The organism is Streptosporangium sp. NPDC000509 (genome assembly GCF_042898365.1).
GTDB lineage: Bacteria > Actinomycetota > Actinomycetes > Streptosporangiales > Streptosporangiaceae > Streptosporangium.
The window spans coordinates 1-113,692 of record NZ_JBIAYX010000023.1 but is presented as its reverse complement, the minus strand read 5'-3'; the positions used below and the strand labels follow the sequence as shown (position 1 = coordinate 113,692).

The following is a 113,692-nucleotide window of genomic DNA, read 5'->3' as shown; positions in this document are numbered from 1 at the left end:
AGTCTCTCGATCGACCTCGCGAGGCGACTCCCCTCCATGTACGCCTCACCACTGTTCGATCAAGCCTACTGGATCCACCGATCTTGATCCGAATAGTACCCAGTCAATTACGTTTGGCAATGCCACCGGAATCTGACAGCTGCTTACTCTGACTTGTCAGTCAAAACGATCCGGCCGAATCACCCCCCGTCGCCGTCCGTTCCCTCCACATCCCTCGGCATGTCCCCGGACAGGGCATCGGGCCCGTCCTCCCGCACGCCTCCGGGCATGTTCCTCGGCTTCTCCGCACGGAAGACGACGACCAGCCGGAACGTGCCGTCGACGACCTCGGCCGTCAGCCGCCCGCCGACGGCACGCAGCCGCTCCGTGAGGTCCCCCAGCCCGGAACCGTCGCGGACGTCGGGAAGCGTCCCCGGCGGCACCCCGTCGTTGGTCACGCACAGCCGCGTCCCGGCCTCGTCCACAGCCATCTCGACCACGCAGTGCCGCGCCCTGCTGTGCCGCAGCACGTTCGTGGCCGCCTCCCGCAAAACGACCGCGAGCACCGCGTCCAGATTCCCCGAGGCCACGTCCTCGGGGATCCTCACCTCGACGTCGATTCCCGCGGCGGCGAGCGTGGAGACCAACAGGTCCGACTCCGCGCTGAACGACATGTGCCGGTATCCACCGGCCACCGCCCGGACATCCGCGACCGCCCGCCGCGCGATCTCCAGCACCTCCGCCACCTCGCACTTCGCCCGCTCCGCCGACCCCGGCAGCAGCCGGTACGCCAGCTCGCTCTTGGCGATCATCACCGAGAGGTCGTTACCCAGCAGGTCGTGCAGATCCCGCGCCACCCGCAGCCGCTCCTGGGTCACCGCCATCCACGCCAGTTCCCTTCGCGCCCGGTCCACCTGCGCCACCAGGTCCGACAGCGAGCCGATGCCGAAGACCACCAGGCCGGTCAGCAGCGTGGAGATCACCAGGTACGCGGTCCACTCCACCGTGTCGCCCTGCGGCACGGACAGCAGCAGCACGCCGGCGCCGATCGCCGCGTACAGCACCCACCGCCAGAAGCTCGCCACCATCAGCAGCACCGCCCCCGCGAGGAAGCCGCCCATCGAACCCCACGGCGCGCCGATCCACAGCAGAGGCAGGAGCGTGGCGACGGTCTGCACCACCAGGGTCGCCCTCCTGAGCCACGCCGGCCACGAACGCGGCTCCCCCAGGGAGTCGACGATCTGCACGCCGACCAGCACGGCGACACAGGCGGTGAATCCCGCCAGTTCGAGCGGGCTCGTCGGCCGCGCCAGCACGTTGACCACGATGAGCAGGCCGTACCCCGACAGCACCAGCACGGCGATGAAGCGGGCCACCCGCAGATGCCACGCCCGCGCCGGGCCCCTGCCCGGTGGCCCGTCATCCCGCGCGTCCGGTCGCGCGGACTCGCCCTGCGGCGTGCCGGACATCCCCGGCGCCTGGGAAACCGCGGCCCTCGCGGTGACCGGCGCCACGGGGGCCTCCGCGGTCAGCCGGAACCACTCGTCGTCGACCGTGACCGACAGTCGTCCGCCCGCCGCCTCCAGCCGGCCCTTGAGATTCCCCAGCCCCGTACCGGCCTCGAACGAACGTGCCCTCGGCTCCGTACCGGCCTCGAACGAACGCGCCCCCAGCTCCGGCTCGACCCCGTCGTTGCAGACCCGAAGCCGCGCCCGGCCCTTCTCCACAGACGCCTCGATCTCACAGTGCTGCGCCTTGCTGTGCCGCAGCACGTTGGTGACCGCCTCCCGCAGCACGATCGCCAGCACCGTGTCCAGCGCCTCCGGCAGGCCCTCCTGTGAAACGTTCACCCGGGCCCGCATCTCGGCGACCGAAAGCATCGCCTTCGCCGACTCCGCCTCCGCCGTCAGCGACATGGGCAGATACCCGCCCGCGACCACCCGTACCTCCGCCAGCGCGCGGCGGGCGACCACCAGGACGTCGCGGAGTTCGCTGCGCGCCCGCTCGGCCGCCCCCGGCAGCAGCCGGTAGGCCAGTTCGCTCTTCAGCGTCATCGCCGAGACGTTGTAGCCCAGCAGGTCGTGCAGATCCCGCGCCACCCGCAGCCGTTCCCGCGCCACCGCCATCCGCGCGAACTCCCCCTGCGCCGCGTGGACCGCCCGCACCAGGGACGCCAGCGAGCTGACCCCGTACACCATCAGCCCGGTGAGCAGGGTGAAGTACACGCTGTAGACGACGTCCACCACCATCAGGTGCTGTTCCCTGAGCGCGAGCAGCACGCCGACACCGGCCGCGACGGCGAAGAAGAGTCCCCAGCGCCACGGCCCCACCACCACCAGCAGCATGGACCCGGCGAGAAATCCCGCGATGGATCCCGCCTGCGGGCCGACCCATGTGAAAGGCAGGAAAGTAACAATGGCCTGTACCGAAAGTGTGAGAACACGGAGCGGTACGGGCCAGCTCAGAGCCTCCTGTGTCGAATGTGAAAGTTGCAGGAAAAGCGCGGCCAGCAGACAGCCGGCGAAGCCCGACAGTTCGGTGCTCGGCAGGCCACTTCCCCATACGAACATCAGCGCGTTGAACACGTAGCCGTACAGAACGGCGACGATGATCGCGCGGGCCACCCTGGGAGCGGCGAGTCCGCCCTCCCTGTGCCGCGTTCTCCGGGTTCTCCGAGATGAACCGGGCAGCGACCTGGCGAGTCCGCGCCAACCTTGGGGGGAGTCGGCGTCAACCGTCATCGATCGTCTCCTTCGAAGCCCGACCGGTTTCCCGTCCACGTCATCCCGAGACCCTGAAGCAATCTATATCAGCTAAATAAGCTTAGATAGACCTATTTGCGTAGCTCTGGGTGAATCGACAGGGACTAGCAGCGGAAAACCATGCGTTGTCGCCGTACCGCATGATTCAAGCACGTCCGGCGAGAGGGCAGTGCTCACCGGACTCTCGCCGTGCGTGCCCTCATCTCCTCCGCGAAACGACGGGAAAGGCGAACTACCGAATTACGAGAGTGCCGCCCTCGCCTGAACAACCCATTCGGCGTCATTCGCCGCGTATCGCCCGGAAAGCCGGCTCGGCTCGGGAACGAGACGGTGGCCGACGACGAACCCGCCGACACTCGACTCGACGCGCCAGTCGAGGCCGAAGACGCGTCCCGTCACCTCGATGTCGCCGCTGTCCAGCCTGCACGCCGCCAGTCCCATCGCCGTGCAGACCAGGGAGAGCGTCTGCGTCAGCGCCCCGACGTTCTTGAGGACCAGCGAGTAACTCAGCCCGTTGTACTTCCTCGACAGCCTGCGGAACCGCGCGGTGATGGTGATCAGTACGGGCGGCGTCGCGTCCAGGTTCGCCGCCACCTTGCCCGTCTCCAGCAACTCGTCCACGTCCGCCGGGTCGAACCCGATCGGCTCCAGCCGGTGCCGCAGCGGATCGTAGTGGTAGATGCCCCGGGGCACGTCGGCACACCTGTCCACCGTGGCGTAGAGCTCGAGCTCATAAGAGCTCCCGCTGCTCGGGTAGGGGCGATCGCTCGTCGCGGTCGTCGAGGACTCGTCGGGCGAGCCGACCAGCGAGCGGACCCGGGCCGTCCTGTACAGCAACTCCCCCAGCTCGCCGGCCGTCAGCTGCCGCTCACCGTAGTGCCGGGTGTGCCTGCTCGCCTCGACGACCGCGGTGAGCGGCGGATCCGCCGCGAGCAGCTCACCCCACTTCGGCCGGGGCAGCGCGACGGGAGCCGGCTCCGCACCGACGGGAACCTCCGGAGGTCCCGGCTTCACGACGGGCTCGACGCTCCACTGATCCCCCATCGGGTACGTCGCCCCAAAGTCGTGATCGTGCCTGCCGAGGGTGGAACGGGTGTGGAACATGAGATCGACGGGAGTCCAGGCGACGAGGGCGGGGTCGACGTCCTCCTCGAACACCATCGGCTGGAAGGGATCCTCCTCCACGGCCTGCACCACCATCCCCGCCGCCATCAGGTAGGCGACCACGGGCCAGGACTCCGGCCCGATCGCCGAGGGGGCGACCGGGCGGATCAGCGACCCGACACCGGCCATCGCGTCGGGCCGGTGCAGGATGACGCGGTGCAGCGAGAGCGGCGACTCGACGTGGTAGTTGTTGCCGTCGGTTCTGATCAGCGCGAACCTCGACAGGCGGATCGGGTGGAGCAGGGGGACCGCCGGCAGCCGGAACCGCGCCCGCTGGGTGAGCGGGATCACCGACAGCGTCGGCTGCTCGGGATCGAAGCCGAAGGAGCGCACCACCATGTGCTGGAGACCGTCGAGGATCGCCTCCAGCTCCCGCCGTTCGTCCTCCTCGCGGATGACGTTGTCGAGCAGGATGGGCCCCAGGCTCATCCGGCGCATCGCCTCCAGCACGGCGGGTCCGGGGGACGGCAGGATCACGTCCTCCCAGCGGCTGTGCACCACCACGCTTCCGCTGTGCGGCTCCGGTTCGATGTAGACGTCCTCCCGGAACGACCACTGGGGAAATATCTGGAGCGAACCGGCATCATTGCCTTGGCCGCCGACCATCCTGTTGACTCCTGATCCGTGTTGGGACGGGAAAATGGCTACATGAACAGGGGAATCGGGTTGAGATCCTCGTACGCCGTCGCCCTGTCAAGACGTCCGAGCCGGACGGGGACGTCGTACAAACGCCCGGGGCCGAACCTCGCCCAGAAATGCCGCAGACCGGGGACGACCACCTTGACGACCGGCATCCCGATGTCGGGACGCGTCTGGTCGAGGACGAGAACCTCCAGGCCCGCCCGCCCGGCCAGTGTGACGATGTGCTCGACGTCCTCCCGCAGGTCATCTCGGGGAATGTAGGCGTAATCACTCAGCGCCCGCGGCCCCCGATCCCCGCCCGGACGCAGATAGGGCTGGTTCTCCGTCGTCGCCCTGAGCCACCAGTCCTGGATGTGATGATCTGTCTCACCGTATCCCGTCCCGTCGGCGCGTGCCCCGGCGACGGCAGGAAGCAGTTGCCCGAGTTCGGTCAGCGCGCGCCGCGCGGCGATCCGAGGGTCGAAGTGGGCACCGAACCCGAGCATGATGTCCTCGGCCGGCTTGTCGACGCGCCGCGAGATCGCCGCCATCACGGGGATGCCCAGATCCGAGGTGACGTCGAGGACCCAGAACTCCCTGCCGATGCCCTCGTAGCGCGAGCGCAGGTCGGCGATCCACGGGTCACCGAACGAGTCGAGGTCCACGGCGGGCTGACGCGTGCGGTTGTACCACCAGATGGCCACCGCGTCGCGCTCGACCAGTTCGAGGAACCCCTGGACGATCGCGTCCTCGACGCTGGAACCCGCGGCGTTCCCGTTGGAGGTCGCGCGCAGCGAAGGGTGACCGCCCCTGGTGAAGTAGAGCAGGTCGGTGGGGAGCAGGCGCTGCCGCTTCTCGGTGAGCGACCACACCGGGGTCCAGTCGACGACCTCCTCGTCGTCGAACGGCTCGGGGATGTGCTGGAAAGCCGAACTCCCGGCGTTCCAGCGGTGCCGGTCCTCGAACTGGCGCCGGTGGAAGTGCTGGCACTCGTCGGGGCGCACGGCCCGCTCACCCAGGCCGCGGAGGCTGCCGCGCACCGTCGGCTCGTCCCCGTGCCGCGATCCGCAGTGTCTCTCCACCGCCTCGCAGAGCGCGCCCACCCTCGCCTCGAGGTCGGTGCTCCCCTTGCCCCCGCTCTGCCGGCGCAGGCCGGCCCTCATCGCGGAGAGACTGTCGTCGGTGAGGGCGAGGTTCGGCCCGGAAAGGTAGCAGTGCAGGAAGGAGGGGCTGCGCGGGTCGCGCTGGATCACATCCGTGATCCCGGTGAGAGGGTCGGCCAGATGGCGGTAGCGTTCCCAGACCAGTTCGGTCTCCAGCGCGCGATGCCCGTTGCCGCCCACCGCCGCCTTACTCCTGGACGCGACGGCGACGGGCCTGCCGACGCGTTCCGCGACCAGCCCGGGGTCTCCGCAGGAAGAGCACTGCGGGCGCCTCTCCACGGGGTGCCGCACCCCCTGCAGTGAGAAGGTGTCCAGCGTCCACACGGTGTCCTGGTGCTCGTCGCGCGATCCGGCCAGCCACTTGACCGCCTCCAGCGCCGCGAACCGTGCCCCGAGGGCGCGGGTGAGGGGCAGCGACGCCTCGGGCGGGCTGACGGCACCCGTCTCCGGCGTGCTCCGCAGCCGTGTCTCCCCGCGCCGGTGCGCACGCAACCGCGTGGTCAGGCAGGACAGGCAGGGCCCCTCCCGCGGGCGGAAGATCGGGCCGATCCACAGGTCGGCGCCGACCGGCTTGACGAGCAGCCAGGGCCGCCCGTCCGCCAGTCTCCGTTCGTTGAACCGTTCGAGCTCAGGGTCGAGATAGTCGTCGCAGAGCACGAGGAACAGGGTCGCGGACCCGTCACCGTCCTCCTCGACGGTGACGTCCATCGACCGCAGCGCCTCGGCCGTGGGTCTGGTGTCGACTCCCCCCAGGGAGACGAGGTGGGCGGACGACTCCGCCAGCCCCGACGCGGCCCGGTCCGCGTCCAGCCGCCCGAGGTCCCAGTACGCCTCGGCGGCGGCGTCGGCCCTCGGGGAGGGCTCCGGGCGGCGAGGCCCGACGAGGTTCGCCTCCGCCAGCCGGCCGAGGAGCCGGCCGAGCTGCGCGGCCGGGATCCCGGGCGCCACCCGCCTGCGCACCTCGGCCAGGCTGTGATTACCGTCCAGTAGCGGCGCGAGCGCCTGAATCTGCTCACCGGACAGGGCGACCGTCCCCCGTGCCGAGGTGAGATAGACCGCCTCCCCCGGAACCGTCACCGCCCGCAGGTGGCGCTTGAATCCGATCAGCGGTGAGTTCGCCCCGTTCTCAGTGAAGTGGTTCATCCGCAGTAGGTCCAAGCGGCAACGACGGGAGCGGGGTGGTCGAGGTCCTCGATGACGAGGTCTTCCAGGAGCGCGCGCTCCACGATCCCCGTACGCGGCTCGGCCGTCTCCTCGCCGCCGAGGAGGACGCCGAGCCCCGCGAACGCGGTGCCTCCGAGGTCACCGGCGTGCCCGCCGGCGTTCTCGGACTCGGTCCAGGTCCTCATGAGGAACTCGGTGAAGGTCAGGTCCTGCTCGTTCACCCGGTCGGCCAGGGAAGCGTTCATGGTCGCCATCGCGGTCTCCTCGATCTGCGTGAGCTCGAATAAGGGAATTGTGCGCTCGACCTGGTGAGGGGAACAGTTTTCACGTCACCAAACGAACGTGAAAGTCTCACATCGCACTCGTGGCGCCGTGTGTAGGACTTCCCGCTCCCGCCGGTCTACGCTGACCGCATCCGGGCCAGGAGACTGGAGGAGATCATGGAGCAGAAGCAAATCCGCCGGCCGCAGAAAAAGCTCATCCGGGTCCCCCGGCAGAAAAAGAAGCGCGCGGCCGACTCTCGCCACACCATCGACACCCGCACTCCCAGCGGGGTCTACCTGCCCTACTAGGGCACGGCCGCGAATATCCGGAAAACGAGCGACCTCTTGCCTCAAGAGCCATGCCAACTAAATGGCTTGACACTTTCCTACTAGGTTAGCTTAAGAGGAAAAATGTACCACGACCTGCAAATAAATCGACTGAGAGCGCTGGTCACCGTAGTCGATGTCGGCGGTTTCCGAAGGGCCGCCGAGGCCCTGCACATAACGCAGCCCGCCATCAGCCAGCAAATTCGCCAGCTCAGCGGCCTCATCAAGGGCCCCATATTCACCTCGACCGGCAGGAAACTGATGCTCAGCCCGCAGGGCGAGGAGCTCCTCGGCTACGCCCGCCGTCTCGTCGCGCTCAACGACGAGGCGGTGGGCCGTTTCATCCCCCCGCCGGGAAACCAGCGGCTGTCCATCGGGATCGTCAACCAGCTCGCGGAGGCGCTTCCCGAGATCCTGCGGCTGCTCACCAAGGGCATGCCGCACACCCAGGTCAGCGTCCAGACGGGATTGAGCGAATCCCTGGAGAGCCGGGTGAGCACCGGCCAGCTGGATCTCGCGCTGCTCCTGCAGACGAGACCGCACCGGAGCGGCGCCACCAGCCAGGAGCTCGGCCACATGCGAATGGACTGGTTCGGGCGCCCGGCCCACGGTGAGGGCGCCGCGCTCCCGCTCACGCTCTTCACCGAGCCGTGCACGCTGCGCGGCCGCATCGTGGACGCGCTCGAGGAGTCGGCCGTCCCGTGGCGTGTCGGCTACGAGGGCGCCGAACTCGTCGGACTGCGCGCGGCCGCCAAGGCCGGCCTGGGCGTGGCATGCCTCGTCGCCAACGGCGACGAGCTCTGGGGCCTGCCCAAGGCGGCCAGGCTCACCCTTCCCTCCCCGCCCGGCCCCCTGCCGGTGACCATGGCCCTGTCCGCCGGCGCCGCGTCCTCGGGGTACGTCCCGATCGCCCGCAAGGCATTCCAGCAGTCACTGCGCGACTACCCCTTCGCCGGCTGAGGCGACCCAACCCCTGCCCCCGGTCGACCGAATCGGCCGACCTTGACCCAGTCGACCGAACCGGCCGTTCCCGCCCCTGGCCGACCGACCGGCCGGCCCCGTCCCCGAAGGTTCCCACCGGGTGACTCATCCTGAAGATGCCGGATGAATCACCCCGATGGCGCCGGGTGGCCTCACCCCGGCGGCGTCTCCTCGTCTCCTCCACCCGGGGTGAGGACCTCCACACTCAGGAAGCCTCGATGATCCCCGCCGCGCGGGTGGTCCCGTCCGCCGGATCGATCAGCAGGCAGGAGCCCGTCGTACGGGAGTGCGCGTAGGGATCGACCGCGAGGGGCTCGGTGGTGCGCAGCACGACACTCGCGATCTCGTTCACGGCGAGGCTGTCCGCGCCCGGGGCGCAGGTGAGCTCCCCGAGCGCGGCGGAGGGCACGATGTCCTCGACGACCGCCTGGACCGTCCTGGTGGTGTGCTTGACCAGCACCCGTTCCCCGACGCGCAGGGCGCGCTCGTGCAGGTGACAGGTGGTCACCCGAAGCTCCCAGGTGAGGGCGGGCGCCGCGTCCTCCGGCACGATGAGGGAACCCCTTGAGACGTCGATGTCGTCACGCAGGCGCACGGCGACCGACTGCGGCGCCCACGCCGTGTCGACCGGATCGCCGAGCACGTCGATCGCCTCCACCGTGGACGTCTGCCCGCCGGGGAGCACCGTGACCCGCTCGCCGACCCGCAGGACGCCGTTGGAGATCTGGCCGGCGTAGGCACGGCGGCCGTTCGCCCGGATCACGTACTGGACGGGAAGCCGGGCGGGCGTCCCCGAGGGGTCGGTGCCCACCCGCACGGTCTCCAGGAGCTCCATGATCGTGGGCCCGGTGTGCCAGTCCATGTTCGGCGAGGGGGTGACGATGTTGTCGCCGGTGAGCGCGGAGATCGGGATCGCGGTCACCTCGCCGATCCCGAGGCCGGAGGCGTACCGGGTGAACTCCTCGGCGATCGCCGCGAACACCTCCTCGTCCCAGCCGACGAGATCCATCTTGTTCACGGCCAGCACGACGTGGGGCACCCGCAGGAGCCCGGCGACGGCGGCGTGCCGCCTGGTCTGCGAGGCGACGCCGTTGCGGGCGTCGACGACGATGAGCACCAGCTCCGCGGTCGAGGCGCCGGTGACCATGTTGCGGGTGTACTGCACGTGTCCCGGCGTGTCGGCGAGGATGAAGCGCCTGCGCGCGGTGGCGAAGTAGCGGTACGCGACGTCGATGGTGATCCCCTGCTCACGCTCGGCGCGCAGGCCGTCCGTGAGCAGGGCGAGGTCGGCGGTCTCCCGCCCCTGCTTGCGCGAGGCGCTCTCCACCGCCTCCAGCTGGTCGGCGAGGATCGACTTGGAGTCGTACAGCAGCCGGCCCACGAGGGTGGACTTCCCGTCGTCCACGGATCCGGCGGTGGCGAAGCGAAGCAGTGTGGTGGTCATCAGAAGTACCCCTCCCGTTTGCGGTCCTCCATGGCGGCCTCGCTCAGCTTGTCGTCGGCGCGGGTGGCCCCTCGCTCGGTCAGCCGTGAGGAGCGGATCTCCTCGATGACCTCCTCCAGGGTGGCGGCGCCGGAGTCGACGGCGCCCGTGCACGACATGTCGCCGACCGTGCGGTACCGCACGAGACGCCGCTCCAGGCGTTCGTCCCTCCTCGGGCCGCCCCACGCGCCGGGGGCGAGCCACATGCCCCGGCGTGAGAAGACCTCACGCTCGTGCGCGAAGTAGATCGGCGGCAGCTCGATGCCCTCGGAGAGGATGTACTGCCACACGTCCAGCTCGGTCCAGTTCGACAGCGGGAAGACGCGGACGTGCTCGCCGGGCGAGTGGCGGCCGTTGTAGAGGTTCCACAGCTCGGGCCGCTGCCGTCGCGGGTCCCAGCCGCCGAAGTCGTCGCGCAGCGAGAACACCCGCTCCTTGGCGCGGGCCTTCTCCTCGTCCCGCCGCCCGCCGCCGAAGACCGCGTCGAAGCGGTTCTTCTCGATGGCTTCGAGCAGCGGCACCGTCTGCAGCGGGTTGCGTGAGCCGTCGGGCCGTTCGGCCAGCTCACCCCGGTCGATGTAGTCCTGGACCGAGGCGACCTTCAGCCGCAGCCCGTACTCGGCGACGACGCGGTCCCGGTAGGCGATGACCTCGGGAAAGTTGTGGCCGGTGTCGACGTGCAGCAGCGGGAACGGCACCGGCGCGGGGGCGAACGCCTTGCGCGCCAGGTGGAGCATGACGATGGAGTCCTTGCCCCCGGAGAAGAGGATGACCGGCCGGTCGAACTCCCCGGCCGTCTCCCTGAAGATGTGGGCGGCCTCCGACTCCAGCGCGGCCAGGTGGGACAGCTGGTAGGTGTGGTCGACGGTCTCGTCGACGGCGATCGTTGTCATCGTGATGTCCTCTCTCCTGCGGCGGCCGCGACGGTCACGAGGGCGGCGGCTTCGACGTCCTCGAAGGTGCCGGTTCCGTTCGCGGTCTCGGCGGCTTCGACGGGCCGGGCGCCGTTGACGCCCGCAGCGTTTCCCGGGCTTCCCGGGCTTCCGGGGCTTCCCACGGTTCCGGTGTCCGCGGTTCCTTCGGCGGCGGACGGCGTGGCCCGCGGGCGGCCCTCCGCCACCCAGTTCGCGACCGCCCTGGCCAGCACGGTCCTGGAGCGCCGGAACTCCTCGGCGTCGAGGTGCTCGTCCGGTGTGTGGTCGAGCGCGGCGTCCCCCGCGCCGTAGGCGACCATGGGCACTCCCCGCCAGGTGGTGGCGAGGGTGTTCATGTCACTGCTCCCCTTCTTCGCGAGGAACCTCGGGGCCACGCCCTCCTCCCTGAAGGCGCGCGAGAACGCCTTCACGAGCGGGCTGGTACGGGAGGTGATCACTCCGGGTGTGGCGCGGAGCACCTGCACGGCGACCGGCCCCGCGACCCGGTGGACGAGGTCGACGAGGTGTTCCAGGTCCAGGGTCGGCGGGACCCGCACGTCGATGACGGCCTCGCCCACCTGGACGTCCCCGCCGTTCCTGGCGTGGATGCCGAGCACGGCCACCAGCGCCTGCGGGTCGGCCGCGCCGATCTCGTCGCGGAGCCGGCTCAGCACGTCCACCAGCCGGTCGGCGGCGGTGGTGACCCCCTGCCCCGCGGTGTGCCCGACGCTGTGGCCGACCCGCAGCCGCACCTTGCACAGGCCGTAGTAGCCGATGGTGAGGGCCTTCTCGCCGCTGGGCTCGCCCACGATCACCGCGTCCGCCGGGTAGTGGTCCCTGGCGTGGAAGGCCCCCGCCGAGGTGACCTCCTCCTCGACCGCGCCGATGACGCGCACCTGCGCCCAGCTCGGCACGTCCATCTCCACCAGGGTCTCCAGGTAGGCGACGAGGCTCGCCTTGGCGTCGACGCAGCCCCTGCCGCTGATCGTGAGCCCGTCCCAGCGCACCGGCCACCGGTGCGGCACGGTGTCGAGGTGTCCGAGCATGAGCAGCCGCCGGTCGCCCGAGCCGCGGGTGGCCACGAGGTTGCCGGCCGCGTCGATCTCCGCGTGGACGCCGCGCTCGGCGCACCACTCCACCAGGTATTCGGCGAGCTCCCGCTCGTCGGCCGACACCGAGGAGATCTCCACGGTTCGCGACAGGAGCGACAGGTCGGGTGCGGGTGGCCGGACGCGCCAGAAGCGCGTCCCCGACGCGGGGGACAGGGTGTGCGGCCCGGTTATCGCGACGTCGGCGCTCCCGTCGAGGGCGATCTCCGCCGCGCGTACCTTCTGCCGCATCCTGCCGCGCGCGAACCGTTCCCCCTCGCCGCGTACCACGTCGACGAGGCGACTCGCCCGGTCCTCGGGATCGCCGAGCAGGCCGGGTGTGCCGGTGACGAGGCGCAGGTGGTCGGCGTCGAGGGCGTTGGCCAGCTCGGCGGCGAGGACGTCGGCGTCGACGTTGAGCGCGGAACCGCCCGCGCCGTCGGCGACGGGCGGCGAGAGGCACACCACGTCGAACGCGTCGAGCAGCGCCTGGACCCGGTCCGCGGCCACGTCGGTCACGGTGCCCGCCCGGTGGTCGCGGACCACCGTCGTCCTGCCGTCCACCACGGCCCGCAGCGGCCGGTTGGCCAGGGCGCTCACCAGTGCCCCGTCCCGCGCGACCGAGGTGAAGACGGTGAGTCCGCGCGCGGTGAGCGCGTCGCGCACGCGCGGCAGCGTCACCCGCTCGTACGCGTCCACGATGTGCGGCATCTCCTCGGGAGGGCAGTAGCGCACCGCGCTGTCGCCTCGCAGGCTCAGCGTCCTGACGGGACGGCCGATGTCGGCGTAGTGCCGCGCGATGCCGGCCGCGCCGCCCGCGACGAGGAGCACGCGGGCGCCACGGCGGCGCAGCAGGGCCACCTCGTCGAAGAGCGCGTCGTGGCCGAGACTCGCGCTCCCTATCTTGACTACGTAGAGTGCCGCCTTGCGCGTGCTGGCGACGTGTCCGAGTACGGACATCTTTCGCTCCTCCTCAGCTTTCCGGCCCTTCAGCCGATGTCTTCGACCGGTGCTTCCGTCCGATGCCTTCGGCCGACTCTTCGGTCGGCGCCTCCGGCCGACGTCTTCCGTCGACGTGTCCTGTCGGCGTCTTCCATCGGCGTGTCCTGTCGGCGTGCTCCGTCGGCGTGCTCCGTCGGCGTGCTCCGTCGGCGTGCTCCGTCGGCGTCTTCCGTCGACGTGTTCCGTCGGCGTTCGGCCGGCGCCTTCAGCCGATGCCGCGGGTGTTGCCTCCGTCGGCCACGAAAACCGTGCCCGTGACGTACGAGGCCTGGTCGCTGGCGAGCATGGCGGCCAGCGCGCCGAAATCCGCCACGTTCCCGATCCTGCCGAGGGGGATCCGCTCGGCGACGCGGGCGATCTCCGTCTCCACGTCCGCGCCGAACTGCTCGTCGAGGATGGGGGTGCGGTGGAAACCCGGGGCGAGGATGTTGACCGTGACCCCGTTCGCGCCGAGCGCGTGCACCAGGCCCTTCATGTAGCCGAGCAGGCCCAGCCGGGCCACCGACGACAACCCGCTCTCGGGGTGGGGCTGGCGCACGGACTCGGAGGCGATCATCAGCATGCGCCCCCAGCCGCCCTCCTTGACGAAGGGCAGCGCCGCGAGGGTGATGCTCACGTGCGGCAGGAGGTTCCCGTCGATCGCCGCGCGGTAGTCGGCGACCTGGAAGCTGTCGACGGGTCCGAACGGGACCCCGCCGGTATTGGTCACCACGACGTCGAGGCCGCCGAACGTGTCCGCGGTCCGCCGCACCCATTCGGCGGCGGCCCGCTCGTCGCACAGGTCCACCGGGGTGCTGAGCACCTCGCCCGTTCCCATCGCGTTGACCTCGACGTGGGCGAGGGCGAGCCTCGCGGGGTCACGACCGCAGATCGAGACGTTCGCTCCCTCCGCCGCGAGGGCCTTGGCGACGGCCAGCCCGAGCCCGCTGCTCGAAGCCGCCACCAGTGCCACGCGCCCTTTAAGCCGAAGGTCCATGAAATGGCTCCCTAATTCTCGTGCCTACCTGGTCGGCAGGATCGGGTACCCGTAGCGGGTGAGCAGCGGCAAGGCGGGCGCGGTCGCGGCGGCGATCTCCCGCGCGGACAGCCTGGTGCGCCAGCGCTCGTCGGAACGGATCACCGTGTCGCCCTTGGACAGCCGGTCGGGGTTGCCGGTCACCGTGTGGTTCTCCCCGAGCGAGACCAGGCCGGTCTCGTCGACCGGCGGCTCTCCCGCCAGTCCGGCGAAGCGCATGACCCGCGCCAGGACCTCTCGCGGCCGGGCGCAGAGGTCCTCGTGCACGACCCTCAGGTAGCGGTCGGGGGCGGCCGCTCCGACGAGTTCGGAGGCGGTGTTGAACGCGCTCCAGTACCCGCTGCTGCGGGCGGGGCTCATCGGGTCGATGTAGTCCTTGGCGTTCTTGTAGGAGAAGGCCGTCGCGCGGGGGTCTCGCACCATGTGCAGCACCCGGACGTCCAGGTCCGCGCGTCCCAGCAGCGCGGCGGCCTCGGCGGGATACTTCGAGCCGTCCACGATCAGGCGCTCGCCGCCTCGCTCCGCCAGCGTCCGGTAGATGGAGGCGGTGCGTCCAAGCGCCTCCTCGACCCCGGGCGCCGTCCTCGCCTTCCCCCTCGCCTCGGCGAGGCGGTCGCGGGTGTGGCGGGTACGCAGCAGGGAGCGCTGCAGGATCGTCATCCGGCGCGCGGCGCCGATCCCCGCCACATCGCCGTCCCCGAGGACCGGGGACCAGACGTCGCACGCGGTGAGGTCCCTGCCGCAGCCGCAGGTGGAGTTCGTCCCGGCGTTCAGCACGCCGTTCTGCCACAGGTAGTGCAGCTCGCCGGCGTGCAGGACGCCGGGAAGCTCGCCGAGGACGTTGCCGAGCAGGGTGCTGCCGCTGCGCATCCACCCGGTGATGTACAGGATCCGCGGGTCACCCACGGCGACCACCCCACGAGAGCGTGATCAGGTGCTGCGGCAGGTGCACGGCGAGGCCGACGCGGCTGCTCGCCTCGACGAGGTCGGCGCCGTCGCTCCCGGCGCCGCGTCGCAGCGTGATGGAGGAGACGCCCGGCAGCAACAGGGTGAACGCGGCGCGGAAGTCTCCCATGAGCAGGGTGTCCTTCGGGATCATGCGTGTCCTCGACACGGTGATCCCGGCGACGGCGAGGCGGGCGAGCATGCCCGTCCGCACCATCTCCCAGTAGACGGCGGGGTGGGCGACGATGCCGTCGCACGAGCCGCCGGTCTCCTCCACCTCGGCGGCGGTCTGGGTGACCGCCTCCTCAAGGGCGAGGTCGGTCTCGCGGTGGCGGGTGTCCGGCAGCCGGAGCAGCCCGGTGATCGCGCCGTCGCCGGTGCCGTGCAGCAGCGCCTCGTTCTCCGCCACCGACAGCCGGACGAGCACGCGGTAGTCGACGTACGGGGCGAGCAGGGCCGGCTTGTCGAGGATTCCCTCGGGGAGCGGAACGGAGACGGTGAGGTCGGTGAGCCGCGCCTCCTCCAGCCTCGGCGCGAAGGCCGCCTCGGGGGTGGCGGCGTAGGAGACGCCCGACTCGCTCACCGCTCCCCGAGGGGGCTCGTAGACGTAGGGCGCCGGGTCGCCGGCCACGGGCGCGGTCTTCAGCAGGTGGCGTACCGGATAGCGGGGACGGGAGGCGAAGAGCGGGAACGACGCGGGCAGGTGCGTGCCGAAGGACACCACCAGGTCCTCGCGCTCGTCGGTGTCGGCACGGTCGCGGGCCACGCCCACGGCCGCCGCGAACTCCTCGCCGGGGGTGCGCGCCACGGTTCCGAGGTCGAATTCAAGATCGGATGGAGCCGGGTGGGCACCGTTGCCGTTGACGGCAGGACTCTCTGCGATTCCTCGCATTACCCCTCCTTCTGGAGCTGTTCCGGAGACGCCCTGCGTCGGTGCTCCGGACGTTCGCCTGGTGTGCCGGCGATGAGGAAAAAGCCGGAAATAATCATCACTAGCGAGCTTAATCATCCGACATGGACATTTTCGGCCCCTAGCCAAGAAGCGATGCTTATGAGGTAATAGCCCGATAGTTATGAGATCGCCCTATAAGCGAGCACATTCATTCCGAGCAAAAGCGCTTATTAGATGTTTTATGCGGAATCGGGTTACGGTTTATGCGAGAAATAACTCACATCAACCGACAGGGATGAGCCCATGCAGAAAGTTCTGAACGGTCCGGAGTGCCCCGAGTGCTCGGCCGAGGTGCCGATCGACGGGGACGCCCGGGTGAGCGAGATCGTCGAGTGCCTGGACTGCCGGAGCGAGCTGGAGATCGCCTCCGTCCAGCCGCCGACGCTCATGCTCGCACCGGACGTCGAAGAAGACTGGGGCGAGTGACACAGGGAGCTGTGCCGTGGATTCCGTAGCACCCCACCTCGCCGTCCTCGCCTCGCGAGTGCGGTTCGAGGAGAAGAACATCATGGCCGCGCTCGAACGGCGCGGCGCCAGGTTCGAACATCTGGATCCCAGGTCGCTGTTCGTCGCGAACGGCTCCCCCTGGAGCGGACCGAACCTCGTCCTCAACCGCGAGGTCGGGCACTTCCGCGCCCTGTACGCGGCGAGTGCCCTGGAGTCGGCGGGGGTGACGGTGCTCAACAGCGCCGCCGCCACGCATCTCAGCGGCGACAAGTGGCACACGTCGGCGGCCCTGCTGAAAAGCGGGCTGCCGACGCCCAGGACCGCGCTGGCGATGACGTCGGAGGCGGCGCTGGAGGCCCTGGACACGATCGGCTACCCGGCCGTGATCAAGCCACTCGTCGGCTCCTGGGGCCGGCTGGTGACCAGGGTCACCGACCGCGCCGTGGCGACGGCCGTGCTCGAACACGTCGCCGCACTGCCCTCGCCGCAGTCGCACGTGATCTACCTGCAGGAACAGGTGCCCAAGGCCGACCGCGACATCCGCGTCCTCGTCGTGGGCGGCGAGGCGCTCGGCGCGACCTACCGCAAGGGAGAGGAGTGGCGTACCAACGTGGCGAGGGGCGCGGTGAGCGAGTACTGCCCGCTCGGCCCCGACCACGTCAAGCTCGCGGTCGCCGCCGCGGAGGCGGTCGGCGCCGACATCGCGGGCGTCGACCTCATCGAGGACATGGACGGGCACCTCACCGTGCTCGAAGTCAACGACCGGGTGGAGTTCCGGGGCTTCCAGCAGGCCCACGGCTCCAGGGTCGACGTGGCGGACGCCATCGCGGCCCATCTCATCGCGAGGGGGGAGACATGACACGCGTCGCGGTCGTCGGGGCCGCCGGCTACATCGGCGGCGAGCTCCTGCGCATCCTGACCACCCATCCGAAGGTCGAGCTGGCCGCCGCCACCTCGCGGCGCCTGCAAGGCCGCCAGATCGACGGCGTCCACCCGAACCTGAGGGGAAGGACCCGGCTCACCTTCTGCCCCGAGGACCGGCTCGACCACTACGACGTGCTGTTCCTCGCCACCCCGCATCGAGAGACGATGCGCCGGATGCCGGAGTTCCTCGACATGGCCGACACGGTCATCGACCTGTCCGGCGACTTCCGGCTGAGGTCCACCGACACCTACGAGAGCTACTACGGGCTCCCGCACGAGGCCGTCGACCTGCTCGGCACCTTCGTGCCCGGCATACCGGAGTTCCACCGGGACCGCCTGCGGACGGCCGACCGGATCAGCGTGCCCGGCTGCATGGCGAACGCCGGGATCCTCGCGCTCACCCCGCTGGCCGAGGCCGGGCTGATCAGGGACGAGATAACGGTCGACGCCAGGACCGGTTCCAGCGGTGCCGGAGCGACCGCGGGCTCGGAGAACCTGCACGCCGAACGCAGTGGCGCGCTCAGGGTCTTCGCCCCGACGCGACACCGGCACGAGGCGGAGATCTCCCAGGCGACCGGGCTCCCGGTCCGGATGACCGCGACCGGAGTGGAGGCCGTACGAGGAGTGCAGCTCGTCTGCAGGGCACGCCTCGCCGACGGCGTCACCGAGCGCGACATCCGCTCCGCCTACCGGGGACGCTACGGCGACGAGCCGTTCGTCCGGGTGGTCGCCCAGCGGCGCGGCCTGCACCGGTTCCCCGACGCGAAGATCCTGTCCGGTTCCAACTTCTGCGACGTCGGCTTCGCCCTGGACCCGGGGGCGTCCGACGTGACGGTGATCGCGGCCCTGGACAACCTGGTCAAGGGCGGTTCCGGGAACGCGGTGCAGTGCATGAACATCCGGCTCGGCCTGCCCGAGCCCCTCGGGCTCGACTTCACCGGCCTGCATCCGAACTGACCGAGGCGAAAGGAGTAGACATGAGCGGCATCTCCACCCTGCCGGGTGCGATCCGAGCCGGGCAGAAGGCCGATCCGGCCGCGATGACCGGCCGGATCAGGGAACACATCGTGAACATGTGCGCGAGTCCCGAGGGCGGGCACCTGGGGGGTTCCATGTCCCTCGTCGAGGTCCTCGCCACCCTGTACTTCCGGATCATGCGAATCGACCCTCGGAATCCGGGCTCGCCCGACCGCGACATGCTGCTGCTGAGCAAGGGGCACGCGGGCATCGCCCTGTACGCGACCCTCTGCGAGGCCGGCTTCTTCCCCTCAGAGCGGCTCACCGACTACGCGCGGCCGGGCAGCGCCTTCATGGCCCACCCCCACGCCGAGGTCCCCGGCGTGGAGATGCCGTCCGGCTCCCTCGGTCACGGCCTCGCGCTGGGGGTCGGGGTGGCGCTCGCGGCCAGGCTCGACGGCTCCGACCGCCGGTGCTTCGTGGTCATGGGCGACGGCGAGCTCCAGGAGGGCTCGGTCTGGGAGGCGGCGAGTGTGGCCGCGAGCCACGGGCTGGAGAACCTCACCGCCGTGGTCGACCGCAACCGCCTCCAGATCACCGGCGCGACGGATTTCGTCAACAACCTGGAACCCCTCGCCGACCGGTGGCGGGCCTTCGGCTGGCACGTCAGAGAGGCGGACGGCCACGACGTCGCCGCGCTGACCGAGGCGCTCACCGCGCCGCCCGAGCCGGGACGTCCCACCCTGATCATCGCCCACACCGTCAAAGGCAAGGGCCTGCCCTTCATCGAGGGCCAGGCACGCAGCCACTACGCCAAGCTGGGCGACCGCCAGCACCGCCGCGCGCTCTCCGCCCTGCGTGCCACCCCGGAAGGAGAACGGCGATGACCGCCACCACCCTCAAGACGCGCTCGTCCCGCGAGGTCTACCGCGACGTGCTCGTGGAACTCATGCCGGACGACGAGCGGCTGGTCTGCCTGGACAGCGACACCGGCCTGTTCGGCGGGGTCGACTTCGGCGAGGCGGCCGACAGGTACCTCAACCTGGGCATCGCCGAGCACACCCTCATGGGCGCCGCCGCCGGGCTCGCCAAGGAGGGGCGGGTGCCCGTCGTGAACACGATGGCGGCGTTCGCCTCCACCCGGGCGCTGGAGGCCGTCAAGGTCGACATCGCGCTCAACAACCTGCCCGTCCGCATCGCCGCGACCCACTCCGGAGTGTCGGGCGGCCATCTCGGCCCCACCCACCACTCGCTGGAGGACCTGGCCGTGATGCGGAACCTGCCGAACATGACCGTCGTCGTCCCCGCGGACGAGGCCACCACGGACGAGCTGTTCCGCCAGGCCCTCGCCCTGCCGGGTCCCGTCTACTTCCGGCTGGGCCGCAACGCCACCCCCGACCTCCCGGAAGGGCCGCCCGTGCGAATCGGGCAGGCCCAGATCCTGCGGGAGGGCGGCGACGTCACGCTCGCCGCCTGCGGCCCGTACCCGGTGCTCGCCGCCCTCGACGCCGCGGACCTGCTGGAGCGGGACGGCATCGCGGCGTCGGTGATCCACGTACACACGGTCAAGCCGCTGGACACGGCGACGCTCGCCGCCGCGGCGAGCACGACCGGCGTCGTGGTCACGGTCGAGGAGCACTGGCGCGCCGGCGGCTTCGGCGCCGCCGTCGCCGAGAACCTCTCGGAGATCCTGCCGGTCAGGGTGTGCCGGGTGGCGATGCCCGACGCGTTCGTCCCGGTCGCCGGGAGCCAGAAGTACCTCCTGGAGCGGGGCGGCATCACGCCCCAGGCCGTGGCCGCGCGGGCCAGGACCGCCCTGGGCAGAACGAGGAGGAGCCGATGAAGGAGGACTTCCGGCGCTCGGGCCAGTGGCGCGACGAGACCGTCCTCGACGACCTCCGGCGTTCCGTCGCGAACCACCCGGACAAGCCGGCGCTGGTCTGCTACCGGGACGGCGCCGCGGAGACGGTGACCTACGCCGAGCTCGCCCGGCGCGTCGACCGTCTCGCGGCGAGCCTGGTGCGGCTGGGCGTGGGACGCGGTGACGTGGTGACCCTGCAGCTGCCCAACTCCTGGCAGCTCGTCGCGTCGATCCTCGCGTGCGCGCGGATCGGCGCCGTGGCGGGCCCGGTCGTCCCCATCATGCGCAGGCGCGAGGTCGAGTTCATGACCCGGCTCACCGAGAGCCCGGTCTACATCGCGGCGACGGAGTTCCGCGGCTTCTCGTACGCGGACATGAGCGCCGAGGTCGCCCGTGCCGTCCCGAGCCTGCGCCACCGGGTGCTGCTCGGCGGCGGTGCCGGCAGCGGCAGCGGCGAGGGCGACGGCGGTAGGGGTGGGGCGCTGGACTTCGACCGCGACCTCCTCGGCCCCGAGCCCACCGCCGAGGAGGTCGAGGCCCTCGACGCCCTCGAAGCCGGCCCGGACGACCCCGCCCAGGTCGTGTTCACCTCGGGCACGACCGGTGAGCCGAAAGGCGTCGTGCACAGCCACAACACCCTGTACTCGATGAACAGGGCACAGGCCGACGTGCTTCACCTCACCGGCGACGAGGTGACGGCGATGGGGTCCCCCACGACCCACCAGGCCGGTTACACCTGGAACTTCCTCATGCCGCTCATCCTCGGCGCGACGGCCGTGCAGGTGGACGCGTGGGACCCGGCCGTGATGCTGCGGATCCTGGAGGAGCGGAGGGTCACGTTCTTCATGGGCGCGCCCACGTTCCTCTCCGACCTCATCGAGGCGCAGCGCACCGGTCCGAGGGACCTGTCGGCGCTGCTCACGTTCGCCACCGGCAGCGCGCCGATCGCGCCGCTCCTCGTGGAGGACGCGCGGGAGGTCCTCGGCTGCCGGGTGTACGCCCTGTGGGGCATGAGCGAGAACGGCTGCGTGACGATCACCCGTCCCGAGGACCCGCCGATGCGCGCGGCCGAGAGCGACGGCACCCCCGTACCGGGGATGGAGGTCCGGATCGTCGGCCGAGGGGGCGAGCCGGTGGCCGCGGGACAGCCCGGCCTGCTCCAGGTCCGCGGTGCCGCCCAGTGCCTCGGCTACTTCCGCCGCCCCGAGGTGTACGCCGAGTCGCTCACCGAGGACGGCTGGTTCGACACCGGGGACCTGGCCCGCGAGGACGGCTACGGAGGCATCCGGATCACCGGCCGGGTCAAGGACGTCATCATGCGCGGCGCGGAGAACATCCCCGTCGTGGAGGTGGAGGCGGCCCTGCTGCGGCACCCCTCCGTCAAGGACGTCGCGGTCGTCGGCTACCCGGACCGGCGGCTGGGCGAGCGCGCCTGCGCGATCCTCGTCACGGCGGACTCCTCGGCGGCCTCCCCGCTCACCCTCGACGACATGCGCGGCCACCTCTCCGGCCTCGGCATGGCCAAGCAGTACTGGCCCGAGCGGCTGGAGATCGTGCCGTCGCTGCCGAGAACCCCCTCCGGGAAGATCCAGAAATTCGCCTTGCGCGACCGGCTCCGGGCTTAGGACACCACATGGACTTCGAATTCACCAGTGATCAGCAGGCGCTCGCCAAGCGGGTGCGGGAGTTCGCGGCCGACAGGATCGCCCCGTACCGCCGGGAGAGCGACGTGCGGCGCGAATACCGTCCGGGGCTCCTCGCCGAGTTGGGCGAGGAGGGTCTGTTCGCGCTCCGGATGCCCGAGGAGTACGGAGGGCTCGGGCTCGACGCGACGAGCGCGGGCATCGCCCTTGAGGAGCTGGCGGCGGCGGACCTGTCCGTCTGCTATCCCGTGCTCAACGCCGCCCTCATCGGCGGTGTCCTCGCGGCGAACTGCGCTCCGGAGCAGCTGGCGGGCTGGCTGCCGCCGATCTCCCGCGGTGAGTCGATCGTCGCGCTCTGCCTCACCGAGCCCGGCCACGGCACCGACGCCGCGGGCATCGAGATGCGCGCCGAGCCCGACGGCGACGGATGGGTGCTGAACGGCGAGAAGACCTCCATCATGATCGCCGCCTACGCCACGCACGGCCTCGTCTTCGCGCGTACGGGGGAGGCCGGAGCGCACGGCATCACCGCCTTCTACATCCGGCTCGACCAGGCGGGGGTGAGCCGCGAGACCCTCCCCGACCTCGGCTGCCGGTCCGGCGGGCGCGGCAGGTTCGTCTTCGACGGCGTCCGCGTCGGCCCCGAGGACGTGGTCGGGCAGCCGGGACTCGGCTTCGCGGCGGTCATGCGCGGGTTCGGCGTCTCGCGGGCGTACATCTCGCTGATGGCGCTCGGGGTCGCCAAGGCCGCGCTCGACGAGGCCATCGCCCACGCGGGCGCCAGGGAGGCGTTCGGCCGGCCCATCGGCACCTTCCAGGCGGTCGCCTTCCCCCTGGTCGAGCACGCGACCATGCTGCACGCGGCGCGGCTGGTGTCCTTCGAGGCGCTGTGGCGCGCCGACAACGGCATGGACCCGCGGATCCCCTCCAACATGGCCAAGTGGTGGGCGCCGAAGGCGGCGATGGAGGCCGTCCACCAGTCCCTGCTGACCATGGGCCACCTCGGCTGGGCCGAGGACGGGCCGATCGCGCAGCGGCTCAGGGACGTCATCGGGCTCCAGCTCGCGGACGGCACCGCGGCGGCCACCAAGCTCGTCGTCGCGAGGAAGCTCCTCGGCCGGGAGAACGCGCCGTGACTCCCGGACGACACGACCGGTGGGGGCGGTCCGACCGCCCCCACCGGCATGATCGCGGGCGTCGCGGCGGGCCGGTGTCGTCCCACGGCTTCCGAGACGTGTTCCCGCTCCCGGCCCACGCCCGAGGTGACGCCGCCTGACTCGGACATGCCTGACCTGCGCGCGAGGTGACGCCGTCTGACCCGGATGTGTCCCCCTGCCCTCGTGCGAAGCGACGCCGTCGGAGTCGGACGTGAGGTGACATCGGCGGACTCGGACATGCCTGATCTGCACGCGAGGTGATGCCGCCCGACCTGGGCGTATCGCCGTTCCCGGCCCACGTGCGAGGTGACGCGCCGGACGTACCCGGCAGGAGACCACTTGGTCCGCGCGGCTCAGCCGCTCTCGCTGTGGACCCGCTTCGTCTCGCGGTAGGTGCGCATCTTGGACCGCGTCCCGCACACCGCCATCGAGCACCAGCGGCTGCCCTTGTTTCGCGACCGGTCGTAGAAGATCCACTCGCATCGGTGCTCGCCGCACGCCTTGAGACGCTGCCAGGAGCCGTCGGCGACGGCGCCGGCGACGGCCGCGAGCACCCTGGCCAGGGCTCCGCGCACATCGGTGAGCGCGGGCCGCAGGCCGAGCTCCCCCGTCTCCCCTTCGAACCCCACGACGAGCGGGCAGTCACGCGCGATGTGCTCGATCGTGCGGCGGGCCTGGAGGTCGGGGGGGCCGCCGTTGTTCTCCCGCAGGAGCGCGCGCAACGCCTCCCGCAGGGTCACGGCGTCGCGGCGGTCGAGCTCGCCCGGCTCCACCCTCGGGTCACCGAGGCCGTTGCGCTCCAGCCAGATGGTGAGACCCTCCACGGTGGCCAGATAGTCAGGCCCGAACTCCACGTTCACGCTGTTGACGAACGCCTGCACCAGTGCGAGCGGGCCCGGTGCCACGGCCCTGTCTCCCGGTTGTCGCTTCATCCTGACAATTTTACTATTGAACTACCTTTGCCGGTAGTGCGCTACCGATGATTTAACGGCGATCCAGCAGGACTCACGACGCAGGATCCCTTCCTTTCCTCAACATGCGACGTTCGCATCCCGAAAAGGAGCTCTTATCACACCCCCGTTGCCCTACTCCTGTTACCGCCTTAGCGTAATTGCTGGTAACCGAGAAACGGCCAACCGCGAGTTCCGGAGCGCGAAGGGAAACGACGTGACGACCGAGGTCCACCCCGCCCGCATCGGCGGCAGGGAGATCACCGGCGACACGCGTCCCCCTGGAACGTCCCGAGGCCTCGGCACGGAAAGGACTCTCAGCGATGCGGTTCGATGACATCTGGATCTCCGGCACGGGCGGCACGCTCGGCGACCGGGTGCCCATAACCCGGGCCGTCGAGGACGGTTCGTACTCGGCCGAGGTCGCCGAGAGCACCGGAATGATCTCCGTCGCCCAGTCCTCGCAGGCTCCCCCCGAGATGGCCGTGACCGCCGGCAGGCAGGCGCTCAAGGAGGCCGCCGCCCACGGGACGGAGATCGGCCCCGACACCCTCTACCTGCACAGCCACAGCCACTTCCAGGGCATCGACATGTGGCCCGCGGCCTGCTGGATCGGCGGGGAGCTGCTGGGCACCCGGATGGCCGGGATGCCGATGACCGTCTCCGCGGCGTCGAACGGCTCCCTCGCCTGCCTGGAGATCGCGGCGAGCATGCTGGCGGGACGCCCCGAACTCCCCTCCGCCCTCATCACGGTCGCGGACCGCTTCGCCCCTCCCACCGACCGCTGGTACCTCTCCCCCGGCATGGTCTTCGGTGACGGCGCCGCCTCGGCGGTGGTCACCCGGGGCCGTGGCCGACTGAGGCTGCTGTCCTGCGCCTCGCAGACCGACACCGCCCTCGAAGGACTCTCGCGCGGCGACGAGCCGTTCCGTACGGCTCCCGAACCGCACCCCGACATGAGGCGCAGGACCCGGGAGTTCCTGACGCGCGGCGAGCTGTCGCTGCGCGACGTCCGCGCGAGGTCGGCGGCCGGGACCGCCGGCGTCGTCTCCACGGCACTGGCCGACGCCGGCCTGTCCATGGACGAGATCGACTGGCTCGTCACACCGTTCGTCGGGCGGACCCTGTTCAGGGAGAGCTTCGTACGACCCCTGAAGAGCATTCCCGGCAACACCCTGGCCGAACTCGGGCTCACGATCGGGCACCTCGGTCCCGCCGACCAGCTCTACGGCCTGCACCACCTGTTGAACGAGGACCTGCTGGAGCCGGGAGCACGGGTGCTCCTCATCGGCACCGGAATGGGATTCACCTTCTCCGCGGCGGTTCTCGCGGCGGACAACGCCTGACCACTCCACCGGAAGGAACCCCGCAATGACCATCACCCACACCCCCGACGTGCTGCCCTCCCTCATCGACTCCCTCGACTCCCGCGTCACCCCGGTCGACCGGCTTTTCTCGCCCGCGGCGCTGCGGGAGGAGATCCCGGTCTCGTCCACCGCCAGGGAGACCGTCCTCGGCGGCCGGTACGGGGTCACCCAGGTGCTGAACGGCGAGGACGACCGGCTCGTCGTGGTCGCCGGCCCGTGCTCCATCCACGACCCCTGCGCCGCCCTGACCTACGCCGAGCGGCTCTCCGAGCTCGCGCGGCAGGTGTCCGGCTCGCTCGTGGTCGTCATGCGGGTCTACATGGAGAAACCGCGGACCCGCCTCGGCTGGAAGGGCCTCATCAGCGACCCCCACCTCGACGGTTCGCACGACCTCAACAGCGGACTGCGCCTGGCGCGAGGGCTGATGCTGGACATCCTGGAGACCGGCCTGCCGATCGGCTGCGAGTTCCTCGACCCGCTCACCCCCCGCTACTTCGCCGACGCCGTGTCCTGGGGCTCGATCGGTGCCCGCACCGTCCAGAGCCAGGTGCACCGGCAGCTCACCAGCGGGCTCAGCATGCCCGTCGGCATCAAGAACGCGACGAGCGGCCACGTGGAGGACGCGGTCGACGCCATCGTCGCCGCCTCGAAGGGACACGTGTTCCCGGGCATCGACGACGACGGCGTCGTCTCGATCGTCTCCACCAGCGGGAACCCCGACTGCCACGTCGTCCTGCGCGGCGGCAGCACGGCCCCCAACTACAGCCCCTCCGACGTGGCCGGCGCCCTCGCACTGCTGAAGAAGGCGGGCCTGCCCCAGCGCCTCTTCATCGACGCCAGCCACGGCAACAGCGGCAAGGACCACGAGCGGCAGCCCCTCGTCGCCGCGGACATCGCGCACCGTATCGCCGGCGGGGAGACCGGCATCGCCGGGATCATGCTGGAGAGCTTCCTCGCCGCGGGCCGGCAGGACCTGATCCTGGGCCGGACGGACAGCCTCGCGTACGGGCAGAGCGTGACCGACGCCTGCGTGGACTGGGACCAGACCACCCGCATGATCCACGGACTCGCCGAGGCCGTCGAGGCCGGGCGTGCCCTGCGGCGGACCGGTGCCGAGGGCATCTCCTCACAGGTCGAGCTCGCCCTCCCCTCCCCGCTGCCGGCTCTCGCCTGAGACCTCCGACCCGCTATTTCGAGAGGAACGATTCTCATGGAAACGACCAACTCGTCGCTTCCCCTAGCCCGTCCCGCCGGTGACGGCCCGCCCGGAGTTCCGCACCGGCACTCCATCCCGGTCCCGGAGAAGGCCCTGCCGCACCGGGAGACGTTCGCGGTCGCGGCCCTGGCGGGCCTGCTCCACCGCTACACCGCCGAGACCGACCTGCTGATCGGGCGGGCGGGGCGGGGTCCCGCCGAGACCGTCCGGGTGCGGGTGTCCGGCGACACGACCGCCGCGGAGCTGCTGGCCGCGATCGCGGCCGGCACCGCGGAGCCCGCCACCGGCGAGCCCTGCCACGCCGTCGTCTCCACCGGCGACGCCCTCGCGAACGGCGCCCCCGCGGGTGACGTCTCCGCGAACGGCCTCTCCGCCGGTGCCGTCTCCGCGAACGGCGCCTCCACCGGTGGTGCCGTCTCCGCGAACGGTGAGCAGCCGGGGCCGCGCGCCGCGCTGACCGTGTTCACCCGGGACGCCGACGCCCTCGACCTCGTGATGTCGCGGGCGGAGTTCGACGCGGACGCCGCCGCCCAGTACGCGCTGCACCTGGGACGGGTCCTCGACGCCATCGCCGCCGACCCGGCCGTCACGCTGCGGGACATCCCCCTGCTCACCGAGGAGGAGTCCCGGCGCATCCTCGTCGACTGGAACCAGACCGACGAGCCCGTACCCGCCCTCTTCTTCCACGAGGTCGTCGCGGACATCGCACGCCGGACGCCCGACACGGTCGCGGTGGCCTGGCCCGGTGGCCGGCTCACCTTCCGCGAGCTCGACGACCAGGCCAACCAGCTCGCCCACCGGCTCGCCGCACAGGGGGTCCGCCCCCGCGACCGGGTCGGGGTCTGCTTCCCACGCGGCGCCGAGAGCCTGATCGCGCAGCTCGCCTGCTTCAAGACGGCGGCTGCGGCGATCCTGCTGGACCCCGAGTTCCCCGACGACCGCGTCCGCTTCATGATCGAGGACGCCTCGGCCGTGGTGGTGCTCACCATGAGGGCCCACGAGTTCAAGGTGTCGGGGATCTGCCCGGTGCTCTCGCTCGACGGCACCGACTGGCGCGACGAGCCCACCACCCCCGTCAGCGAGCCGGTGAAGGCATCAGACCTCATCCACATCTGCTACACCTCCGGCTCCACGGGCGTGCCCAAGGCCGTGATGGTGCCGCACGGCGCGGCCCGCAACCTCATCTACAGCATGCGTGTCATCTGCGGTATCACCGAGGAGTCCCGAGGGACGTGGCTGGCGGCGCCCGGCTACGGCATGGTGGAGGTCGAGTGCTTCTCGGTCCTGGCCGCGGGCGCCACGGTCCACATCCCCGAGCCGTCGGTCGTGACCTCGCCCGAGTGGCTGCGCGACTGGCTCGTCTCCGAGCGGATCACCCACACCCTGCTCATGAAGGCGATGGCCGAACGGCTGTGGACGCTTCACTGGCCCGCCGAGACCGAGCTGGTCAACATCAGGATCTGCGGCGAGCGCGTGCAGTCGTGGCCCTCCGCCGACCTTCCCTTCCACGTGTTCAACCTGTACGGCTCCGCGGAGGCGACGGTGGTGGCCACGTGCGACATCACCCAGCTCGGCGTGGACCTCGGTGAGGAGGGACGCGCCCACCGCCTGCCCCCGATCGGGCGGCCGACGCCCAACGTCAAGGCGTACGTGCTCGGCGAGAACCTCGAGGTCCTCCCGCCGGGAGTCGTCGGTGAGATCTTCGTGGCCGGCGAGAGCCTGTCGGAGGGGTACCTGGGCCGGCCGGAGGCCACCGCGGAGAAGTGGCTCGCCAACCCGATGGACCCGGTCCGCCACCCGGTGCTGTACCGGACGGGCGACGTGGCGCGCTACTGGACCGACGGAAGCATCGAGATCGTCGGCCGTACCGACAACCAGATCAAGGTCCGCGGCAACCGGGTGCACCTCGGCGAGATCGAGGCCGTCCTGGCCGCACAGCCGGGTGTCGGCCAGGCGGCGGTGCTGGCCAGGAAGGACGGTCAGGGAGACGTCCAGCTGGTCGCCTACATCGAGCCGCGCCCCGGGCCCGTCCCCGAGGTGCGGGACCTTCGAGCGGCGCTGCGCCAGACGCTTCCCTCGTTCATGGTGCCGGCGGCGTACGTGGTCGGCGGCCTCCCGACGACGACGAACGGCAAGATCGACCGGACCGCGCTCCCCGAGCCGCCCCGGTCCCGCCCGGACGTCGGCAGCCCCTACCAGGAGCCGCGCAACGACATCGAGCGGACCCTGCAGCAGATCTGGGCGAAGACGCTGGAGCTCGAAGGCATCGGCATCCTCGACAACTTCTTCGAGCTGGGCGGTGACTCCCTGCGCGCGGCCCGCCTGACCGACCGGATCCGCGAGGCCTTCGACGTTGACGCCGACATCGACGACCTGTTCGACGAGGCGAGCATCGAGCGGATGGCCTGCACCATCGCGGCGGCGCAGAAGGGCTGACCCCCGATTTTCATGGAACGGCGCCGACGAAGCCGCCGACCCCCATGGAACAGCACCACAGAAACCCACCCCCCACGGAACGGCGCCAACGAAGCCGCCGACCCCCGTGAAACAGCACCACAGAAACCCACCCCCCACGGAACGGCGCCAACGAAGCCGCCGACCCCCGTGGAACGGACCCGCTGAAGAGGAACCGGCTCCGGCGAAACGCCGGGGCCGGTTCCTCGTGTCGCGGTCACCCTCTTCACAGCGCACTCTTCACACGGGGAGCCCCGATATCGCGCTCCCTCACCCCGCGCGCCTTCCCGCCATGTTTCTTCGCGGCCTTTCGCATCGCGACCCCGGCTCCGCCCTTTTCGCTCTCTCCCCATCCGCACCGGAGCCCGAACATTCGTTCCGCCAACATTTTTCCGCACCCCCCGCTTATCGTTCACATCCTGAGAAGAATGCCTTATCGCAGGGCCGTTGTCCCGCCCTTAACGGCGACCTACCGTAATAGACAACAGTCACAAGAATGGCCGTAAAACCGGAGTCGAAACCCGTTTCCTATGCGGGAAAAACGTCGTCGGCGACAACGGCATAAAGGCATTCGATTCCGGAGGTGTCAAGCGCATGCAGGCCGTCGTCGTCTGGTGGGACCTACGGGAGTCGGACCAGACCGTCGATTCGCTCCGCGCGTTCCTGCGCGACGAGGCGGTGGACCGCTTCGCCGGGATTCCCGGGCTGCGCCTGAAGTTCTGGATCTCCGACCGGAGCAGCGACCGCTGGGGCGCCGTGCTGCTCTGGGAGTCGGCGGAGGCCGCGGCGGTCCCGCTGCCGGCCAGGGCCGCCGAACTGATCGGATTCCCGCCCGTCCAGCGCTCCGTCTTCGATGTGGAGGCCACCACCGAGGGCATCTTCGACGTCGCCGAACTGGCGGGCCGTGGCCTGGCCCTGGAGGGATGACGAGGACATGGCGAGGATTCTCATTGCCGGTGGTGGCATCGGCGGTCTCGCGGCGGCGTTGAGCGTCGCCGATCGGGGACACCGGGTGATCGTGCTGGAACGCCAGCCCACGTTCGCCGAACTGGGCGCCGGCATCCAGCTGGCACCGAACGCCTTCCACGCGCTCCGCCACCTCGGTGTCGGCGAGGCCGTGCGCGAGCGGGCGGTCTTCATCGACGAGTTGCGCTTCATGGACGGCACCACGGGCGAGCGGGTGGCCAGCATGCCGCTGACCGACGGCTACCGGCGCCGGTTCGGCGACCCGTACGCGGTGGTCCACCGAGGTGACCTGTACCAGTCGCTGCTCGACGCCTGCCGCGCGTCCGGCGACATCGAACTGCTCGGCAGCCGGTGGGTCACCCGCTACGAACAGGACCCGACCGGTGTCACCGCCGTCACGGACACCGGAGAGCGCTTCACCGGCGCCGCCCTCATCGGGGCCGACGGCATCCGCTCGGCCGTCCGCCGTCAGCTCGTCGGGGACGGCAGGCCCCGGATCTCCGGGCACACCATCTACCGTTCGGTCATCCCCATGGAGAAGGTCCCCGCGGAGTTGCGGTGGAACACCGTCACCCTCTGGGCGGGCCCGAAGTGGCACTTCGTGCACTACCCGATCGGCGGCGGAAGGTTCCTGAACCTCGCCGCCACCCGGGACGACGGCGCCCGCGAGGAACTGGCGGGCGAGCCCGCGGACAGGTCCCACGTACTGGGCGAGTTCCCCGGCCTGAGCGAGACGGCCCGCGCCCTGCTGGAGCTGGGCGAGGAGTGGCGGACCTGGGTCCTGTGCGACCGCGACCCGGTCGACCGCTGGACGGACGGGCGGGTCGCCCTGCTCGGCGACGCCGCGCACCCGATGCTGCAGTACGCCGCCCAGGGCGCGTGCATGGCGCTCGAGGACGCGGTGGTGATCGGCAGGCTGCTCGACTGCGACGAGGACGCCTTCACCCAGCGCCTGGAGAAGTACAACGCCGAGCGCCGCGAACGCACGGCCAGAACCCAGCTGGTGGCCCGCGCGATGGGGGAACGCCTCTATCACCCGGCGGGCGCCGAGGCACGGGCGCGGAACGCGATGCTGTCCTCCCTCACGGTGGACGACCTGCACGACAAGGTGGCCTGGCTGCACGGCGCCCGCCACTTCGGATCCGGCCTGGACTTCGGCTCGGGCTCCGATTTCGGCTCCGGTGACCTCGGCGTGTCCGGGGAACACCTGGTGTCCGACGACCTCCGCCAACTCAGCCTCAGCAGTGAAGGAGTGGCCCGGTGAGCAGGTTGCGTTGGCTGACCGCGGGAGAATCGCACGGACCCGCCCTCGTCGCGACCCTGGAAGGGCTGCCCGCCGGTGTGCCGGTCACCACCGGCATGCTGGCCGACGCGCTCGCCAGACGGCGGCTGGGTTACGGCCGGGGCGCGCGGATGCGGTTCGAGATGGACGAGGTGACCATCCTCGGCGGCGTACGGCACGGGCTGACCCTGGGCTCGCCGGTCTCGATCGTGGTGGGCAACACCGAGTGGGCCAAGTGGGAGCAGGTCATGGCGGCCGACCCCGTCGGCCCCAAGGTGCTGGAAGGGCTGGCGCGCAACGCCCCGCTGACCCGGCCCAGGCCCGGCCACGCCGACCTGGCGGGCATGCAGAAGTACGGCTTCGGCGAGGCCCGTCCGATCCTGGAGCGGGCGAGCGCGCGGGAGACGGCCGCGCGGGTGGCGCTGGGGGCGGTGGCCCGCTCCTACCTGCGGGAGACGGCCGGGATCGAGCTCGTCTCGCACGTGGTGGAACTCGCCTCGGCGAAGGCCCCCGACGGGGTCCTTCCCGTCCCCGCGGACGCCGGGAGGCTGGACGCCGACCCGGTGCGCTGCCTGGACGCGGACGCGAGCAAGGCGATGGTCGCCGAGATCGACCGGGCCCACCGGGACGGTGACACGCTCGGCGGCGTGGTCGAGGTCCTCGCGTACGGGGTCCCCGTGGGGCTCGGCTCCCACGTGCACTGGGACAGGCGCCTCGACGCGCGGCTGGCGTGCGCCCTGATGGGCATCCAGGCGATCAAGGGCGTCGAGGTCGGGGACGGCTTCGAGCTGGCCCGTACGCCGGGGTCGAGAGCACACGACGAGATCGTGCCGACCCCCGAGGGCGTCAGGCGGACCTCGGGCCGCTCCGGCGGGACCGAAGGCGGACTGAGCACGGGCGAGGCGCTGCGGGTGCGCGCGGCGATGAAGCCGATCGCGACCGTGCCACGGGCCCTCGCCACCGTGGACGTCACCACCGGCGCCCCGGCGCGGGCCCACCACCAGCGGTCGGACGTGTGCGCGGTCCCGGCCGCGGGGATCGTCGCCGAGGCGATGGTCGCGCTGGTCCTGGCGGACGCGGTGGCGGAGAAGTTCGCCGGGGACTCGGTGGCCGAGACCCGCCGCAACGTCCGCGGCTACCTCGACCACCTGCCCATCGGCTGACACGTCCCCGGGGAGCGGCGGACCGAAGCACGGGCGGGCGGCCTGGCGAACGCCCCAGGACTTGTCGTCCCGCCTGCGGACCGACCGGCGCGCCTGATCCAGGTGGCGCCGGTCGTACCACGAGTCTCTGGTCGGCTGAGGTGTCCTGACGGCCGGCGGTCCGCGCCGCCGACGGAACGACCGGCGCGGCCGGTCGAGGTAGCGCCAGCTGTACCACGGGTCTCCAGTTCGCGGGATCGAAGTGATGATCTCCCCCGCGACATGCTTCAGGGGTCGGCAAGTGACCCTCGAACAAGGAGTTCCGATGTTCAGCCCTACCTCTCCCCGGTCCCGTTTCCTCGCCTGCGGGCTCGCCGCGATGATCGCCGTAGGTGCCGCCGCCGCGCCGGTCGCCGCCTCGGCCTCGACAAAGGCGTCGGCGACCGCCGGTTTCGACGACGGCGTGCAGAAGTCACTTGACGGGCTGATCGGCAAGGAGTTTCCCGGCGCGCTCGCCTCGGTCCGCGACCGCGAAGGTCGCGTCACCCGCTACACCGCGGGCGTCGGGAACCTGAAGACCCGGGAGGAGGTGCCGGCCGACGGCCGGGTGCGCATCGGCAGCAACACCAAGACGTTCGTCGCCACCGTCGTCCTGCAGCTCGTCGGCGAGGGCAGGATCAAGCTGGACGGACCGATCGAGAAGTACCTGCCCGGGATGATCCGCGGCAAGGCCGGCGACGGACGCAAGATCACCGTCCGCCAGCTTCTCCAGCACACCAGCGGCCTGCCCAACTACACCCGCTACATGCACGGGGACTTTTCCAAGATCCAGCATCGCTATGTCGAGGCCAGGGACATGATCGACGTGGCGCTGCGCCACAAGGCGTCGTTCAGGCCGGGCACGAGCTGGGAGTACAGCAACACCGGCTACCTGCTGCTCGGCCTGATCGTGCAGAAGGTCACCGGCCGGCCGATCGCCGAAGAGGTCACCAAGCGGGTCATCGACCGCGCCGGGTTGCGTGACACCTACTGGCCGGGCGTCGGCGACCAGACCGTCAAGGGCCCGCACCCCCGCGGTTACACGGTGAGCGAGCCCAAGGGCGAGTTCGTCGACGTCACCACGATGGACCCGTCCTGGGGCGGCGCGGCCGGCCAGCTCATCGGCACCCCGGACGACCTCAACACCTTCTTCCTCGCCCTCCTGGACGGCAAACTGCTCAAGCCCGCGCAACTGGCGGAGATGAAGAAGACGGTGAAGGCCCCCGGATTCCCCGAGGGCTGGCGGTACGGGCTCGGTGTGGTCAAGATGAAGCTGAGCTGCGGCGACACCGGATGGGGCCACGGCGGTGACATCGACGGCTACGAGACCCGCAACGCCGCCACCCCCGACGGCCGGGCCTCCGCACTCGCGGTCACCGCCCTGCCCGGCAGCGAGGCCGGAGCCCTGAAAGTCATCAAGGCTCTCGACACCACCCTGTGCGGGTAACGGGCGGCCGCCCTCTCGCCTCCGCGCCGTCCTGACGGCACGCGGAGGCGTCGCCGTTCCGGTGACACGGGACGCGGAGGCGCCGGTGACACGGGTGACCCGCAGGCCACGGGCGCGCTCGTCCGGATGTCAGCCGCGCTCGTAGGGGATCTTCTCGCCTGCCTCGATCGCGACCGGCAGCCGGTTCTCCTCCGGCGGCAGCGGGCAGGTGGCGAGGTCGCTGTAGGCGCACGGCAGGTTCGTGGCCCGGTTGAAGTCCACGGTCACCTGGTTGTCGGCATCGGGCACCCCGAGCTGCAGGACGCGGTTGGCGGCGTAGGTGGTCACGCCGGAGGTCGCATCGGTGAACAGGGCGATCAAGCTGCCCGGCGCGTGACCGTTGAACACCGTCAGGCTCAGCGTCTGCCCGTCGAGTTCGAACTCGACCCGCCCTGGCGCGTCGTAGACGTGCCTCAGCCCTTCCACCGCCGCCCCGACGTCCGTCGGCCGGGGCTCGTCGAACGGCAGGTAGCGGCCGACGACCAACCATCGCGGGTCCGGAGGGAACACCGGAGTGCCGGCGAACGCGACACGCAGCGGGTGATCCGGGTGTCTGGGCCTGACGATGTCATGCCCGCCTCGCTTGGCCACCTCGATCACCGCTTCACCCCAGGCGGCATTGATCGAACCGCGTTCGGGGATGTGGCCGAACACGTACCGGCCACGCACAGGCGTGCCGTCCACGACCAGTTCCTCCGCGTCGCCGAGGGTCACCACTACGCCCTCGCCGCCGGTCGACCACTCTCCTGGGGCATCCGGCAGGCGCTGCGGTTCAGGCGTCAGCCAGTGCAGGTTCGTGACGGCGAGGAACCCGTGGGGATCGGCCAGCGCTCTCTCGTGCCGGTGGTGCCAGTCCTGCCATTCCTGGACGTACGCGGCCACGTCGATCACTTTGGCTGCCATGGCTGCTCCTCAAGATGCGCGAGACCTTTCATACTATTCCTACCTTTTAGATTGGTTTATGTCCAGCGTTGATATTCGGACGACCAGAACACACTCAACCATCAGGTCCATCCCCTCGCGAGGCGACCACTGGACACTCGCCCCCCTCGAAGGAAACAACGGCGCACCACCGTGTGAAGGCCACGGACCGGGCGGCTCGGAGCCCTGAAGGTGATCAATGCCGCCGACACCACCCGGTGCGGGTAACGGGCGAGGCCCACTCGCCGCCGCCCGCCTGACAGCACGCGGAGGCGTCACCGTTCCGGTAAGTGGTGGCCTGTGACCGGAGGAGATATCACTGGGGACCGGAGGAGATATCACTGGGGATCAGAATCCCTCGGTGGTCACCATGGGGCCACCTGTCAGGTAGTTGATCAGCGCGGTGCGAGTGGTGGACACGAATGCCTGAGGTATCCGGTCTGCCGGGTGCCAGGCGACGCGTGCGTGTTTGCGAGGTTCGGCGTTGACCGGGGTGCCGCTCCAGGTGTCGGCGACGAAGACAACGGTGACGAAGCCGTTCGGCGCCTCGACACCCCAGGAGCAGTGGATGAGACCGGCTACTCGCAGGTCGGCGGGGTCTACGACCAGTCCGGTCTCCTCTTTCAGCTCGCGGACCGCGGTTTGGGTGATCACTTCGCCCTTGCTCGCCTTGCCGACGGGAAGGTCCCAGTGGTTGGGGGCGAACTTCGCTCCGGCCGCTCGCTGTATGAGGAGGACTCGTTGCCGCGTCCGATCGTGGACGATGACGGCGGCGACAAGGAGGGTGTGTGCTTCGAGCGCGGGGGGCAGGGCGGTGCCGGGCGCGGGCATGGACACGATCCTTTCACGCGGCGGTGGCCGCGTGCCGGATGCGCTGTTCCAGCAGGGCCGCGCCGGGGACTCGAACCCCGGACCCGTCGATCAAGAGACCGCTCCACGGATCGTGCGCCCGTTTCATCCGGATTGCACGGCACTGTTTCATGCCGTGGCGTACGACATTCGCCCGGTTCTGATGTCGACCCGTATCGCTGCGTGCCGGTTCATCGCGGAGCGTTGGAGCAAACACGGAGCCAACAGGGTGGATTAACAGCCGGGCGCGTGCGGCCCGACGATCATTGCCACGTTTCGGATCCTCGGTCGAGCGTAACAATCTCGCCTTCGGCCAGGCGGCGTGTGACTTCTTCCCACTCTCGGATGATGCGGCGTCGACCATCAGGAATGGCGGTCCAGTTTCGCCTCGTTACGACGCGGCCCTCGTACTCGGGTTCCCAGCCGAGGGCGTGGAAGTCACCGATGTCCGGGGCGTGGGTCTTGAGGGCGTGGACCGTGCGGCGGTGGAACCACTTGCTGATCGCGGTGATCTTCAGGCCAAGGTTCAGCGCTTCGTGGATATGGGCGGCGGCGTACTCGACGTTCTGCCAGGTGTTGGCCGAAGTGTCCTCGACCCGGATCACCTCGGTTGGGACGCCGTTCTCGGTCAAGGCGCGAAAGAACTCACGGCCTTCGACGATGCCGGTATGACGGTTGACGCCGCCGGTGACGATGATCAGGGGGGCGAGGCCGCGTCTGTATCGGTCGGCCACCAGGTCGGTGACTGGGCCGAGTTGGTTGGTGCCGAAGATGAAGTGGGCTGTGGGCAGGCCGTCGAGGGGCGGGGCCTGGATGTCCACGAAGGCGGTGATCTCTGCGATCCGATCCGCGCTGAGCTCACTGTCGATCATTCGGTGGTCCTTCGGGCGTTCGCGAGTTGATCAGCGACTTCACGGTATCGGGTGCCGTACTGGCGTGCCATCTGGCTGGAGTCCGTGCGGCTGAGTGAACGTTCGAGCTGGGCTGCCAGAGTCATGGTCGGCCAGACGTGGCGGTTGCTGTCGAGCGCGGCGAGCCCTGCGGAGGCTGCTTGGTCGATCTCGCCGGTGCCGGCATGCGCGAGTCCGAGGATGAGGAGGGACCGGGCGTAGCCGGAGGGGTTGCCGCCCTGTTGACGGCTTTCGCTGCGGTAACAGGTTTGAATCACTCGCTCGGTTGCGGCGGCCGCCTCGCGGTACTGCCCGGCCAGGAGCAGGGACGTCGCTGTGTACGGCGGATCCTCGGCTAGCGCTATCGAGTAGACGCCGGTGGTCGGAGCGTTCGCGGGCAGAGCACGGAGTGCGACAGTGGCGTGCTGCCTGGCCTCGGCTGACGATTGTGCGTCTCCGGCCATCGCGGAGGCGCGCATCTGGTGGGCGGCGAGTTTGGCATGGGCTACGGTGCCGATGGGCGCGATGTGCTGGCCCTTGGCCGCGAGTGCGGCGGCCTCATTGGGCAGCCTCTGGTAGTGCGCGATCATCGCTCGGGTCAGGTAGGCCCACCCTGCCAGTTCGGGGTGTCGTGCGTCTTCGCTCCGCCTTTCGGCGTCGGAGCACCACAGTCGGGCAGTGGCGTGTTCGCCCATGTCATGAGCGGCGACGGCCAGGAGCCCGGACAACCATCCGCAGATGAGGGCCAGTTGAGGGCTTCGCGAGGTGTTGTGGGCTCGATCAAGGACCGTACCGGCATAGGCGCGGACAGCCAAGACTTCGTCGTAAGCGCGATCAGGAGCGAGGATCGTCATCGACTGGGTGTAGTGGTCGACGAGTTCACCGAGGCCATCTGTGACGGTTCCGAGGTTGCCGTCTCCGATCACGTCGAGGGCACGGATGACCGGCGGGAGCGCGGCCAGGGTGAGCCCGCGCGCGAGGAAGGACCGACGGAGCACTTCGCTCACCTGCCCCCACTGGTCGAGACCATGTCCGGCGGACTGCAGATGCCCGCTCCTGCCCGCTGGGTCGGGCACGGTTTCACAGAGGTCGTTGACCTCGACTTCGAGTGCCAACGCCAGCGCGACGAGCCAGTCGTCGGGTGTCCGGAGCCCCGATTCCCATCGGTAGACGTAATTCGCGCTGACCGTGGTCGTCCCGGTCATCTCCCGGAGCTTGGCGGCGAGTCCGGCCTGCGACATTCCGGATCGCGCCCGATGGTGTTTCAGTCTGTCCGGTGAAAAGGAGAGTCGAGGGTTCACCTGCACGTCCTTGCCGTCAGGGGTGCCTGCCAGACTGCCTGCCTGGGACTGGCAGGTTCCATGATGCCTGACAGTAGCGGTTTCGTAACAGGTGAACGACCTCATCCGTACTGCCGCTGGAGGCCTCCGTGTCACCCGTCGATCCGACTACCAAAACCGAACACGCCCGGCTGCCCAGGCGCGGTGTGCCGCTGCTGCCGATCGAAGCGGTTTCGGCGTTGCCGACCCGCGCGCGTGAAGTGGTGGAGTACCGCAAGTCCGGGCTGTCGCTGAACCACGTCCAAGGGTGTCCGCTGGACTGCGCGTACTGCATCCGACACACCTACGGGCTCTGGGACTCCCGGCAGCCGCGCGCCCTCATGTCCGACACCGAAGCAGTCGACGAACTCGTCGGCCACCGCTATTTCCAGGCACACGTCACACCGGTGCAGATCTTCAACAGGGCCACCGACCCGTTCCTGCCGGGGGTGAAGGAGCACCTGTTCGCGTGCCTGGAGGACCTGGACGGCCGAGGCCTCACCAACCACGTGCTGGTGATCACCCGGTTCCAGGTGACGGAATCCGACTGTCAGGTCCTGTCGGCGCTGCAGAACCTCAAGGTGACGTTGCTGTTCACCTACTCGGGGATCGAGGACAAGCGGATCGAGCCATTCCCCTCGGAGGTTTCGGCCACCTCAATGAAGCTGGCCAGTGGGTATCGGCCACGCACGTACCGAACGGTGTTCTACTGGCGCCCCCTCGTGCCAGGCCTCAACGACAGCCCCGAGCATCTCGCGCGGGCCGCTGACCTGGCGAAGTTCGCCGACGCTGCCGTGTTCACCGGTCTCTTCTATCGTGCCGAGATCGCCGACTACTACAAGGCGAACGGGCTACCGGAGCCCTACCAGGGCACAGCCCGGCGGAAGATCGTACCGGAGACGCTGGAGCAGCGGGTCCTGCGAGCCTTCGCAAGGAGTGACAGTTCCGCGGCGCTCTTCCGCAAGACCTCCTGCGCGGTCTCCTATGCCCACGGGCTTCCCGACTACAACGGACACTTCGGCATTCGGGAATTGTGCGACATCTGCCCCGTCCGGCAGCTGCAGCTCTGCGCGGGCGCACATCAGGTACCGACGGCGATTCAGCTGCAAGAAGCCGCCAAGCCGCTGCCTGAGGCGGCAGGGTTGAAGGTGCTCAGTGTCACCGAACGAGCTGCGCAGGTGGAAGGCCTTCCCAGCGAGCAGCCCAGGTACTTCCTCCAACACAAGTTCGCCTTCCAGATCCACGACGCCGGGCACCCGCACCTGCAGCACCAGCATGGTCGCGCCGACATCGGATGGGAGAACAACTCATGACCTCAACCTGGACGCACCACCGGTACGCCGTTGTGGACGTGGAGGGCAACGGGCAGCAGCCCCCCGACCTTGTCGAACTCGCGATCGTTTCGATCATCGAAGGACAGATCGGGGATGCCCGGTCCTGGCTGGTCAAGCCTCCTCGGCCCATCACACCGATGGCCCGCCGGTTCCACCGCATCACCGACGTCCAGGTCTCGACCGCACCGACAGCAGAGGAGGTCGCCGCCGAAATCCGGAGCGAGCTGGACAGGGCGGTGTTCGTCGCGCACAACGCCCACGTAGACCTCGGGGTCCTGACCCGTACGCTGCCGGGCTTCACGCCTGTCGAGGTGGTCGACACTCTCAAGCTCGCGCGGCGGCTCCTTCCCGGTCAGATGTCCTACAAGCTCGGGCACCTCGCCGAAACCCTCTCGCTGACCGCTGGCCTGGGCGCGGATCTCCAGCCACACCGAGCCACCTACGACGCGCTCGTGTGCGCCCGGCTTCTCGCCCGCCTCGCCTCTCCGCCCGCCCAAACGGCATTGACCTTCGCCGCGCTCTTGGGGAAGGAGCCCGCTGATGACCCGGCTGAGACCCTTTTCTGAGCAGCGGCGCGGCCTGTTCGTGACCGTGGACGGCCCGTCCGGAACAGGCAAGTCAACGGTCGTCGCCGAGCTCGCCGCGTTGCTCACCGCAGACGGCGAGAAGGTTCACGTCACTGCCGAGCCATCAGGCGGCCTGATCGGCGGCCTCGCCCGGAGGCTGACCGAGAGCGTCAGTGGCCCGGCCCTCGCCTGCCTCTACAGCGCCGACCGCTACCACCACCTCGACCACGAGATTCGGCCTCGTCTTGACGCAGGACAGATCGTCATCTGCGACCGGTACGTCCCCTCCGGACTCGTCATGCAACGCTTCGACGGCCTCGATCCTGCCTTCCTCTGGAGCCTCAACTCCCATGCTGATCGGCCAGACCTCGCCGTCGTCTTGGAAGCCGATCCCCAGACCATCGCAGCCCGGCTCGCTGCCCGGGGCGCACACAACCGGTTCCAGCTCACCCCCGGTTCCTCACACGCAGAGACCCACTTCTACCGGCAGGCCTGCGACCGCCTGATCCGAGCCGGATACGACATCTTGCCCATCGACTGCACCGACGAACTGCCCGCGCAGCTCGCGGCGACCATTCGGGACCGGCTGCACGCCTTCTTCTCCATTCCCGACCGGGAGGTGGCCGATGCCCGCGACGAATGACACGTTCCTGATCGGCGGAGACCTTCCGGTCAACCGGCTCGGCCTGGGCACTATGCCGCTAACCGGTCCCGGCGCCTGGGGAGAGCCTACGGACCGCGCCGAAGCCCTTCGGGTGCTGCGCCGTGCAGTCGATCTCGGCGTCAACCTCATCGACACCGCCGACGCCTACGGCCCGCACGTCAGCGAAAACCTGATAGCCGAGGCTCTCCACCCCTACCCCGGTGACCTCGTCATCGCTACCAAAGGCGGCCTCACCCGCCAAGGCCCCAACCAGTGGGCACCCCTGGGACGACCTGAATACCTACGCCAATGCGTCGAGATGAGCCTGCGACGTCTCCGGCTGGAGACGATCGACCTCTACCAACTCCACCGCATCGACCCGCGAATCCCGCTCGAAGACCAAGTAGGCGCACTCGCCACACTGCAGGCAGAAGGTAAGATCCGGCACCTCGGGCTGTCCAAGGTCACGATCCAGGAGATCGAGCGCGCCCGGCGAAACGCACTCATCGCCACCGTCCAGAACCGCTACAACCTCGAAGATCGTGCCAGCCAAGACGTACTCGACCACTGCACCGAGCAAGGGCTCGGGTTCCTCCCCTGGTTCCCGCTCGCCCAAGGACGCCTCGCCCGGCCCCTCACAAACGCCGAACCCGCGACCAAGGCAGGGCAGTCTCCCAGTCAGCTCGCCCTGGCCGGGCTTCTAGGCCAGTCGACCGTCATGCTGCCCATACCCGGCACCTCAAAGGTCCATCACCTGGAAGAGAACCTCCAGGCAACCACGTGGGGAAAGGCGCAGCGGGAAGGCGAGGTCAGGAGGAGTCGGGCTTGACCTTGTGACGCGAGGTGTTCGTTGATGGATGCCCGCCGCACGGTTCACGGTGGCCGCGTCGCGGCCCGCCGGGTGGCGGAATCATGGAGGAGGATGCGCATGGTGAAGGGAAGGCTGGGCTGCGGCTCGGCGCAGGAGTGGTTGAAGGGGCCGGGCCCGCTGGTATGGCGTCGGACGTTCCCAGGGAGGACCGACCAGATTCGCGAGGCCCGTAGGCTCGCGGCGGTGCTGTTCGCCGGGACTGCTCGGGAGGATGACGTGGCGCTGATCGTGACGGAACTCTGCAGCAACGCGGTGCTGTACACGCGCTCAAGCCAGCCGGGTGGTTGGTTCGGGCTGGAGCTCGTCCTGGACGATCTGGCCTACGTCGCGGTCACCGACCTCGGCGGAGCGGGCGCCCCGTCGGTGCCGTCCCGGATGGCGCCCCATAACGAGCCGTGCCTGGGCGGGCGGGGACTGTTCCTGGCCTCGCAGCTCGCGTTCACGATGGGCGTCCACGGCAGCCCGGCGGTCGGCCACACGGTCTGGACCGACGTCGACATGCACGCTCGGCCCCACGCGGAACAGGCGACACCCCTCGCCTCTTAGGGGAGGCCCAGCCTGACGTTAACAGGCTGGCCCTCCTCGGCCAGGATACGCCGTAGATCCACCACATGAAGGCTCCTGCCGGACTCGCAGAGCGAGTCCGGCAGGAGCCTTCTGCTTCTCGGGTTGAGCCTCAAGGCCGGTCCCGTCAGCTCGTTCAACGAGATGGTGAGACTTCTCGTTTTGTGAGTGCTTTTAGGAACACGATCCAGCAGTTCAGGGCGCATCGGCTCCGCCGGAACGTCGAGCGCCTGGCCGCTGGGGAGGCGTGGTTGGGCTCAGGGTTCGTGTTCGTCACCGAGACCGGCGAGGCGCTGTTCCCCGGCGACGCAACTGCGGAGTTCAAGCAACTCGCAATGGAGGCCAGGCCCCCTCGTACGCCTCCATGACCTCCGCCACGGGGCCACAACGATCCTGCTCGCCACCGGATACGAGACGAAGGTCGTCCAGGAGACCCTCGGGCTGTCCTCGATCACCATCGCGGCCGACACGTACACCTCGCTCCTGCCCGACCTGGCGAGGCAATCCGCTGAGGACGCTGCGGCGGTTATCCACAATGCGCGGAGGAGCACACGCGCTTCATAGGCCAAGGCGCGACGGGCAGGGATGGTGACCGATACCCAGATCGGGTGGTCGCCCATCCCTGCTATCGCCAGAGGGCTCCATGCCTCACAACACCGGGAGTCCATCGCGGAACCCTGCCGTGGTGAGGTGGAGCATCAGCTCAGTGGGCTGTTCCGCCCCCGGTGGAGGACCGTTTGAAGGGGGCGACGGCTGGACCGCATTGCTTACCAAGGTGGTGATGAGTACATGCGGACGTCCGCGATCAAGACTGAGACGTCCCGCCCGCCCCCGCGCTCCGGACTCTGGCGTATGCCGAACCTGTACTATGGGCAACTTCTTCGCCAGGGATGCATCGGGTAGCTTCTGTCCTGCTTTAACCCCTCGCTGTCGCGAATTTTGTCAGTGTCATGGGGAATGATGCTGAGTGGGAGGAGACATGATCGAGGATTCGCCCAACACCGATACAACGATCACGCCGCCTGATGGATGCCGTTGGTGCGGGATAGAGGCCCGTACCCACTTCCAGCGTTGGCGGGCTCCGGTTGGGTGGCACACCTGGGAGCCTCCTACCACTGAGCAGAGAAAAACCCGGATGCTTGCGAGGCGTACCAGTCGGAATCGGGTGGTGCCAGGGGCCGGGCTTATCGCCCAGCCAGCTCCCTGAGCTGGGAAAAGACCTCCCGTAGCTGTGCGGGAACATCCTCTGGCCTGGTGAGAGAGGATGCCAGGTGATACATCATCTCGGGTTTCCCGCTCGGGCCGAACTCGCTTCTTTCCCTAAGTTTCATCTCGACCGCTTTGCTAAATTTCCTCTCGTAGCGGAGTGCCGCGAAGTCAGAGGGTGACCAGCCACCTTCGCAGGGCCATTTTTGGTTAGCGACAGACGCCCACGTCTCGTCAGAGAAGAGAGCCTCCAATTCACGGACTTTCTCGTCCCCGACAAGTTTAACGATCTTATCCTTCTGTTTGCCGAACACCCTGATGAGGTTGTCCTCCTTGAACATCTTCAGGGAATCGCTGTCGGAGTCGACCATGAGCAACACCGATCGTCCGTGCTTCACCAGGTACTGCGCCAGGAGGAACGCTCCCTCATTGTTGCCGCAGGCCCACAGCGCCACGCCCGCAGCCTGGAGGGACAGGCCCTCCGATCGGTGGAAGAGGAGTGGGATGCACTGCTGCTCCGTATCGCCCTCGACGGCGAGGAAGCACCGCTCATGAAGTAGGACGGTATTGCGGAGACCGACCGAGGCAGAGATCTCGCGTAGGTGTCGGTCGATCTCGTCGTGCTCGTCCGCGCCGAGTCGCTCGATCACGGTCCGCTCGTTGTCCAGACGCAGGTTGAGGACGTCGGAGATGTCCACGCCATCGATGAGGCTCATCGAATGCGTGGCGACGATCACCCGCACGTTCGGGATGGCGCTCTGCTCGCGGATCAATTGCATAATCTTGCGCTGGTGGTCGTAGTCGAGGTGAGTGTCTGGTTCGTCGTAGACGATGATGCTCTGGAGCGGAGGCGGAGTGGGTTCGCCGCCCTCATCGAGATTGACGGATGGAGCGCTGTTCGCCTCCTCGGAGAGCACTTCGCTCGTCCACTCCCAGATGGCGAGCGAGATGCGGCGGGCGCTTCCCTGCCCGGATCGGTCGAGCCGCACCGGCTCTCCCGACTTGCGCGAGATTTTCAGGGAAGCGGCGCTGAAGTTGTGGAACAGGGAGATCTCGGGGTCGACGGAGACTTCGCTCAGATCCGGGCAGCGTTCGCGGATGTGGTCGCACAGCGACTTCGCGTCCGTGCGGACCCTTTCCTGGAGTTGCTTTTCGATGTCTGCGATGTTGCCGGAGACCGCTTCGTCAGCGATGTGCTCCTTGAGCTTGCCCATGAGAGCCGTCTTGATCGCGTCCTCGGGCTTCGGCGTCCTCCCGTCGAAGCAGAGGAGGCGCGGGAGCCGCCTGAGTAGAGCTGCGGGGGCCGGCATCCAGCCCTCGGAGCTCGAGTTCTCCGCCGCGTAGACGCGTAGTGCGCTCGCCACATCCGCTTTTCTGCTACTGGCAGTCTCCAGCCCGAATTCCCTGGCGAGTTCCTTGAGCGCAGGGGCGAGCTGGCTCTGGAGGTCGTGCAGTCGACTATCGTCCGGGACGGGCAGCCAGCACTCGTACCGCGTGGTGGCATCCTTGTTCAGGACTCTACGGAGGCGCAGACTTGCTGGCAACAGGAATTCGGCGCGCTCCCAGGCATCGAGGTCGAAATCGCCCTCCACAAGGGTCGAGCCGCATCTGGAGAGCCTATGGGACACCTCGGTGGCTTCAGGCGGGCCGACCTCGTACGTCCGATCATCATCGGTCGGCTTGTACGTGCCGAGAAGGAAGGCCAGGGCATCCAGGATCGCGGTCTTCCCTCCATCGTTGTGCCCGGCGAGGATGGTCGGCCCACTCACAGGAATCCCGGTCACGTGGGTGAGCGACCGGAATCCTTCGATCGAGAAAGCCCTCAGCTGCACTGCGTCCCACCATCTGTTCCATGCCAGGCATCCTGGCTCTGTGAGCGATCCTGAACCTCACGTCACGACTTTTCCCCCGCGAATCGGGTTCAACAGCCGACACATCCGAAACACCATAAAGCATCCGTGAGGATCTCGCTCAAGAGACTCGGATTCCGCCATAGCGCACCTTGTCCCTCAATTCCCGGCCCACCGCCGACCAGGGATGTGGTTGGGCATCGAGCATCTTCCGAAAAAGGCTAGAAGGGACATTTCGGTACTGATAAACCGAGCCGTCGCTGAAGCGGATCAGCAGAACGCTCGTGGCTGGCTCATAGTGGACGCCCTGCAGGTGATCGGAGGCTATGGGAGTAAACACTGTGCCCATGTTTCACCATAGACATGATCAAATCTTGGAGACACGCCGGGCGAGTGTGGCGCATGGTGCGGAGCCCGTCTGGGCTGCCTGCGGAGATCTTCGTCTGACGCCGTCGGGTGCGGATAAGGAGCTTCGCGAGGATCATGACGTGATCAGGGCCGCCGTGGCAGCGCCCGGGTGATCGTTTGTGCCGAGGAGGCGGCGTTGGAGCCAACATGGAGCAAACATCGGGTGGAAAACGACATGGATCGGTGCATCGGAAACGCGAACAGCGCACCCCCTGTAATCAAAGGATGCGCTGGCCACGATGTTGTGCGCCGCCAGGGACTCGAACCCCGGACCCGCTGATTAAGAGTCAGCTGCTCTAACCAACTGAGCTAGCGGCGCTTGAAGCCCTTGAACAATAGCGCACATCGGGCGTGGCCTCGAAATCGTGACGGCCGCCGGCCGAGGGCGGACGGCGGCCGACGATGATCACCGGTTAAGGTAGAACAACATTCGGTCCTGTCCTGGGAGCACACATGTGGTTCGCCTCACCGAGCGACGCCGGAGAGCGGCTCGACGCCGCCGACTACCTCCCCGACGACTCCATCTCGACCTCGGTCTTCCTGGCGGGCGCACTCGGCAAACCACTGCTCACCGAGGGGCCCGCGGGGGTGGGCAAGACCCAGCTGGCCAAGGCCGTGGCGGCGACGACCGGCGCCCGGCTCGTCAGGCTGCAGTGCTACGAAGGGCTGGACGAGGCGAGGGCCCTGTACGAGTGGAACTACAAGAAGCAGCTGCTGCGCATCCAGGCCGGTCAGGGTGAGGACTGGGACGCCACGCACGACGACATCTTCACCGAGGAGTTCCTGCTGGAGCGGCCCCTGCTCGCGGCTATCCGCTCGGAGACGCCGACGGTCCTGCTGATCGACGAGATCGACAAGGCCGACGTCGAGGTGGAGGGGCTGCTGCTGGAGATCCTGTCCGACTACCAGGTGACGATCCCCGAACTCGGCACGATCACCGCCGTACGGAAGCCGTACGTGGTGCTGACCTCGAACGCGACCCGCGAGCTCTCCGAGGCGCTGAAGCGGCGCTGCCTGTATCTGCACCTGGAGTATCCGACGCCGGAACGCGAGCGCGACATCGTGCTCGCCCAGGTGCCCGCGATCGAGGCGAGCCTCGCCGAGCAGCTCGCCCGCACGGTCGCCACCCTGCGTGCCCTGGAGCTGAAGAAGTCGCCTTCGATCGCCGAGACGATCGACTGGGCCAACACCCTGCTCGCGCTGGGCAGGACCGAGCTGGACGAGGAGGCGATCGGGGCGACCCTCGGCGTCGTCCTCAAGCACGCCTCCGACCAGACGCGCGCCCGCAAGGAACTCGCTCTGTGAAGGGCACGAGAAACGGCGCGGGAAACCCGCTCCACGGAGCGCGAGAGCCGGTCCACGGCGCGAGAGGCTCGGCTCACGGCGTGGGCGGCGCTCTTCGCGGGGCGGGGGGCCGAGGGTGAGCCTGCTCGACCGGCATGTGGGGTTCGTGCACGCGCTGCGCGAGGCCGGGCTGCCGGTGTCGCCGGCCGAGGGGCTGGACGCGGCCAGGGCGCTGGAGGTGATCGACCTGACCGAACGGGAGTCGCTGCGGGCGGCGTACGCCGCGACGCTGGTCAAGCGCCCCTCGCACCGGCCCGGCTTCGACACATTGTTCGACCTGTGGTTCCCCGCCTCGACGACCGGCCTGCGCGCGCCGCGCGAGGCCGACCCCGACCTGCCGGACCTGGAGAGCGCCGAGGTTCCCGAGCTGCGCGACCGGCTCGCCGAGCTGCTGCTGGGCGCCGAGGGCATGAACGAGTTCGCACGGGTAATGGTGGAGCGTTTCGGCCGCGTGCCCGCCGGTCCCGGCAGGCAGAACTGGTTCTCCTACCCGGTGATGCGGGCGCTCTCCCCCGAGACGCTCATGGCGCGGCTGCTCGCCGAGGTCCTCGCGGGCCGGGAGCGCGGCGGGCTCGCCGAGAAGGTGGCCCGGCAGCGGATCACCGAGAACACCGAGCGCTTCAAGGAGGCCGTCTCAGGGGAGGTGCGCCGCCGGATCGCCGAGGACTCCGGGATCGAACGGATCGCCCGCGCCTCCGTACGCCCTCCGCTTGAGCGGCTCGACTTCCTGCGGATCACCAAGGCCGACCTGGCGAGGCTCCGCCGGGAGGTGCATCCGCTCGCCCGCCGCCTCGCCGCCCGGCTCACGGTCAAGCACCGGCTCGGCCACCGTGGCCGCCTCGACTTCCGCAGGACCGTACGGGCCTCGCTGTCCAGCGGCGGGGTGCCGCTCACCACCTTCAACAGGCCGCGCCGGCCGCACAAGCCCGAGCTGGTGATCCTCTGCGACACCAGCGACTCGGTCGCCTCCTTCGCGCACTTCACCCTGCTGCTCACGTACGCGCTGCGCGAGCAGTTCACCAAGGTGCGCGCGTTCGGGTTCGTGGACACCGTGGACGAGATCACCCGGTTCTTCGTGCCGGGCGCGGACGTGGTGGAGGCGATGACCCGGCTCACGCAGGAGGCCGACATGGTGCGGTTCGGCCGGACCGACTACGGCAACGCGCTGGAGACGTTCGCCGAGCGGTACGGCGACGCCATCGGGCCGAAGACGTCCCTGCTGATCCTGGGTGACGCCCGGTCCAACTACCGGCCGCCCGCGCTGGAGACACTGCGCCGCCTGGCCGACGGCGCCCGGCACTCCTACTGGCTCAATCCGGAGCCGACCAACCAGTGGGACAGCGGCGACTCGCTGGCGACGGCGTACGGCGGGATCGTGCCGATGCACGAGTGCCGGAACGTCGAGCAGCTCGCGGCCTTCATCGAGGACCTCGTCTGACGAACGGGCCAGGCACGCTGAAGACCTTGTGCGAAGAACGAACCGGACGCGTTGAGGATCCTGTGCGAAGAACGGGCCGGGTGCGTTGAGGACCCTGTCCGAAGAGGCCGGACGCACTCAGGAACTCGTCCGGAGAACGGGCCGGGCGCGCTCAGCTCATCCGGCGCAGCACCCGGGCCGCGGTCCTGGCCAGGACCTCGACCTGGGCCTCGTCGAAATCGGCCCGGGGGCCCTGCAGGATCCAGCGCGAGACGAGGCGGGGCTTGAGAAGGGTGATCCCCTCCGCGGTGACCGACCGCCTGATCTCCCCGCCGTGCACGGCGATGAGGGGTTCGATGGTGACGGGGATGCCCGACTCGCGGGAGAGCACCTCGGCCAGCGAATCGGCGACCTCCACGAGCGCTTTGGCCACCTTCGTGCCGTACTTCTCGCCCAGGAACAACCGGTCGCCGTAGCGAGCGATCTCGGTGTCGGGGTCCCACGCCTCGTTGTCCACCACCCAGACGCCACCGGGGCCGATGACGAGGTGGTCGACCGATGCCTTTCCGGGAATCGCCCGGCCTTCGAGGATCTGGTAGCCCGCCCTGCGCAGCTTGCGGCGGAGCAGCCTGGCGGTGATGGTCTCGCCTCTGCGCTTGCCGCGCCAGACGGCGGTGGCGTCGTACTGCCTCCAGGTCCAGTACGTGTCCGCGCCCGCGACGAGCAGGCCGCCCAGCAGCCCGAGGATCACCGGGGACAGGCCGAACCGGTAGGCGAGCGCGACGCCCACCACCAGGCCCGCCGCGGCCTTGACCGCGCGCACCTTCCTGCGGTGGACGACTTCCTTGATCCAGAACTGCTCGTACATGACCTGCGGCGACAGGCCGTGGACCTGGTCAACCGGCGTCACGTAGATAGATCCGCCCGGCATAGCGAACCCCCATGGCTGAAACGGTCGGCAAGGAGAAGGGTGGGGGGACCTGCCACATTGAAGATCCTTAGACTATGAAATACCCAACCGGGGGCTCCAGCCATCCCTGAGCCGCGAAGGTGACGCAAGTAACACGTATTCGCCAGTCACCGGCGACGTAACCGACCAGTCGGTATGCTTTCCCACACCACACCATGGGGGACGCATGACTCAGGACCAGGAGCCGGTACGACAACGCCTGCTCAGCGAGGCCACCCGCCTGTTCGCCGAGCAGGGCTTCGAGAGCACGTCGGTGCAGGAGGTCGTCTCGGCGGCCGGCGTCACCAAGGGCGCCATGTACCACTATTTCGACTCAAAGGACGACCTGCTCCACGAGATCTACGGGCGGGTGCTGCGCCTGCAGATGGAGCGTCTGACGCACTTCGCCGACGGCCCGGGGCCGGTGTCCGAGCGTCTGTACTCCGCCGCCGCGGACGTCGTGACGACCACAGTCGACAACCTGGACGACTTCAAGATCTTTTTCCGCTCGATGCACCTGCTCGCGCCCGACACCAGCAAGGTCGTACGCGCCGAGCGGCGCCGCTATCACGAGCGCTTCCGCGACCTGGTCACCGAGGGACAGCGCGAGGGCACCTTCAGGAGCGACATCCCCGCCGACATCGTCGTCGACTTCTTCTTCGGCTCCGTCCACCACCTGGGCACCTGGTACAGCGCGGAGGGCGCGCTCTCCGGCCCCGAGCTGGGGGCGCACTTCGCCGACCTGCTGCTCACCTCGCTGCGCCCGAACCAGCGGACGCTCCCCGCCTGACCTCCGGTCAGACCGGCGCGGGCAGGTCCGCGAGAGCCGCCAGGGCGTCCCGGTGGGCACCGGGAGTGCCGAGCGCGACCTCGGCGGACTTGGCGCGCTTGAGATAGAGGTGCAGGGGGTGCTCCCAGGTCATCCCGATCCCGCCGTGCAGCTGCACGCTCTCCTCGGCGACCCGCACCGCCACCTCCGAGCACCACGACGCGGCCACCGCCACCGCCAGCTCGCGATCCCGGACCGCCTCCTGCCCACCGGGCGATCCCGAGTCCACAGCGAGCAGGTCGGCCGCGTTCCTCGCGGCGGCGCGGGCGCGCACCACGTCCAGCCAGAGATCGGCCATCCGGTGCTTGATCGCCTGGAAGGACCCCACCGGGCGGGCGAACTGCCGACGCTCCTTGATGTAGGCGAGCGTCGTGCTCAGACACCACTCGGCGACCCCGAGCTGCTCCGACGCGAGCAGTCCCGCGCCGAAGCCCAGCACCCGCCGCACGTCGAGCCGGCCGATCGCCTCACCGGCGGGAGTGTCGGAGAACGTGACGGTGGCGACCGGACGCGTCAGGTCGAGCGACGGCACCACCTCGATCCGGACATCCGCCACCTCCACCACGTGGAGCGCCGTTCCGACCGGCACGAGCAGCACGTCCGCCACCTCCGCGCCCGCCACCGCCCTCACCTCGCCGTTCAGGATCCCCCCGTCCGCGGTGACGGTCTCCGGCAGCGGCCGGTACGGCGAAGCCGCCAGCGACACCGCGAGCGCCGCCGTCGTCTCCCCCGAGGCGAGCTCCTGGATCAGATCCTCCTCGCCGACCTGCAGCAGGGCCTTGGTCGCGAGCACCGAACCGGTGAGGAACGGCAGCGGCGCCACCGCCCGCCCCAGCTCCTCCAGCACCACCGCGACCTCCCGCGCCGACGCCCCCGCCCCGCCGTAGATCTCGGGCACGAGCAGGCCCGCGACCCCGATCTCCCGCGACAGCGTCTTCCACAGGTCCATGTCGTACGGCGTCCCGGACTCGACCCGCCTCAGCACGGCGGCGGCCCCGCAGCGGTCCGCGAGAAGATCCCGTACGGAGGCGCGCAGCTCCTCCTCGACCTCGGTGTACAGCAGCGTCACAGCTCACCACTCCTCATTCGCCACGCGGACCACGCGGACCACTCGTACCTCGCGACCCGCTCCGCTCACCGCGTCGGGTTCACTCCCGTCACAACCGCTCACCGCTCCTCATGCACCACGCGACCCGCTCCGCTCACCGCGTCGAGCCCGTTCCCGTCATCGCGGAAGATCCTTCCAGGGCACGTCCTTGTCGACGCGGGGTTCCGAGGGAAGGCCGAGCACGCGCTCGGCGATGATGTTGCGCAGGATCTCCGAGGTGCCGCCCTCGATGGAGTTGCCCTTGGCGCGGAGGTAGCGGTATCCGGGACCCCTGCCGAAGAAGTCGACGGTGTCGGAGCGCCGGAAGGTCCAGTCGTCGTAGACCAGGCCCTCCTCGCCGCGCAGTTCCACGTCCAACCCTGAGAGGGCCTGGTTGAGGTCGGCGAAGGCGAGCTTCATGCCGGAGCCCTCGGGCCCCGGCTGCCCGGCGGAGAGCTGTTCGCGCAGGCGCGTCCCGGCCAGGCGCGTCACCTCCGCCTCCACCCACAGGCGCAGCAGCCGCTGGTGCAGGTCGTGGGTGCGCAGCTCGGGCCGGGAGCGCCAGGTCTCGGTGACCAGGCCGACCATGCCGCCGCCCCGCCGGACCGGCGCGCCGCCGATGGCGACCCGCTCGTTCATCAGCGTGGTCTGCGCGACCCGCCAGCCGTCGCCGACCTCTCCCAGCCGCAGGTCGTCACCGAGCCGTACGCCGGTGAGGAAGACCTCGTTGAACTCGGCCTCGCCGGTGATCTGCCGCAGCGGCCTCACCTCGACCCCGGGGGCGTGCATGTCGCACACGAAGTACGTGAGTCCCCGGTGCTTGGGCACGTCCACGTCGGTCCTGGCGACCAGGATCGCCCACCGGGCGTGGTGGGCGCCGGAGGTCCACACCTTCTGTCCGTCCACCACCCACTCGTCGCCGTCCCGCACCGCGCGGGTGCCGAGCGTGGCCAGGTCGGAACCGGCACCGGGCTCGCTGAAGAGCTGGCACCAGATCTCCTCGCCCGTCCACAGCGGACGCAGGAACCGTGCGCGCTGCTCGTCGGTGCCGAACGTCAGGATCGTGGGCGCCGCCATCCCCAGCCCGATCGTCTGCACCCCGAGATCGAGCTGCGGTGTCCCCTCCAGCTCGCGTTCCACCACGTTCTGCAGCTCGCGTGCGGCTCCGAGCCCGCCGAGCCCTTCGGGGAAGTGCACCCAGGCGAGTCCGGCGTCGAACCTGGCCCTCAGGAACTCCAACCGATCCCCGGCGGGGTCGTGCCCGGCCAGGAACGCGGCGGCGCGCTCCCTCACCGCCTTCTCGTCCAGCGCCACGAACGGCTCCCTTCGTCGATCTCCGTCGACCCGCGTCAATCTTGGCCGACTCGCGTCTGTTCGCGCACCCCACACCCGGCCTTGGAACGCCTCGCACCGCCCGCCGACCGTGCTCCCCACGTCGGAGACACCATCCCCCTGGCGTACGGGACGGCCGACGGGCGACGCCGGATCACATGTGCTTCTTGAGCTCCCGGTAGGCGAGGGAGCGCTTGTGGACCTCGTCCGGGCCGTCGGCCAGCCTCAGCGAGCGCGCTCCGGCCCAGAGCGCGGCCAGCGGGAAGTCCTGGCTCACGCCTCCGGCGCCGTGGGCCTGGACGGCCTTGTCCAGGATCCACTCCACATCGCGCGGCGTGGCGATCTTGATGGCCTGGATCTCCGCGTGGGCGCCCCGGTTGCCCACGGTGTCCATCAGCCAGGCGGTCTTCAGCACGAGGAGGCGGAGCTGCTCGATCCTCACCCGTGACTCGGCGATCCAGTCCTGGACGACGCCCTGCTGGGCGATCGGCTTGCCGAACGTGCTCCGCGACAGGGTGCGGAGGCACATCATCTCGACGGCCCGCTCGGCCATCCCGATGAGCCGCATGCAGTGGTGGATGCGGCCGGGTCCGAGGCGTGCCTGGGCGATCGCGAAACCGCCGCCCTCCTCGCCGATCAGGTTGTCGACCGGCACCCTGGCGTCCTCGAACACGATCTCGGCGTGTCCGCCGTGGTCGGAGTCGGAGTAGCCGAAGACGTGCATTCCGCGCTTGATGTGCATGCCGGGCGTGTCGCGCGGCATCAGGATCATCGACTGCTGCCGGTGCGAGGACGCCTCGGGGTCGGTCTTGCCCATCACGATGAAGATCGCGCACTTGGGGTTCATCGCGCCGGAGGCGAACCACTTGCGGCCGTTGACGACGTACTCCGAGCCGTCCCGCACGATCGACAGCGCGATGTTGGTGGCGTCGGAGGAGGCGGTGTCGGGCTCGGTCATCGCGAACGCCGACCGGATCTCGCCGCGCAGCAGCGGCTCCAGCCACTCCTTGCGCTGCCACTCGTCGCCGAACATGGAGAGGACCTCCATGTTGCCGGTGTCGGGGGCGGCGCAGTTGGTCGCGGTGGGAGCGATCTTCGGCGAGCGGCCCATGATCTCGGCCAGCGGCGCGTACTGCAGGTTGGTCAGGCCCGCACCGTGCTCACCCGGCAGGAAGAGGTTCCACAGGCCCCGCCTGCGCGCCTCCTCCTTGAGATCCTCCATCAGCGGCGGGCTGGCCCACCCGCTCTCGGCGGCCTGGGCCTCGAATGCCTCCTCCGCCGGATACACACACTCGTCCATGAAACCGAGCAGCCGTCCCCGCAGCTCCTCGGTCTTGGCGTCGAACGCGAAATCCATGGACCCTCCTCACAGTCTCCCGCGAGAGTACCGACCGGACGGTATGCCTGTCGACACACCCCCTACCCCGAACCCCATGGATCCTGTCTTCTTCGCCACCCCCGAGGAGGAGCGGAGCAAGCACGCCGGAAAGAGGCGATGGTCTGCCCCCACCAGGCGGCGACCGGCTCTGTCCGCCGGTTCCTCGACCCTGGTCACGCCTCCATCGGCAGGTGAACGTGATCCGCGGGGGGTGCGGCATAGCCGGGCAGGCGCAGCACGAACCGTGCGCCACGGGGGCTGTCTTCGATGGTGAGGGTGCCGCCGTGGGTTTCGGCGATCTGCCGGGCGATCGGCAAGCCGAGCCCCGTGCCGCCGGCGTCCCGTCTGCGGGAGGCCTCCAGGCGCGCGAACCGCCGGAAGATGACCTCCCGCTGGTCGGGGGCGATGCCCTCGCCGTCGTCGCACACCTCCAGCGCCGCCGTGCCCGCCTCCAGCGCCAGAGTGACCGTGATGGCGGAGTCGGCGTGGCGTTCGGCGTTGTCCAGCAGGTTGTTCAGCAACCGGGCCAGGCCGATCCGCTCTCCGTTGATCATCACGCCGGGGGTGAGGTGGCGGATCACCGCGACCCGGCGTGGCCGCCGGTCCAGCTCGGCCGCCACCAGGCCGGTCAGGTCGACGGGATCGCGCCGGCCGCTGATGCCCGCGTCCAGCCGGGCGATCTGCAACAGGTCGGTGACCAAGTCCTGAAGCCGTTCCACACTCTCCAGCAGTGCGTTCGCCGTTCGCGGCCAGTCGGTCTCATGCGGGTACATGAGGGCCTCGTCGATCTGCACACGCATGGCGGCCAGCGGGTTGCGCAGATCGTGGGAGGCGTCCGAGGCGAACCGTAGCTGCTGTTCGACCGCCGACTGGGCCCGGTCCAGGGTCTTGTTCGCGGTCTGGGCGAGGTCTCGCAGCTCGTCTTGGTACTTCGGTACCGGCACCCGGTGGCCGAGATCACTCGCGGTGATCTGGGCGAGCTTGCCGCTGATCGCGCCCACCGGCTCCAGGGTCTTGCTCACGGTCCGGTAGGTGCCCGCCGTGGTCGCCCCGACCAGCAAAAGCCAGCCGGCGGCGATCGAGATCAGTAGCCGAGGGTCCACGTGCCAGGGGACATCGTCGACGGCCATGTTGAGCAGCCAGACACCGTCGGCCCTGTGCAGGGGGTAGGAGATCACGATCTTGCACTGGCCGGGGAACGCATGCAGTTCACACAACCGCGCAATCACATAAGAGTCGACATCGGGGCGAAGGTTGCTTATCGGCGGCTCAAGCGCCTCGAAGCCCGAGGTGGCGGTGACCAGCGTGCCGGCCGGGTCGAACACCTGAATCGCCTCATTGCGCCTCTTCGTCGACAGGTGAGGAGATATGCCGCCGTGGCGTATCTGCCTGGCCATCTCCACAGCGTGGTTAGCGAGCCGTTGTGTCCGATCCTCGACAGAGGCTTCCCGTACCGCCAGTAGGGCGAACACCGCGACAACAGTGCAGAGCAGCGCCATGACGGCGCCGGCCATCACGGTCAGGCGGGTCCTGATGGAGCACCGGTGCCACGTGCTCACCTTGATCCTCTCCTCACGGCCAGACGCACACCCCCTGTGACGACTCCTTACCGCTCCTGGGGAGACTCACCACCAAAACCACGTAAATGTCAGCTGAAACGCGCGGAATGCCCATGTCATGGTGAAAGAAGCAAATGGATGGGCCGACCATGCTCGTCGGGGACATCGCAGGTCTCCGGCCGACGCCGCATCCACGCCCGTCGAACAGTGTCCGGATCCTGGATCCAGTATGCGATGCGTGGAGGCGGCGGCGGGCCACAGGCTCGGGCAGTTCGAGCGCGGAGTGGTCCCCGGAAACACCCCCTGAGTGGACCTTCGGACAGGTCCACTGTGGGTTCTAGGGTCGTCCCCATGACCGCGAAGATGCCCGCGCCCGTCACCCTCGAAGGCGAGAACGTACGACTGGAGCCGCTGACCGGCGACCACGTGCCCGACCTGTTCCTGGCCGGTGGCGGTGACGACGAGGTGTGGCGCTGGATGCCCGCCCCGACCCCGCGCACCGAGGCCGCACTGGCGGAGATCGCCGTGCGGCTGGCCGGGACGCCGGACCACGTGCCGTTCGCGGTGATCCTGCGGGAGACCGGCCGCGCGGTCGGCTGGACCACCTATATCGACACCCCCGGGTACGCCGACAGCATCGAGATCGGCTGGACCTGGTACGGCAGGTCGGTGTGGCGCTCCGCGGTGAACACCGAGTGCAAGGTGCTGCTGATCGACCACGCCTTCGACAAGCTGGGCGTGAACCGGGTCCAGCTCAAGACCGACAACCTGAACGTCCGCTCGCAGAACGCGATCATGCGCATCGGCGGCGTCCCCGAGGGCGTCCTGCGCCGCCAGCGCCGTCGCACCGACGGCACCTGGCGCGACACCGCCTACTTCAGCATCCTCGACGACGAGTGGCCCGCCCACCGCGCCCGCCTCACCGGCCTGTCCCGCTGAACCGCGCCCCGCGTCCCGCGACCTGTGGGACCTCGTCGCCCGATGACGGTCGCCGACGTCCGGCGTCGTCATCCGGGGCCGGACACGCGAGGTCACGGAGATCGGCATCGAATCGGGCAGCATCGGACAACGGAGTCCTGTAGGGCTCCGCGACCCGTGGGACTCCGCCGAGGCTCCGCGCCTATGAGGCTCCCTCGCCGAGCATGCCGCGCAGGAATTCCCCGATCCCCAGCCGGAGGTCGTCCAGGGCCGGTTCGGCTCCGGCGCCGATGAGGGCGTCGAACATCACCCCCTCGCCGAAGGCGACGAACTGGCGCCCGTGCCGTACCGGGTCGGACGACCCCGCGGCGGAGAGGACGGCGACCGCGAGGTCGCGGAAGCGCTCACCGGCCCTGTCGTAGATCGTGCGCAGCTCCGGTCTGCGGTTGGCCTCGAAGGCCAGCTCGTAGCGGGCGATCGTCTGCCGGCGGCCGACCGTCAGCTGTGTCCAGAGCGCCTGGGCCGTCATCTCGGCGAGGGCTTCGACCATGTCCGCCCCCGGGGGGGCGGGGGCCGCCGCGAACGCGGTGGACTCCAGCTGGGTGAGGCGCGCGAGGGTCAGCTCCAGGAGCGCGGACCGGGTGCGGGCCAGGTTGGAGGTCGATCCCGGCGGCAGTCCCGCCGCCTCGTCCACGGCTCGATGGGTCAGGCCGCGCATTCCACGGTCGGCGAGCAGATCGATGGCGGTATCGGCGACAAGCTCGGCACGCTGGGACTTCACCTTTCGATACTACATTTGTAGTCCAACTACAGGCGTAGTAATGTTCACTACATTCGTAGTAAAGGAGAAGGTCATGGCACGTGCGACGGTCGTCGGAGCGGGCATTGGCGGGCTGGCGGCGGCGGTGGCGTTGCAGCGGCGGGGCTGGGACGTGACGGTGTTCGAGCGGGCGGCGGCCCTGGAGCCGGTCGGCTCGGGACTGGCCGTCGCCGCCAACGCGCTCAAGGCGCTCGACACGTTCGGGGCCGGTGACGAGATCCGCGGGCTGTCGGTGGTCCAGGGCAGCGGCGGCATCCGGCGCTCCGACGGCAGGTGGCTGGTGAAGACGAGCGCGGAGGCCGCCTCCGCGCGCAACGGCGGCGACTCCGTGGTGCTGCTGCGCCGCGCGGACCTGATCGACATGCTCTTCTCCCACCTCACCCCCGGCACGGTCCGGCTGAACGCCAAGGTCTCGGGGGTCGACGCGGAGAACGGCGTGGTGACCCTCCCCGACGGGCCGGTGGAGGCGGACCTGGTGGTGGCGGCCGACGGCATCCACTCCGCCGTCAGGTCGGCGCTGTTTCCCGGCCACCCGGCCCCTCGCTACGCGGGCGTCACCAGCTGGCGGGTGCTCATCCCCGCCGAGGGCGCCCCGGGCGAGGCGTACGAGAGCTGGGGGCGCGGCAGGGTCTTCGGCGTGATGCCGCTGGCAGGCGGCACGTCCTACTGTTACGCCACCGACACCGTCCCCGCGGGCGGCGGTGGCGGAGACCAGCTGGCCGAGCTGCGACGGCTGTTCGGCGACTGGCACTCCCCGATCCCCGAGCTGCTCGCCGCGGCCTCACCGGAGAAGGTCCTGAGAAACGACATCCGCTACCTCGCCACCCCCCTGCCCGCCATGCACCGGGGCAGGGTCGCCCTGCTGGGCGACGCCGCGCACGCCATGACCCCCAACCTGGGTCAGGGCGCCTGTCAGGCGATCGAGGACGCGGTGGTGCTGGCCCACGTGGTCGGCGACGGCGAGGGGTTCACCGGAGCGAGCGGCGCGAGTGCCGTACCTGTGGGCGAGAGCCGCGAGGCGACGGGCGGGAGCGCCGGGCCGACGGGCAAGGGTCGTGGAGCATACGCCGGAAACGACAGAGCCACCGGTGGGAGCGGCGGAGGCGACCCCTTGGCCGGTTACACCGCCGCGCGGCTTGAGCGTACGTCCAGGATCGTGGCCAGGTCCGCCGCGATCTGCCGCGTCACCCGGATACACGGCCCGCTCGCCGTGCGGCTGCGCGACGCGATGACGGCGCTCAGCTGGCGGCTCGCCCCCTCAAGTGTGAACGGCCCGATGGACGAGGTGTTCGGCTGGACACCCCCCTCCGCGTGACCGCCGCGTGCGGGTGTCTCCGGGGTCTCAGCGGAACGCCTGGTCTCCGATGACGGACAGCATCTGCAGCTTCTCGTAACTCTCGCTGCCGGGTGTGGCGGTGTAGACGAGCAGCGAGTGGGCCTGACCCGGGTCGACCAGTTTCTGGCAGGTCAGTTCCAGGGCTCCGACCTCGGGGTGGACGAAGTGCTTGACCTCGTGGGGGCGTACCCCGATCTCGTGGGCGTCCCACACGCGCCGGAACTCCTCGTTGCTGCCCAGGAGCAGGTCGGCGAGGTGCGCGGCCCGGGATCCGGGGCCGCGGAGGGTGACGAGCTCGCGCAGTCCAGAGGCGTACATCCGGGTGAGGAACGGATGTTCTTCCGGCGCGTAGAGCCGGCGGACGGCCGGATCGGTGAACCACCGGTATCCCGCGCTGCGGGCGGGCCCGGTGTATCGGGTCGTGTCCCCGGTGAGCGCGACGCCCATCGGGCTCTGCCGCAGGGTCTCGCCGAGCTCGGTGACGATCTCGGCGGGTGTGTCGTCCAGGCGGTCGAGCACCCGCTGCAGGCCGGGGCTGATGTGCTCGGTGGACGCTCCCCTGGCCGGGGGGTTGTGCCCGGCGAGGCGGAACAGGTGGTCGCGTTCGTCGAGCGACATGTGCAGCCCCTGGGCGATCGAGGCGAGCATCATGGGCGACGGCTGCGGACCGCGTTCCCGCTCCAGGCGGGAGTAGTAGTCGACCGACATGTGACACAGCGACGCGACCTCCTCGCGTCGTAGCCCGTTCGTCCTGCGCCGCGGCCCGCGCGGGAGGCCGACGTCCTCGGGTTGCAGTGCCTGTCGGCGATTGCGGAGGAACTCCGCCAGTCCGCTGCGATCGATCACGACGCTCCTCCTTCTCGGGTACTGCCCCGTTTCTACCGTCTGCGGGCGGCGGTATCCACGGCCCACCGATCCCCCCCTCAGGGCGGAGCGGTGCCCTGGCGAGCCTGTGATCGGGAGGTCCTGGATACGGCCGGGCGATCCACCGAGGATCGATGCCACGGCCCGAGCGGGGCCCGAGTCCACGATCACCACGATCCGGCGGGCCGTGCCCCGCTCATCGGGCAGGCCGCACGCCCGGGTCCGCGGCTGATCGGCCCCGGCCGACGAGCCACCGGATCCGACGACTGCCGCACCGCCCCCTGCCCGACCTTGCCATCAGACCCGGAGGAGAGAGCCGATGAATTCCGACGACAACGCGGGCCCCGGCGGGCCGGAGGTGTCCCGAAGAAATTTCCTGGGTAGCGGCCTCGCCGCCGCGGCGGTGACGCCGCTGCTGGCGACAGCGGCGACAGCGGCGTCGGCGGCACCGGCTCCCGCCTCGGGGAGCGACGGTCTCGTGACCGTGGGGCTCAAGGTCAACGGCAGTCCGGTCACGATGCGGGTCGACCCGAGGGCCACCCTGCTCGACACGCTCCGCGAACGGCTGGAGCTCACCGGAACGAAGAAGGGCTGCGACCGGGGCCAGTGCGGGGCGTGCACCGTGCACGTCGACGGCCGGCGCGTGCTCTCCTGCCTCACCCTGGCCGCCGCGACCGACGAGCGCGCGGTGACCACGATCGAGGGTCTCGCGAAGGGCGACCGGCTGCATCCGATGCAGCAGAGCTTCATCGAGCTCGACGGGCTGCAGTGCGGATTCTGCACTCCCGGGCAGATCATGTCGGCGGTCGCGATGGTCGATGAGGGCCGCGCGAGCTCCGATGACGAGATCCGTGAACGCATGTCGGGCAACATCTGCCGGTGCAGTGCCTATCCGTTCATCGTCGCGGCGATCCGCGACGCGCAGAAGGTGATGCGCTGATGCGGTCCTTCGCCTTCACCCGGGCGCGCTCGGTACGCGAGGCCCTCCAGGACGCCGGTCAGGACACCGCGTTCCTGGCCGGCGGCACGACCCTCGTCGACCTGATGAAGCTCGACGTGATGGCCCCTGCCCGCGTCGTGGACATCAACCGGCTTCCGTTGCACGGCGTCACCCTTGACCGCGACGGGCTGCACATCGGCGCGCTCGAACGGATGAGCGACGTCGCCACCGACCGTACCGTGCGCCGGCACTATCCGATGATCGCGCAGGCGCTGGAGCTGAGCGCCTCCGCCCAGCTGCGCAACATGGCGAGCATCGGCGGGAACCTGCTGCAGCGCACCCGCTGCGGCTACTTCCGGGACGTCACCACCGCCTGCAACAAGCGGGAGCCCGGCAGCGGCTGCTCGGCACTGACCGGGGTGAACCGCGGCCACGCGATTCTCGGCACCAGCGACGCCTGTGTGGCGACCCACCCCAGCGATCTGGCCGTCGCGCTGGTGGCGCTGAGCGCGGTGGTGCGTCTGACCTCGGCACAGGGCACGCGTACCGTGCCGCTCGACGCGTTCTACACCCTGCCCGGCACCACACCCCACGTCGAGAACGTGCTGCGACCCGGCGAGCTCGTCACCGGCGTCTCCGTCCCTCGCTCACCGTGGGCCGAGCACTCCGTCTACGTGAAGGTCCGCGACCGGCAGTCGTACGAGTTCGCCCTCACCTCGGCGGCCGTCGCGCTCGAACTGCACCGCGACACCGTCAAGCAGGCCAGGATCGCCGCCGGCGGGGTGGGGACCAGACCATGGCGCCTGACCACGGTCGAACAGGCGCTGACCGGCCGGCCCGCCACCGCCGAGACATTCGAGTCGGCGGTGGCCAACGCCGCGGACGGCGCCCGGCCGCTGACGCACAACGCGTTCAAGCCCGCACTGCTGCGACGCACGCTGGTCCGGGCCCTGACGGTCCTGCGTGAGCGCCGATGACACCGGCCCGTCGTCCCCGTCGTCGCCCACCCGCACGGCGGCGCCGGGGCACCCACCCACCGCCGCGGTGCCCCGCGGGCGGACACCATCCGGACGGCCCGGGGGTCCGTGCGTCACGCCCCCGTGGCCGGCCACGAGGTCATGACGCACGACCGGAAGCCTTCGTCAACCATCGGGAGCCACGATGACGTATTCCCCCGTCGGACGCGAGACGGACCGCGTCGACGGCCGACTGAAAGTCACCGGCGCCGCCCGGTACTCGGCCGACTACCGTGCCCCCGGCATGGTGTACGCCCACGTCGTCACCAGCACGATCGGGAAGGGCACCGTAACCCGGATCGACACCGCGGCCGCGCTGGCCTCTCCCGGAGTCCTGCGCGTGTACGCCGCGCCGGACCCGCGCCTGCGGCTGTACCCGGTCGCGCCCCAGTTTCGCAACTTCGTCGAGAACTACGCCCCCCTGCAGGACGCGGACGTGCGCTTCCACGGACAGATCATCGCCATGGTCGTCGCCGAGAGCGTCGAGCAGGCGCGCGACGCCGCGGCGCTGGTCACCGCGACCTACGCCGCGCAGCCGCCGCGCACCTCCCTCGCGGACGAACCCCGCGTGCCGTCCGGTCCCACGGTCAGCGGGACTTCGGGCGACATCACGATCCTCGCCCCCGGCGTCGAGTCGATCGACGCGGCACTCGCCGCCGGCGACGTCGTCGTGGAGGCCGAGTTCCACCAGCCGGTGCAGCATCACGTCGCGATGGAACCCCATGCCACCCTCGCCGTCTGGGAGGGCGACGTGGTGACCGTCTACTCCGGCGCGCAGATTCCGCCGGCGTACGCGCTCGGGATGTCCCAGCGGCTCGGTGTCCTCCCGCAGCAGGTTCGTCTGATCACGAAGTACGTCGGCGGCGGCTTCGGCGCCCGGGTCGTCCTGTGGAGCGACGCTCCCCTCGCCGCCGTGGCGGCCCGCGAGGTGGGCCGACCCGTCAAGCTCGTTCTCACCAGGGAACAGGTGTTCACCCTGACCGGTCACCGCTCGCACCTCACCCAGACCGTCAAGCTGGGCGCCTCTCGCGACGGGGTCCTCAACGCCGTCAGCCACGAGAGTGACGTCGAGACGCCGGCCGTCGTCGGCTTCAACCTGACCCCGGCCCACGCCACCTCGGACACGCTCTACCGCACGCCGAACCTGCGCACCAATCCGCGGATGGTCATCCTCGACCTGCCCGGCAGCCGGGCGATGCGGGCACCCAACGAGGCCCCGGGGGCGTTCGCGCTGGAGACGGCGATGGACGAGTTGGCGGTCGCCACCGGTGTCGACCCGGTCGAGTTGCGGCTGCGCAACTACACCGCCGTCAGTCCCGTCACGGGCCTGCCGTGGTCGAGCAAGCACCTCGACAAGTGCTACCGCGTCGGTGCCAGGCGTTTCGGCTGGTCCCGCCGCCACGCCACGCCTCGCGCGCGCGTCGACGGGCAGTGGCTGATCGGCGCCGGCATGGCCAGCGCCGTGTACCCGGCGACCCGCCACCCCGCGAGCGTCCGGATCCGGCTGCTCGACGACGACACCGCGGTGGTGTCGACCGCGACCTCGGACCTGGGCACCGGCGGGTGGACCATGGTGGCGATCGCCGGCGCCGACGCCCTGGGGATCCCCCTGAAGCGGGTGACGCCCGAGATCGGTGACACGGTGCTCCCCCAGGGAGCACCCGCTGTGGGATCCAGTGCCACGCACTCCACCGTGCCGTTGATCGTGGACGCCGCCCGCGACACGATCGCCGCGCTCAAGCAGCTCGCGGTGACCGATCCCCGGTCGCCGTGGCACGGAGCGAACGCCGAGGACCTGCGCTACGAGGACGGGCGCCTGCACTCGCGGGGACGCTCGATGTCCTTCGGCCGCCTGCTCACCGTCATCGGATCGCGAGGCGTCGACGCCACCGCCTCCGCGCCCGCCGGCGCTCCCGCCGGGTACTCGTACCACAGCTTCGGCGCCCACTTCTGCGAGGTGAAGGTCAACCGGTTCACCGGCGAGACCCGCGTCACCCGGTTCACGACGGTCGCGGACGTCGGTCGCGTCATCAACGCCAGGGCTGCCCGGAGCCAGCTCGTCGGTGGCGTCATCTTCGGTATCGGGTACGCCCTGCTGGAGGAGAACCCGCTGGAACTCGACACCGGGCGCCTGGCCGGCAGCACTCTCGCCGACTACCTGGTGCCGGTGAACGCCGACATCCCCGACATCGACGTGCATCTGCTCGACCGGCCCGACCCGGTCCTCACCGGGCCGCTCGGCGACGGCGGGGAGGTCGGGACCAGAAGTCTCGGCGCCCGCGGCCTCGGGGAGATCGGCAACGTCGGTTCGGCCGCCGCGGTCGGCAACGCCGTCTTCAACGCCACCGGCATCCGGGTACGCGACGTCCCCATCACCCTCGACAAGCTGTTGTAGAGACCCGCTCCGGATACTCGGCGACCTGGCCCGGACGGTCGGAGCGGCGCTGGGGCCCGACGCCCGTACGACGACAACGCCGCCGACGACACCCCCGGCGGCGCCCCGGGGCGCCGCCGACGGCGTGAGATACCGGATCAGCTCATCTGGGCGACGCTCGCCTTCTCGCGCACCGCGGCGGGAACCCCCCGGTCGGGGGAGAGCCGCCCCAGGGTGATCGTCCCCCAGACGAGCAGCGCGGCGGCGAGAAGGGCGGGGATCACGTTCAGCCAGCCGCTGGGCACCGCCTCGTCGAGCAGGAGCGCCCCCGCGAGGATGGAGACGATCGGGTCGACGATCTGGACCGCGGCGTAGGACATGCCGAAGTAGCCCACCTCGTAGGTCTTCTGCAGCAGCACGACCGCGCAGACGAGCAGCACGGGGATGGCGACCGTGAACCAGTTGAGCAGCGTGCGCAGGTCACCGTCGAAACCGCCGCCCACCACCCGTACGAAGGTGGAGACGCTCGCCGTCACGGCGCCCGCGGCGACCGACAGCACGAGCGCGTGGGCCTGGCCGGTCATCCTCCGCCCCACCAGATGGGTCACGAGCACGACCAGCCCGACGCAGCCGAGGAAGCCCAGCGCCTCCGAGTTCGTCATGTGCGGCTTCACCGGGTGCACGGGGACCAGCAACAGCAGTCCGAGCAGTCCGACGGCCACCGCGGCCGAACCGACGAGCTCCGCCCTGTGCGGGCGTCTGCCGTGCAGCATCGCCGCCAGCGGTACCGCGAACACCAGCGTCAGCACGCTGATCGGCTGCACCGTGATGAGCGGCGCGAAGCTGAGGGCGACGGCGTGCAGGGATGCCCCGGTGAAACCGACGATGCCGCCGATCCACCAGCGGGGCCGCCTCATCAGTTTCAGCGAGGCGCCCTCGGAGACCGCCTCGAACTGCTGGAGCGCGGCCCCCAGGGCGTAGCCCAGCGCCCCGACCAGGGCGATGGATATCCCGACCCAGGTCATCGCCACCCCACATAACGGACAAGGCATCCAAAAAGAAGCGAATCACGGGTCATCCCGCAAGCTTAGAGCGCCCGGCGAACGGGTAGGGAATTTCGCCGATTTGCACGAGACCCTGTCTGTGGTGGTCACTGACCGCTCGGCGGGCAGACGCAGAACAGGTGCCCCTCGGGGTCGGCGAGCACGACCCACTTTCCCTCGCCCGGCTGGAAGTCGGGACGGGTCGCTCCGAGTTCCAGATAGTCCCTGACGGCCTCCTCCAGGTCGGAGACGCGGACGTCCAGGTGGAACTGCTTGTCGGGGCCGGGCCACGTGGACGGCTTGCGGTCGAGATTCTGCTGGAAGTAGATGCTCATCGTGCCGTCGCCGATGCCGGCGTAGGTGTCCTCCGCGTACTGAACCTCGTAACCGAAGACGGCCGCGTAGAACTCGGCGAGCCGCCTGGGCTCGGCACAGTCGATGGTCACGGCGATGAATTGCGCTTTTGCGGTCATGGAGCGATCGTCTCGCCCATACCTGTCAACCGCTGTCACGTTTGCCGGGACATCTCCATCCGTGTGGTGACCGCCGTGAGGGCACCTGATCCGTAAGCGGGGAACGCTGCGAAGAGGATCCGGTCCACAGGTGATGCCCGCCATGACAGGCGCCCGGCCCGTGAGCGGTCGCCGCCGCGAGGGGCGCCTGTCCCACGAGTGAGACCCTCGCAAAGGGCACCTGTCCCGTGAGCAGTGACCTTCGTGAAAGGCAGCGGCCCATAAGCGATGGCCGCCGTGCAGGGCACCTGGCTAGGGTTACCCCGTGCTTCCGATCATTTCCCCGCCCCCCGCCCTCTAGCGGGCGGCCCTTCTCTTCTGACGACCGGACCCGAGTGGTCCGGTGGGTGCTTGCCGTCCGCATACGTGCGACCTGACGACGACCACCTCATCTGGAGAGATCTCCATGACGCATGTCTCCGTACGGCGGGGCCTGCTGTACGTGTCCATCGCGGCGACCGCCTGGGGCACCGGCGGCGCGGCCGGCGCGCTGCTCCACCAGACGGGCGGGCTCGGCCCCGTCGCCGTCTCCTTCTGGCGATTCGCCGCCGGAGCGGCCGTGCTCCTGCTGGCCAGGTTCCTGTTCGGCCTCGGCAGGCCCGGGACCGCCGAAACGTCCACCACCATCCGGCGAAACCGTCCCACCCGGTGGAACCGGACCCCCGGAAAAACCCGACACACCGAACCGCTCGCCACCACCCCGCGGAACCGTCCCGCCGAACCGCTCATCACCGACCGGCGAGACCGTCCCACCCGATGGAACCCGGCCGCCCAAGAAACCCGACGTACCGGACCGTTCTCCGTCCTTCGGCGGGCCCGTCCCGCCCGGCGGGGTTCGATGCTCCGGCGGATCCTGGTCACCGGCGTGGCGATGGCCGTCTACCAGACGGCCTACTTCGCGGCGATCGCCGAATCGGGCCTGGCCGTGGCGACCGTGGTCACGATAGGCGCCACCCCCGTCCTGGTGGCCGCGGGCGGGTTTCTGCTGCTGGGCGAACGTCTGAGCGCCACGGGACTGGGCGCGGTCGCGATCGCCCTGACCGGCCTGGCCATGCTCACGCTCGACGGCGGGTCGGCGACGTTCTCCGCAGCCGGTATCGGCTGGGCGCTGCTGTCGGCGGCCGGGTACGCGGGGGTGACCCTGCTCAACCGGGCCTCCACCGACGAGCCGTACGTCACCGCGATGGGTGGCTTCGTCGTCGGCGGGCTCTGTCTGCTTCCCGTCGCGCTCGCCCAGGGGCTGCTGCCCTCGGGTGACCCACTCGCCTCCTGGGCGGTCGTCGTCTACCTGGGTACGGTCCCGACGGCCCTGGCCTACGGGCTCTTCTTCACCGGTCTCGTCGCGGTACGCGCCACGACGGCCGCCGTGATCTCCCTTGTGGAGCCGGTGGGCGCGGCGATCCTGGGGATCCTGCTGCTCGGCGAGCGGCTCACTCCGGCGGCGGCGTGCGGGAGCGCCCTGCTGCTCGGCGCGGTCGCCCTGCTCGCCCTGAAGGAGAGGGGTGATCGCGTCGGTGTGGCCGCGTAAAGGTCGGTGAGGGTCCCCGTACGAGGAATTCGTACGGGGACCCTCGCGGCGCCCCGGGCCGTCCCGACAGATCCGTGGGAGACCTCGCGACGCCCCAGGTCATCCTGACGAATCCGCATGGGCCCCTCGCGGCCACCCGGCCCCCGGGCCCCTGCACCCCGGGTCACCCGAAAGGCTCGCCTTTTATTGGGGCGTATTGGCTAAAATCACGTCCGACTTATCATGCCAAAGCGTGACAAGTCGCCGGTGCCCCGAACGTTTGGTGGACGCACCGCGATCCTGAACGGCCGATCTTTGCACCACAATGTGCGAAGAGACGGAACGCGAGCCCGGAACCGGGCGTTGGAGGGAACGTGGCCTCGATTACCCAGCTCTTCCGGCGTTTCCTGGAACGCCCCGGCACCATCGACCTCTCGAAGTTCGAGCGGGTCGTCGCCGAGGCGGGGACCCGCGAGGAGCGGATCCGCGCGCTCGACGAGTTGCCCGCGCCCTCGGTCGACGACCTCCCCGAGTTCTGCGCGATCGTGCGGGAGGCCGCGCGCCGTACGCTCGACCTGCGCCCCTACGACGTGCAGCTGGTCGGCATGCTGGCGATGCTGTCGGGAAACGTCGCGGAGATGGCGACCGGCGAGGGCAAGACCCTGTCCGGTGCGATGGCCGCCGCCGGATACGCCCTGCAGGGCAAGCGCGTCCACGTCATCTCGGTCAACGACTACCTGGCCCAGCGTGACGCCGAGTGGATGGGCCCGCTGTACGAGGCGCTCGGCGTCTCCAGCGGCTGGATCGGGCAGAACTCCACGCCCGCCGAACGCCGGGCGGCCTACGCGGCGGACGTGACGTACGGCTCGGTGAGCGAGATCGGTTTCGACGTGCTGCGCGACCGGCTGAGCACCTCCGTGAACGACCTGATCGTGCCCGCGCCGGCCGTGGCGGTGATCGACGAGGCCGACTCCGTGCTCGTCGACGAGGCCCGGGTGCCGCTGGTGCTCGCCGGTGCCGCCGACCCCGGCGACGCGGTTCCGGAGATGGCCGTGCTGGTCAGGCAGCTGGTCAAGGGCTACCACTACGAGCTCGACGACCAGGCGCGCAACGTCCACCTCACGAGCAAGGGCATCGACACCGTCGAGCAGGCGCTCGGCCTCGACCTCTACGACACCCCGGCCACGCTGACCGAGGTGAACCTCGCCCTGCACGCGCACGCCCTGCTGACCAAGGACGTCGACTACATCGTCCGCGACGGCAAGGTGCACCTCATCAACCCCTCGCGGGGCCGGGTCGCGCTGCTGCAGCGCTGGCCCGACGGACTGCAGGCGGCGGTGGAGGCCAAAGAGGCGCTCTCGCCCTCGGAGACCGGTGAGATCCTCGACTCGATCACCGTCCAGGCGCTGATCACCCGCTATCCGGAGAAGTGCGGCATGACCGGCACCGCGGTCGCGGTCGGCGACCAGCTGCGGGAGTTCTACGACCTCAAGGTGGCCGTGATCCCCTCCAACCGGCCGTGCGTGCGCACCGACGAGCCCGACCGGCTCTTCGAGTACCGGATGGAGAAGGACCTCGCGCTGGTCGAGGAGATCGTCGAGGTGCACGCCACCGGACGGCCGATCCTGATCGGCACCATGGACGTGGCCGAGTCCGAGCGCCTCGCGCTCACCCTGAGCGGGCGCGGGCTGGAGTGCGTGGTCCTCAACGCCAAGAACGACGCCGAGGAGGCGGCCATCATCTCCCGCGCCGGGGAGCGCGGCGCGCTCACCGTCTCCACCCAGATGGCCGGGCGCGGCACCGACATCCGCCTCGGCGAGGGCGTCGACGAGCTCGGCGGCCTGTACGTCATCGGCTCGGGCCGCCACACCAGCAGCCGCCTGGACGACCAGCTCCGCGGGCGCGCGGGCCGCCAGGGCGACCCCGGCGGCTCGGTCTTCTACGTCAGCGGCGAGGACGAACTGATCGCCCACTACGTCGCCGACGAGTACGCCAAGGGCGTGCCCGAGCACTCCCTGGTGGGCCACGCCCAGCGGGTCGCCGAGGGCGTCAACATGGAGATCCACCGCAACACCTGGCGCTACACCCGCCTGCTCGAACGCCAGCGCGGCCAGCTGCTGGAGCGCCGCGACCGGGTCCTGCGCGAGCGGGTCGCCGGTGAGGCCCTCGCCGCCGCGGCCCCCGAGCGGTGGGCGGAGCTTCGCGAAAGCGTCGAGGAGGACGTGCTGCACGAGGCCGCCCGCCAGATCGTGCTCTTCCACCTCGACCGCGGCTGGGCCGACCACCTGGCCTACCTGGGAGAGCTGCGAGAGGGCATCCACCTGCGGGTCCTCGGGCGGCTCAACCCGATCGACGAGTTCCACAAGGACGCCGTCCCCGCCTACCAGCGGCTGCTGGCCGAGATCGAGTCACGCTCGATCGAGACCTTCGAGACCGCGACGGTGACCGCCGACGGCCTCGACCTCGAGGGCGCGGGCCTCAAGCGTCCCACCGCCACCTGGACCTACCTCGTCCAGGACAACCCCTTCGGCACCGAGTGGGACCGCATCCTCAACCGCCTCACCACCAAGGTCCGCCACCGCTGACGCCTTCTCGGGGCGGCCTCCACACCGCTGAGGGCCGCCCTTCAGACGCTGAGCAGGTCGGGTCCATATGCCGCAAGGACACCCGGGACCGGGCGAACACCAACAAAAGTCACCTCTCAGCGGGATCGGTAGGCGTCCGATCGGTGCTGGATGGTGATCACTTGGACCACGATCGTGCCGTCGTCGATCAGATAGAGCACCCGGTAGTCGCCCCTGCGCGCCGACCACTGCGGGGCGAGGGGCTCGTCGAGCGGTTTGCCGACCCTGCGCGGGTTGTCCAGAAGCGGGCCGGTGATGAACTCCCAGACCGCTGGGACGATCTTCGCCGGTAGCCGCTCGGCGAGATCCTGCCTCGCGCGGCGGGTGAGGCGGAGTTCGTACCGTCCGCTCACAGACGACCGGTCCGGCGGAGCTCGGCCTCCACCTCCTCGGGGGAGGAGACGCGTCCCGCCTCCAGGTCGGCGAGTCCTTCGCGGATGGCCTCCACCGTCTCCGTCGAGGCGAGAATCTCGATCATCTCGCGCATCGTCTCGTAGTCGTCGGCGGCGAGCAGCACGGCGGCGGGCAGGCCGTTACGGGTGATCTCGAATCGCTCGTGGGTTCTGACCGCGGACTCGACGATGCCGGAGAGCCGGTTTCTCGCATCCGCGAGCGGAAGAACAGTCATGTACATAATTCTAGCCATCTCGGGATCGAGGCGGCCGACGGTCCGGTTCCTCCCATGGTCCGGTTCCACCACAGATCCGGTTCCTTCAGGAAAAATCAGCCTCGGCTTCAGATCCTGGACATCATGATGTGCGTTACGCGCGCGGTAATGGTTTCACCGCACTCTCCCGGTTATCGTGACCTTCATGACCACCACCAGCGCGTCCCGGCCGGTAGGTGAGCTCCTGCGCCAGTGGCGGGAGCGCCGGCGTATGAGCCAGCTGGACCTCTCGATCCAGGCGGACATCTCCACCCGGCATCTGAGCTTCGTGGAGACCGGAAGGTCCAAACCGAGCAGGGACATGATCCTGCGCCTCGCGGAGGAGCTGGAACTCCCCCTTCGCGAGCGCAACCACCTGCTGCTCTCCGGCGGCTTCGCGCCGCTCTACTCGGAGACGCCGCTCACCTCGCCGCACATGGCGTCCGTACGGGAGGCGCTGGGACAGGTGCTGAGCGGGCACGAACCGTACCCCGCGGTCGTCGTCGACCAGCACTGGAACCTCATCGACCGCAACGCCGCGACCGGGCTGCTGCTGCGCGGGGTCGCGCCGGAGCTGCTCGTCCCCCCGGTCAACGTGATGCGGCTGAGCCTGCACCCCAAGGGCATGGCTCAGCGGATCATCAACCTGGGCGAGTGGCGAGCTCACCTCCTGCACCGGCTCCGCCGCCAGATGAGCCTCACCGCCGACCCCGACCTCGCCGCGCTCTGGAAGGAGCTCGACGACTATCCCTGCGACCAGCCGGAGCCGGAGATAGACCGCCCCGGCCCCGGTGACATCGTGATCCCCCTGCGGCTGCGCCGCGGCTACCGGGAGCTCGCCTTCTTCAGCACCATGGCCACGTTCGGCACCCCACTCGACATCACCGTCGCCGAGCTCGCCATCGAGGCGTACTTCCCCGCCAACCCCGAGACCGCCGCCTACCTGCAGCACCAGCACCACCCCGACTGACCGAGGGCGGGGGTGCGGCGTGTGCCCCACGCCGCACCCCCGCCGGCCGAGGCGTCCGCTCTCGGCCGGTCCGGGTCCTGGAAGGTCTTCGCCGTGTCCTCAGCCGGGAATCCCGGCTCCGGACTCACTGGACTCGCCGACTTCGGCCTTCCCCGCCCGCGACGCCGCGACCCTGCCCAGGACGACGTCGATCACGAGGAACGCGAGCAGCGAGATGCCGAGCAGCGGGAGGAACACGCCCACCGCGATCGCCACGGCCGCCAGGGGCAGGGCGACGGCGAGGGGCAGCCGCCGCAGGCCGCCGCGCGCGTAGGGCGTGCCGAAACCGCGGGTCGGGCGGCGCAGCCACCACATGCGGTAGCCCCACACGATGACCGAGATCAGTGAGATCGCGAGCACGGCGAGGACGATCTGGTTGACCAGGCCGAAAAGCACTCCCATGTGCACGTCGATGCCCCAGCGGGTCAGCTTGGCCCCGATGGGGAAGTCGGCGAAGCGCAGCTCGGCGCTCACCTGGCCGGTGGCGGCGTCGACCGCCACCTGGTCGTTGCGCTGCGGCCAGAGGCGGTCCGCCTCCTTGACGACGTACGGCTTGCCGGACTCGGCGGGCCAGACGATCTCCAGGGGGCCCGACAGGCCCTTGCCCGCCGCCGCCTGGACGACCTGGTCGGCGTCGGCGACCGGCGCGGCGCCCGCCTCCTGCCCGGCGGCGTGGCCACCGTGGTCGCCGTGGCCGCCGGAGACGGGCAGCGACGGGGTGGACCAGCCGATCGAGGTCTGCAGCACGTCGATGTTGGCTCCCGCGTACTTCGACCAGGTCAGACCGGTCGCCGAGAGGGCGAGCAGGCCGACCAGCGCCCACGTGCCGACCGAGCCGTGCCAGGAGAGGGTCTTGCGCAGGCCGCGGGCGCCGCGCTCGGGAGCGACGACGCGCCGCAGCCGCTGTCCGGCGCGGCGACGGCGGGTGAGCCACAGCACCAGGCCGCCGACCCCGACCAGCCACAGCCAGCTGGCGGCCATCTCGCTGTATATACGTCCCGGCTCGCCCAGGTGCAGGTGACGGTGAAGCTGGGAGATCCAGGTTCGCACGGGCAGGGCGCCCGAGCTGCCGTAGCTCTCCAGCGCGCCGCGGACCTCGCCGTTGTACGGGTCGACGAAGACCGCGAGGCGGGTGCTCTCCGGAAGGCCGGGCACGTCGAGCAGTACCTGGGTCGTCGCGTCCGGCTCGTCATAGGTCCGTACGAGCGCGAGGGTCCCCTCGGGATGTGCCGCGGTGGCGGCGGTGACCTGCTGGGCGAGGGGCAGCCGCTGCTGCCCGGCCGGCACGGAGGTCGTCAGCTCCTTGGAGTGGACGATGTTCTCCAGTTGGAAGGAGGCGGCGTACAGCAGACCGGTCGTCGCCGCCACCAACAGGAAGGGGGCGACGAGGATTCCGGCGTAGAAGTGCAGGCGGAGCAGGAGTGAGCGCAGCGTCACCCAGGTGGAGGGCTCCCTGGGTGCGGGGGCCGGGGAGGGACCGGCCGGGTCGGCCGGGTCGGCCGCGGGCGGGATGTCGACGTCGGATGTCATGGGGGGTTCTCCGTTCGCAGGGAACGCGCGCACCCTCAGGTACGCGCCACCGCGGTGTGAGGTTCGGTTCGGCGTAGCGCGGGGCAGGCGGAATTCCGGCGCTCACCAGCGGGAGGGCATGGTGGGAGCCGGGCTCGCGGGCCCGTACGGCATAGGGGAGACAGGAACCTGCGGGTGCCGTCAGGCGCCGACGGGGCGGCGCTCGGGCTCACCGGCCGGGAAGGACGCGACGGCGCGACGATCCACGGTCGGGGAAGATGTGGCACTCGGAGGCGCGGGCCCGGCAGGGCACGGCGGCGTCCGGGCGCGACGGCCCGATGTCAGACGGCGTGCGAGGGAGCGGGCGGTCCGCGGCGCGAGACGGCGGCGGCGAGCAGCCGGGCGACCGGTGAGACCCGATTGTCGGGCGCGGCGGAGAGGGTGAGGCGGCAGGCGACGGGCGCGTGCCACCGCAGCAGGGTGAGAAGCGAGGCGAAGAGCAGGAAGAGGAGCGTGGTCAGACCGCGCTCCCCCCGCTCAAGCCAGTGGGCCGACAGCAACGCCATCACGGCGTGCACCAGCACCATGAACAGGCCGGTGGACAGGCCACCGGCGCCGTGCTCATGCCCGGTCGACGGCGGCAGCGCACCGGAGGTGAACCACAGGTGCATGCCGTACTGGGCGGCGAAGCTCGCCCCCAGCAGCATGCCGAAACCACGCCGCCGCCGGGCGAGCACGAACGCGCCCGCCGCGGTCGGCAGCACCGCCCAGCCCAGCACACCCGGCCCTACCGGGCTGCCTCCGGCCAGCACGTGCATGACCAGCGACGCCGTCACGCACACGACCGCGAAGACCGCGGCGCGAACAAGACGGAAGGCGTGCATGGGGCAATGGTGGCAGAGAATGACGGATTCGCCACCCCCTTGTTCCATGATTAAAAGTGTGGATTAATACCCCTCGGGCTGTGTGTCACGATTGAGCGGTCTGTGCTGTTCAGGTGTCGAAGCGGGTGCGGCCACCTCGGGCGCGCGGTCGGCCACCTCGACCTTCAGCTGCGCCGTCGAGCTCAGCAGGGTGCCCTCGGGCGCTCCCGCCGCGCTCTCGTCCACCACGACGACGCGCTCGCCCAGGTACAGGTAGGTGACGGGGTCGAAGATGTACTCGTGCCGCACCCCGCCGAGCCGGTTGACCATGGCCACCGCGACCCCCTTACGTCCGGCGGCGTCCTCGGCCTCGTCGACGGTCTCGACGCCGGGGATCGTCCCCGCCGCCCTGAACAGCGCGGCTCGCTGGGCGGACGGCAGGTACGCCTGAGTGATCATCGAGCCGACGCTCCCCCACGCCTTGTAGTCGGCGAGGGGATCGCGTCCCAGGCCCCGGTAGAGGTGTTCGCGCATCCCCTCGGGATCGGTGGGCAACCGGCTCAGCGAGACGTAGTCGGTGCGCTGGTGGTCGGGACGGATGTCGTAACCGGTTAGTTTCGACGGCGCCCCGGCGCCTCCCTTCCGCCGTTCGGCCTCGGCGGGCAGCGGTTCCCCGGGGAACGGCCTCGGCTCCAGGTGCTCGCTCGTCATGACCCCGCCGTCCAGGGGGGAGCCCTCGACGGGCAGCCACACCTTGAACCGGCTGCGGTCGAGGTAGCGGACGTCCTTCCCGCCCTCCTTGAGCTTGACCGGGAACATGACCTGCAACTCGTAGGCGAGGAACTGCCCCGGCTTCGGGCGCAGCTCGTCCCGCAGGCTCACGGTGTCGGCGGCCCGCTGGAGGACCGCCGACATCGCCACGGGCGCCATCTGGACGGTCCTCTCCCGCTGGAGGTACGAGTCGGCGCCGACGAAGCCGAGTCCCACCACCACCGCGGCCCCGGCCCCCACCGCGAGACTCGTCCTGAGGCTCAGCCCGAGGTTCCCGGTGAGGCTCGCCGGGCGGAGTGCCCTGCGTGCGGGCGGTGCCGTTGGCGCCGCGCCGAGGGCCGCGATCTCCGACAGCAGCCGCGACTCCTCGGCGCGCAACTCCGCCGGGCCCGGCCGGGGCACCTCGGAACGCAACCGGTTCACCTGGGTCATCTCATCCATGAAAGGTCTCCTCGCTGACGGACGTGGGATCGATCCCGCCGAGCTCCTCGCGCACCCTGCCTCTCGCCCGGTTGACCCGCGAACGGACCGTGCCCACCGGGACGCCCATCGCCTGGGCGGCCTCCGGGTAGGTGAGACCGCCCCAGGTCACCAGCAACAGCGCGTCCCGGTGGCCCGCGGGCAGCCGCGCCAGGGCGGCCGCCAGCCTGCGCCGCACGGCGTCGGCGCTCAGCCGCTCGTCGCTGCGCTCGGTGAACGGAACGGTCACCGGATCGACGCCGGTCCGTTCGAGAACGCGCAGCCGCCGCACCTCGACACGCTTGTGCCGCCTGATCAGGTTGGTCGCGATGCCGTACAGCCACGGGCGCGCACCGGGCTGCGAGAGGTCGTAGCCCTCCCTCCCCCGGAACGCCGCCAGGAAGGTGTCCGCCACGACGTCCTCGGCCGCGTCCGCTCCCAGCCGCCGGGTGACGTAGCGCTTGATGTCGGGCGCGTGCCGGTGGAAGACCGCGGCGAACGCCTCCGGCTCCCGCAGGGACCGCCCGATGAGGGAGGCGTCGTCGACCTCCGTCTCGTCGGCGGGAAAGGTGCCTCCCGCCCCCGTCCGGGTTCGGCTCGTTTCGCTCATATCCGGCCTCTCGGCTCTCGGTCAGGACACCCGTTGTTGCTCTCCCGCGTGCCCGCGGTTCCCGAAAGCGGCCCGGCGATCCCGCCGAAAGTGAGGGCGACCGGTCCCCGCCCTCGAAGCGCGAGGAGGGCGGACGCGCGTACCCGTCACACCGGAGTGAACTCCAGGTAGGAGACGGCGGGCATCCCCGCATCACGCCAGGGTGAACTCCAGGTAGGAGACGGCGGGCATCGGCAGGGTGAACTCCAGCCGCAGGGTCCCGTCCTCCGCGCGGACGGTACGGGCGGGCTCCAGCTCGTCCAGGCCGTTCGCGGCACGGAGCCGGTCCCACTGCCCGCCCTCCGGCCAGTCGGCGCCCCCGCCGATCTCCGCCCATACCGCCCGGATGTTGGAGTGCCGCTCGTCGATCCGGTGGTGGCCGACCGTGTACTCCCCCTCGGCGAGTCCCTCGACCGTGAGGGTGACCTCGCGTGACAGGATCGCCGCGCCGCCGGCCCTGTCCTGGTCGAGGGTGCCGTTCCACACCAGTACCCCGACGGTGCCGGTGGCCGAACGCGCCGCCCACACTTCGACTCCCGCGACGTCACCGGTGGCCGAGCAGGCGAGCTCGTCCTCGCCGAGGCGGTCGGCGAGGGTGAGCGCGAGGTAGCGGGGCTTGCGCAGGTTGCCGACCGTGAGCAGGCCGAACCCGCCGTGGAAGAGCGCCGGTGGGCGGCCCAGCTCCTCGAAGTGGTCCGAGGCCACCCAGTGGGAGAGCGCGTCCACCCGCCCGGCCGCCGACCTCATCCCGTGCAGCAGGAACGTCGCCCCGAACGGCCCGTCGCCGATGCCGTGGAAGTGCGTGGGGGTGGGGCCCCACTCCGTCCACCAGATCGGCGTGCCCTCGCGGCCGTGCCGTTCCAGGACGGGCCGCCAGTCGAGCGGGGCGTTGCCGTAGGTGTGGGTGGAGACGAAGTCGAGCGCCGCGCCCGAGGCGTCCACGTGGTCGATCAGCTCCTGGACCCAGCCGTTCGCCGCCGACGACGGGCCGCCGACGCGGATGTCGGGGTGGACGTCCTTGACCGCCGCCGCCGACACGTCGTACAGCCGGAAGAACTCCTGCGGCGTGCCGCTCCAGAAGACCTCCAGGTTCGCCTCGTTCCACACTTCGAAGGCCCAGTTGTCGACCACCTCGCGCAGGCCGTACCGCTCGACGAGGTGGTGGGTGAGGTCGCGGACCAGGTCGCCCCACCGGTCGTAGTCCCTGGGCGGCGAGATGATCGCCTCGTAGCCGAAGACCGTCTTCGACGGGTCGGAGGCGAGGTCGCGCGGCATGAACGACAGCTCCACGATCGGCCGCATGCCGAACGCGGTGATCGTGTCGTAGACCTCGTCCACCCGGGTGAAGTCGTGCACGGGCCTGCCGTCCACCTCCCGGTAGACGCCGAGGTCGTCGCAGAGGATCGCGTGGGCGCGCACGGTCTCGACGCCGAGTTCCTCCCGCGTCGTCCACAGTGCCTCGGTCAGCTCGGGGCCGATCGGGCGGCCGCCCACGGTGTCGGCGGAGAGCATGTACGACAGGTGCTCGGAGCCGATCATGTACTTCCACGGCCTGGGCAGGGGCCGCGTGCTCGTCGAGGCGTCGACCCGCAGGACCGTCGCGCCCGGCTCGGCGAGCGGCGCGGCGAACACCGCCTCGGTGAAGGGGCCGGTCCGTTCCATCGTGGTGACGGCGGCGACTCTGTACCAGGCGGGCTCCCCGCGCGTGTCGACGTAGCGCGGATCCGGCACGGCCGGCACGTCGACGTCACGCTGCTTGGTCGAGGTGTACGGCCCCGCCTCGGCGGGCGCGCGGTGGACGAGGTAGCCGATGGCCCCGGCCACCGGTTCCCAGGTCAGCGTGACCTGCCCGCCTCCGCTGTCGGCGCGCAGTCCCCGGGGGGCGGTGACCTCGACCCGTCCGGCCGCGGTCACCTCCCCCGACGCCCGGTAGATGCGGGCCTGCCAGTCTCGGCGTGCGGCGTCGGCCGTGCTCATGGATACGTCTCCCCGATGGTCGGTGTGGGTGGGGTGGGTGTGCGCGGTGGCGTACGGCTCACGCGCGAGAGGCAACGCGCGTGAGCGGCACGATTCACCTGGGAGGCACGAAAGTCACTTGGCAGGCACGACGGCCCATTCCTCCTGCCGCAGGACGGGCGCGAGCTTCGCCGTGACGTCGCGGGTCGCGAAGTGGCGGCGCAGGCTGTCGTCGGCGAGCGCGTTGCCGAGCGCGATCATGATCATTCCTTGGTCGAGGGCGAGATACTGCTTGGCGACCTTGCCGCTGCGCACCGCGACCGCGTCGTAGAAGCCGCCCGGCCCGTAGGCGTCGAAGTTCGTCCTGAGCCTGGCGAGGTTGTCGAGGGCCGCACCGGGCGTGTGGCGCAGCGCGAGGAACGACGCGTGCGGGGTGACCACGCCGTCACCGTAGGACTCCGGCTCCGGCTGCCCCTCGCGGCATCCCTCGAACCCGTAGTCGACGGAGGTGCGCTCCTGGTCTGAGGTGTAGCCGGGGGTGTCCATGCCGATCGCGTCCACTCCGTACTCGCGGTAGCCCCCGGCGGGGTCGTTGGACGGGGAGAAGCCCCAGTAGCCGTACTTCGCCTCGTTCATGCCGTGCTCGATCTGGGCGGCGATGTAGACGGGCTGGTTGCGGCCCCAGCTCTTGGCGCCCCAGACGTCCTCGGGTACGAGCTGAGTCACCATCAGCTCCTCGAACATGCTGCCGCCCCAGGTGGGCACCAGGCGCATGCCCCGGTAGCCGTACGTGCCCTCGAAGACGTTGACGCCCATGTAGGTGCGCCAGGTGCCGACCGGCTTCTGCTCGGCCCACGACCAGTCGCAGGTGTCGGGGAAGGTCCGCCACATGCCGTAGTAGTGCTGGGGCGGAAGCTGGCCGAGGGCGATGCCGACGTAGCTCGCGATCCTCGCCTCGGTGAGCGCGCCGTAGTGGTGGCAGGTGGAGTGGACCGTGGTCCCCGAGTCGTTGTAGTCGCTCTCGACCGAGCAGCCGGTGGGCTTCTCCGGCCAGAACCCGCCGCGCAGCAGACCGGTGCCCGCGTCCGGCCGGGCCTGCGGGTCGTAGTAGGACTCGAAGTCCATGCCGCTCAGCAGCGCCCCGGCCTGCTTGGAGACCTCGGGCACGGCGCTGCGGATCATCATGAGGGCGGCCGCGAGCCAGCCGTTGTCGACGCTGGACAGGAACGGCTGTACGACGGAGCCGTCCTCGGGCCAGATGCGTACGACCTGCAGCGTGCGCGGGTCGTACCAGTTGTAGAACTGCCCGGTGGGGGCGTGACGCTCCAGTTTCGCCGTCGAGGCGAGCGTCGCGGCGACGCGGCGCCGGGCCTCGTCCTTGGAGATGAGGCGGACCTCGCGGGCGGCCACCGTACTCCACAGGTAGGTGGCGATGTTGGTCGGCGAGGTCACCTTGGCGCGGGTGCCGGGGGCGAGTGAGCCGTCGATCTTGTCGGAGGGCAGGCCGGTCGCCGGGTCGGTCATCGCGACCATGGACTTCCAGGTGTCGGCGGCGTAGCGGCGCAGCACCTCCCGCTGCCGCCCCGCCGTCGAAGCCGTCGCGGGTGTCGACGTTGTCAAGGGGACATCGGGGGATACCAGGGGAGACGCGGAGGGGGCGGGGGAAGGGGCAGCCGAGGCGGGAGAGGGGGCTGCCGCGATCAGGGCGAGACAGGCCGCCAGGGCGGCCGCGTGACGACGACGCACGGGGGCTCCTTACGTGGATTACTTGAGTCCGGTGGAGGCGATTCCCTGGGTGAAGAAGCGCTGCAGGAAGACGAAGAGGACGAGGACCGGCAGCACGACGACCACCGCCCCGGCGATGAGCAGCCCGTACTGGGTGCCCTGGTAGCCGTTGAAGATCGCCAGTGCGACGGGCAGCGTGTATTTGTCCTCGCTCTGGGCCACCACCGCGGGCCAGAGGAAGTTGTTCCACGAGCCGAGGAACGTGATCAGGCCGAGCGTGGCGAGGGCGGGCCTGCACAGCGGCATCACGATCCTGAAGAAGATCCGAAACTCCTTGGCGCCGTCGACCCGCGCGGCGTGGATCAGCTCGTCGGGGATGTCCGCGATGAACTGGCGCATCAGGAAGATGCCCAGCGGGGTGACGAGGCCGGGCAGGATGATCCCGAGGAAGGTGTTCACCAGGCCGAGCTTCGCGATGAGCACGAACTGCGGGATCATCACCACGATGGCGGGCAGCGCCATCTGCGTCAGGACCAGCGCGAACAGCACGTTCTTGCCGCGGAAGGCCATCTTGGCGAAGGCGTATCCGACCATCGAGCAGAACAGCAGGTTGCCCGCGACGGTGGCGAGGGCCACCACCGCGCTGTTGAAGAACACCTGCGTGATGTTCATCTTCTCCAGCAGCTCGCCGTAGTTGCCGAGCGTCCACTGCGTCGGCAGGAACTCCGGCGGATCCCGCCTGATCTCGGTCTCCGGCTTGAACGAGGTGAGCAGCGTCCAGACGAACGGGAGCACGACGAGCACGAGCCCGGCGCTGAGCAGCGCGTACGTGGAGAAGCGGCGTTTCACCAGGGCCCCGCGCCCCGGCCTCTCGGAAGCCTGGCCTCTCGCGGGGGCCTTACGACCCGAAGCGGTTGTCATCTGGACCTCCCGACCCGGAACTGCAGGACCGCCAGCGCCACGATCACGGTGAACAGGACGCTCGCCGCCGCGGCGGCGTAGCCGTAGTTGCCGGAGCCGAACTGGTTGTAGATCGCGAGCGAGGCCGAGGTGGTCGCTCCCGCCGGGCCTCCCCGCGTCATCACCAGCGGCTCCTCCATGAACTGGGCGAACCCGATCGAGCTGTAGACGGTGCAGAACAGCAGCGCCGGACGGAGCATCGGCAGCGTGATGGAGCGGAAACGCTCCCAGCGCCCGGCCCCGTCGACCTCCGCCGCCTCGTACAGCTCCCTGGGGATGCCCTGCAGGGCGGCCAGCAGGACGACCATGTCGAAGCCGAAGCTCCGCCAGGCGGTCATGACGATGATCACGGGAAGCGCCAGGTTCTCGTCGGCGAGCCAGCGGGGGCCGTCCACGCCCACCGCCGCGAGCACCTGGTTGACCAGGCCCGCGTCGGGTTCGAGCAGGAACCTCCAGGCCACCGCGACGCCGATGATGCTGGTGACGTACGGCAGGTAGTAGCCGAGCCGGAAGAACGCGGCCGGCAGCCGGGCGATCCCCGAGTTCAGCGCCACGGCCGCGCCCAGGCCCAGGGCGATGGTGAGCGGGAGCGCGGTCACCACGAAGATCAGCGTGTTCAGCGCCGCCTGGCGCATGAGCTCGTCGTCGAAGAGCCGCAGGTAGTTGTCGAGTCCGACGAGGTTCACCGCCAGGGGGTCGCGCACGTCGGTACTGCGCATGTCGGTGAAGCTCATACCGAGCTCGACGAGGAGCGGACCCGCCCAGAACACCGCGAACATCACGACGAAGGGCGTCACGAAGATCCAGGCCAGACCGGTGCGGCGGAATCCGCCCCGGGGGCTCCACTGCCTGGCGGGGGCCGGTGCGGTGGACTCACGCGAGTCCACCCGCTCGCTGACCACCATGGTCAGACCCCGGTCCCGATGGTCTCGGCCTGCTCCTGGACGCGCTTGGCCGTCTCCTCGGCGGTCTGCTTGCCCAGGGCCATCTTCTCGACCTCGGTCTCCATCACCTTGGCCACCTGCTCCCATGTCGGGACGGCGGGCACGGCCTTCGCGTCCTTGAGCTGTTCACCGAAGACGGTGACCCGCTCGTCGGCGGTGAGCGCCGGGTCCTGCCAGGCGGCCTCGACGCTGGGCAGCGCGTTGACCTTGGTGTACCAGGTGGCCTGGACCTTGGGGTCGACGAGCCAGCTCAGGAACTTCCAGGCCGCGTCACGGTTCTTCGCGTCCTTGAAGACCACCATGTCGCTGCCGCCGACCAGGCTGGGACCTCCCGCGCTGCCCTTCGGGTAGGGCGCGACGGCGAACTTGTCCCCGAAGCCGTCGCCGCCCTCCTTCTCCAGGCCCGCGATCATCCACGGCCCCGAGTAGAAGGCGCCGACCTTCCCCTTGACGAACGTCTGCGGGAAGGCGCCGGTCGGCTGGTCGGTGCTGGAGAGCCCGCTCTCGAAGAACGAGCCGTACTGCTTGAGCGCCTTGACCATCTCGGGCGTGTCCAGCGTCCACTTCCCGTCGGAGACGATCTCGCCGCCCGCCTGCCACACCAGCGGCAGCACCTCCTGCCAGGAGCCCTGCCGGAAGTTCTGCTCCACGCCGAGCGAGGCGCCGCCCTTCTCCTTGAGCGCCTTCACGAACGCGGTGGTCTCCTCCCAGGTGACGGGCGGCTTCACCGACGCCTTCTCCGCGAGGTCCTTGCGGTAGTACAGGGCGCGGGTCTCGACGTACCAGGGCACGCCGTACGCGGTCCCCTCCACCTCGACCGTGCCCCACGCGCCGGGGAAGAACGCCGACTTGTCGATCAGGTCGGCCGGGGTGGGGTCGAGGGCGCCGGTCTTCGCCATCTCACCCATCCAGGTGCTGCCCAGCATGGTGATGTCGGGGGTGGCGTTCCCCGCGATGGCCGCGGTGATCTTGTCGTGGGCGACGTCCCAGCCGAGCGGGGTCACGTTGATCGTGATGCCGGGGTTCGCCGTCTCGAAATCCTTGGCGAAGGCGCCCAGCGCCTCCCCCTCCGCCCCGATCGCCCAGACCGTGACCTCCCCGGTGGCCTTGCCGGTGTCGACCTCCCTCGCCTGTTCCGCGGCCCCGTCCCCGCTCCGGCCGCACCCGGCGAGCACCAGTCCCAGCGCGAGGATCCCGACGGCGTACTTCTTCACTTTTCCTCCAGGGGGTGAGGACCGCAGCTGGATCGGACGATCAGCTGGGTGGGGAGAATCTCGGACTTCGGGACGTTGCGAGTGCCCCTGATGAGTTCGTCCAGCGCGCGGGCGGCACTGGCGCCGAGCAGGCGCATGGGCTGGCGCACCGTGGTGAGGGCGGGCCTGGCGTGGCGGGCGGCCATGATGTCGTCCCAGCCGGTGACCGCCACGTCGCCCGGCACGTCGAGGCCGAGTTCCTCGGCCGCCAGGATGACGCCGAGGGCCACCTGGTCGTCGGCGCAGATCACCGCCTGCGGCCGGCCCGCTCCACCGGCTCTTCCCGTCTTCCCTGCTTTCCCCGCGAGCAGGGTCCGCCCCGCCTCGTACCCGCCCTCCACGGTGAACTCGCAGGGCAGCGGCTCGGGGGGCCGGATCCCGTGGTCGGACAGGACCCGTCTCACCCCGGTCCAGCGCTGGGTGACGTCGCCCCCGTCGTCGTCCCCGGCCATCGCGAAGGTGGAGTAACCGTGGCCGAGCAGGTGGGCGGTGAGCGCCTCGGCCGAGGAGGTGTTCTCGCTGCAGACCGCGTCGGCCCGCTCGACGGGGTCGCGGGCGAGCAGGACCAGCGGCGTCCTGCTCCTGACGATCTCGTCCACCACGGCGTCCTCGACGGTCCTGCCGAAGATCACCATGCCGTCCACCCTGCCGACCAGGTCCCTGACCAGGTCCTGTACGGCGGCCCGCCCGCGCGTGGACAGGATGAGCACGGAACGGCCGAGCTCGGAGGCCACCTCCTCGTAGCCGAGGAGGACTTCGGCGAAGTAGGGGCCCGACAGGTCGGGGAAGACGATCCCGTTGGCCGCGTGGCGGCCCTGGGCGAGGGAGACGCCGAGGCGGCTCGGGGTGAAGCTGAGCTCCTCGACCGCCCTCAGCACCTTCTCGCGTGTCCCGGCCGAGACGGGTCCGGTGTTGCGCAGAGCCCGGGAGACGGTGGCGATGGAGACACCCGCCCGCTGCGCGACCTCGTAGATGGTCGCCCCCTGACCTTCGTCGCTGTTTGCCACCTGTCGTCCGATCTCCCTGCCGAGTGGAAGCGCTTACACTCAACGACGACTGAAGGTGGAAGCGCTTACAGTGGATGCTCGGAGTCAACCACCGAACGTAATCACCGGTAAAGGTCTGTTACATCACCGTTACCAAACAAGCACGGTGCCCCGTCGACCGTCGTGAGCACCGTGACACCGTCGTCGAACCGGCCGACGACCCCGTGACCTACCCCAAGGGCGTGACAGCACGGGCTTTCGCCACCGTGCGACATGGCCGACACTGAACGCATGTCGAGACGCGCACTGACCTGGTCGGGGGTGGCCGTGACGCTGGTGGCGCTGGCCGCGCTGGGGTGCTACTTCATCGCGGTCGGCCTGGATCGTGCCGACAAGCTCGCCAGCGTTCTCGGAGCCTTCGTCGGACTGCTGGGACTGGGTCTCGCGATCTACGGCACGGTCTCCTCACACCCGGAAGCGGCCCAACCCGAACCGGGTGGCGTGCACAACGAGATCAGCGGCACCGTGCACGGCAGCGCGGTGCAGGCGAGAGATATCGAAGGCGGCATCACCTTCGGCGCCCCGAAGCCGCACAAAGCACAGGACACAGCGAAGGCGGACATCCCCGATGCTTGATCCCGGCGCCCCCTTCCCCGTTCCCCCGCAGGGCGAGAAACTCGTCAGGGAAGCCTACCGACGCGACTTCCGGCAACGGGACGCGCGGATTCGCAATCATGACTCCTGGAAGTTCGAGCGGCGGCAGCACTTCGAGGAGCAGGACAGTCCAAGTCGTGACGCCTTTCGCCGAAGCGACTGGGACGAGGCGCTGCGGCTTCTCGACGAAAGGCGGGACGACCTGCTCGCGCTCACCCAGGAGGACGAACGTCGCGGTTCCTTCTTTCACCGGGTACGCGTGGTCGAGACGCCACTCACACCGTATATGCGATGGGAGCTGCACTCTCTGCGTATCCGCGCCGAGTGCGGTGAGAGGATCCGTGTGATCGGCGCGGAAAGGGTGGAGGCCCTGGAGAAGACCGATCCACTGCCGGAAGTGGTCATCCTCGGCGGGCAGACCCTCTACCACGTCCTCTAAACCGCGACCGACGTCCCGGACGGCGCGGTCCGCTACACCGATCCCGGCTTCATCGCAAGTTGGGAAAAATACATCAAAAACCTCTATGAGGCTGGCGAAGATGTGACTTCCTACTTCGACCGCGAGTTGGCCCATCTTCACTCGCCCCAGCCGAAGACGGAGTAGACGTCAGAAAGACCGGAGAGGGAGAAGATCACTCCGGCGGTTCGCGTTCCGAGCTGTCAGGGTCCTCTCGTGATGTCGTACAGGCCAGAGACGTCAGTGGCGGAGTTCACTTTCACGAACACGGCAAACCGAACCGGAGCGAATCCGCTCACCTCACCCCGCGGCAACTCCCGGCCGATGTGCGCGGGTTCGTCAATCGCACCGACGAGTTCCAAGAGCTGAACACCGTTCTGATCGGCGGAGACGGCGATCCGCATGTCATCTCGGTTTACGTGATCGCCGGGACTGCGGGCGTGGGGAAGACATCGCTCGCGCTGCGCTGGGCCACCAGGTCCAGGATCGCTTTCCCGACGGGCAGCTCTACATCAATCTCCGTGGTTACGACCCGGGCGAACCGGTCACCGCCCATGAGGCCCTACACCGTTTCCTGGTCGCTCTCGGTGTCCGCGCCCATTCCGTGCCGCAGAACCTCGACCGTCCATCACGAACTCGGCGACACCTGGCACGAGGCTCTGGCTCTCGACGGTCTGGGGGCGGCCTTACTCGACGAGGACCCTGAGGCGGCTGACCGGCACTGGACGATGGCACTAGGCCTCCTCGCCGACTACGACGACCCGCGGGCGGTGGCGATACGCACCCGCATCGAGTCACGGGTGACGGGTGACGGGCGCGAACCAAGTCCGGCTCGGGTGGCCCGGTGCCGCTCGGTGGCGGGACGCGGTCGGCCGCTGCCGTCGCACGTGACAAACCCGGCGACTTCGACGATCATCCCCGGGATACTGGCTGCCCATGGATGAGGTCGAAGTAGTCGTCGCCCATTCCGAGCGCGCGACCCTGCGCGTCGGGGACGTCTTCCTGAAGGTGGACGCCGATCAGGCGCGCATCGACGTCGAGGTCGAGGCGATGACCCTGGCGCCGGTCCCGACCCCGAAGGTCCTGTGGCACAAGTCGCCGGTGCTCGCGATCACCGCGGTCCCGGGAACGGCCCTCGGTCGCCTCGGCGAGCCGTCGACCGCGTCCCCGGCGGCGTGGGCCGCGGCGGGCGCCGCCATCCGGAAGCTGCACGACGCGCCGTTGCCGCCCCGGCTCGGCCAGGCCGGCCGGGGCATCGAGGAGTTGGCGGCGGATCTCGACCGCGAGTGCGCGTGGCTCGTGACGAACGGCGTCCTGCCCGCCGACCTGGTCACCCGCAACCGCCAGGTCGCCGAGGTCGCGCTCCGGCCGTGGACTCCGGTGTTCACGCACGGCGACCTGCAGATCCCTCACGTGTTCGTCGACGGCGACGAGATCACGGGCATCATCGACTGGTCCGAGGCGGGCCGAGGTGACGCCCTGTTCGACCTCGCCACCTTCACGCTCGGACACGAGGAGCACCTCGGCGACGTCGTCACCGGCTACGGCACCGACGTCGACCTCGACGTGATCCGCGCCTGGTGGTCGTTGCGGAGCCTGCTGGTGGTTCGCTGGCTGGGCGAGCATGGCTTCGACCCGTTCGCGCCGGGCTGTGAGGTCGACGTGCTGAGGTCCCGGCTGTGAGGTGGCGCGGGCCCGAATGCCGTTGGACCTGGGCTTTCACGAGGCGGCCCGCGCGACGGCGTTCGGGAAGGCGCTCTCACGATCCCGACGACGCCGATCCTGCGCCTCACCGCCTGGAACTCACGTCGCCGCCGGTGAACACGTACGACCAAGCACCCGATCGCTTTTCGCGCGCTCCGCGTCCGGTTCCGCGCCGGCCGTTTAGCTGTAACATGCCTTGTTACAGACAGGAGGGCCGATGGCCGCGAACAGCCGGCTGACGATCGCCGTACACGCGCTGACCTGGATCGCGCTCGCCCAGCGGCGCGGGCAGGAGTGGCTCACCTCGGAGCAGGTCGCCGCCAGCGTCAACACCAATGCGGTGATCATCCGACGCAGCCTCGGCGATCTGCGCCGGGCGGGCCTGGTGGAGGTCCGCCACGGGGCCGGGGCCGGCTGGAGCATGGCCCGCGCGCCCGAGGACATCACCCTGCTTCAGGTGTACGACGCCGTGGAGCGAGAACCGCTCTTCGCCATGCACCGCACCGAACCCAACCTGGAATGCCCGATCGGCAGGGGCATCCGGCCCGTGCTGGACGTGGTCTACGACCGGGCCGACCAGAGCCTGCGCCGCGAACTCGCTCTCACCTCGATCGCCGACGTGCTGCGGGACTGCCTGTAGGCGCACCGACGCCCGCCTTCGGATAACACGCGCCTTCAGTAGTAACAATGTTTGTTCCATCAAAACGGAAGGAGCCTCACCTGTGGAGGACAGTCGATACCCGATCGTCGAGCTCAGGCAGTACACCCTGCACGAGGGTGAACGCGACGTACTGATCGACCTCTTCGAGCGGGAGTTCGTCGAGCCGCAGGAGGCGACGGGAATGACCGTGATCGGCCAGTTCCGCGACCTCGACGCCCCGGACCGATTCGTCTGGCTCCGCGGATTTCCCGACATGGAGCGCCGCGCCGAGGCGTTGCGTTCCTTCTACGGCGGTCCGGTCTGGAAGGCGAACCGCGACCGGGCCAACGCGACGATGATCGACTCCGATGACGTGCTGCTGTTGCGCACCCGAGAGGACTTCCCGGCAGCGGCGCGGCCTCCACTCGGCGATGCCACTCCGACGTCGATCGTCGTCGCGACGCTCTGTCACCGCGACCGGCCGTTCGACGACGCGTTCGCGGACTTCTTCGACCGCTCCGTACGACCGGCGCTGACCGAGACCGGAGCACGGCCGCTCGCCTGCCTGCGAACCGAGTACGCCGAGAACACCTTCCCCGCCCTGCCGGTCCGCACCGGGGAGAACGTCTTCGTGTGGTTCTCCCGGTTCGCCGGTCCCGACGATCTCGCCGATCACCAGGAGCGGCTGGCCGGCTCACGCACATGGCGCGATCGGGTGCTCCCGGAACTGTCGGAAACCCTCACCGGCGCTCCGTGGCGACTCCGGTTGGCGCCCACGGCCAGGTCATCGTTGCGCTGAGGCGTTCGGCCCCATATCTCGGGATGGAGCACGCGAAACCGAAGGCAGAGTCAGAGCGTCAGTGCCAGCACCGCCCACGCCACGCCCGCCCCGGTCACCGCACCCACGAGGGTCTGGGCGGGCGTGTGGTGGGAGACCTTCACCCGAGCCCACCCGATCACGCCGACGAGGACGGCACCCACCGCGAGCGTCACCGCGGCGGGCAGCACATGTGCCAGCACGACCACCGCCCCGGCGGACACCCCCGTGTGAAAGGAGACCTTCCACGTCAGGGTGATCGCCCCCATGACCAGGATCCAGCCGAGCATCACCCCTGCCGTGGCCGTCACGATGAGCGGCGCGTCCAGCAGGACCAGCACCGCCAGACCGACGACCACCGCGATCAGCCCGGTGAGCATCGGCCCCCTGCGAGAATTCCGGTCGACCAGATGCATCGAGTCCAGGCGGCCCCGCCGCACGCCGACCGCGATCACCCCAACGGGCACACCGGCACACAGCGCCGACGCGAGCAGACCCCACAGCGCGCCCACCCATCCGTGGGCGAGCAGACCGGCCACCGGCGGCAACGCGACCGCGACGTACTGGGGCGCGGCCATCTCGGTCACCGCCCACGCGAGACCGCCGCGCTCCGCCGCGGCACCCGCGCCTCGCTCAGGCACTCCCACACCGTCCACTCATGCGCCTGACAACAGTGGCCGGAACGGCGGTGACCATCACGCCGCGGCCTCGTCGAGCAGGATCCGCGCCAGCTCTCGCGGCCGGGAGAACATCGGCCAATGACCGGTGTCCATCTTGACCAGCCGCCAGTGCTCACCGCTCAGCAGCTTGGCCACGTCGTCGCTCGGCTCGTCGCCGTCGAGCAGGCATTTGACGTACGTCGCCGGGAGCTCGCCGAGCGGGCGTGCCAGCACCGCCGGCTCGGTCAACGTGGCGCCCGGATGCGGCGTCGCGCCGCTCACGATCCGGGCGATCTGCTCGCCGGTGAGACCCTGGCCGTCGTAGTCGGCCGCGACAGGCGGCGCCCAGAAGCCGCCGGTCTCGGCGATCGAGGCCTCCACCATCGCCCGGCCGTACGGCCAGCCGGACACGAAGGACTCTCCGTCGGCCGGAACGTTGGAGTCGACGAAGACCACGCGGGCCAACCGGTCACCGATCCGCTCGGCGGCCTGACCGACCGGGATTCCCGAGTAACTGTGCCCGACCAGGACGACGTCGCGCAGATCGCGGTGTTCGACCTCGTCGACGATGTCCTGAACGTGGGTCCGCTGCCCGGCGGGCACGCCCCGCTTGTCCGCGAGACCGGACAGCGTCAGCGGATGGGCGCCGTGCCCGGCCGCGCGCAGCTCGGGCACCACCTCGTCCCACGCCCACGACCCGAGCCACGCACCTGCGACCAGTACGAAATCCGCCATGGCGGCAACGTAGCGGAACAGACCGACAATCCCGGTCGCGACCGCGAGACCGTCGGCCCGCCGACGCGCCTGGTAGCGTTCGCGGACGGGAGTGTCCGGGACCGATCGGGTGGAGCAGGACGAACGATGATCGCCGAGTCGACGCCGCGCGAGGCGACCGCCATCGCCATCGCCGAGCACATGGTCGCGATCCCGGCGGGAAACGTCTTCCTGCGGGACGAGGGCACGAAGGCGATCTGGAAGGTCGAGATCGGAGCCTTCGAGCTGGCCTCCTATCCGGTGACCCGCGAGCTGTACCGCGCCGTCCTGGGTGAGGCGCCCGCGAGCCCGGCGGGGCCGCGGACGCCGGTGACCGAGGTCTCCTGGATGGACGCCGTCCGGTTCTGCGACCTGCTCTCACGGGCGGAAGGGCTCGCCCCCTGCTACTCGATGGGCGACGACCCCGACGGCGAGGACGTGGTCTTCGACCGGGAGGCCGACGGCTACCGCCTCCCGACCGAGGCCGAGTGGGAGTACGCGTGCCGGGCCGGGACCACCGGCGTCCGCTACGGGGAGCTGGACGAGATCGCCTGGCACCGCGGCAACTCCGGCGGCGAGGTCCACGACGTCGCGACCAGGGCGCCGAACGCGTGGGGGCTGTACGACATGATCGGCAACGTGTGGGAGTGGTGCTGGGACGTCTACGACCCCGAGGTCTACGGCCCGTACCGGGTCTTCAGGGGCGGAGGTCTCTACGATCACCCCCGGGGGTGCCGGGCGTCGTGCCGCCGCAAGAGCCACCCGACCTTCCGCATCGACGACCTGGGATTCCGACTCGCCCGATCGCGCTAAGGACACCTCCCGCCCTCAATGAGCCATGCCCGACGTCGCGCTCTTCGGTCGAGAGGCAATTGTCCTACTGTCTTCCGGCCTCCACACTTCCACCCGAGCAGCAATGCCAAACCCCACCACTTTAACTTTATGTGACGATACATTCACTCTGTGATTACGAACTTCTACGTTGATGGGTTCAACCTGTTCTACGGCTGCCTGAAGGGAACTCCCTACAAGTGGTTGGACCTCGACGCTCTTTCCCGGCGGCTCGCACCCACCCATCAGATCCACCGCATCCGCTACTTCACTGCCAAGGTGTCAGCCCGCCCCGATGACCCCGACGGCCCAAACAAACAGGATTTTTACCTCAGAGCTCTGTCTACCATTCCTCATCTCACCATCCATCTAGGGCGGTTCCAGCGGAAAAAGACAAGAATGCGACTCGCCTATCCGCCTACAACAGGCCCCACGACGGTGGAGGTCATCAAGACCGAGGAGAAAGGGTCGGACGTCAACCTTGCGACCTACCTGCTCGCGGACGCCTTCCGAGAGGATTGCCAGGTCGCCATCGTGATCAGCAATGACGCCGATCTGGCCGAGCCCATCCGGCTGGTCTGCCACGAAGTCGGCCTCCGCGTGGGCGTGGTCAACCCCCATCGCGTACGTGGACGGAGTGTCGACCTGCAAGCCGCCGCCCCGACCTTCTTCCGGGAAATCCGGGAGACCGTCCTGGCTACCTGCCAGTTTCCGGAAAAGCTGGAGGACTCGCGAGGAGAGATCCGGCGGCCGACGACCTGGTGAGAAAATACAAGGCCCCGTCCAACGGACGGGGCCTGTTCCCACCGGCGCATGTCCCGTGGGGCGATGCCCCAAGTGAAGCAGTCCGCCTCCGTGTCTGTCAAACCACTCGGAGTAACAGACACGCCCGTCCGGCCACCGTGCCCCGAGGCAGCGTGCCGTCGGTGAACTGCCCAAACCAGCCTTCCCGCGACGTGACCAGCCCCTCGAAACGCTGTTCGTCATAAGAGGTCGTCTCATTTGGTCAGGTTGCTATAACAAATCGCACAGCGGGTGGTTGGCCCACATTCTTGCCCCGCTCCACTCGGTCACCCTCCGGGGCGCCGCCACGCAGGTGCGGACGGACATTCAGACGGACGGGGGAGTACGGGCACGGTGGATGTCAGCGGCGGGGTAGGTGGCCGTCCTGGTCTCGCCGAGCAGCCTGCCGTAGAAGTCGTTCATGACAGCGGCGACAGGCGCGTGGCGCCTGACGATCGCCGCGACAGGCTCCGGGACGCCCGAGAGGACGTCGCCTCTTGCGCATCGCCGTACGAGATCGAGGAGCTCCGCCCGCCCGACTGGGTGGCTCAGGGCGATCAGCAACTGGTTGACCAGTTCCCTGGCCGCGTAGGACTCGTCGTGGCCGGCGTTCAGCTGGAGAAAGGCACATTCGGCGGCCGAAAGCTCGAACCGCGAGGAGGCCGCGAGGCCGAAGTCAGTGAAATAAATGCGGCGGCCGTCAGTGAGGATGTTGCCGAAATGCGCATCGAAGTGAAGCAGCCCGTTCGCGTTCATGAAGCAGACCCCGGCAGCCAGTTCCCCCTCCAGCAGCGAGCACGCCGCTCCGGCAGCGTCCCCGCCACGGGCGGCCTGCGCTTCCAGCCACCGGCTCACGTCCTGTGGGATGTACTCCAGGAACAGCACGACGGCCGCCGACGCACTTGCGAGCGCTTCTAGTCGCGCGCGCACTGCCGGGGACGACTCCCAGTACGCCGCGGCCTCCTCCAACTCCGCCCGCTCTCCGGCCGTCGGCGTGCGGACCGGCTCCGCCAGTACTCGCCAGTGGTGCAGCAGCGGAAGCCCTCGTAGCGCCCGCCGACCACCCAGCCGGTTGCCATGACATGCGCTGCCAGCTCGCGCCACGCGCCGAAGCCCGACCCGGATCCGAGCCCGTAGTGGCAGAACGCGGGGAGCTTGAATACGTTCGCCGTGGAGCCGATGTTCTTCGGGCGTCTCTCCAGGTCAGTGAGGGGAACGCGCTTGACGAAGACCGGCTTTCCTTCGATCTCCAGCAGTGCCGTGGTACCGCCGACGCCGGTGCCGCGGTGTGGTGCGGTCTCCACGAGTTCGGCGAGACGCCGGTCGCTGAACAGCGCTAGGGCGGTAGAGACCGAGCCGTGGCGGGCCAGGCGGGCAGCTCGGGACATGTCCAGGCTGTTCGGGGGCGATCCGGTCATGACGTACCTCATTTCATGATCGTCATGGCGAGACTATCGTGTGTCTGTCCGGAAGCGATCAGCCGTTTCGGTCGTTGGATCTTCCGTGGATTCGTTCCTTCAGCCGCTGGTGCCGGACGAGTTGTGGGAGCTGTTTCAGCGAGTGGCCCCCCGGCACCCACCCGGCTGCAAGGAGGCGGACGGCGGCGGGCCGAAGACCGCCTGATCCTGGCCGGGATCATCTTCGTGGCCACCACCGGCTGCACCTGGCGGCAGCTGCCACCGATCTTTGGCGCGTCTTGGCAGACTGCGCATCGCCGCTTCGCCGAGTGGAGCGCCGCACGGGGGTGATCCAAGCTGTATCGGGTCATGCTGGATGAGCTCGGTTCCCGCGGCGAACTGGACTGGTCGTGGTGCGCGATCGACTCGGTCAGCGTTGGGGCGGCCAAAGGGGGGATCTGACAGGCCCCAATCCTGTCGATCGCGGCAAGAAAGGGTCGAAGATCCATCTCATCGCTGAGCGGATCGGATTGCCGCTGTCTGTCGCTATCAGTGCGGCCAGTACCCACGACAGCCAGGCCTTGGAGCCGTTGGTGCGCAGCATCCCACCGATCCGCTCGCGCCGCGGACCGCGCCGACGACGGCCTGGCAAACTCCACGGCGACAAGGGCTACGACTACCCACACCTACGGGCTTTCCTACGTGGGCGCGGCATCACCCCTCGCGTCGCGCGCCGTGGAATCGAGTCCAGCCAACGACTGGGGCGCCATCGCTGGGTCGTCGAACGAACCGTCTCCTGGCTGGCCGGCTGTCGTCGGCTCCACCGTCGCTATGAGCGGCGAGCCGAGCACTTCAGCTCCTTCGTCGCCATCGCCGCTGCCCTCATCTGCTACCGCCGACTCACCAAATGAGACGACGTCTGAGTCACTATGAGAATGAGTGGTCAGTGCATCAGGATGATCTTGCCGCGGGCGTGGCGGGTCTCGCTCAGTTCGTGGGCGGCGGCGACGTGGGTGAGCGGGAACGCGGCGGCGACGGGGATGCGCAGGCGGCCTTGGGCGGCGAGGTCGACGGCGAGGCCGAGGCCGTGTACCGCCGGCCGGTCGGCGTTCGCCGCGAGGGCGGTGCCGTCGTCGGGGACGCCGTGGGATATGTGGACGCCGTGCGCGGCCGCGGTGGTGTCGGCGATCGTGACGACCCGGGCCGGGTCTTCCGCGAGGGCGACGAGGTCGGGCAGTGCTCCTCCGGCGCAGTCGAACACCGCGTCCACCCCGGCCGGGGCCAGCGCTCGGACGCGTTCGACCAGGCCGGGCCCGTAGGTCGTCGGTTCGACGCCGAGGGAACGCAGGAAGTCATGGTTGCGGGCACTGGCGGTGCCGATGACCCGGGCGCCGCGGACCGCCGCGAGCTGGCCGGCGACCGTGCCGACCCCACCGGCCGCGCCCTGGATCAGCACCGTGTCACCGAGGCCGACGGCGAGCCGGTCGAGAACCCGGGTGGCGGTCTCGACGAGGCCCGCCGCACCGCCGGCCTCCGCCCAGTCCCATGCCGCGGGTTTGGGAGCCCAGGCGGTCAGGACGACGTGGTCGGCGTTGGCGCCGCGCACGGCGGAATGCGCCATCCCGAACACCTCGTCGCCGACACGAACGCCGGTGACGCCGTCGCCGACCTCGTCGGCCACGCCCGCGGCGTCGAACCCCGTCCGGTACGGGAACGTCAGCGGCACCACATGACGCATCTCCCCTGAGCGCAGGCGCGCCTCGCCTGCGGACAGTCCGGACGCCCGGACGGCGATGCGGATCTCCCCCGGTCCGGCGTGCGGCTCCGGAACCTCGGCCACGTGCAGGACCTCGGGTGGACCGTACTCGGAAAACTGGACAGCTCTCATGAAATTTGACGGTAACGGAGCACTCCATCCGCTTGTCTAAAGTGAGAGCCGTGACGGCGGAAGTGAGACAGAGTCGGCGCTCGGACGTCCGGGACAACCGCGCCCGGATTCTCGCCGCTGCCCGCGCCGCCTTCGCCCAGGAAGGCTTGGACGTGCCGATCCGGGAGATCGCCCGCCGCGCCCAGGTCGGCCCGGCGACCGTCTATCGGCACTTCCCGACCAAGGAGTCCCTGCTCACCGCGGCCTTCGGCGAAGGGATGACGCTGTGCTCCCAGATCGTCGACGAAGGCCGGGCCGACCCCGACCCCTGGCACGGGTTCCGTGAGACGATCTTCAGGCTCATGGAGATGCGTGCCCTCGGCCGGAGCTTCTCCCACGCCTTCGTCTCACGACTGCCCGCATCGGTGGGCCTGGCCGCCGACCGCGACCGCGCCCTACGCGGGATGCGCGAACTCCTGAGCAAGGCCAAGGAGGCGGGCGACCTGCGCGCCGACATCGTTCTGGAAGACGTCGTCCTGACGATGACGGCGAACGAGGGCATCCGAGCCGAGTCCCCCGCGCTGAGGGCGGCCGCCGCCCGCCGCTTCGCCGCACTGATGATCCAGTCGTTCCAGGCACACCCCGGAGTCTCCCCTCTCCCGCCGGCCGTCCGGCTACCGCTCCGGTAAAAACCGGTTCTCTCACAGCGCCTGGCGTCGCGGTCGCGCCGGCTGCGTGAGCTTCACCGTCGGCACCGGCACGGCCTCCGCCTTCCCCGCCTCCAACGCATCGCGTACCCGGTGCTGTTCATATGAGTTCCGGTTCTGTCGGGGGCGATCTCTACGGTGTGCGGCATGACGACACACTCCCCCGTGAGCGGGGCCTGGTCGAGCGTGCGCGCGGCCATCGCCGCCGGTGACCCGGCCCTGGTCGCAGACACCGTGTTGGCTCTGGACGAGGCCGGGTGCCGGGAGGTTGCTCGCGAGCTGCCCGACCATATCGGCGTCGCCAGGACAGCGGTCGAGGAACGCGACCGGCGCCAGGGGGTGTGGACCGACGGCGAGGAATGGATCGAGCCCATGCGGGTCGCCGGGGCGGGCGTGTTCGGCGGGATGGCGGCCGTCGCGACCTGGCTGTATCGGCGCGACTTCACCCGTTGGCGGCCACCGCTGGACTCCGGGCCGCTGCTGCGGGTGATCGCCGCGCGACCGCAGCAGTGGCAGGCCGGTCTCGCGGTGCGGCTGGCCCTGCGGCTGCGTGGCAACCGGACCCAGGTCAGGGACGACAGCATGCCGTTGGCCCTGGAGCTGCTGCGCCGTAGCGGTGCCGTCCCGCCCGAGCACGACCCGCTCACCGTCGCCTGGGTGTCCCAGCCGCCGGATCTGGAGCACGACCCGTTGGCCGAGCACCTGGTGCCCCGGTTGTTCGAGGCCGAGGGCGTGGGCCGGGCGCTGCGCGGGGACAGTGTCGATCCGCCCTCGTGGGATCCCAGCCTCCGCACCTGGCTGGGGGCGCTGCGTGCCGCGGTCGCGGTCGGCCGACTCGCCCCCGAGCCGCTGGTCGACGGCTGTCTGCGCCGGTTCCTGCGCGGTGGCAACCCCGCCGACCTGCGTTTCTTCGTTCGCCTGCACGAGATGCTCGACCCGGCGCCGAGCGCTGAGCGCACTCGCGACTACCTGCGGCTGCTGCCCGCCGCGCCGGGGCCGGTGGCCGAGCTGGCGCTACGGCAGCTGCGCGGCGCGGGTGGGCTGAGCGGCGAGGAGCTCGAAGAGGCGGTGTCGGCGCTGCTGTTCCGCCCCGAGGGCAAGCTCGTGCGGGCCGGACTGACCCTGCTCGACCAAGCCGCCCGCGACGCGGACGCTGACCTCGACGAGCTGGCCCCGGCGCTCGCCTCGGCATTCCTGTGCGAGGCCTACGAGGTGCGCGAGCGCGCGGTGCGCCTGGCCGTCAAGCATGCCCGGCGCTTCACGCCCGCCGGAGCCGAGGCCGTCCGCGAGGCGGCGAGCGTCCTGCCCGCCGAGCTGGCGGCGCGGCTCTCCCAGGCTTACGGGGTGATGGCGGCCGAGCCAGAGGAGATCGACGACTTCGAGCCGGGGACGCTGCCGCCGTTCCAGCCGGTCGCCCGCGAGCCGTTCCCACCGGCGCTGGAGGACCTGACCGCCACCTACGACCAGGTGAGCGACATCATCACCTTCGAACGGTGGCTCGACGGTTTCGTCCGCGACCCGTCCAGGCGACCGCGCCCCGGCCGGGGCCGCATCTACGAGCGGCGTCACTGGTGCCACCTTGAGGAGTGGACGGAGGCGCTGCTGCGCGAGGCCGCCGACCCCGGGCAGGAGCCGCCGGTCCCCGAGCCAGAACAGGCTCCCAAGTACGCCAGGCACGTCATCGGCGTGCGCATCGCCGAAGGCGGCGAGGAGCGCGACATCGAGGTGGACTTCGGCCGGCTGCCCGCCGAGATGCGCGAGAACATCGCCGCGGCCCTCACCGAGAACGGCACTCCGCTCGGCAATCTTGAGCACTTCACCCAGGGCCCGCCGCTCGAAGCGGAGATCCTGAACGTGTGGATCATGTCGTCGGGCAGCTGGAGAAGCCTTGAGGAGCAGGAGAAGCCACCGCACGACCGCCTGCCTGACCCGCGTCACCTCTCGGCGCCGCACTACGCCATGCTGCTGCGCTGCTCAGAGGTCCACTCCGCGCTGAAAGCCGGGACGCTGCCCCCGTACCTGCTGGCCACCCCGACCCTGACCTCCGGTCACCTCGATCCCGCCGAGCTGGTGGCCCGCCTGGAGGGGTACGAGCGGGCCGGCGCCCAGGCCCTGCCCGCCGACCTGGGGCAGGCGCTGCTACGGCTGCCGCGTGAGGCGTCCGCCGAGGTGGTCGACCGTGCCGGGAAGCTGACCTCTCAGGCGGGCGCCACGCTGGCGCGCTGGCTGACCGACCGGCCGGAGCCGCAGTTGCGGGTGGACTGGGCACACGCCGGCGGCGCCTACACGCACGACCGGCAGAAGGGCGAGCACTCCCCCCGGCTGAACCCCCGCATCCGGATCGAACCGACGGGGCTCGCGCTGATCGACACGCTGCTGTCCGATCCGCGTCCCTGGACGGGCACGGACGACGGCAAGTACATGGAGTTCTGGCGGCTGACGCTACCCTCGGATCGGGAGGCGGTGGCCATGCACCTGCTGCCGCACCTGCTCGACACCTGGGAGCGGCCCGGTTACTTCCATCGGTACGTGACCGCGCTGTTCTCCCAGGACGGGCCGGTGGGTGAGGCGACGGCGCTGCTGATCGCCGTCCCGTTGGCCCAGCTGGGCATGTTCGCATGGCCCGAACGCGGTCTGCGGTTGCTGCTGGACGCGGCCGCCGCCGGCTGTCTGCCCGCCGTGGAATGCGGACGTCAGCTCGGGCTGTCCCTGCGCAGGGAGGTGACCACGATGAGCCCCGTGCGCTCGGCGCTGGAGGAATGCGCGAAACAGGGCGCGCACCGGCAGGTGTGGGAGATCATGACCGGGTTGCTGCCGGTCTACCTGCCAGGACCGGACGAGCGACCGTATTCCGGGCACACCCAGGCGCTCTCCCTCGCGATCGACGCCGCCCGCTGGGCCGGAGCGCACGGCCCCGTCCCCGCGGTCGCCGAGGCGGCGGCCCGCAAGGGGACGAGCAACTTCGTACGCACCGCCCGCGCCCTGCACGAACAACTCCTCGGCCGACAGGAGCAGGCCGTGACACGGACACCCGCCTGAACAGGCGGAACCTCCTCGACCGGATATCCCTCCTCCTCCGCTCCCGATGACGTAGCCCGGCTCCCTATCGGCCGAGCTGACACAACCGGTCGCGGCCGGTCCCATCGCCCCGCGACCGACGCCGGGCTCCCAAAAGCAGTGTTCCTACCGGAGGGACCGCTACGGCGGTGTTAACGTTCGCGTTCACGTCCGGGCAACAGCATGATCGCGAAGCTCGGCGGCATGAGAAGCAGAAAATCGTTCGTCATCGCGATCACGCTCGCCGCTCTCATCGGTTCCGGGGCCACCGGCGCGAGCGCCAACCGTGGGTACGGCGGCCGATCACCGGCGTGCGTGTCCCTGTCAGGACCGTCGGGGCCATCCGAGCCTCCGCCGTTGAAGCCGACCACCGTCACCACCCTCGAGCAGGCGTACCACTGCGTCTTCGCCAACTACTACAGCGGCCCGGTCCTGGATCCCCGCGCGCTGCTGGTGCCCGCGTTCGCCGCGCTCACCCAGGAGCTGCAGCGCCGTGGGCTCGACCGGCCGAACGCGACGATGCCCGCGCTCACCGGCAACAAGAAAGCCGACTGGGCCGCGTTCAGCGCCGTCTACCAGAAGGTCGTCGGCACGTTGCCCGCCGACCCGGAGATGCGGCAGGCGGTCGCGGAGGCGACGATGCGGGGCATGGTGCGGAGCCTCGACGACAACCACGCGAACTGGGACCGCCCGCCCCCCGGCGGGCTGTCGCTCGGCGTCCGCCTCTCCGGCCTCCGTCCCCCGGGGGTGATCGATCCGGCGGCCACCCCGCCGCTCTTCATCACCGACGTACGCCCGGAGGGTCCGGGCGCGAAGGCGGGGATCCGGCCGGGCGACGAACTCGTCTCGGCCGAGGGGGTGCCGCTCTTCGTCAACGGGGTGCTCTCCCAGGGAGTCCTTGACGGGCTCGTCAGGCCCCCGGCGGGGAAGGCGATCCGGCTCACCCTGCGCCGTCCCTCCACCGGCGGCACCGTCGACGTCTCGGTGACCCCCGCCCCCTCCTCCGGCTCCAAGCCCAAGGTCGACTCCAGGCTGCTCTCCGGCTCCGTCGCCTACGTCGCACTGCCGGGCTTCTTCCCCGGCGCGGCGGACGAGGTCCTTGCGGCCATCGCCTCCCTGCGTGAGAAGGCGACCCTGCGCGGGGTCGTGCTGGACCTGCGCGGCAACGGGGGCGGCAGCCCGCAGGAGGTCTCCAGGCTGCTCGGTGCCTGGACGCACGGCAAGGTCACCAGCTACTGGTGCGACGTGCAGGGCCGCTGCACCGCCAACCGGAGCGACGACACCGTGCCGCTGCTGGGCCTGCCCCTCGTCGCGCTCACCGACCGCAACTGCGCCTCGGCGTGCGACTCCTTCACGAGCACGGTCAAGGATCTCCGTCTCGGCACCCTGGTCGGCACCCGCACCGCCGGCGCGGTGTCGGGTCCGGGAGCCGGTTATCTGCTCGACGACGGCAGCGTCCTCGTCCTGCCCAAGAAGCACGAGATCGGAGCGAACCGGGAGGTCGTGAACACCATCGGTGTCGCCCCCGACCACCAGGCCCCGATGACCTCGGCTGACCTGTCCGCCGGACGCGACCCGGGCGTCGCGAAGGCCCTCATCCTGCTGAAGTAGGCCCTCCCCGCGCAAGGAGCCCGGCGACCGCCGGGCTCCTTCTTCTGTGTCGCGGGCGGTCCCTGCCCCGTACGGGGAAGCTCGCGGTCGGCTGCTACGGGCGAGAAGAGTCGCGATCGACCGCTGCGGGTGAGGAGACTCATGTCAGCCACCAAGGACGGGGAAGCTCACGGTCAGTTCGAGGCCGCCGCCGGGGTTGGGCCGGGCGGTGACGGTGGCGTGGTGGGCTTGGGCGATCGAGGCCACGATGGACAGGCCGAGACCGGCGCCGTCGGCGCTTCCGGTCCGGGAGTGCAGCCTGCGGAACGGCTGGAACAGCTCGTCGACCCGTTCTGCGGGCACCTTGGGACCCGTGTTGCGTACGGTCAGCACGCCGGTCACGGTGAGACCGACGTGCACGGTCCCGCCGGGACGGTTGTGGCGGACCGCGTTCTGCAGCAGGTTGGTCAGGAGCCTGCCGAGCAGGATCGGGTCACCCACGACGACGACCGGCCGGGTCTCCGAGGTGATGACGACACCGTCGGCGGTCGTCTCCTCGATCGCCTGGCGGACCAGCGCGTCGAGGGCCGCCGGCTCCATGCCGTCCGGGCCGTGTTCTGCCTGGGCGAGCAGGAGCAACGAGTCGATCAGCCGCTCGGTCCTGCGGTTCGCGGTCAGCAGCTTCTCCCGTACCGGGACCAGCCGGTCCGGCAGCGGGTCGTCCAGTCCGATCTGGATCGCGGCCCGCTGGACGGAGAGCGGGGTCCGCAGTTCGTGGGCGGCGTTGGCGATGAACCGGCGCTGGCTGTCGACCGACCGTTCCAGCCGTTCCAGCATCGCGTCGAAGGTCTCGGCGAGGTCGGTGAGCTCGTCGCGGGGACCGGCGAGCCCGATCCGTTCGTGCAGGTTCGACAGGGAGAGACGGCGCGCGGTGGCGGTGATGTGCCGCAGCGGGCTCAGCACCCGTCCGGCCAGCCACCAGCCCGCGGCCACCGAGACGACGGTGAGCAGGGCGATCACGATCGCGCTCACCGTCCACTGGTAGCGCAGCACCGCGCCGGACAGGGTGTTCACGACGTCGACGACCTCGGGTCGTGCCGGGAGGTCGGGCAGGTCTGGTGCCCTCGGCACGGGCACCCCCGGGGGGAATCGGTCAAAGGGCGGAAAGTCCTCCTTGATGGATCTGACCCGGCTCTCCAGCGCGTTGCTGAGCAGCAGGTTCACCACGGTGAGCAGGATCGTCGAGGTGACCAGGAACAGGCCGGTGTACAGCAGGGTGAGGCGCATCCGTACCGTGCCGAAGACCGTCCGGGCCGCGCGCCCGCTCACAACGGCCCTCCGGCACCGCGCGTTCCCGGACCGCACACCGGACACACCGCCCTTCTCCGACCGTGTGCCGGGCATGCCGCGCCTTTCCGACCGTACGCCGAGCATGCCGCGCGTCTCCGGTCGTGTGCCGGGAGTGCCGGGTTCCTCCGGGGCGTACGCCGACTCACAGCAGGTATCCGGCGCCCGGCACGGTGTGGATGCACGGCGGGTCGCCGAGCTTGGCGCGCAACCGGCTGACGATGACGCGTACCACGGTGGTGAACGGGTCGGCGTGCTCGTCCCACGCCGACTCCAGCAGCGTCTCGGCGCTGACCACGGTCCCGTTCGCCCGCATCAGCACCTCAAGCACCGCGTACTCCTTCAACGACAGCCTCAGGAAGCGGCCGTCGCGGGAGACCTGCATCCGCTGCGGGTCCAGCACGATCCCGTGGCGTTCCAGCACCGGTGGCAGCGCTGCCTGGCTACGCCGCCCCAGGGCACGTACCCGCGCCACCAGCTCGGTGTAGTCGAAGGGTTTGGGCAGGTAGTCGTCGGCGCCCAGCCCCAGGCCCGCGACCCGCTCGGGGATCGACGCGGCCGCGGTCAGCATCAGGATGCGAGTGCGTGCCCCGGCTCGCACCAGGTCCCGGCAGATCACGTCGCCGGATATCCCGGGCAGGTCCCGGTCCAGCACGAGCACGTCGTAGTCGTTGACGGTGAGCCGCTCCATCGCGGCCTCGCCGTCGTACGCGACGTCGACCGCCATCGCGTGCCGGCGCAACCCCATGGCCACCAGGTCGGCCAGGTCCCGCTCGTCCTCCGCCACCAGTATTCGCATGATCGAAGTCGTATCCGACGACCGGTAACAGTGGCGTTAACGCCCGTGCCACACCGTCGCCGCCGGGGTGACCGCGCGGGGGTACGCCTCGTCACCACCCGGCACCCGGCACCCGGTCCGGGACATGGACTCGCCTCCGACGAATCCACCTTTCCCCGGAGGAAGCCCCCGCCCTACCTCCGGATACGGCGGCGCTCAGCCGAGGTCGTGCCACTGCCGGAGCGCGTCCCGGTGCTCCTGCCGGCCGACCGCCACGAGGTTGGAGCGGTAGAGGCCGATCGCGCCGGGGGCGTCGAGGTCGGCTCGCGTACACGGCCGCAGGACGTTGTTCAGCTCGTCCACCAGGAAGACCCAGGGATAGCGGGCGAAGACGAGGTCGAGGAGCTCGCTCGTGTCGCAGCCGCAGTTCGCCTGGAGTTCGGGGTGCAGTTCGAACAGCAGCGTCGGCAGGGCGGTCAGGGTTTGGGCCGCGCCCTGCAGTACGAAGCCCTCGTACCCCTCGACGTCGATCTTGATGATGTCGGGTGGGCCGAGGCGATTGTCGGCCAAATAGGCGTCGATCGACGTCATCGGCATGGTGATCGTCCCCGCGGACGTCCCGACGTTCGCCGCCGCGGCCGAGTGCTTGCCGGACTGCTCACCCGACAGATGCACCGTCAACTCTCCGGCCGACGCCCCCACGGCCACCGGCTCCACGGTCACACAACCGGTCAGATCGTTGCGCTCCACGTTGCGCCGCAGGTAGGCGAGGTTCTCCGGCACCGGCTCGAAGGCGATCAGACTGCCGTCCCGCGAAAGGTGCGCCCCGCCGGTGCAGGCGTAGACGCCGATGTTCGCCCCGACATCGAGGATCGAACGACTGCACGCGGCCAGCCGCTCGAAGACGCTCACCTCGAACTCCTCGTAGTATCCCGCCGAGATCGAGGGCATGATCGTCGCGTCCCACACCGGGCCGGTCAGCACGACGCCCCGGTAGCGCGCCTCGGCGTCGCGATTCCCGGTGGCGGCCCCCAGCCGGAACACCGTGTGATAGAGCCGGTTGACCAAGGGAAAACGCCGGACGCTACGGCCGCGCAGCAGGGTACGGGTCACCCGGCTCCTGTTCGCCGCCCTCGCCGCCCGCATCACCCCGACGGCGAGATCCTGCCGCAGTCGCTTCATCGACATGACCATGACATAAGCCTTGACTTGACGCTGACATCATTGTGTTGACGGATGTCGGCGAAGGACGTTTCGGTGTGGCGCGCGTGGCGAACAACGGGCCGATCCTCGCCAGAGGTCAGCGATGTCCGAGTCATCCAGGGTCTCAAGGAGCGCGGCCGCCTTCCGAAATAGATCCGGGTCTCTTCCCGCTGCCCCCCTGCCCCGATACGCTCCTTCGACACCGATCAGGGCAATGTGCTCATTGAGCCTGTTTTCGATCGCCAACGCGAGCCGATAACCGGCCCATCACGATCGAGGCTGCGGGTGGGGCCGAATCCACCGGCCTCCGGCAACGGCCGGCCGTCGGCACATTTGACCATCAGGACTTTCCGGCATCTTCCGGAACCGAGGACTCTGGTCTTATTCGTACGGTGAAGGACGTCGATGTCGCGGAGGCGTCATCGATCGTCGAGAGCTTCGAGGATCGCGCGGACCTTACCGGCTTCCGCGTGCTGCGGGCCGTACTTCCGCTCCAGGTCGCCCAGCAGGTCCCCCAGCGTGCGCCTGGCCTGGGTCCGGTGACCCGAACCGAGTTCCACCAGCCCGATCTGACGCCGGAGTTCGAAGATCCGCTCCTCGTCGGCACCGAACCGCCTCTCGTCGGCGAGGAGCTCGCGAAACTGCGTCAGGGCGAGGCTCATCTCCCCCACCGCCGCGTGGCAGTTCGCCTCCATCAACCGGCATCGCAGTACGAGGTTGTTGCCGGGTCCCTCCACCTGGGCCACGTCGATCGCCAGCCGGCGGAACTCGGGCGCCGCCCGGCGGTAGTCCCCGCCGAGGAAGAGCGCCTCGGCGAGCTCGATCCGCAGGTCCACCACCTCGGAGCTGGCCGAGCCGAACGAACCCTCGGCGGGGCGCATCACCTCCGCGAGCACATCCGCCGCCTGGGTGAAACGGGACTCCACCTTGAGCTTCCTCGCGTCCCTGCGAGCACGTTCAAGATCGTCCCCTCCGATCTGCGCCGATTCCGCGGCGAGCCTGATCCGCGGCGGCCGTACCGGATCGGCGGGCCGACGGTTCCGGTTCGCTCCCATGGGGGCGACGCGTCCGACGACCGCGGCGTACATGCGCACCGGGTGCGGCGCGTCCAGGTTCACATAGCCGGGAAAGGGCGGCAGTTCGCGGCAGAAGTCCAGCAACCGCTCGTAGACCACCCCCGCGTTGGCCGGCCGTTCCTCGGGCGACTTGGCGAGCAGCCACAGGACGAGCCGCTCCAGACCTTCGGGGATGCCCTGCCTTCTGGCGCGCAGTGGCCGGGGCGGGACGTCCGTGTGGTTGCGCATCGAGGCGAGCGCGGTGGGGGCGGCGAACTGGTTCTCGCCCGCGAGCATCTCGTCCAGGATCACGCCGAGAGAGTAGAGATCACTCTGCGGACCGGCGATTCCGGTCATCGCCTGCTCCGGTGCCATGTAGGCCGGCGTGCCGAGTATCTCTCCTGTTCTGGTGAGCCGGGTCGTCTCCGTACCGGCCAGCGCGGTGGCGATCCCGAAGTCGAGCACCTTCACCGTGCCGTCGGGGCAGAGCACCAGGTTGGCGGGTTTGAGGTCGCGGTGCACCAGGGAGTTGGAGTGGGCCACGGCCAGCACCGAACAGACCTGCGCGGCGATCGCCACCGCCCAGGCGACGGGCACCTGTGTCTCGTCGAGAAGCGAGGAGACGGGGGCGCCGTTGACGAGTTGCATGACGAGGTAGAGGTCGTCGTCGTGCGATCCGCAGTCGTAGACCGTGGGGACCCCCGGGTGCTCAAGCCGGGCGGTGATCCGTGACTCGCGCACGAAGCGTCTTGCGAGTTCCTCGTCCTCGCGGCCGTCGGGCAGCTTGTCGATCCTGATGAACTTGATGGCGATCGGCCGGTCGAGGCGGTTGTCGTAGCCGAACCACACCTCGCCCATTCCTCCCGAGCGACGCGACAGAGGGTCCAGCTCGTAACGGGCTCCGATGATCGTCCGCCTGCTCACAACCGCCCGCCGTCTGGATCAGGGGCTTCCTGTTTGTTTTCGACCGGTCCGGCGGCGATTTCGGATGACAGATTAAGCCCTTGCCGTCTATCCCTTAAGTCCGGAAACAGGCCTTCCTGATCATTTACCACGCCCGCCGACACCTCTCGCGGAGTTCACGCCTCAGTCGTTCACTGAAACAAACTTAGCCCCGTTTTTGGCACGTCTCTCAATGTCTAAGCAGACATAAACGACATTGACGGATATATGAGGATATTTTTTATCCAGAACTCTCTACACCGCTGCCGCCAACCCGACCTCGCGGCAGCCCGGCGTCCCGGTCACCTGCGAGCCGCCGGCTCAGCCAGAGCCCGAATCGGCCTCGGGCGCGGGCCGTTGTCCCGGACACGGCGCCCCGATACCGATGTGCACCTGGTGCAGCTCACCGTTCCCGACTCGGACATCTACCGGAAGACAGGCAGCACGCCGGACGGTGTAGCCACCCGCGAATGCCGGCCATTCCTTGTCCGAGTCGCAGCGATCGACAATCACGTGGTCGCCCAGCGGCTCCGGCCTGCCCCATTTCATCCAGAACCGGTCCCGAAGATTCTCCGGAACGATCAGCTCGACGAGCTCGCCCCGCCGTACGAGCAGCCCTTGTTTCGCGAACAATCCCGTCTTCCCGTCAGGCAGCTTCACCTCGCCGGCCTGTAGGGCATGTGATCGATCACGGCTCGTCGGCAGTGCCACCGCACCACCGATGATCTCGAACCCGGCAGGGGGGACCTGCTCTCCGCCGACCGTCGCCTCACACTCGACGGTTACCGAGGTGGCGGGCGAGGACGAGGCCGGCACGCCGGTTTCCTGCCTTGCCGGAGAGGCGTCGGGAGTGCAGGCGACCGCGCCCAACGCCAGCATGAAGACGATCTTTCTGATGTGCACCCCCGTAGAGCCTCGGCGTGGGTCAAGCAGTCGGAACGACGGTCTTGGTGAGCTGCTCCGAGATCCGCCAGACGCGCTCGGCGTCGTCCGTACCGCGTAGCGGAGAATACATCCGCTGCTCGGCCGGTGCGCCGCCGAGATCGCCCAGCCCCTTGGGGCCGTAGAGGACGCCGGGCTTGGCATCGGGGTCGGTCGCGGCCATGAGCGCGGGCAGCATCGCGGTCTCGACGGTGCCGACGAGGATGCCGCGAGCCGAGAGCGCCCGGATCAGGCGGACACCGCCGGTGTCCTTGTCACGGCTGAGCTCAGGGCGGGCGGCGAGGAGGCTGGTGGGGGCTATTCCGGGGTGGGAGAGGTTGCTGGTGATGCCCCATCCATGGGTCTTGCTGCGACGCTCCAGTTCGAGACCGAAGAGCCCGAATGCGATCTTGGACTGCCGGTAGGCGCGCATGGCGTCGTAGTCGCGTTCCCAGTTCAGATCGTCCCAGTTGATGCCGCCGCGTTTCACGGCGATGCTGACCTGCGACGTGACGCGGGCACGACCGGCGCGCAGCAGCGGGAGGAGGTGGGCGACGAGGGCGAAGTGGCCGAGGTGGTTGGTGCCGAATTGGAGTTCGAAGCCGTCCGCCGTGGTCTGCCGGCTCGGCGGGGTCATCACGCCCGCGTTGTTGATCAGGATGTGGATGGGCCGCCCCTCCTCGCGGAGAGCCTCTCCGAGGGCCTGGACCGACGTGAGCGACGACAGGTCGAGACCGCGCAGCGAGAGCTTCGCGTTCGGGAGGTTCCGGCGGATCGCGGCGATCGCGTTCTCGCCCTTGCGGGGGTTGCGGACGGGCATGACGACCTCCGCGCCGGCCGCGGCGAGTCGCGCGGCCATGCCCAGCCCCATGCCGTCGCTGGCGCCGGTGACGAGCGCGCGCTTTCCTGACAGGTCCGGAATGGTGATGTCGATTGCTTGACGCGACATTGCTCTGCTCCCTGTGGTGTCGTCTTGGATCCACGGTCCCGGAGGCGGCGTGGATGTTCCAGGGACCACCGATCCATGGATGCGGCCTCGCCCACTTCGGAAACCTCGGAAACCTCCGAGACCTCCAAGACCTCCGAGAGGGGGATCGACGGTCCGTGGTTGCCGTCGCGCGAGGACGATAGAAACGGAACAGCACCGCGAGCGGAGGGAATGCCATGATCGATCGCGCCGGGCTGGCGGAGTTCCTCCGAAGCCGTCGAGAAGTGCTGCAACCCGAGGACGTCGGCCTCCCGCGCGGTCCCCGTCGCAGGACGAACGGGCTACGGCGCGAGGAGGTCGCGACGCTGTGCCACATGTCGACCGACTACTACTCCCGCCTTGAGCAAGAACGCGGACCGCGGCCGTCGAGCCAGATGCTCGCCTCGATCGCCCAGGGCCTGCACCTCTCGCTCGACGAGCGAGACCATCTGTTCCGTCTCGCGGGGCAGAACCCACCCGCCCGCGGCGGGGTCGGCGAGCACATCAGCCCCGGCCTGCTGCGCATTTTCGACCGTCTGGACGACACTCCCGCGGAGATCGTCACCGAGCTCGGCGAGACCCTGCGGCAGACCTCGATGGGCGTCGCGCTCACCGGCGACACGACCCGATACACCGGGCCCGCCCGCAGCCTGGGATACCGGTGGTTCACCGATCCGACCGCACGGGATCTCTACGCGCCGGAAGAACATCCGTTCCTCACCCGGATGTTCGCCTCGGGACTGCGCGAGATCGCCACCCTCCGCGGCCCCGGATCCCGAGCCGCGCACCTCGCCGACCTGCTCCTCGCCCGCAGCGACGAGTTCCGGCGCGTGTGGGACGCCCACGAGATCGGGATACGCCCCCACGAGGTCAAGCACTTCGTCCACCCCGAGGTCGGAGCCCTGGAGCTGACCTGCCAGCGACTGATCGACCCCGACCAAGCCCACTCGCTGCTCGTCTACACCGCCGTTCCCGGCAGCGAGAGCCACGACAAGCTGAACCTGCTCTCCGTCATCGGCACCCAGACCCTCCACTGAAAAAGTCGTGCCCCGATCCCGGTGGACGGTTCACTACGGGACGACGCCGACATCCGCAGGTGGCGCGAATGCTAGGCGGTCGGAATCAGCGCGGCCGCCGTCCTGGTCATCGTCATCATCATGGTCGCCTTTTCGGCCCGCTCATTGATGGGCGACCCAGCCGTGGGCCCGAAGCCGCATATCCTCCCCAAAACCAGCATGCTTCCTACAGACCTCGCAATTCAGCCACCACCGCCAGACCCGACCTTAGACCACTCGGCCCACTTCGCCAGAGGGCGATTGCACCAAAGGTGAGTGAAATACCCCATTCCAGGGGACAGGCTAATCGCCGTGTCTGCCGAAAACGCTCCGGTGGACAATCCGACCTGACACGACGAAGCCTTGAACTGCCTTCGGGTGCGGTCGCGCTGCGACTGGGGCGAGTGAGATAACGGATATGCGTCATCGTGGTGGGTTGTCATCCTCGGACGACAAGGTTGGAGAGTGTCGACTTCTTTGTCCCCTGAGGACGCGGTAAAACTGGTGCTGTCCACGATCGGTGCCGCAGCCGGCCCCGACCGCGCCCAGGCCGAGGAGCAGGCCGGACGGCTGGCCGCAGAGCTGGCAGGATCACCACTGGCGCTTCGGCAAGCCGGTGCCTACATCGCCAACACTCCCGGTGCGGACCTGGTCGGCTACCTGCGTCTGCTGCGCACCACTTCTGACGGCGTCCCGGACGCCGACGGGGCGGTGGCCCGGGTGTGGGCGCTGACGTGCCCACAGATCGAGCACGCCGACCCCCTGGCGATCCGCGCGCTGCGAGTGCTGGTCTGCTACGCGCCCGAGGACCTGCCGCGCGCGGCGCTGAACGGGCTTCAGGACGCCAAGGAAAGCGCCCTGGACGGCGCGCTGGACCTGCTCGTCTCCTACGGCGTGATCGACCGGTCGCCGGATGGCCTGCTGGTAAGAGTGCACCGTCAGGTCCAAACCGTCATCGTGGCCGGACTGACCGAAGACGAGCACGCCGCCTGCGAAGCCACCGCGGCCGCCCTGCTACAGGCAGCGCTCCCCTCCGATTCAGGGCACCCCTCCTCGTGGCCGACCTACGCGAGCCTGCTGGCGCATGCCCGCGCCGTCCTCGCCCTCGACTCCCCCACCATGGACTCCGTCATCGAGTACCTGTACGACAGGGGCGCGTACGGCACCGCCCTGTCCCTGCAAGGCCGGCGCCACGCTGTCATGCACGAGACCCTGGGTCCCGAACACGCCGACACCTTGACCGCCCGCGCCAACCTCTCCTCCCTGATCGGGACGATCGGGAACATCACCAAGGCCCGGGATGGGTTGGCGGAGCTGGAACCGATGACCGAACGACTGCTTGGGCCGGATCACCCCACCACGCTGGACGTCCGGGCCAACCTCGCCAGCGTGGTCGGAACAGCGGGGAACGCCGCCGAGGCCCGCGACCGGTTCACGGCGCTGGTACCGATATTGGAGCGGGTCCTGGGCCCTGAGCACTCCGTCACCCTGAACGCCCGCGCCAATCTCGTTTTCTGGGCGGGGGAAGCGGAGACCCCTGCTGCCGAGACGCGGGATCGCTTCGTGGCGCTGATGCCGGTGCTGGAGCAAGCTTTGGGTTGCGAGCACTTGATCACCCTGAACGCCCGTGTCAACCTTGCCCGCTGGAGCGGAGAAAGCGGCGACCCGGCCGACGCTCAAAACCGGTTCGCGACGCTGGTGCCGGTGCTGGAGCAGACTTTGGGGTGCGAGCACCCCATTACCTTGAACGCCTGCGTCGGCCTCGCCCGCTGGAGCGGGGAAAGCGGTGACCCGGCCGATGCCCGAGACCGGTTCGCGGCACTGCTCCCCCTGGTCGAACGAGCACGGGGTCCTGAGCACCCCGTCACCTTTGAGATCCACAGCGCTCTCGCCGATTGGACAGGAGAGGCCGGGGACACGGCCGGTGCCCGGGACCGATTGTCGGCGTTGGTACCGACGCTTGAGCGGGTCGTAGGCCCTGAGCATCCCATCACCCTGGGCGCTCGGTTCCACCTGGCCCGCTGGACGGGAGAGGCGGGAGACGCGGCCGGCGCCCGATACCAGTTCACGATGTTGATACCGGTGTTCAAACGAGTGCGAGGTTCCGAGCATCTGGCCACGCTGACCAGTCGCTTCCACCTCGCCATGTGGATGAGCGAGGCGGGGGACGCGGCCGGTGGGATGGACCAGTTGGCGGTGCTGGTGCCGGTAATCGAGCGAGCCCTGGGTCCCGAACACCCCACCACGCTGGCCGTCCGTTTCTCCTTCGCATCCTTGACGGGGCAGACGGGAAACACCGTCGACGCCCGAGACCAGCTGGCGGTGCTGGGGCCGATGATCGAGCGGCTGCTGGGGCCGGATCACCCCACCACACTGGTCGTCCGCGCCGACCATGCCCATTGGGCGAAGTACGCCAGACGCTCAGCGTGGAGGCGATGGTTTCGGAGACGGTGAACGACAGCTGGGAGTGGTGGGAGGCGTCAGGACCGCTCGAGACCGTCGAAGGGGTGCTCGCCCGGCCGCTACACCGTGAACTCCGGACGGTCCATGAAGTCCACATGACATGCTTCTCGTCTCATCCGGTGCTGATGGCGGGAAGCAGGACAGATGCGGTTACAGCGGTGGTGGTTGACGGCCGCGTTGCTCGCGCTCCTCCCCTCGGTCATGGCCTGGTTCGGCAGCGACGCCATCGCGAGCACCGGTCTCTTCTACTACGACTTCCACGTCAGCGACGGGATCGGGATCTTCCCTCTGGCGCAGGGCCTTGGCATCGGCTATCTGGGCTCTGTCGGCGTGGACATCATGCAGGTGCTGTGGGATGTCGAAGTCGTCGTGCTGGCCTTCGCGCTCCCCGTATCCATGGTGGCCGTGGCGGCCTTGCTCCGGCGAAGGTGGCGGGATCGAACCACTCTGGCCCTGGCGGTCTTTCTCGGAATTCTCGCGGTGGTCAACCTCGCCGCCAACATCGTCGGCCCCTGGTCGGACCTGACCCAATGCCCGCCGACCGATCCCCTGTCTCTTCCCGACCAGTACTCCTGTTACAGGAACGGCACAGGGGCGGGTATTCCACCCTTCTTCTACAGTCCTGCTTACGCTTTTGCCACCCACACCCTGGTCGAGATCCGTCGCCGCAACCTCACTGACGTTCCTCGTCGCCCTGAGGCGCGAAGCGGTGTCGACATCGTTGACTGACATTCGATGTTCATCCTGCGGCGATAGCCATCTCCAGAACTTGGACAAAAAAGCTTGTCCAGCGAACCCCGCCATCCATACGACAGACGATTTGAAACTCTACGATCTCCTCGATGAATACGACCTCGACAGCGAGGATTTCGGCTTCCGCGCGGCTTGGTGCGAAGGCCTGACCTGCGAGGAGGCCGCGCGTCGCCTTCGAGCAGACCTTGACAGCGCCTACGCGTCCACCGTCGACGAGCTGATGCACGAAGAGGGAGACCACGACTTCGATGAAGGCGCGGTCCTCATCGGTCCGGCCGGAGCCTGGACAATGATCCTGCAGCTCAACGGACTGGACTGCACTCGGTATTCGACACTTGAGGCATTGTCCGCCGGAGCCGGGCGAGCGGTTGGAATCGGCTGGAGCGCCAATGGTGACGAGCGGCTGATCTACGCAGAAGATGGACGCGTTCTGGTCTCAATGGACTTCACGTTTCCAGAGGACCGCAGCGGGCCTGATCGCCAGGCGCTCGACCCGTATATGGAAGGGCTTGTCCTCGGGTACGAGGAGGGTGCCGATGTGGAGGAGAGCATCGACGCCGCCTTGACCTTGATCGGCCGAATGACCGGACATCCCATCGATCGCGACTGGATCGAGGCCCGCCAGACGTTCTACGTGATTCCCCGAAACGCATGGGCCTTCCAGTCGTAGGAGCGGGACGTCACGGCACGCAAAGCCGGGGGGTCCTACGGCGCAGAATTCGACTCGGTAGAGAGAACGGCTGCCTCACCTGGCCAACCGCTCAACGTTGCCGTACCGCACCAGAACCCGGGACCGCCGGGCCCTGGGCACCCGAGCGGTTCAGTAGGCGGTGAAGCCGTCCGTCGCGGTGCGGCAGAAATCGCGGAAGCGAGTCAGCCACGCGACCATCGCGGAATAGTTGCGTCCGAGGTCGTCGCGGTGGAACTCGTAGGTGTCGGGTTCCGTGACGATCGATCCGTCCAGGAGGACTCGGCCTTCGGCGGGAGCGGTCGCCAGGTAGGTGTCCAAGAAAGCGGCGATCCGCCGGGCCTGCTCACCGGTCAGTTCCACGGCGATGTTGTAACCCAGCATTTCGGTCGTGTCGGCGTCGAGGAGGCCGGATCTCTCCAGTAGTTCCAGAGTCGGTCGCCAGTTCCACGCGTTGACGTCAAGCGACTCGCCACCCGGAGTTTCGAGCGTCCAGGACATCGACCCATCCTATCGAGACGTCAGGTGAACGTACGGGATGGCGGATTCGCACGTCAGAGTTCTTCAGAGGGCAGGTGTCCACCAACTTCAGCACGCCCCTGCCCCTGTTGCGATGTCATGCTTCCGGCGCATTGACCGGCAAGCCGTGTGACCATTCCCGCCGCGGTCGCGTCTGCATGTGACGTGACAATCGAAACCGTTCGGGGGGCGACATCATCGAGGAGCTGTACCGCGAGCACTGGCCGCTCGTGTGCGGGTTCCTTCTGCGCAGGACCCGCGATCCGCATCTCGCCGAGGACCTGGCGCAGGAGACGTTCATCAAGGCGACCAGGGCACTACTCGGCTGGCGGGGGGAGAACGCGGCGGCGTGGCTGCTCACGATCGCGCGTAACACCCTGGTGGATCACGTACGCAGGAGCCGCCGCGAACTCGCCCTCCCGAACCCCGACGAGCTGGGCGTGCCGCCACTTCACGTGGAATCACTGGACGTTCGCGACGCGCTGGAGCGGCTGCCCGAGCAGCAGTGCCGGCTCCTCACGCTGGTCTACTTCGAGGGCTTCTCGATGGTGGAGGTGGCCGCAATGACCGGCAGGTCGCACAACTCGATCAAAACCGCGGTGTGGCGGGCGAGAGCCGCCTTCGCCGACCTCTACGGGAGAGCCGATGAACATGCCTGAGATGCCAGACCTGCCAGACTTCGACCCCAAGCGCACCCGGCGTGCGGTCCGGCGAGGACTCTTCAGGACGGTCGCCATCGTCCTGGCCGTCCTGGCGCTGCTCGCGGTGGCGGCGACCGAAGGTTCGTCCCTGCTGCAGACCCGCGGCGACCGGGAAGACCGCATGCAGGCCGTGCTCGGCACCGCCTTCAAGATCTACAACCCGGCCTATACGGTGACGATCGACCCTTGCTGCCAGACCTCGCCCCTGTCGATGTCGTTCGAGGTGGTGGCACGTCCCATAGGACCTGTCGGAGCCTGGCCGGCCGGGGGCGAGTCGCACACGATCGGTCAGGACTTCTTCGGCCACGTACGACGCCTGCCGTTGGGCCACACCTCCAACACCAGGCTTTCCCAGTCCCTGTTCAACGTCGGCACCAGGCTGGCGCCCAAGGACGAGGTGCGCGCGGTGCTCGCCCGGCTGCCCGCCGACCTCAGCGCGCTCGCGGTGGTGGAGTTCGAGCAGCCACTCGGCGAGGCGGATCTGAAGGCGTTCATGAAGCGGCACGGCTCCTGCGCCGAACGGATCGTGTACGAGCGCAGGCCCGGCTCCCTCCCGATCACCTGGGGCTTCGACTACTGGACCGACCCGATGGAACTCGGCATAAGCGGCGACATGACCGAAGAGATGTGCGGTGGCAGCCTGCCGCAGTTCCGCGACTGGGTCGGCCTGCTGCGTGACCACGACGACGCGAACCTGCGCTCCTTCGATCTGTCCCTGAATCGGCTGCGCGAGGCGGCCAAAGCCGGACTCGCCTACGGCTATGTGGACCAGCTCAGCTCGGTTCGCGAGTTGCGGGAGTTGCTCAAGGACCCGAGGGTGCGCACGATCCGTCTGGCCGACGTGGCGTTCAACCTGGACCGGCCTCGCCCCTAGCACGCGTACCCTCGGCAAGCATTCGGATCACGGCGAGACCCACCCGTATGACACCTGGCCGGCCGGGCACCTCAACGCCGCCACCGGCCACCTTCAAGCCGCCCAACGCGAATTCTTCGTCGACCTCTACGGAAGCGACATGGTCGTCGTACCGGGAGACGAGGTGAAGGCGAAGGTGCTCGCCTTCTACCGGCACGACTACGAGCGGGCCGGGAGCAGGAGCGGCCCGTGGACTCCGCCCGACCTGCCCGATCCCGGCTTCCCTCAGATGGGGATGGTCGCGATCCTCTTCGACGAGGAGGACGGCCTCGGCTTCCCCCCGGACTTCGACCTGCTCCAGGAGGTCTTCGCCGACCCCGCGCTCATCGCCCGCGGCCGGTATCGCGAGGTGGTCAGCGGATATCTGCGCGGCGACGACGTCATCCTCCACATACTGCAACGACTCGCCGCGAAGGACCCCGGCAAGGCGAGCGAGGTCTTCCGCAAGCTGCTCAAGAAACCGCGTTTCTCCGCTAGACGAAGGCCGTGACGCCCTCGTATTCCGCTGTCGGGGCGGCGCCGGCGGCCTCGTACTGGAGCAGCAGCAGGCCTTTCGCCGTCACCTCGTGGCGGAGGAGTCGAAGGCCGACGGGTCGGCTCGGATGGTCGAACAGCCGCCGTCCGGAACCGGTCACGGCCGGGGCGACGACGAGCCGGAGCGTGTCGACGAGGCCCGCCGCCAGCAGGGCGCCGCCGAGCCGGGCACTCCCGTGGATCTGGAGTTCCCTTCCTGGCCGCGCCTTGAGTTCCCCGACGG

103 protein-coding genes, 1 tRNA gene and 1 pseudogene are annotated in these 113,692 nt (G+C 69.6%); 53 read left to right on the top strand and 52 right to left on the bottom strand.

All coding sequences use genetic code 11. The annotated features are described in order from the left end of the window. Positions 1-179 precede the first annotated feature (179 nt). The 4 genes from ACFY3D_RS33930 to ACFY3D_RS33915 all read right to left on the bottom strand — a co-directional run bounded on the left by ACFY3D_RS33930 (position 180) and on the right by ACFY3D_RS33915 (position 7,107). A complete protein-coding gene (locus ACFY3D_RS33930) occupies positions 180-2,720 on the bottom strand; it encodes a sensor histidine kinase (RefSeq protein WP_389987281.1) in 2,541 nt (846 codons plus the stop codon). A 261-nt stretch (positions 2,721-2,981) separates the two neighbouring features. Continuing rightward, positions 2,982-4,511, bottom strand: coding sequence for a SagB family peptide dehydrogenase (locus ACFY3D_RS33925; protein WP_350945194.1), 1,530 nt, complete (start codon positions 4,509-4,511; stop codon positions 2,982-2,984). Positions 4,512-4,549: 38 nt separating this feature from the next. Then, positions 4,550-6,832, bottom strand: a complete 2,283-nt coding sequence (locus ACFY3D_RS33920) for a TOMM precursor leader peptide-binding protein (protein ID WP_389987278.1) — start codon at positions 6,830-6,832, stop codon at positions 4,550-4,552. After that, complete coding sequence (locus ACFY3D_RS33915; protein WP_389987275.1) at positions 6,829-7,107, bottom strand: hypothetical protein; 279 nt, start codon at positions 7,105-7,107, stop codon at positions 6,829-6,831. Before ACFY3D_RS33915 ends, ACFY3D_RS33920 begins: the two co-directional genes overlap by 4 nt. Before the next feature lie 186 nt (positions 7,108-7,293). On the opposite strand from ACFY3D_RS33915, the gene ACFY3D_RS33910 reads away from it, so the two are divergent. Next, positions 7,294-7,425: a hypothetical protein gene (locus ACFY3D_RS33910; protein ID WP_350945191.1), complete on the top strand. Its 132-nt coding sequence runs from the start codon at positions 7,294-7,296 to the stop codon at positions 7,423-7,425. Between the two features lie 102 nt (positions 7,426-7,527). Beyond that, the gene (locus ACFY3D_RS33905; protein ID WP_389987272.1) at positions 7,528-8,403 is read left to right on the top strand and encodes a LysR substrate-binding domain-containing protein; all 876 of its coding nucleotides are present in this window, start codon (positions 7,528-7,530) and stop codon (positions 8,401-8,403) included. A 226-nt stretch (positions 8,404-8,629) separates the two neighbouring features. Here the strand turns inward: ACFY3D_RS33905 and ACFY3D_RS33900 are convergent, their stop codons facing one another. From ACFY3D_RS33900 to ACFY3D_RS33875, 6 genes are all read right to left on the bottom strand, one after another. Continuing rightward, on the bottom strand, positions 8,630-9,868 hold the full coding sequence (locus tag ACFY3D_RS33900; RefSeq protein WP_389987269.1) for a sulfate adenylyltransferase subunit 1: 1,239 nt from the start codon (positions 9,866-9,868) through the stop codon (positions 8,630-8,632). Beyond that, the gene (gene cysD / locus ACFY3D_RS33895; protein ID WP_389987266.1) at positions 9,868-10,800 is read right to left on the bottom strand and encodes a sulfate adenylyltransferase subunit CysD; all 933 of its coding nucleotides are present in this window, start codon (positions 10,798-10,800) and stop codon (positions 9,868-9,870) included. Before cysD ends, ACFY3D_RS33900 begins: the two co-directional genes overlap by 1 nt. After that, positions 10,797-12,869 carry a M20/M25/M40 family metallo-hydrolase gene (locus ACFY3D_RS33890; protein ID WP_389987263.1) on the bottom strand — a complete coding sequence of 691 codons (2,073 nt, stop codon included), beginning with the start codon at positions 12,867-12,869 and terminating at the stop codon, positions 10,797-10,799. Before ACFY3D_RS33890 ends, cysD begins: the two co-directional genes overlap by 4 nt. Positions 12,870-13,116: 247 nt before the next feature. Beyond that, the gene (locus ACFY3D_RS33885; RefSeq protein ID WP_350945186.1) at positions 13,117-13,887 is read right to left on the bottom strand and encodes an SDR family oxidoreductase; all 771 of its coding nucleotides are present in this window, start codon (positions 13,885-13,887) and stop codon (positions 13,117-13,119) included. 24 nt (positions 13,888-13,911) lie between these two features. Continuing rightward, positions 13,912-14,832, bottom strand: coding sequence for a sulfotransferase (locus ACFY3D_RS33880; protein ID WP_389987260.1), 921 nt, complete (start codon positions 14,830-14,832; stop codon positions 13,912-13,914). After that, on the bottom strand, positions 14,825-15,763 hold the full coding sequence (locus tag ACFY3D_RS33875) for a family 3 encapsulin nanocompartment shell protein (protein ID WP_389987257.1): 939 nt from the start codon (positions 15,761-15,763) through the stop codon (positions 14,825-14,827). Before ACFY3D_RS33875 ends, ACFY3D_RS33880 begins: the two co-directional genes overlap by 8 nt. A 303-nt stretch (positions 15,764-16,066) precedes the next feature. Here ACFY3D_RS33875 and ACFY3D_RS33870 point away from each other — a divergent pair, with 303 nt between their 5' ends. From ACFY3D_RS33870 to ACFY3D_RS33840, 7 genes are read left to right on the top strand one after another with little or no spacing between them, the layout of a single operon-like run. Then, complete coding sequence (locus tag ACFY3D_RS33870; protein ID WP_350945183.1) at positions 16,067-16,249, top strand: lysine biosynthesis protein LysW; 183 nt, start codon at positions 16,067-16,069, stop codon at positions 16,247-16,249. Between the two features lie 16 nt (positions 16,250-16,265). Next, positions 16,266-17,129 (top strand): RimK family alpha-L-glutamate ligase, encoded by an 864-nt coding sequence (locus tag ACFY3D_RS33865; protein WP_350945182.1) that lies wholly within the window; start codon positions 16,266-16,268, stop codon positions 17,127-17,129. Next, positions 17,126-18,151 carry an N-acetyl-gamma-glutamyl-phosphate reductase gene (gene argC, locus ACFY3D_RS33860; RefSeq protein WP_389987254.1) on the top strand — a complete coding sequence of 342 codons (1,026 nt, stop codon included), beginning with the start codon at positions 17,126-17,128 and terminating at the stop codon, positions 18,149-18,151. Before ACFY3D_RS33865 ends, argC begins: the two co-directional genes overlap by 4 nt. A gap of 20 nt (positions 18,152-18,171) precedes the next feature. Then, entirely contained in the window at positions 18,172-19,038 is an 867-nt protein-coding gene (locus ACFY3D_RS33855) for a transketolase (protein ID WP_389987250.1), read from the top strand. Continuing rightward, complete coding sequence (locus ACFY3D_RS33850) at positions 19,035-19,994, top strand: transketolase family protein (protein ID WP_389987247.1); 960 nt, start codon at positions 19,035-19,037, stop codon at positions 19,992-19,994. Before ACFY3D_RS33855 ends, ACFY3D_RS33850 begins: the two co-directional genes overlap by 4 nt. Continuing rightward, the gene (locus ACFY3D_RS33845) at positions 19,991-21,637 is read left to right on the top strand and encodes an AMP-binding protein (RefSeq protein ID WP_389987244.1); all 1,647 of its coding nucleotides are present in this window, start codon (positions 19,991-19,993) and stop codon (positions 21,635-21,637) included. Before ACFY3D_RS33850 ends, ACFY3D_RS33845 begins: the two co-directional genes overlap by 4 nt. 8 nt (positions 21,638-21,645) lie before the next feature. After that, positions 21,646-22,791 (top strand): acyl-CoA dehydrogenase family protein, encoded by a 1,146-nt coding sequence (locus ACFY3D_RS33840; RefSeq protein ID WP_350945177.1) that lies wholly within the window; start codon positions 21,646-21,648, stop codon positions 22,789-22,791. 374 nt (positions 22,792-23,165) lie between these two features. Here the strand turns inward: ACFY3D_RS33840 and ACFY3D_RS33835 are convergent, their stop codons facing one another. Next, a complete protein-coding gene (locus ACFY3D_RS33835) occupies positions 23,166-23,744 on the bottom strand; it encodes a CGNR zinc finger domain-containing protein (RefSeq protein WP_350945176.1) in 579 nt (192 codons plus the stop codon). Positions 23,745-24,085: 341 nt separating this feature from the next. On the opposite strand from ACFY3D_RS33835, the gene ACFY3D_RS33830 reads away from it, so the two are divergent. The 7 genes from ACFY3D_RS33830 (at position 24,086) to ACFY3D_RS33800 (ending at position 33,675) form a co-directional block, all read left to right on the top strand. After that, complete coding sequence (locus tag ACFY3D_RS33830) at positions 24,086-25,108, top strand: ketoacyl-ACP synthase III family protein (protein WP_362926139.1); 1,023 nt, start codon at positions 24,086-24,088, stop codon at positions 25,106-25,108. Positions 25,109-25,133: 25 nt separating this feature from the next. Next, the gene (locus ACFY3D_RS33825; protein WP_389987241.1) at positions 25,134-26,303 is read left to right on the top strand and encodes a 3-deoxy-7-phosphoheptulonate synthase; all 1,170 of its coding nucleotides are present in this window, start codon (positions 25,134-25,136) and stop codon (positions 26,301-26,303) included. A gap of 36 nt (positions 26,304-26,339) precedes the next feature. Then, complete coding sequence (locus ACFY3D_RS33820) at positions 26,340-28,781, top strand: amino acid adenylation domain-containing protein (protein ID WP_389987238.1); 2,442 nt, start codon at positions 26,340-26,342, stop codon at positions 28,779-28,781. Between the two features lie 612 nt (positions 28,782-29,393). Continuing rightward, complete coding sequence (locus ACFY3D_RS33815; protein WP_389987234.1) at positions 29,394-29,726, top strand: hypothetical protein; 333 nt, start codon at positions 29,394-29,396, stop codon at positions 29,724-29,726. A gap of 7 nt (positions 29,727-29,733) precedes the next feature. Further along, positions 29,734-31,029: a 3-hydroxybenzoate 6-monooxygenase gene (locus ACFY3D_RS33810; protein ID WP_389987231.1), complete on the top strand. Its 1,296-nt coding sequence runs from the start codon at positions 29,734-29,736 to the stop codon at positions 31,027-31,029. 5 nt (positions 31,030-31,034) lie between these two features. Continuing rightward, positions 31,035-32,210: a chorismate synthase gene (aroC, locus tag ACFY3D_RS33805; protein WP_389987346.1), complete on the top strand. Its 1,176-nt coding sequence runs from the start codon at positions 31,035-31,037 to the stop codon at positions 32,208-32,210. Between the two features lie 304 nt (positions 32,211-32,514). Continuing rightward, positions 32,515-33,675, top strand: coding sequence for a serine hydrolase domain-containing protein (locus ACFY3D_RS33800; RefSeq protein WP_389987228.1), 1,161 nt, complete (start codon positions 32,515-32,517; stop codon positions 33,673-33,675). 129 nt (positions 33,676-33,804) lie between these two features. Here ACFY3D_RS33800 and ACFY3D_RS33795 read toward each other — a convergent pair whose 3' ends face one another. Next, positions 33,805-34,617 (bottom strand): DUF1684 domain-containing protein, encoded by an 813-nt coding sequence (locus tag ACFY3D_RS33795; protein ID WP_389987225.1) that lies wholly within the window; start codon positions 34,615-34,617, stop codon positions 33,805-33,807. Positions 34,618-34,983: 366 nt separating this feature from the next. Then, positions 34,984-35,466 (bottom strand): NUDIX domain-containing protein, encoded by a 483-nt coding sequence (locus ACFY3D_RS33790; RefSeq protein ID WP_389987222.1) that lies wholly within the window; start codon positions 35,464-35,466, stop codon positions 34,984-34,986. On the opposite strand from ACFY3D_RS33790, the gene ACFY3D_RS33785 reads away from it, so the two are divergent. Beyond that, complete coding sequence (locus tag ACFY3D_RS33785) at positions 35,465-35,722, top strand: hypothetical protein (protein ID WP_389987219.1); 258 nt, start codon at positions 35,465-35,467, stop codon at positions 35,720-35,722. The genes ACFY3D_RS33790 and ACFY3D_RS33785 overlap by 2 nt on opposite strands. Positions 35,723-35,747: 25 nt before the next feature. Here ACFY3D_RS33785 and ACFY3D_RS33780 read toward each other — a convergent pair whose 3' ends face one another. Both ACFY3D_RS33780 and ACFY3D_RS33775 read right to left on the bottom strand, forming a co-directional pair. Further along, a complete protein-coding gene (locus tag ACFY3D_RS33780; RefSeq protein WP_389987216.1) occupies positions 35,748-36,356 on the bottom strand; it encodes a YdcF family protein in 609 nt (202 codons plus the stop codon). Then, complete coding sequence (locus ACFY3D_RS33775) at positions 36,353-37,780, bottom strand: helix-turn-helix domain-containing protein (RefSeq protein ID WP_389987213.1); 1,428 nt, start codon at positions 37,778-37,780, stop codon at positions 36,353-36,355. The genes ACFY3D_RS33780 and ACFY3D_RS33775 overlap by 4 nt, the downstream gene beginning before the upstream one ends. A gap of 23 nt (positions 37,781-37,803) precedes the next feature. Between ACFY3D_RS33775 and ACFY3D_RS33770 the strand changes: the two genes are divergently transcribed. From ACFY3D_RS33770 to ACFY3D_RS33745, 6 genes are all read left to right on the top strand, one after another. Further along, positions 37,804-39,006, top strand: coding sequence for a hypothetical protein (locus ACFY3D_RS33770; RefSeq protein ID WP_389987210.1), 1,203 nt, complete (start codon positions 37,804-37,806; stop codon positions 39,004-39,006). Between the two features lie 38 nt (positions 39,007-39,044). Beyond that, positions 39,045-39,593: an exonuclease domain-containing protein gene (locus ACFY3D_RS33765; protein WP_389987207.1), complete on the top strand. Its 549-nt coding sequence runs from the start codon at positions 39,045-39,047 to the stop codon at positions 39,591-39,593. Further along, positions 39,568-40,236, top strand: a complete 669-nt coding sequence (tmk, locus tag ACFY3D_RS33760; protein ID WP_389987204.1) for a dTMP kinase — start codon at positions 39,568-39,570, stop codon at positions 40,234-40,236. Before ACFY3D_RS33765 ends, tmk begins: the two co-directional genes overlap by 26 nt. Continuing rightward, positions 40,220-41,065, top strand: coding sequence for an aldo/keto reductase (locus tag ACFY3D_RS33755; RefSeq protein WP_389987201.1), 846 nt, complete (start codon positions 40,220-40,222; stop codon positions 41,063-41,065). The genes tmk and ACFY3D_RS33755 overlap by 17 nt, the downstream gene beginning before the upstream one ends. A gap of 99 nt (positions 41,066-41,164) precedes the next feature. Beyond that, positions 41,165-41,653, top strand: a complete 489-nt coding sequence (locus ACFY3D_RS33750) for an ATP-binding protein (RefSeq protein ID WP_389987198.1) — start codon at positions 41,165-41,167, stop codon at positions 41,651-41,653. 182 nt (positions 41,654-41,835) lie between these two features. Next, positions 41,836-42,039: a hypothetical protein gene (locus ACFY3D_RS33745; protein ID WP_389987195.1), complete on the top strand. Its 204-nt coding sequence runs from the start codon at positions 41,836-41,838 to the stop codon at positions 42,037-42,039. A gap of 816 nt (positions 42,040-42,855) precedes the next feature. On the opposite strand, the gene ACFY3D_RS33740 is transcribed toward ACFY3D_RS33745, so the two are convergent. The 3 genes from ACFY3D_RS33740 to ACFY3D_RS33730 all read right to left on the bottom strand — a co-directional run bounded on the left by ACFY3D_RS33740 (position 42,856) and on the right by ACFY3D_RS33730 (position 45,454). Beyond that, on the bottom strand, positions 42,856-44,709 hold the full coding sequence (locus ACFY3D_RS33740) for an ATP-dependent endonuclease (RefSeq protein ID WP_389987192.1): 1,854 nt from the start codon (positions 44,707-44,709) through the stop codon (positions 42,856-42,858). Between the two features lie 139 nt (positions 44,710-44,848). Beyond that, the gene (locus ACFY3D_RS33735; protein WP_389987189.1) at positions 44,849-45,076 is read right to left on the bottom strand and encodes a KTSC domain-containing protein; all 228 of its coding nucleotides are present in this window, start codon (positions 45,074-45,076) and stop codon (positions 44,849-44,851) included. Positions 45,077-45,380: 304 nt separating this feature from the next. Beyond that, positions 45,381-45,454 (bottom strand) — tRNA-Lys (locus ACFY3D_RS33730). A 134-nt stretch (positions 45,455-45,588) separates the two neighbouring features. On the opposite strand from ACFY3D_RS33730, the gene ACFY3D_RS33725 reads away from it, so the two are divergent. Both ACFY3D_RS33725 and ACFY3D_RS33720 read left to right on the top strand, forming a co-directional pair. Beyond that, complete coding sequence (locus ACFY3D_RS33725) at positions 45,589-46,440, top strand: AAA family ATPase (protein ID WP_389987186.1); 852 nt, start codon at positions 45,589-45,591, stop codon at positions 46,438-46,440. A gap of 115 nt (positions 46,441-46,555) precedes the next feature. Then, positions 46,556-47,917 (top strand): VWA domain-containing protein, encoded by a 1,362-nt coding sequence (locus ACFY3D_RS33720; RefSeq protein WP_389987183.1) that lies wholly within the window; start codon positions 46,556-46,558, stop codon positions 47,915-47,917. A gap of 151 nt (positions 47,918-48,068) precedes the next feature. Here ACFY3D_RS33720 and ACFY3D_RS33715 read toward each other — a convergent pair whose 3' ends face one another. Then, positions 48,069-48,806: an NERD domain-containing protein gene (locus ACFY3D_RS33715; RefSeq protein ID WP_389987180.1), complete on the bottom strand. Its 738-nt coding sequence runs from the start codon at positions 48,804-48,806 to the stop codon at positions 48,069-48,071. Between the two features lie 226 nt (positions 48,807-49,032). Between ACFY3D_RS33715 and ACFY3D_RS33710 the strand changes: the two genes are divergently transcribed. Next, positions 49,033-49,635: a TetR/AcrR family transcriptional regulator gene (locus ACFY3D_RS33710; RefSeq protein WP_389771703.1), complete on the top strand. Its 603-nt coding sequence runs from the start codon at positions 49,033-49,035 to the stop codon at positions 49,633-49,635. A gap of 7 nt (positions 49,636-49,642) precedes the next feature. Here ACFY3D_RS33710 and ACFY3D_RS33705 read toward each other — a convergent pair whose 3' ends face one another. The 4 genes from ACFY3D_RS33705 to ACFY3D_RS33690 all read right to left on the bottom strand — a co-directional run bounded on the left by ACFY3D_RS33705 (position 49,643) and on the right by ACFY3D_RS33690 (position 55,030). Next, the gene (locus ACFY3D_RS33705) at positions 49,643-50,743 is read right to left on the bottom strand and encodes an acyl-CoA dehydrogenase family protein (protein ID WP_389987177.1); all 1,101 of its coding nucleotides are present in this window, start codon (positions 50,741-50,743) and stop codon (positions 49,643-49,645) included. Positions 50,744-50,899: 156 nt separating this feature from the next. Then, positions 50,900-52,075 carry an acyl-CoA dehydrogenase family protein gene (locus ACFY3D_RS33700; RefSeq protein WP_389771697.1) on the bottom strand — a complete coding sequence of 392 codons (1,176 nt, stop codon included), beginning with the start codon at positions 52,073-52,075 and terminating at the stop codon, positions 50,900-50,902. Between the two features lie 172 nt (positions 52,076-52,247). Next, positions 52,248-53,450 carry an acyl-CoA dehydrogenase family protein gene (locus tag ACFY3D_RS33695; RefSeq protein ID WP_389987174.1) on the bottom strand — a complete coding sequence of 401 codons (1,203 nt, stop codon included), beginning with the start codon at positions 53,448-53,450 and terminating at the stop codon, positions 52,248-52,250. A gap of 194 nt (positions 53,451-53,644) precedes the next feature. Next, entirely contained in the window at positions 53,645-55,030 is a 1,386-nt protein-coding gene (locus ACFY3D_RS33690) for a sensor histidine kinase (RefSeq protein WP_389987171.1), read from the bottom strand. 351 nt (positions 55,031-55,381) lie between these two features. Between ACFY3D_RS33690 and ACFY3D_RS33685 the strand changes: the two genes are divergently transcribed. Further along, on the top strand, positions 55,382-55,969 hold the full coding sequence (locus ACFY3D_RS33685; protein WP_389987168.1) for a GNAT family N-acetyltransferase: 588 nt from the start codon (positions 55,382-55,384) through the stop codon (positions 55,967-55,969). Between the two features lie 181 nt (positions 55,970-56,150). Here the strand turns inward: ACFY3D_RS33685 and ACFY3D_RS33680 are convergent, their stop codons facing one another. After that, a complete protein-coding gene (locus ACFY3D_RS33680) occupies positions 56,151-56,729 on the bottom strand; it encodes a TetR/AcrR family transcriptional regulator (protein WP_389987165.1) in 579 nt (192 codons plus the stop codon). A gap of 73 nt (positions 56,730-56,802) precedes the next feature. Here ACFY3D_RS33680 and ACFY3D_RS33675 point away from each other — a divergent pair, with 73 nt between their 5' ends. Continuing rightward, entirely contained in the window at positions 56,803-58,083 is a 1,281-nt protein-coding gene (locus tag ACFY3D_RS33675) for an FAD-dependent monooxygenase (protein WP_389987162.1), read from the top strand. Positions 58,084-58,110: 27 nt separating this feature from the next. Here the strand turns inward: ACFY3D_RS33675 and ACFY3D_RS33670 are convergent, their stop codons facing one another. Further along, positions 58,111-58,950, bottom strand: a complete 840-nt coding sequence (locus ACFY3D_RS33670; RefSeq protein WP_389987159.1) for a helix-turn-helix transcriptional regulator — start codon at positions 58,948-58,950, stop codon at positions 58,111-58,113. Between the two features lie 337 nt (positions 58,951-59,287). Here ACFY3D_RS33670 and ACFY3D_RS33665 point away from each other — a divergent pair, with 337 nt between their 5' ends. From ACFY3D_RS33665 to ACFY3D_RS33655, 3 genes are all read left to right on the top strand, one after another. Continuing rightward, entirely contained in the window at positions 59,288-59,908 is a 621-nt protein-coding gene (locus ACFY3D_RS33665) for a (2Fe-2S)-binding protein (protein ID WP_389987156.1), read from the top strand. Continuing rightward, complete coding sequence (locus ACFY3D_RS33660; RefSeq protein WP_389987153.1) at positions 59,908-60,885, top strand: FAD binding domain-containing protein; 978 nt, start codon at positions 59,908-59,910, stop codon at positions 60,883-60,885. The genes ACFY3D_RS33665 and ACFY3D_RS33660 overlap by 1 nt, the downstream gene beginning before the upstream one ends. A gap of 184 nt (positions 60,886-61,069) precedes the next feature. Beyond that, positions 61,070-63,319 (top strand): xanthine dehydrogenase family protein molybdopterin-binding subunit, encoded by a 2,250-nt coding sequence (locus ACFY3D_RS33655; RefSeq protein ID WP_389987150.1) that lies wholly within the window; start codon positions 61,070-61,072, stop codon positions 63,317-63,319. 137 nt (positions 63,320-63,456) lie between these two features. Here ACFY3D_RS33655 and ACFY3D_RS33650 read toward each other — a convergent pair whose 3' ends face one another. Beyond that, complete coding sequence (locus ACFY3D_RS33650; RefSeq protein ID WP_389987147.1) at positions 63,457-64,323, bottom strand: DMT family transporter; 867 nt, start codon at positions 64,321-64,323, stop codon at positions 63,457-63,459. Between the two features lie 125 nt (positions 64,324-64,448). Beyond that, positions 64,449-64,814, bottom strand: a complete 366-nt coding sequence (locus tag ACFY3D_RS33645) for a VOC family protein (protein ID WP_362901754.1) — start codon at positions 64,812-64,814, stop codon at positions 64,449-64,451. A 445-nt stretch (positions 64,815-65,259) separates the two neighbouring features. Here ACFY3D_RS33645 and ACFY3D_RS33640 point away from each other — a divergent pair, with 445 nt between their 5' ends. Both ACFY3D_RS33640 and secA2 read left to right on the top strand, forming a co-directional pair. Continuing rightward, positions 65,260-66,381, top strand: coding sequence for a DMT family transporter (locus tag ACFY3D_RS33640; protein ID WP_389987144.1), 1,122 nt, complete (start codon positions 65,260-65,262; stop codon positions 66,379-66,381). Positions 66,382-66,734: 353 nt separating this feature from the next. After that, complete coding sequence (secA2, locus tag ACFY3D_RS33635; RefSeq protein ID WP_389987141.1) at positions 66,735-68,945, top strand: accessory Sec system translocase SecA2; 2,211 nt, start codon at positions 66,735-66,737, stop codon at positions 68,943-68,945. A gap of 116 nt (positions 68,946-69,061) precedes the next feature. Here secA2 and ACFY3D_RS33630 read toward each other — a convergent pair whose 3' ends face one another. Both ACFY3D_RS33630 and ACFY3D_RS33625 read right to left on the bottom strand, forming a co-directional pair. Next, positions 69,062-69,337 (bottom strand): type II toxin-antitoxin system RelE/ParE family toxin, encoded by a 276-nt coding sequence (locus ACFY3D_RS33630; RefSeq protein ID WP_389987138.1) that lies wholly within the window; start codon positions 69,335-69,337, stop codon positions 69,062-69,064. Then, positions 69,334-69,612, bottom strand: a complete 279-nt coding sequence (locus ACFY3D_RS33625) for a type II toxin-antitoxin system Phd/YefM family antitoxin (protein ID WP_362512567.1) — start codon at positions 69,610-69,612, stop codon at positions 69,334-69,336. The genes ACFY3D_RS33630 and ACFY3D_RS33625 overlap by 4 nt, the downstream gene beginning before the upstream one ends. A gap of 184 nt (positions 69,613-69,796) precedes the next feature. On the opposite strand from ACFY3D_RS33625, the gene ACFY3D_RS33620 reads away from it, so the two are divergent. Beyond that, on the top strand, positions 69,797-70,600 hold the full coding sequence (locus tag ACFY3D_RS33620) for a helix-turn-helix transcriptional regulator (protein ID WP_350945146.1): 804 nt from the start codon (positions 69,797-69,799) through the stop codon (positions 70,598-70,600). A 99-nt stretch (positions 70,601-70,699) separates the two neighbouring features. On the opposite strand, the gene ACFY3D_RS33615 is transcribed toward ACFY3D_RS33620, so the two are convergent. From ACFY3D_RS33615 to ACFY3D_RS33570, 10 genes are all read right to left on the bottom strand, one after another. Then, entirely contained in the window at positions 70,700-72,169 is a 1,470-nt protein-coding gene (locus tag ACFY3D_RS33615; RefSeq protein ID WP_389987134.1) for a PepSY-associated TM helix domain-containing protein, read from the bottom strand. A gap of 320 nt (positions 72,170-72,489) precedes the next feature. Continuing rightward, positions 72,490-73,032, bottom strand: coding sequence for a hypothetical protein (locus tag ACFY3D_RS33610; protein ID WP_389987131.1), 543 nt, complete (start codon positions 73,030-73,032; stop codon positions 72,490-72,492). 63 nt (positions 73,033-73,095) lie between these two features. Beyond that, positions 73,096-74,223, bottom strand: coding sequence for a CU044_5270 family protein (locus tag ACFY3D_RS33605; protein ID WP_389987128.1), 1,128 nt, complete (start codon positions 74,221-74,223; stop codon positions 73,096-73,098). Then, a complete protein-coding gene (locus tag ACFY3D_RS33600) occupies positions 74,216-74,851 on the bottom strand; it encodes an RNA polymerase sigma factor (RefSeq protein ID WP_389987125.1) in 636 nt (211 codons plus the stop codon). Before ACFY3D_RS33600 ends, ACFY3D_RS33605 begins: the two co-directional genes overlap by 8 nt. Positions 74,852-75,043: 192 nt before the next feature. Next, a complete protein-coding gene (locus tag ACFY3D_RS33595) occupies positions 75,044-76,867 on the bottom strand; it encodes a hypothetical protein (protein ID WP_389987122.1) in 1,824 nt (607 codons plus the stop codon). Positions 76,868-76,981: 114 nt separating this feature from the next. Beyond that, on the bottom strand, positions 76,982-78,592 hold the full coding sequence (locus ACFY3D_RS33590; protein WP_389987119.1) for a glucoamylase family protein: 1,611 nt from the start codon (positions 78,590-78,592) through the stop codon (positions 76,982-76,984). A gap of 18 nt (positions 78,593-78,610) precedes the next feature. After that, entirely contained in the window at positions 78,611-79,492 is an 882-nt protein-coding gene (locus ACFY3D_RS33585; RefSeq protein WP_389771665.1) for a carbohydrate ABC transporter permease, read from the bottom strand. Beyond that, the gene (locus ACFY3D_RS33580; RefSeq protein ID WP_362901736.1) at positions 79,489-80,436 is read right to left on the bottom strand and encodes a sugar ABC transporter permease; all 948 of its coding nucleotides are present in this window, start codon (positions 80,434-80,436) and stop codon (positions 79,489-79,491) included. The genes ACFY3D_RS33585 and ACFY3D_RS33580 overlap by 4 nt, the downstream gene beginning before the upstream one ends. Before the next feature lie 2 nt (positions 80,437-80,438). Beyond that, positions 80,439-81,689, bottom strand: a complete 1,251-nt coding sequence (locus tag ACFY3D_RS33575) for a sugar ABC transporter substrate-binding protein (RefSeq protein WP_389771659.1) — start codon at positions 81,687-81,689, stop codon at positions 80,439-80,441. Continuing rightward, positions 81,686-82,735, bottom strand: a complete 1,050-nt coding sequence (locus tag ACFY3D_RS33570) for a LacI family DNA-binding transcriptional regulator (RefSeq protein ID WP_389987116.1) — start codon at positions 82,733-82,735, stop codon at positions 81,686-81,688. Before ACFY3D_RS33570 ends, ACFY3D_RS33575 begins: the two co-directional genes overlap by 4 nt. Positions 82,736-83,005: 270 nt before the next feature. On the opposite strand from ACFY3D_RS33570, the gene ACFY3D_RS33565 reads away from it, so the two are divergent. The 6 genes from ACFY3D_RS33565 to ACFY3D_RS33540 all read left to right on the top strand — a co-directional run bounded on the left by ACFY3D_RS33565 (position 83,006) and on the right by ACFY3D_RS33540 (position 86,968). Further along, entirely contained in the window at positions 83,006-83,350 is a 345-nt protein-coding gene (locus tag ACFY3D_RS33565) for a hypothetical protein (protein WP_389987113.1), read from the top strand. Next, positions 83,343-83,807: a DUF6879 family protein gene (locus tag ACFY3D_RS33560; protein ID WP_389987110.1), complete on the top strand. Its 465-nt coding sequence runs from the start codon at positions 83,343-83,345 to the stop codon at positions 83,805-83,807. The genes ACFY3D_RS33565 and ACFY3D_RS33560 overlap by 8 nt, the downstream gene beginning before the upstream one ends. A gap of 344 nt (positions 83,808-84,151) precedes the next feature. Next, a complete protein-coding gene (locus ACFY3D_RS33555) occupies positions 84,152-84,769 on the top strand; it encodes a hypothetical protein (RefSeq protein ID WP_389987107.1) in 618 nt (205 codons plus the stop codon). Further along, positions 84,762-85,508, top strand: a complete 747-nt coding sequence (locus ACFY3D_RS33550; RefSeq protein WP_389987104.1) for a phosphotransferase family protein — start codon at positions 84,762-84,764, stop codon at positions 85,506-85,508. The genes ACFY3D_RS33555 and ACFY3D_RS33550 overlap by 8 nt, the downstream gene beginning before the upstream one ends. Before the next feature lie 238 nt (positions 85,509-85,746). Then, the gene (locus ACFY3D_RS33545; protein WP_350945119.1) at positions 85,747-86,169 is read left to right on the top strand and encodes an Rrf2 family transcriptional regulator; all 423 of its coding nucleotides are present in this window, start codon (positions 85,747-85,749) and stop codon (positions 86,167-86,169) included. A gap of 82 nt (positions 86,170-86,251) precedes the next feature. Beyond that, positions 86,252-86,968, top strand: coding sequence for an NIPSNAP family protein (locus ACFY3D_RS33540; RefSeq protein WP_389987102.1), 717 nt, complete (start codon positions 86,252-86,254; stop codon positions 86,966-86,968). Positions 86,969-87,018: 50 nt separating this feature from the next. On the opposite strand, the gene ACFY3D_RS33535 is transcribed toward ACFY3D_RS33540, so the two are convergent. Together ACFY3D_RS33535 and ACFY3D_RS33530 are read right to left on the bottom strand one after the other, a co-directional pair. Continuing rightward, complete coding sequence (locus tag ACFY3D_RS33535; RefSeq protein WP_389987099.1) at positions 87,019-87,627, bottom strand: hypothetical protein; 609 nt, start codon at positions 87,625-87,627, stop codon at positions 87,019-87,021. Positions 87,628-87,681: 54 nt separating this feature from the next. Next, positions 87,682-88,380 carry an alpha/beta fold hydrolase gene (locus ACFY3D_RS33530; RefSeq protein ID WP_389987096.1) on the bottom strand — a complete coding sequence of 233 codons (699 nt, stop codon included), beginning with the start codon at positions 88,378-88,380 and terminating at the stop codon, positions 87,682-87,684. Between the two features lie 126 nt (positions 88,381-88,506). Here ACFY3D_RS33530 and ACFY3D_RS33525 point away from each other — a divergent pair, with 126 nt between their 5' ends. Then, positions 88,507-89,211, top strand: coding sequence for a formylglycine-generating enzyme family protein (locus tag ACFY3D_RS33525; protein WP_389987093.1), 705 nt, complete (start codon positions 88,507-88,509; stop codon positions 89,209-89,211). A 150-nt stretch (positions 89,212-89,361) separates the two neighbouring features. Next, the gene (locus ACFY3D_RS33520; RefSeq protein WP_389987090.1) at positions 89,362-89,994 is read left to right on the top strand and encodes an NYN domain-containing protein; all 633 of its coding nucleotides are present in this window, start codon (positions 89,362-89,364) and stop codon (positions 89,992-89,994) included. Between the two features lie 345 nt (positions 89,995-90,339). Here the strand turns inward: ACFY3D_RS33520 and ACFY3D_RS33515 are convergent, their stop codons facing one another. Both ACFY3D_RS33515 and ACFY3D_RS33510 read right to left on the bottom strand, forming a co-directional pair. Continuing rightward, positions 90,340-90,942 carry a hypothetical protein gene (locus tag ACFY3D_RS33515; protein WP_389987087.1) on the bottom strand — a complete coding sequence of 201 codons (603 nt, stop codon included), beginning with the start codon at positions 90,940-90,942 and terminating at the stop codon, positions 90,340-90,342. Then, entirely contained in the window at positions 90,927-91,442 is a 516-nt protein-coding gene (locus ACFY3D_RS33510) for a hypothetical protein (RefSeq protein WP_389987084.1), read from the bottom strand. Before ACFY3D_RS33510 ends, ACFY3D_RS33515 begins: the two co-directional genes overlap by 16 nt. Positions 91,443-91,515: 73 nt before the next feature. Between ACFY3D_RS33510 and ACFY3D_RS33505 the strand changes: the two are divergent. Next, positions 91,516-92,320: pseudogene (locus ACFY3D_RS33505) on the top strand (IS5 family transposase). Between the two features lie 32 nt (positions 92,321-92,352). On the opposite strand, the gene ACFY3D_RS33500 reads toward ACFY3D_RS33505, so the two are convergent. After that, positions 92,353-93,297: an NADP-dependent oxidoreductase gene (locus ACFY3D_RS33500; protein WP_389987080.1), complete on the bottom strand. Its 945-nt coding sequence runs from the start codon at positions 93,295-93,297 to the stop codon at positions 92,353-92,355. Between the two features lie 50 nt (positions 93,298-93,347). On the opposite strand from ACFY3D_RS33500, the gene ACFY3D_RS33495 reads away from it, so the two are divergent. The 3 genes from ACFY3D_RS33495 (at position 93,348) to ACFY3D_RS33485 (ending at position 98,651) form a co-directional block, all read left to right on the top strand. Beyond that, positions 93,348-93,965 carry a TetR/AcrR family transcriptional regulator gene (locus ACFY3D_RS33495; protein ID WP_389987077.1) on the top strand — a complete coding sequence of 206 codons (618 nt, stop codon included), beginning with the start codon at positions 93,348-93,350 and terminating at the stop codon, positions 93,963-93,965. A gap of 165 nt (positions 93,966-94,130) precedes the next feature. Continuing rightward, the gene (locus ACFY3D_RS33490; protein ID WP_389987074.1) at positions 94,131-97,022 is read left to right on the top strand and encodes a DUF6493 family protein; all 2,892 of its coding nucleotides are present in this window, start codon (positions 94,131-94,133) and stop codon (positions 97,020-97,022) included. Positions 97,023-97,244: 222 nt separating this feature from the next. After that, positions 97,245-98,651: a S41 family peptidase gene (locus ACFY3D_RS33485; RefSeq protein ID WP_389987071.1), complete on the top strand. Its 1,407-nt coding sequence runs from the start codon at positions 97,245-97,247 to the stop codon at positions 98,649-98,651. Between the two features lie 144 nt (positions 98,652-98,795). Here ACFY3D_RS33485 and ACFY3D_RS33480 read toward each other — a convergent pair whose 3' ends face one another. The 6 genes from ACFY3D_RS33480 to ACFY3D_RS33455 form a co-directional block, all read right to left on the bottom strand. Then, positions 98,796-99,959, bottom strand: a complete 1,164-nt coding sequence (locus tag ACFY3D_RS33480; protein ID WP_389987068.1) for a sensor histidine kinase — start codon at positions 99,957-99,959, stop codon at positions 98,796-98,798. 163 nt (positions 99,960-100,122) lie between these two features. Continuing rightward, on the bottom strand, positions 100,123-100,776 hold the full coding sequence (locus ACFY3D_RS33475; protein WP_386209040.1) for a response regulator transcription factor: 654 nt from the start codon (positions 100,774-100,776) through the stop codon (positions 100,123-100,125). 195 nt (positions 100,777-100,971) lie between these two features. Further along, positions 100,972-101,937, bottom strand: a complete 966-nt coding sequence (locus ACFY3D_RS33470) for an FkbM family methyltransferase (protein WP_389987065.1) — start codon at positions 101,935-101,937, stop codon at positions 100,972-100,974. Between the two features lie 440 nt (positions 101,938-102,377). Then, positions 102,378-103,937: a protein kinase gene (locus tag ACFY3D_RS33465; RefSeq protein WP_389987062.1), complete on the bottom strand. Its 1,560-nt coding sequence runs from the start codon at positions 103,935-103,937 to the stop codon at positions 102,378-102,380. A gap of 339 nt (positions 103,938-104,276) precedes the next feature. Next, complete coding sequence (locus ACFY3D_RS33460; protein WP_389987059.1) at positions 104,277-104,834, bottom strand: hypothetical protein; 558 nt, start codon at positions 104,832-104,834, stop codon at positions 104,277-104,279. 46 nt (positions 104,835-104,880) lie between these two features. Continuing rightward, positions 104,881-105,825 (bottom strand): SDR family oxidoreductase, encoded by a 945-nt coding sequence (locus tag ACFY3D_RS33455; RefSeq protein WP_389987056.1) that lies wholly within the window; start codon positions 105,823-105,825, stop codon positions 104,881-104,883. 215 nt (positions 105,826-106,040) lie between these two features. Between ACFY3D_RS33455 and ACFY3D_RS33450 the strand changes: the two genes are divergently transcribed. The 4 genes from ACFY3D_RS33450 (at position 106,041) to ACFY3D_RS33435 (ending at position 110,784) form a co-directional block, all read left to right on the top strand. After that, positions 106,041-106,880, top strand: a complete 840-nt coding sequence (locus ACFY3D_RS33450; RefSeq protein WP_389987053.1) for a helix-turn-helix transcriptional regulator — start codon at positions 106,041-106,043, stop codon at positions 106,878-106,880. A 483-nt stretch (positions 106,881-107,363) separates the two neighbouring features. Then, positions 107,364-109,352 carry a tetratricopeptide repeat protein gene (locus tag ACFY3D_RS33445; protein ID WP_389987050.1) on the top strand — a complete coding sequence of 663 codons (1,989 nt, stop codon included), beginning with the start codon at positions 107,364-107,366 and terminating at the stop codon, positions 109,350-109,352. 153 nt (positions 109,353-109,505) lie between these two features. Beyond that, on the top strand, positions 109,506-110,090 hold the full coding sequence (locus ACFY3D_RS33440; protein WP_389987047.1) for a hypothetical protein: 585 nt from the start codon (positions 109,506-109,508) through the stop codon (positions 110,088-110,090). Between the two features lie 91 nt (positions 110,091-110,181). Beyond that, the gene (locus tag ACFY3D_RS33435; protein WP_389987044.1) at positions 110,182-110,784 is read left to right on the top strand and encodes a DUF6461 domain-containing protein; all 603 of its coding nucleotides are present in this window, start codon (positions 110,182-110,184) and stop codon (positions 110,782-110,784) included. A 150-nt stretch (positions 110,785-110,934) separates the two neighbouring features. Here the strand turns inward: ACFY3D_RS33435 and ACFY3D_RS33430 are convergent, their stop codons facing one another. Continuing rightward, the gene (locus tag ACFY3D_RS33430; RefSeq protein ID WP_389987041.1) at positions 110,935-111,303 is read right to left on the bottom strand and encodes a hypothetical protein; all 369 of its coding nucleotides are present in this window, start codon (positions 111,301-111,303) and stop codon (positions 110,935-110,937) included. A gap of 212 nt (positions 111,304-111,515) precedes the next feature. Here ACFY3D_RS33430 and ACFY3D_RS33425 point away from each other — a divergent pair, with 212 nt between their 5' ends. From ACFY3D_RS33425 to ACFY3D_RS33415, 3 genes are all read left to right on the top strand, one after another. Continuing rightward, the gene (locus tag ACFY3D_RS33425) at positions 111,516-111,980 is read left to right on the top strand and encodes an RNA polymerase sigma factor (RefSeq protein ID WP_389987344.1); all 465 of its coding nucleotides are present in this window, start codon (positions 111,516-111,518) and stop codon (positions 111,978-111,980) included. Between the two features lies 1 nt (position 111,981). Next, positions 111,982-112,896 (top strand): hypothetical protein, encoded by a 915-nt coding sequence (locus ACFY3D_RS33420; RefSeq protein WP_389987037.1) that lies wholly within the window; start codon positions 111,982-111,984, stop codon positions 112,894-112,896. A gap of 139 nt (positions 112,897-113,035) precedes the next feature. Further along, positions 113,036-113,425 (top strand): hypothetical protein, encoded by a 390-nt coding sequence (locus tag ACFY3D_RS33415; RefSeq protein WP_389987034.1) that lies wholly within the window; start codon positions 113,036-113,038, stop codon positions 113,423-113,425. Here ACFY3D_RS33415 and ACFY3D_RS33410 read toward each other — a convergent pair. Beyond that, on the bottom strand, positions 113,409-113,692 hold a 284-nt coding region (locus tag ACFY3D_RS33410), incomplete at its 5' end, for a dihydrofolate reductase family protein (RefSeq protein WP_389987031.1). The genes ACFY3D_RS33415 and ACFY3D_RS33410 overlap by 17 nt on opposite strands.

Excerpts from the sequence above, each read along its gene's own strand:
- ACFY3D_RS33655 (WP_389987150.1), top strand. The coding sequence starts at position 61,070 with ATGACGTATTCCCCCGTCGGACGCGAGACGGACCGCGTCGACGGCCGA.
- ACFY3D_RS33460 (WP_389987059.1), bottom strand. The coding sequence starts at position 104,834 with ATGCTGGCGTTGGGCGCGGTCGCCTGCACTCCCGACGCCTCTCCGGCA.
- ACFY3D_RS33825 (WP_389987241.1), top strand. The coding sequence starts at position 25,134 with ATGACCATCACCCACACCCCCGACGTGCTGCCCTCCCTCATCGACTCC.
- ACFY3D_RS33430 (WP_389987041.1), bottom strand. The coding sequence starts at position 111,303 with ATGTCCTGGACGCTCGAAACTCCGGGTGGCGAGTCGCTTGACGTCAAC.
- ACFY3D_RS33665 (WP_389987156.1), top strand. The coding sequence starts at position 59,288 with ATGAATTCCGACGACAACGCGGGCCCCGGCGGGCCGGAGGTGTCCCGA.
- cysD (WP_389987266.1), bottom strand. The coding sequence starts at position 10,800 with ATGACAACGATCGCCGTCGACGAGACCGTCGACCACACCTACCAGCTG.
- ACFY3D_RS33795 (WP_389987225.1), bottom strand. The coding sequence starts at position 34,617 with ATGGCAGCCAAAGTGATCGACGTGGCCGCGTACGTCCAGGAATGGCAG.
- ACFY3D_RS33750 (WP_389987198.1), top strand. The coding sequence starts at position 41,165 with ATGGTGAAGGGAAGGCTGGGCTGCGGCTCGGCGCAGGAGTGGTTGAAG.
- ACFY3D_RS33725 (WP_389987186.1), top strand. The coding sequence starts at position 45,589 with ATGTGGTTCGCCTCACCGAGCGACGCCGGAGAGCGGCTCGACGCCGCC.
- ACFY3D_RS33660 (WP_389987153.1), top strand. The coding sequence starts at position 59,908 with ATGCGGTCCTTCGCCTTCACCCGGGCGCGCTCGGTACGCGAGGCCCTC.
- ACFY3D_RS33440 (WP_389987047.1), top strand. The coding sequence starts at position 109,506 with ATGCGGTTACAGCGGTGGTGGTTGACGGCCGCGTTGCTCGCGCTCCTC.
- ACFY3D_RS33900 (WP_389987269.1), bottom strand. The coding sequence starts at position 9,868 with ATGACCACCACACTGCTTCGCTTCGCCACCGCCGGATCCGTGGACGAC.
- ACFY3D_RS33780 (WP_389987216.1), bottom strand. The coding sequence starts at position 36,356 with ATGATCGACAGTGAGCTCAGCGCGGATCGGATCGCAGAGATCACCGCC.
- ACFY3D_RS33525 (WP_389987093.1), top strand. The coding sequence starts at position 88,507 with ATGATCGCCGAGTCGACGCCGCGCGAGGCGACCGCCATCGCCATCGCC.
- ACFY3D_RS33565 (WP_389987113.1), top strand. The coding sequence starts at position 83,006 with ATGTCGAGACGCGCACTGACCTGGTCGGGGGTGGCCGTGACGCTGGTG.
- ACFY3D_RS33915 (WP_389987275.1), bottom strand. The coding sequence starts at position 7,107 with ATGGCGACCATGAACGCTTCCCTGGCCGACCGGGTGAACGAGCAGGAC.
- ACFY3D_RS33735 (WP_389987189.1), bottom strand. The coding sequence starts at position 45,076 with ATGGGCACAGTGTTTACTCCCATAGCCTCCGATCACCTGCAGGGCGTC.
- ACFY3D_RS33790 (WP_389987222.1), bottom strand. The coding sequence starts at position 35,466 with ATGCCCGCGCCCGGCACCGCCCTGCCCCCCGCGCTCGAAGCACACACC.
- ACFY3D_RS33620 (WP_350945146.1), top strand. The coding sequence starts at position 69,797 with ATGACCACCACCAGCGCGTCCCGGCCGGTAGGTGAGCTCCTGCGCCAG.
- ACFY3D_RS33640 (WP_389987144.1), top strand. The coding sequence starts at position 65,260 with ATGACGCATGTCTCCGTACGGCGGGGCCTGCTGTACGTGTCCATCGCG.
- ACFY3D_RS33600 (WP_389987125.1), bottom strand. The coding sequence starts at position 74,851 with ATGAGCGAAACGAGCCGAACCCGGACGGGGGCGGGAGGCACCTTTCCC.
- ACFY3D_RS33885 (WP_350945186.1), bottom strand. The coding sequence starts at position 13,887 with ATGGACCTTCGGCTTAAAGGGCGCGTGGCACTGGTGGCGGCTTCGAGC.
- ACFY3D_RS33550 (WP_389987104.1), top strand. The coding sequence starts at position 84,762 with ATGGATGAGGTCGAAGTAGTCGTCGCCCATTCCGAGCGCGCGACCCTG.
- ACFY3D_RS33755 (WP_389987201.1), top strand. The coding sequence starts at position 40,220 with ATGCCCGCGACGAATGACACGTTCCTGATCGGCGGAGACCTTCCGGTC.
- ACFY3D_RS33810 (WP_389987231.1), top strand. The coding sequence starts at position 29,734 with ATGGCGAGGATTCTCATTGCCGGTGGTGGCATCGGCGGTCTCGCGGCG.
- ACFY3D_RS33800 (WP_389987228.1), top strand. The coding sequence starts at position 32,515 with ATGTTCAGCCCTACCTCTCCCCGGTCCCGTTTCCTCGCCTGCGGGCTC.
- ACFY3D_RS33580 (WP_362901736.1), bottom strand. The coding sequence starts at position 80,436 with ATGGTGGTCAGCGAGCGGGTGGACTCGCGTGAGTCCACCGCACCGGCC.
- ACFY3D_RS33650 (WP_389987147.1), bottom strand. The coding sequence starts at position 64,323 with ATGACCTGGGTCGGGATATCCATCGCCCTGGTCGGGGCGCTGGGCTAC.
- ACFY3D_RS33910 (WP_350945191.1), top strand. The coding sequence starts at position 7,294 with ATGGAGCAGAAGCAAATCCGCCGGCCGCAGAAAAAGCTCATCCGGGTC.
- ACFY3D_RS33840 (WP_350945177.1), top strand. The coding sequence starts at position 21,646 with ATGGACTTCGAATTCACCAGTGATCAGCAGGCGCTCGCCAAGCGGGTG.
- ACFY3D_RS33475 (WP_386209040.1), bottom strand. The coding sequence starts at position 100,776 with ATGCGAATACTGGTGGCGGAGGACGAGCGGGACCTGGCCGACCTGGTG.
- ACFY3D_RS33830 (WP_362926139.1), top strand. The coding sequence starts at position 24,086 with ATGCGGTTCGATGACATCTGGATCTCCGGCACGGGCGGCACGCTCGGC.
- ACFY3D_RS33560 (WP_389987110.1), top strand. The coding sequence starts at position 83,343 with ATGCTTGATCCCGGCGCCCCCTTCCCCGTTCCCCCGCAGGGCGAGAAA.
- ACFY3D_RS33870 (WP_350945183.1), top strand. The coding sequence starts at position 16,067 with ATGCAGAAAGTTCTGAACGGTCCGGAGTGCCCCGAGTGCTCGGCCGAG.
- tmk (WP_389987204.1), top strand. The coding sequence starts at position 39,568 with ATGACCCGGCTGAGACCCTTTTCTGAGCAGCGGCGCGGCCTGTTCGTG.
- ACFY3D_RS33695 (WP_389987174.1), bottom strand. The coding sequence starts at position 53,450 with ATGGATTTCGCGTTCGACGCCAAGACCGAGGAGCTGCGGGGACGGCTG.
- ACFY3D_RS33675 (WP_389987162.1), top strand. The coding sequence starts at position 56,803 with ATGGCACGTGCGACGGTCGTCGGAGCGGGCATTGGCGGGCTGGCGGCG.
- ACFY3D_RS33930 (WP_389987281.1), bottom strand. The coding sequence starts at position 2,720 with ATGACGGTTGACGCCGACTCCCCCCAAGGTTGGCGCGGACTCGCCAGG.
- argC (WP_389987254.1), top strand. The coding sequence starts at position 17,126 with ATGACACGCGTCGCGGTCGTCGGGGCCGCCGGCTACATCGGCGGCGAG.
- ACFY3D_RS33920 (WP_389987278.1), bottom strand. The coding sequence starts at position 6,832 with ATGAACCACTTCACTGAGAACGGGGCGAACTCACCGCTGATCGGATTC.
- ACFY3D_RS33815 (WP_389987234.1), top strand. The coding sequence starts at position 29,394 with ATGCAGGCCGTCGTCGTCTGGTGGGACCTACGGGAGTCGGACCAGACC.
- ACFY3D_RS33485 (WP_389987071.1), top strand. The coding sequence starts at position 97,245 with ATGAGAAGCAGAAAATCGTTCGTCATCGCGATCACGCTCGCCGCTCTC.
- ACFY3D_RS33645 (WP_362901754.1), bottom strand. The coding sequence starts at position 64,814 with ATGACCGCAAAAGCGCAATTCATCGCCGTGACCATCGACTGTGCCGAG.
- ACFY3D_RS33490 (WP_389987074.1), top strand. The coding sequence starts at position 94,131 with ATGACGACACACTCCCCCGTGAGCGGGGCCTGGTCGAGCGTGCGCGCG.
- ACFY3D_RS33710 (WP_389771703.1), top strand. The coding sequence starts at position 49,033 with ATGACTCAGGACCAGGAGCCGGTACGACAACGCCTGCTCAGCGAGGCC.
- ACFY3D_RS33875 (WP_389987257.1), bottom strand. The coding sequence starts at position 15,763 with ATGCGAGGAATCGCAGAGAGTCCTGCCGTCAACGGCAACGGTGCCCAC.
- ACFY3D_RS33905 (WP_389987272.1), top strand. The coding sequence starts at position 7,528 with ATGTACCACGACCTGCAAATAAATCGACTGAGAGCGCTGGTCACCGTA.
- ACFY3D_RS33510 (WP_389987084.1), bottom strand. The coding sequence starts at position 91,442 with ATGAGGTACGTCATGACCGGATCGCCCCCGAACAGCCTGGACATGTCC.
- ACFY3D_RS33500 (WP_389987080.1), bottom strand. The coding sequence starts at position 93,297 with ATGAGAGCTGTCCAGTTTTCCGAGTACGGTCCACCCGAGGTCCTGCAC.
- ACFY3D_RS33420 (WP_389987037.1), top strand. The coding sequence starts at position 111,982 with ATGCCAGACCTGCCAGACTTCGACCCCAAGCGCACCCGGCGTGCGGTC.
- ACFY3D_RS33845 (WP_389987244.1), top strand. The coding sequence starts at position 19,991 with ATGAAGGAGGACTTCCGGCGCTCGGGCCAGTGGCGCGACGAGACCGTC.
- ACFY3D_RS33785 (WP_389987219.1), top strand. The coding sequence starts at position 35,465 with ATGGACACGATCCTTTCACGCGGCGGTGGCCGCGTGCCGGATGCGCTG.
- ACFY3D_RS33685 (WP_389987168.1), top strand. The coding sequence starts at position 55,382 with ATGACCGCGAAGATGCCCGCGCCCGTCACCCTCGAAGGCGAGAACGTA.
- ACFY3D_RS33925 (WP_350945194.1), bottom strand. The coding sequence starts at position 4,511 with ATGGTCGGCGGCCAAGGCAATGATGCCGGTTCGCTCCAGATATTTCCC.
- ACFY3D_RS33595 (WP_389987122.1), bottom strand. The coding sequence starts at position 76,867 with ATGAGCACGGCCGACGCCGCACGCCGAGACTGGCAGGCCCGCATCTAC.
- ACFY3D_RS33530 (WP_389987096.1), bottom strand. The coding sequence starts at position 88,380 with ATGGCGGATTTCGTACTGGTCGCAGGTGCGTGGCTCGGGTCGTGGGCG.
- ACFY3D_RS33585 (WP_389771665.1), bottom strand. The coding sequence starts at position 79,492 with ATGACAACCGCTTCGGGTCGTAAGGCCCCCGCGAGAGGCCAGGCTTCC.
- ACFY3D_RS33890 (WP_389987263.1), bottom strand. The coding sequence starts at position 12,869 with ATGTCCGTACTCGGACACGTCGCCAGCACGCGCAAGGCGGCACTCTAC.
- ACFY3D_RS33835 (WP_350945176.1), bottom strand. The coding sequence starts at position 23,744 with ATGAAGCGACAACCGGGAGACAGGGCCGTGGCACCGGGCCCGCTCGCA.
- ACFY3D_RS33545 (WP_350945119.1), top strand. The coding sequence starts at position 85,747 with ATGGCCGCGAACAGCCGGCTGACGATCGCCGTACACGCGCTGACCTGG.
- ACFY3D_RS33610 (WP_389987131.1), bottom strand. The coding sequence starts at position 73,032 with ATGCACGCCTTCCGTCTTGTTCGCGCCGCGGTCTTCGCGGTCGTGTGC.
- ACFY3D_RS33470 (WP_389987065.1), bottom strand. The coding sequence starts at position 101,937 with ATGAAGCGACTGCGGCAGGATCTCGCCGTCGGGGTGATGCGGGCGGCG.
- ACFY3D_RS33625 (WP_362512567.1), bottom strand. The coding sequence starts at position 69,612 with ATGACTGTTCTTCCGCTCGCGGATGCGAGAAACCGGCTCTCCGGCATC.
- ACFY3D_RS33415 (WP_389987034.1), top strand. The coding sequence starts at position 113,036 with ATGGTCGTCGTACCGGGAGACGAGGTGAAGGCGAAGGTGCTCGCCTTC.
- ACFY3D_RS33450 (WP_389987053.1), top strand. The coding sequence starts at position 106,041 with ATGATCGATCGCGCCGGGCTGGCGGAGTTCCTCCGAAGCCGTCGAGAA.
- ACFY3D_RS33820 (WP_389987238.1), top strand. The coding sequence starts at position 26,340 with ATGGAAACGACCAACTCGTCGCTTCCCCTAGCCCGTCCCGCCGGTGAC.
- ACFY3D_RS33615 (WP_389987134.1), bottom strand. The coding sequence starts at position 72,169 with ATGACATCCGACGTCGACATCCCGCCCGCGGCCGACCCGGCCGACCCG.
- ACFY3D_RS33605 (WP_389987128.1), bottom strand. The coding sequence starts at position 74,223 with ATGGATGAGATGACCCAGGTGAACCGGTTGCGTTCCGAGGTGCCCCGG.
- ACFY3D_RS33775 (WP_389987213.1), bottom strand. The coding sequence starts at position 37,780 with ATGAGGTCGTTCACCTGTTACGAAACCGCTACTGTCAGGCATCATGGA.
- ACFY3D_RS33855 (WP_389987250.1), top strand. The coding sequence starts at position 18,172 with ATGAGCGGCATCTCCACCCTGCCGGGTGCGATCCGAGCCGGGCAGAAG.
- ACFY3D_RS33455 (WP_389987056.1), bottom strand. The coding sequence starts at position 105,825 with ATGTCGCGTCAAGCAATCGACATCACCATTCCGGACCTGTCAGGAAAG.
- ACFY3D_RS33850 (WP_389987247.1), top strand. The coding sequence starts at position 19,035 with ATGACCGCCACCACCCTCAAGACGCGCTCGTCCCGCGAGGTCTACCGC.